Origin of the sequence: Aliigemmobacter aestuarii (genome assembly GCF_004799285.1) — a bacterium.
GTDB lineage: Bacteria > Pseudomonadota > Alphaproteobacteria > Rhodobacterales > Rhodobacteraceae > Aliigemmobacter > Aliigemmobacter aestuarii.
Genome location: NZ_SSND01000001.1, coordinates 56630 through 171972, shown reverse-complemented (window position 1 = coordinate 171972; position 115343 = coordinate 56630). Strand labels below are relative to the sequence as shown.

Genomic DNA, 115343 nt, shown 5'->3' with positions numbered 1-115343 from the left:
TTCGGCGAAATCATGGCGCTGGCCTGCCAGATGCGCGGGATCGTCGGGATGGTGATCGACGGATCGGTGCGCGACTGCGCGCAGATCGCGGCGCTTGGCTTTCCGGTCTTTGCACGCGGGCTGAACATCCGCGGGACATCCAAGGGCGACAGGGGGCGGATCGGCCAGCCCGTGACGATTGGTGGGGTCGAGATCGCGGTGGGCGACATCGTGCTTGCCGATGCCGATGCGATCGTGACCATCGCCCCGGCGGACCTGCCCGCGGCGCTGGCCGCCGCCCGGGCGCGCGCGGCCCGCGAGGCGGTGATGATGGATCGTTTGCGGGCGGGAGAAACAACGCTTGCCATTCTGGGACTGGACGGGAGAGACACAGCATGACCAAAGTGATCGGCATTGCCGGAACCGGCCGGATGGGCACCGCCTTTGCCCGCCGCCTGATCGAGACAGGCCACGATGTGAAGGTCTGGAACCGCAGCCCCGGCCGGATGGCCGCCGCCATCGGGGCAGGGGCCAAGGCCGCCGATCTTGGCGGGCTTGCCGGATGCGACGTGATCCTGCTGTCGCTGACCGATGCCGCCGCGTCCGGCGCGGTGCTGGACGACCTGATCCGGATCGGCATCGCCGGGCGCCTAGTGATCGAGATGTCCACCCTGCCACCGGCCGAGGCCGATGCCCTTGCCGAAAGGGCAGTGGCAGCCGGGGCCGATTTCCTGCATTGCCCGGTGGGCGGCACGGTCGCGCCCGCTCTGAAGGGGCAGCTTCTGGGCATGGCGGGCGGAACCGTCGCCGCCTTTGACCGTGGGCGGCCCGTGCTCGACCAGCTCTGCCGCCGGGTGGAACATATGGGACCCCCCGGCGCAGCGGCGCGGATGAAGCTTGCCGTCAACCTGCCGCTGGCGATCTACTGGCAGACGCTTGGCGAAAGTCTGGCGCTCTTGAAGGGCGCGGGCGTGCCGCATGACCTTGCCGTCAGCCTGATCGCCGACAGTTCCGCTGGCCCGACCGTGCTGAAGAACCGCGCGCAGGTCGTCATCGACACGCTGAACGGCACCGACCAGGCCGGCACCTTCGATATCGCGGGCTTGCAGAAGGATCTGCGGCTGGCGCTGGAACTTGGCACGGCGGACGGCACCCAGATGCCGCTCGCCCGCGCGGCCGCGTCCCCCTATCAGGACGCTGTCGAGGCCGGGCTTGGCCATTTCGACGGCGCGAGCCTTACCCGCAGGTCGGCGTCCGCCTGATGGGCTGGCTTGATCCCGCGACGCTTCTGCCGCTGGTGGCTGCCCTTGCCGTGGCGGGGGCGCTGATCGGCTTTCTGGCGGGGATCTTCGGGATCGGGGGCGGGGCGATTTCCGTTCCGGTCTTCTACGAGGTGTTCCAGACGCTTGGCCATCCGCCCGAAGTCGCAATGCCGCTGGCGGTCGGCACCTCGCTTGCGGTGATCGTGCCGACCTCGATCCAGTCCTCGCGCGGGCATTTCAGGCGCGGAACGGTGGACATGGACCTGTTGCGCCTCTGGGCGCTGCCGGTTCTGGTGGGGGTGCTTCTTGGCGCGGTGATCGCGCGATATGCCCGGCCCGAGGTGTTCCAGCTTGTCTTCGTCGCGGTGGCGGCGGTCAATGCGACCAAGCTTCTGGCGGGCGGATCAGGCTGGCGGCTGCGCGACAGCCTGCCCTCGCGCGCCGCATTGCGGCTTTACGGCGGTGGGGTGGGCCTTGTTTCGGCGCTGATGGGGATTGGCGGTGGCGCGGTGTCGAACCTGATCCTAACGCTGCACAATGTGCCGATCCACCGGGCGGTGTCCACATCGGCGGGCGTCGGGGTGCTGATCGCCATTCCCGGAACGCTTGGCTACATGATGGCAGGCTGGGGGCGGACGGACCTTCCGGCCGATGCGATCGGGTTCGTGTCACTGGCGACCTTCGCGCTGACGATCCCTACCTCGCTTCTGACGACCCGTTTCGGGGTGGCCTTGGCGCATCGGTTGTCGCGGCAGCATCTGGAACGCGCCTTTGGCCTGTTCCTAGCGGCGGTCTGCCTGCGCTTCCTCTGGGCCATCCTGGCCGGATGAGGGGCCATCCCGGCGGGATGAGGGGCCAGCCTGTCAGGCTCTGGTTCGGCCCGGCTGCTCATCCCGCCCCGGAGGGCATGGCGTTTCCGTCTCAGACGGTCGCCGCGATGATGGCCAGGAAAAAGACCGCCTCGAGGAACGGCATGCTGAGAACGACAGAACGGACGCTAGTCGCTGCGGAACCCACCAGGTGCAAGCAGGTGGACGGGGCGGTGGTCGTTTCCGATTTGATGTACATTATTTGTCTCTGGTTTGGATTGTTTTATCTTTCACCAACAATAACAGGCACTTACATGAACACTGGATAGCCCGGCGGTTGCGGCCCGTGAACTTGTCTTTCAGGACATGTCTTTTCGTTAGTACCGAAACGGCATGTCCCCGCGCTGCGAGGGGGTGATTACCCGCGCCTGTGTTTTCAATGGTGATTTCCCGCATCGATTGTGGCGTAGGGCGTGGTCAGTCGGCGTGTTGACCCTGACCGCGCCGAAACCCCGGATCGGCCCGGTATGGGCTGGAAACAGAGAATCAGGGGGGCAGATCGTCGCCTGCGGGATGGTGGGCCCGGAGGGACTCGAACCCCCAACCAAGGCGTTATGAGCGCCCAGCTCTGACCATTGAGCTACAGGCCCACGCAGTTCTGGTGATACCCTATCGGGGGCGGGGGTCAAGATTGCCCGGACCGGCGCGTGCGCCGGGGTCGCCTTTGTTGCGCTGCGGGCGCGAAAGGCGTATGGGGGCGCGAGCGGCGGATTCCCGAAAGGAGAGGGGCGATGAGCGAGGCGCAAAAGGGCTTGACCTATGCCGATGCGGGCGTGGACATCGACGCAGGCAACGCGCTTGTCGACCGGATCAAGCCGGCCGCGAAACGCACCGGGCGCCCCGGCACGGTGTCGGGTCTTGGCGGGTTCGGCGCATTGTTCGACCTGAAGGCGGCGGGCTACACCGATCCGATCCTTGTGGCCGCGACCGACGGCGTGGGCACCAAGCTCAGGATCGCCATCGACACCGGCAATGTCGACACGATCGGGATCGACCTTGTCGCCATGTGCGTGAACGACCTGGTCTGCCAGGGGGCCGAGCCGCTGTTCTTCCTTGATTATTTCGCGACCGGCAAGCTGGACGTGGACCAGGCCACGCGCATCATCGAGGGCATCGCGGCGGGTTGCGAGGCCAGTGGCTGCGCCCTGATCGGGGGCGAGACCGCCGAAATGCCCGGCATGTATCACAAGGGCGACTTCGACCTTGCCGGCTTTGCCGTCGGCGCGATGGAACGCGGCGCCGACCTGCCTGCGGGCGTGGCCGAGGGCGACGTGCTTCTGGGACTGACCTCGAACGGGGTCCATTCGAACGGCTATTCCTTCGTTCGCAAGGTGGTGGAACTGTCGGGCCTTGGCTGGGATGCGGCTTGCCCCTGGGGCGAGGGCAGCCTTGGCGCGGCCCTTCTGGCACCCACGCGGCTTTACGTGAAGCAGGCGCTGGCGGCGATCCGCGCGGGCGGCGTGCACGGGTTGGCCCATATCACCGGCGGGGGCCTCACGGAAAACCCGCCCCGCGTCATCCCCGATGGCCTGGCCTGCGAGATCGACCTTGCCTCCTGGCAGCTTCCGCCGGTCTTCCGCTGGCTTGCGGAAACCGCGCGCATGGCCGAACCCGAACTGCTCAAGACCTTCAACTGCGGCATCGGCATGATGCTGGTGGTTTCCCCCGACCGGGCCGAGACGCTGGCCGCGCTGCTGCGCGAGACGGGCGAAACCGTGGTGCCGATGGGCCGCGTCGTGAAGGGCGCGGGCGTGGTCTACAAGGGGCGGCTTCTGTGAAACGCGTGGCCCTTCTGATTTCGGGGGGCGGGTCGAACATGGTGGCCTTGGCCGACAGCATGACGGGCGACCATCCGGCGCGCCCCGTGCTGGTTCTGGCCAATGACCCCGAGGCCGGGGGGCTGGCCAAGGCCGCAGCGCGGGGAATCCCGGTTGCGGTGGTGGATCACCGGCCCTTCAAGGGCGATCGCGCGGCCTTCGAGGCCGAACTGGTGAAACCCATCCTTGCGGCCGGGGCCGATATCGTCTGCCTTGCCGGGTTCATGCGGGTGCTGACGGCGGGCTTCGTCAACCGTTTCGCGGGCCGGATGCTGAACATCCACCCCTCGCTCCTGCCGAAGTATCCGGGCCTGCACACCCATCAGCGCGCCATCGACGCGGGCGACACGAAGGCGGGTTGCACCGTGCACGAGGTGACGCCGGTTCTGGACGATGGCCCGATCCTCGGGCAGGCCCGCGTTCCGGTGCTGCCGGGCGATACCGCCGAAATCCTTGCCGCCCGCGTGCTGGTGCAGGAGCACCGGCTTTATCCGGCGGTCCTGCGGCGCTATGCGGCGGGTGACCGGACGCCGGTCTTTCTGGACTGATCGGGCGCAGGGGGCGCAGGCGGCGTTCCGCTGCGACCTTGCCGCAACGCGCCACCCCCGCCGGGGCGGCAGGTCTTTTCACCGCCCGGTGAACAGCCTATAGCGGCAATGCGGGACGAACCCGCAAGCAGCTTTCCGAAAGGCCCCGATGCGCACGATCACCACCACCGAAGACCTCGCCGCCTTTTGCCAAGCCGCCAAGTCCCAGCCCTATGTCACCGTCGATACCGAGTTCCTGCGCGAACGCACCTACTGGTCCAAGCTCTGCCTGATCCAGCTTGCGCTGCCCGGAAAGTCGGGCGAGGCGGTTCTGGTCGATCCGATCGAGGGCGAGGGCATGAGCCTCGAGCCGCTCTATGACCTCTTCCGCCACAAGGCGACGGTGAAGGTGTTCCACGCGGCGCGCCAGGACCTGGAAATCTTCTTTGTCGAAGGCGGCGTCTTTCCCGAACCGCTGTTCGACACCCAGATCGCCGCGATGGTCTGCGGTTATGGCGAACAGGTCGGATACGAAACGCTGGTGCGCAAGATCGCCCGTGAAAACCTCGACAAGACCTCGCGCTTCACCGACTGGTCGCGCCGCCCGCTGTCGGAGGCGCAGAAGGAATACGCCCTGGCCGATGTGACGCATCTCAGGGTGGTCTATGAATCGATGGCCGCCCAGTTGCAGAAGTCGGGCCGCGCCAAATGGGTGGCCGAGGAACTGGCCGTTCTGACCGATCCTGAAACCTATACGGTGCGCCCCGAAGAGGCGTGGCTGCGGGTCAAGACGCGCACCACCTCGGGCCGGTTCCTGGCGGTGGTGCGGGAACTTGCGCGCTTCCGCGAGGAATATGCGCAACGCAACAACGTGCCCCGGTCGCGCGTGATGAAGGATGACGCGCTTCTGGAGCTGGCGTCCACCCGCCCGACCAACCACGAGGAACTTGGCCGGTCGCGCCTGCTGCTGCGCGAGGGACGCCGGGGCGACGTGGCCGACGGTATCCTTGCCGCGATCAAGGTAGGGATGGAGGCAAAGCCCGAAGACCTGCCCAAGGTGGACCAGAGCCGCGACCAGTTGCAGGTCAACCCGGCGCTGGCCGATCTGCTGCGCGTGCTGCTCAAGGCCAAATCCGAAGATCTGGGCGTGGCCCCGCGCCTGATCGCGCCCGCCAGCGAACTGGATCAGATGGCCGCCGGAATGCGCGACCTGTCCTGCCTGAAAGGCTGGCGGATGGAAGCCTTCGGAAACGAGGCGCTCAGGCTCTGCAAGGGTGAAATCGCCCTGACCGCGAAGGGCAGCACGGTGCGCGTCGTCGCGCTCTGACCCGCGCTTTGGCAGTTTTCTGATTGCCCGGCTGTGGCCGGGTCAGCGCCGCGACGATCGCGCGTTCGTCTCGCCCTGGACCACGATCTGGGTGATGCTGCCCAAGCGGATGTTCGACAGGAACGCCCCCACCGTCACCTCGCGCGAGCGGGGCGTGCCTGCGGGCTTGCCCTGCAGGGGCGGGGTCAGACGGAAGTCATAGGTCAGCACGCCATCCTCGAAGGACCGTTCCACCAGTTCGCCGTCCCACCAGCCCTGGCTCGGCGGAAGGCCCTTGGCCCGCACGATCGCGCCTTCGGGGACGGGTTCCACCGTCATCTCCAGCACCTGAAGCACCAGCGGACGCACATCGGCGGGCTTCAGATCCGCCACTGTCTGCACCGCGACGGGTTCTGACCGGCCGAACCAGTTGAACGGGTTGAGCCGCGAATTCTGGATGCGCGAACAGGCCGTCAAGGCGGTTGCGGCGACGAGCAATGCCAGAACCGGCGTCTTCATGCGATCTTCCCCCGTTTCGTTCCTCCCTTGGGTAGCCGATAGGCGCGGCTTTGAAAAGCCGCTCCGTGGGCAGGTCCGCGGCCTGCGGACTTCGCCGCATCTGGACCTTGGCGGGCAAAGCGCCTAGGTGAAGGCAAGCCGCGACAAGAGGATGCCATGGCCACGCCCGCCTTCGAGGAGATTGCCGAAACCTTCGAGTTCCTGGACGACTGGGAGGACCGCTATCGCCACGTCATCGAACTGGGCAAGGCGATGCCGCCCCTGGACGAGGCGTTCCGCGTGCCCGCCTTCAAGGTCGACGGCTGCGCAAGCCAGGTCTGGCTGCGCCCGATGATCGACGGGCAGGGGCCCGGCGCCCGGTTCGACTTTCAGGGCGACAGCGACGCGATGATCGTGCGCGGGCTGATCGCGGTCCTGCATGCGCTCTATTCCGGTCTGACCCTGACCGAGGTGGCGCGCGTCGACGCGCCCGCCGAACTCGCCCGTCTCGGCTTGAACGAACACCTGTCCTCGCAGCGGTCGAACGGGGTCCGCGCGATGGTGGAACGGATCCGCGCCACTGCTGCCGCAGCAGCCTGACGGATGATGGGGCAGGGGCGCTGCCCCCTATGAAGGACATCAGGGGGGAAGACAGCCCCCCTTCCTCATGTCCAACAAAGAGCCGCTCAGACCGGGGCGCAGGCCGACGCCAGCCACACCCGTGCGGCGTCGGAAACGCGGGGTCCGATCCTGTCCATCACTGCGCAGTGATAGGCATTCAGCCAGTCGCGCTCGCCGGGGGCGAGGCGTTCGGTCAGGATCAGCCGCCGGTCGAAGGGCACGAAGGTCAGGGTTTCGAAGGCCAGATGGTCCCGCCCGTCGCCTGCCTTGGCGGCCTCTTCCACGACGATCAGGTTCTCCAGCCGGATGCCGAAGGCGCCCTCGCGGTAATAGCCCGGCTCGTTCGACAGGATCATGCCGGGCCGCAGGGGCACCTCCGAGATCCGCGACAGGCGCTGCGGCCCTTCATGGACCGAAAGGAAGGCCCCCACGCCATGCCCGGTGCCGTGATCGAAATCGCGCCCCGCGACCCAAAGCGGATACCGCGCCAGCGGATCAAGGTCGCGCCCGGCAAGGCCGCGCGGCCAGCGCACGCGGGAAATCGCGATCAGCCCCTGAAGGACTGCAGTATAGCATTCCTGCGCCTCGGCCGAGACGGGGCCGATCGCCATCGTCCGGGTGATGTCGGTCGTCCCGTCCGCATATTGCGCCCCGGAATCGACCAGCAGCAATTCACCCTGCCGCACAGGGCGATTCGTCTCGTGCGTCACGCGGTAATGCATGATCGCACCATTCGGCCCGGCTCCGCAGATCGTGTCGAAGCTGATGTCATGCAGGGCGTTGGTGGCCCGCCGGAAGCCTTCCAGCGCGGTGACGACATCGATCTCGGTCAGCCCGCCCTTCGGGGCTTCGGCATCGAGCCAGCACAGGAACTCCACCATTGCCGCGCCGTCCCGCAGATGCGCCTCGCGCATGCCCGCGATCTCGCCCGCGTTCTTGCAGGCCTTTGGCAGTCGGCAGGGGTCGTCGCCCCACACGACGGCGATGCCCGCCTCTTCCAGCTCGCGGCTGACGGCCAGGGGGGCTGTGGTGCGATCCACCCGGACAGGACCGGGCAGGGTATGCAGGCCCGGCACGAAGGCCGCAGGCGGGCGCAGCGTCACATGCGGGCCAAGATGGGCGCGCGTCGGCTCGTCGAATTTCGCCGGATCGGCGTAGAGCGTGACATGGCCGTTGTCCTGGAGCACGGCAAAGCCATGCAGGATCGGATTTCTTGGCACATCCGCCCCCCGGATGTTGAGAAGCCAGCAGATCGAATCTGGCAGCGTGATCACCGCCGCACGTTCCCCGGCCTGCGCCAGCCCCGCCGCCAGCCGGTCGCGCTTTGCAGCGGCCGTTTCCCCGGCCAGGTCGTCGCTGTGAACGAAGGCGCGCCCCACCGGCGGTGCGGGCTGATCGTTCCAGATAGAATCAATAAAATTCCTTGTGGAGCGGAGGGTTATGCCGGAACCCTCAAGCGCTGAATCAAGCTTTTCAATCTCGTCCGCCGTGTGCAGCCAGGGATCGAAGCCGATCACGCCGCCCGTCAGCTTTTCGCGGATCCAGGCGCCGGGCTTGACCTCGGGCCAGGGCACCGGGGTAAAGGCCGCAAGGTCCACCTGCGCCTTCACCTGCACGCGGTAGCGCCCGTCGATGAACACGCCCGCCACATCCGGCAGGACGATGCAGAATCCCGCCGACCCGGTGAAACCGGTCAGCCATTGCAAGCGTTCGTCGCGCGCGGCGACATATTCGCCCTGATGCGCATCCGAACGCGGCACGATGAAGCCGGCCAGCCCCTCGGCCGCCAGCCGCGCCCGCAATTGCGCCAGCCGAACGGGCCCTGTGGCGGGTGAAGCCGTGCTCTCGAATGTCTGGAACATGACCTCTTCCTCACTCTGGCAAAAATATCCTCGGGGGGTGCGGGGGGCAGACAGCCCCCCGCCGCCACGCTATCCGACCCGGCGCATCCCCAGCACCCGCGCCCGCATCCTCGGGTCGCTGTCGAAAAGGCCGGCCAATTGTTCCGTCATGGCGCCTGCCAGCTGTTCGACATCGGTGATCGTCACCGCGCGCTGGTAATAGCGCGTCACGTCATGGCCGATGCCGATGGCGATCAGTTCCACCGCCTTGCGCCGCTCCACCATCGCGATCACGTCGCGCAGGTGCTTTTCCAGGAAATTCGCCGGGTTGACCGACAGGGTGGAATCGTCCACCGGGGCACCATCCGATATCACCATCAGGATCTTGCGCGCCTCGGGCCGGGCGGCGAGCCTGCGATGCGCCCATTCCAGCGCCTCGCCGTCGATGTTCTCTTTCAGCAGCCCCTCCTTCATCATCAGGCCCAGGTTCTCGCGCGCGCGCCGCCAGGGCGCATCGGCCCCCTTGTAGATGATGTGGCGCAGGTCGTTCAGGCGGCCGGGCTGCTGTTCGCGCCCCGAGGCCAGCCATTTCTCGCGGCTTTGGCCCCCCTTCCAGGCGCGGGTGGTAAAGCCCAGGATCTCGACCTTCACCGAACAGCGTTCCAGCGTGCGCGCCAGGACATCGGCGCAGATCGCGGCGATGGAGATGGGGCGGCCGCGCATCGAACCGGAATTGTCCAGCAGCAGCGTCACACAGGTGTCGCGGAACTCGGTGTCCTTCTCCTGCTTGAACGACAGGGGTGTCGTGGGGTTCGCCACCACGCGCGCAAGGCGCCCGGCGTCCAGCGTGCCTTCCTCGAGGTCGAACAGCCAGGACCGGTTCTGCTGTGCCTGAAGGCGGCGCTGCAGCTTGTTCGCCAGACGGCTGACCGCACCCTTCAGCGGCTCAAGCTGCTGGTCGAGATAGGCGCGCAGCCGTTCCAGTTCGGCCGGTTCAGCCAGATCCTCGGCACGAATTTCCTCATCGAATTCCGTGGTATAGACCGTATAATTCGGATCGGCGTCGGAATGCGGCGCTGGCGGGGGCGGCTCCAGCGGGGCCTCGCCCTCGGGCAATTCCGCCTCTTCGCCGTCGTCCATGTCGGCGCTGTCCTCCATGGAGACCTGCGCCTCCTTGGCGTCCTGCTGCTCTTCCTGGCTCTGTTCAGGGCTCGGTTCGCTCTCGTCGGTTTCCTGGCTGTCGTCGCCCGCGCTGTCGGGGTTGTCCTGATCCTCCTGGGCCTCGTCCTCCATCTCGTCGTCCTGGTCGAGATCGGGGTCCTCCCCAAGCTGGTCGCCATATCCCAGATCGGCGATCACCTGACGGGCCAGCCGGGCGAAGGCCGCCTGATCGGCCAGCGCGGCGTCAAGCCTTTCCAGCGTTCCGCCGGCCTGTTCCTCGATGAAGCCGCGCCACAGGTTCATCACGTTCTCGGCGCCCTTCGGAAGGTCGCGGCCGGTCGCCAGATGCCGGACCAGATATCCCGCCGCCACCGAAAGGGGGGCATCCGCGTTCGAGGTGATCTGGCCATAGCCCTTGCGGTCGGCCTCATGGGCGATCTTCGCGTCGATGTTCGTGGCGGTGCCGGGCATGGCGCGCGCGCCGACCGCCTCGCAGCGGGCGGTTTCCATCGCGTCATAGATCTCGCGCGCAAGCCCCCCGGGCGGGGCATAACGGGTCGCGACCGCCTCGTCATGGTACTTGCGGCGCAAGGCGAAGGCATCCGCCGTGCCGCGCGCCAGCATCACCTCGTCCCGCGTCATCCTGCGGCTGACCTGCGGCAGCCGCACGCCTTCCTTCGTCATCCCCGAGGGGTCGACGCTGAAGGTCACGGTCATCTCGGGATCATCCGCCATGACCTTGGTCGCCTCGGCAAGCGCTTTCTTGAAAGGGTCGGCGGGGTTGTCGGTCGGTTTGGTCACGGCTTGCGTCCCTCGATCGGTCCGGCATGTGGCGGGCGGGGCGGGGGGCTGTCTGCCCCCCGCGCTTCCCTGCGGGAAGCTCCCCCCGAGGATATTTTCAGACAGAAAATCCGTGAGGCGTTCGTTTCCATTTTCTGTCCAGAAATATCCTCGGGGGGTGAGGCCGAAGGCCGAGGGGGGCAGACAGCCCCCCTTCCTTTTCTTACTTCATCGCCATCGAGGCGGCGCTTTCCGGTAGTTCCTCGCCAAAGCAGCGCTGGTAGAACTCGGCCACCGTCTGGCGTTCCAGCTCGTCGCATTTGTTCAGGAATGACAGCCGGAAGGCATAGCCCACGTTGCGGAAGATTTCCGCATTCTGCGCCCAGTTGATCACCGTGCGCGGGCTCATCACCGTGGAGAGGTCCCCGTTCATGAAGGCGGTGCGCGTCAGGTCGGCCACTGTCACCATCTGGTTGATGGTCTTGCGGCCCTTTTCGGTGTTGTAATGCGGGTTCTTGGCCAGGACGATCGCGGCCTCGGCGTCATGGGACAGATAGTTCAGCGTGGCGACGAGGCTCCAGCGGTCCATCTGCGCCTGGTTGATCTGCTGGGTGCCGTGGTAAAGCCCCGTGGTGTCGCCCAGACCCACGGTGTTGGCGGTGGCAAACAGCCGGAAGGACGGATGCGGGGTGATGATCTCGTTCTGGTCGAGAAGCGTGAGCTTGCCGTCATGTTCCAGGACGCGCTGGATGACGAACATCACATCCGCCCGGCCCGCGTCATATTCGTCAAAGACGATGGCCACGGGGTTGCGCAGCGCCCAGGGCAGGATGCCTTCGTGGAATTCCGTCACCTGCTTGCCGTCGCGCAGCTTGATTGCGTCCTTGCCGATCAGGTCGATCCGGCTGATGTGGCTGTCGAGGTTGACGCGCACGCAGGGCCAGTTGAGCCGGGCGGCGACCTGTTCGATATGGGTCGATTTGCCGGTGCCGTGATAGCCCTGGATCATCACCCGGCGGTTGTAGGCGAAGCCCGCAAGGATGGCGAGCGTCGTGTCGGGGTCGAACTTGTAGGTCGGGTCGATCTCGGGCACGCGGTCGGTGCGTTCGGCAAAGCCCTTGACCTTCATGTCCGTGTCGATGCCGAACACGTCCCGGACAGAGATTTCTTCGGTGGGTCTTGCCACTGTATCAGCCATGTCTTCCGCCATTCTCGTGATGCGCCTGTCCCGGCGCGGTGCTTTCGGGTTTTGTGGAACATAACGCCGGGGGCTGCAAGGGGAAGGGCACGGGCGACAGGGGATTGTGGCAGGGCGGTCTGCACGACCGCTGCACGGGACGGGCAGGGCGGCTGCACAGGGCGGCTGCACAGGGTGGGCGATGATGGGGCCTGCGGCAGGAAAGGTGAAGGGGGCCGGGATGACGGAACAAGGGGCGAGAGGGGCGATGGCGCCGGGGCGGCGGGCGGCGGTGGCGCTGGCCGTCGGGCTGGTGGGTGCAGGGGTGATGCTTTGGGCCACCTGGGACCGGGCGGGGGTGACCGGGCGCGATCTGCGGCTGATCCTTTATGCCGGGGCGGGATCGGTGGCCGCGGGGCTGGCGGTTGCGCCGCTGTTCGGCCGGCCCGGGCGCGCTGGTCTGGGATGGGCCGTGCTGGGGGCGGTTCTGGCCACGGGGTTGGGCGGCGCGGTGGCGGGGCTTTTGTTCGATCCGATGGGCGCCGGGGTTTTTCGCGCTGCCGTTGTCGGGGCGGCGATGGGGCTGATCCTGTCGCTGGGATCGGTCCCGGCTGCCGCGTTCTGGGCCGGGGGCATGGCGTTGGTCCACGTGCTGGCGCGCGGGCGCCGGGCGCCCACCGAATAGCCCACCAAATGGCCCACCGAATAGGTTGTGGACCGAAGCCGGGCGACAGGCTAACCTTTCGCGCGAAGAAGGCCCATCGGAAAGGCCCCAGGCATGAGCAGCAGGAAACCCACACCCCTTACGGTGCGCGTCACCGAGGATCTGCAGAGGATGCTGGAGGGCGACCCCAGCCATGACCGGCTGGTGGCAGCCCTGCGCCATCTGGCGAAATGGCGGTCGCATCTGGTGTCCGAGACGCTGACGAAGATGTCGGGCGACACGGTGCTTTCGGGGCCCTTCAAGGGCATGAAATACGGGGTCCGCGCCTCGGAAGGCACCCGCTCGGCGCGGCTGATCGGCTGTTACGAGGCCTCGCTGGCCGACGTGGTGGAAACGATCATCGCGCGGGCCTATCCGCTGGTGATCGATATCGGATCGGCCGAGGGCTATTATGCCGTGGGTCTGGCCCGGCGCATGCCCGAGGCGCGGGTTCTGGCGCGCGACGACAACCCCTTCGCGCAGTCGCTGTGCCGCAAGCTGGCCGAACAGAACGGCGTCGCCGACCGGATCGAGATCGGTGGCCGTATGGAGGCGGCGGATTTCGCCATCTGCACGACCGCAAGGTCGGTCATCGTCTGCGACATCGAGGGCGCCGAGGAAGACCTGCTGGACCCGGCGCAGGCGCCCGGCCTTCTGGCGGCCGATATCCTGGTCGAGGTGCATGAGGGGATGAAACCCGGCCTTCTGGAAAAGATCGCCCGCCGCTTCCGCCCGACGCATGCCCTGCGCCGCATCGAACGGCGGATCGACGACAGCGGACTGCCCGACTGGATGCACCAGTTGTCCGACATGGACCGGCTTCTGGCGGTCTGGGAATGGCGGGCCGGGCCGACACCCTGGCTCTGGATGGAGCGGAAATGACCGCCCGCGCCGACCGCAACGCCGCGATATGGTTTGCCAGCGACGGCTATGATCCGAAGGCCAAGGGAATTAACGGGCGGCGCGTTGCGGGCGAAAGTTTCCTGCGCGGTTTCCTGACCCATGCCGATGTGGACGAATTTGTCCTGCTGGCCCATGGCGGGGCCGGGCCCGCTGCGGTGCGGGCCGCTGCCCGCGACCTGCGCCCCGACATGCCGTTCCGCGCCGTGAGCCTTGCGGATGTGCATCGCATCTCGCCCCTGGGGTGCATCAACTATCCCAGCCCGAACTTTGCGACCGAGGTCTGGCGCCGGGCGCCCTATGGCGCGGCGGCCTGGTCGATCTGCGGGATCACGCACACCACCTCGACCGCAGGCGTCATGCAGGGGTTCTTCGACCTGCGGATGAGCCCGCACGCCGACTGGGATGCGGTGATCTGCACCTCGCAGGCGGTGCAGGCCAGCGTCCGCGCCCAGATGGACCTGATCGACGACCACATCCGCCGCCGGTTCAACGCACCACCCCCGCCGCGACCGCAGCTTCCGGTGATTCCCCTTGGCATCCACACGGCCGAGTTCGCCCCCGACCCTGCGGCGGGCGCGGCGTTGCGCGCGCGGCTCGGGGCAGGGCCGGAGGATCTGGTGCTGACCACGATCGCACGACTGACCCCGCACGAGAAGTTCGATCCCCTGCCGGTCTATCTGGCGCTGTCACAGGCGGCGCGGCAGCTTGCGCCGGGGCAACGGCTGCATCTCGTGCTCTGCGGGATCTTCCGCGACGACTACAGCCGCCGCGTTTTTGAAAGCGGTGCGGCGCGGCTGATGCCCGAGGTGGGTTTCCTGATCCTCGATGGCGCCCGGGCCGAAGATCGGCAGGCGGCGCTTTCGGGGGCCGATGCCTTTGCCTTCCTGATCGACAACATCCAGGAAACCTTCGGTCTCGCCCCGATCGAGGCGATGGCCGCAGGCCTGCCGCTGATCGTCTCGGACTGGGACGGAATGCGCGACACCGTGACGCCCGATACGGGCATCCGCGTGGCCACGCGCACCCTGCGCCCCGAACATGCCGTGCGCGAGGCGTTGCGCTATCAGGGCGGGGCCGACAGCTATGTGCAGTATTGCGCGGGCGTCTCGGCGCTGACCCAGATCGACGTGCCGGGGATGGCCGAGGCCGTTCTCAGGCTGGCGCGCGATCCCGCGCTGCGCCGCCGGATGGGCGAGGCCGGGCGGCGCCGGGCGGTGGAACATTACGACTGGTCCCGCGTCATTCCCCGCATGCAGGATCTCTGGGCCGACCTCAACGCGCGCCGCCGCCGCGCCCCGGTGCCGCCGCCGCGTTATCCGGCTTGGGGCCTGCCGGTCGCGCCGTCGCCCTTCCTGCTGTTCGGGGCCTATCCCAGCCAGGTGGCAGGCTTCGGGGCCGAACGCTATGTCGCCACCCCGCCTGCGGCAGGCGCGCCGGATGTGGCGGCCATGCTTGCGCTGCGCGATTATGCGGGGCTGAAGCGGCAGTTCGAGCCGACCGCCAGTGTCGAGGCGGTGATGGCCGCGATCCTTGCGGGCGCGGACCGGGGCCTGAGCCGCCCCGAGGTGGAAAATGCCACCGGCCTGCGCGCGCCTGCGGTGGAGCGGGCGATGATCTGGCTTCTGAAATACGATTTCATCCGCCCCTTCGGACGCTGAACGGGCGGCCACCGAACGGGCGCCCACCGAACGGGCGCCCACCGAACGGGATCGTTCTCAGTCGCGGAAATAGCGGCTGATCTTGATCTGGTCCCAGGCCCAGACGACCTCTTGCAAGCGGGTTTCGTCGTCGCGGTTCCCGCCGTTCATGTCAGGATGAAGATCCTTGACCAGAGATTTGTATTGCTTGCGGATTTCCGTCTTGGTCCAGGTGTCCCGCGCATCGAGGATCTCAAGCGCCTTGCGTTCGGTGGAGGGCAGCTTGCGGATTGCGCCCGACGGCTCCGCCCGGCCGGGATTCTGCGTCGCCTTCTCGCCCAGGATCGACATCGGATCATCCACGCCAAGACGCGACCAGACGCGCCCCTCGTCGGGGCGCTTGCCGAAGGGCTGCGTTTCGCGCCCCCAGAGACGGTCCTTGTCGAGAAACTTCTGGAATTCCTCGTCAGAGGTGCCCTGGAAGAAGTTCCACTTCAGATTGTATTCGCGCACATGATCCTTGCAGAACCAGAAATACTCGTCCAGCAGGTCGGGGGATTTCGGCGCACGATAAAGGCCCTGCTCCGAACAGCCGGGATACTCGCAACCCCGGTTCGAGCTTTCAAAGGCCCCCGACATGCCGCGCCGACCGGTCTTGCGGCGCTTCTTGTCGGCGGACACACGGATATCGAATTCGAACGGGGGCTTGGACATCTTACCTTGCCTTTGCGAGTCGGGAGGCGAGAGTTTAAAGGATTGAGCCGGGGATTGAAGGGGGAGCCGATCAAATGGGCGTCGAGAATGAAATCCGCAACCGTCTGGGCGCGGCCTTCCGCGTGACCGAGCTTGAGGTGATCAACGAAAGCTACCGGCACGCGGGGCACGCGGGCGACGACGGGTCCGGCGAAAGCCATTTCCGGATCAGGATTCGCGCGCCCGAATTCGCCGCCCTCAGCCGGATCGACCGGCACCGCGCGGTCAACCGCGCCCTGGGTGACCTGACCGCGCGCATCCACGCGATCGCGCTCGATATCGGCGACTGATCCAGGCACCACCCGCTTCCTGTGCAGGAGCCAGGAAAGGCGGCTCTGCCCCCTCGGGCCTTGCGGCCCTCACCCCCGGGATATTTGCGCGAGAATGAAGAAAGTTTGATTCAAATTGTCTTTCAACCTGACGAAAACACCCTCGGGGGGTGAATTTGCCGAAGGCAAAGAGGGGGGCAGACAGCCCCCCTTCCTGCCCACCCCGCTCCACAACATGAAAACGGGGCCGCAAGGCCCCGTTTCGGTTTTCTTTTCCGGAATGTTCAGCGGTGCCGGACGTCGATATAGTCGCGCTGCTTCGGGCCGACGTAAAGCTGGCGCGGACGGCCGATGCGCTGCGTCGGGTCGCCGATCATTTCCTTCCACTGGGCGATCCAGCCGACGGTGCGCGACAGGGCGAAGATCGGCGTGAACATCGAGGTGGGGAAACCCATCGCCTCGAGAATGATCCCCGAATAGAAGTCCACATTCGGGTAGAGCTTCTTCTCGACGAAATATTCGTCTTCCAGCGCGATCCGTTCCAGTTCCTTGGCGACCTGGAGGGTGGGGTTGTTTTCGATCCCCATCAGGCCGAGGACCTCGTCGGCGGATTCCTTCATCACTTTCGCGCGCGGGTCGAAATTCTTGTAGACCCGGTGCCCGAAGCCCATCAGGCGGAACGGGTCGTTCTTGTCCTTGGCGCGGCGGATGTATTCGGGAATCCGGTCGACCGTGCCGATTTCGCGCAGCATCTCAAGGCAGGCCTGGTTCGCGCCGCCATGCGCCGGTCCCCAGAGGCAGGCGATGCCCGCCGCGATGCAGGCGAAGGGGTTGGCGCCCGACGATCCGGCCAGACGCACCGTCGAGGTCGAGGCGTTCTGTTCGTGATCGGCATGCAGCATGAAGATCCGGTCCAGCGCCTTGGCAAGGACCGGGTCGACCTTGTAATCCTCGGCCGGGACGGCAAAGCACATGTGCAGGAAGTTGCCCGCGTAATCGAGGCTGTTCTTCGGATAGACGAAGGGCTGGCCGATCGAATACTTGTAGGCCATCGCGGCGATCGTCGGGACCTTTGCGATCAGGCGGATCGCGGCGACTTCGCGCTGCCAGGGATCGTTGATGTCGGTCGAGTCGTGATAGAAGGCCGACATCGCCCCCACAACGCCCACCATAGTGGCCATCGGATGGCTGTCGCGGCGGAAGCCGCGGAAGAAATAGTGCATCTGTTCATGCACCATCGTGTGGCGGGTCACACGGGCTTCGAAATCGCTCATCTGCGCGGCGTTCGGCAGCTCCCCGTAAAGCAGCAGGTAGCAGACTTCGAGGTAATGCGACTTTTCCGCCAGCTGTTCGATCGGATAGCCGCGATACTGCAGCTCGCCCTTGTCGCCGTCGATATAGGTGATGGCGCTTTCGGTCGAGGCGGTGGAGCTGAAGCCGGGGTCGAAGGTGAAGACATCGCCCGCGCCGTAAAGCGTGCGGATGTCGATCACATCCGGGCCGACGCTGCCCGAAAGGATCGGAAACTCGATCGACTTGTCGTCGAAGGTCAGCCTGGCAGTGCGCTTGGTTGTCTCACCCATCTCCGTCCCTTTCGTTCAGGCCCGCCAGATCCGGCGTGGCCATGTGGTGGTGCCCTTTCGGGGCCAAGCGGAGCGAGGCTGCGGCACGGTCAGGCCGCGGCATCCTCGAGCCGCGCAATCGTCTCGTCCCGACCGATGACAAGCATCATGTCATAGACGCTGGGGCTGACTGTGCGCCCGGCCAGAGCCGCGCGCAAGGGCGCCGCAAGCTTGCCGAAGTTCAGGCCGTGTTCCGCCGCCGCTTCGGTCAGGATGGGTTCCAGCCCGTCTTTCGTCCAACTAGCAGTTTGCAGGCGCGGCGTCAACGATTTCAGTATACCACGGGATACCGTATCAAGCGCGCGTTCCGCCGCCTCATCCCGCGCAATCGGCCTGTCGGCCATGATGAACTGCGCCTTTTCAATGAGTTCGACGAAAGTCTTGGACCTGTCCTTGAGGCAGTACATGCCCTTCGCCATCAGCAGGCGCTGGCGGTCGGTCAGGGCTGGCCGGCCCGAGGCGTTCAGGAAAGCCTCGATTTCTTGCAGCAGCGCAGCATCATCGGCCGCCGCGATGTGCAGGCCGCAGATGTTTTCCAGTTTCTTGAAATCGAGTCGCGCCGGCGCGCGGCCGATTCCCGACAGCTCGAACCATTCCATCGCCTGTTCCGAGGTGAAGAATTCGTCATCCCCGTGGCTCCAGCCGAGGCGGGCAAGGTAATTGCGCATCCCCGCCGCCGGATAGCCCAGGCCCTGGTAATCCCCGATCGCGGTCGCGCCGTGGCGTTTCGACAGCTTCTTGCCGTCCGGCCCGTGGATCAGCGGGATATGCGCCCAGACCGGAATGTCCCAACCCATCGCCTGATAGACCATCGTCTGCCGCGCCGCGTTGTTCAGGTGGTCGTCCCCCCGGATCACATGCGTGACCCCCATGTCATGGTCATCCACGACCACGGCCAGCATGTAGGTGGCCGTACCGTCCGAACGTAAACAAACCATGTCGTCGAGCTGGTCGTTGCGGAAGCGCACGGTTCCCTGCACGGCATCCTCGACCACCGTCTCTCCCCCGCGCGGGGCCTTCATGCGGATCACATAGGGCGCGTCGGGGTGCGTGGCCGGATCGGCATTGCGCCAGGGCGACTGGAACAGGGTGGATTTCCCCTCGGCCTTCGCGGCCTCGCGGAAGGCGTCGATCTCTTCGGGCGTGCAGAAGCATTTGTAGGCCGCGCCCCGCGCCAGCATCTGATGCGCGACCTCGGCATGGCGGTCGCGGCGTTCGAACTGGCTGACGACATCGCCATCCCAGTCGAGACCGAGCCAGGTCAGGCCCGACAGGATCGCCTCGGTCGCCTCGGGTGTGGACCGTTCGCGGTCGGTGTCTTCGATCCTCAGAAGGAACGTGCCGCCATGGCCGCGCGCGAACAGCCAGTTGAACAGCGCCGTGCGGGCGCCGCCGATGTGCAGATACCCGGTGGGCGAAGGCGCGAACCGGGTCACGACGGGGCGGGCATGGGCGGTAGAGCGGGCGGCGGACATGCGCGGATTAACCTTTCGGAAACCATGAGGCAGGTAGCATCCGGCCCCTGATAGGCAATCGCGGGGCGGGAAACAAGGTGGCGGCTCTGGCAGAGACGGGCATCCCCGCGGGGCAGGACGGGCCGGGCCGGCTGCGGCACGCCCTGCTGTGGCTTCCGGCCCGGCTTGCGGGGGAAGGGGGCATCCTTCTGCCCTGGGCGCCCGTCATCCTGGGCTGCGGGATCGGCCTGTGGTTCGCCCTGCCGTGGGAGCCGGTTCTGCCGCATTACGCTGTCGCGGGCGGGGTTCTGCCGGCGATGCTGGCCGCCAGGCTTTGGGCCGGCGATCACTGGCACCCGTTGGCCTGGGCGATGGCGCTGTTGGCGACGGGGTTCCTGGCCGCCGGCCTGCGCGCACATTCGGTCGCGCTGCCGGTGCTGGATTTCCGCTATTACGGGCCCGTGGAGGGGCGGATCATCGGCATAGACCGGTCGCAATCCGACGCGATCCGCCTGACGCTTGACCGGGTGATCCTTCAGGATGTGGCGCAGCAGCGGATGCCCGCGCGGGTCCGTGTGGCCCTGCACGGCGATCAGGCGCTGACGCCTGAACCCGGACAGGTGATCGCCCTGACCGGGCATTTGTCCCCCCCCGACGGGCCGGTGGAACCGGGCAGCTTCGATTTCCGCCGCATGGCCTTTTTCGACGGGCTGGGGGCGGTCGGCTATACCCGCACGCCCGCCGTGCTGATGGATCGTGCGGCCCCCGGCGACCAATGGGTGAACCGCCTGCGCGCAGGCATCCGCGACGCGGTCATGGCCCGGATCGGGGGCGAGCCGGGCGCCTTCGCCGCGGCCCTCCTGACCGGGGACCGGTCGGGCATCGGACGCGAGACGCTGGATGACCTGCGTGCCTCGAACCTGGCGCATCTGCTGGCCATCTCGGGGCTGCACATGGGGCTTCTGGTGGCCTTCGTCTTTGGCGTGGTGCGGGGCGGACTGGCCCTGATCCCGCCCCTGGCGCTGCGCCTGCCGACAAAGAAGGCCGCGGCCGTCGTGGCCCTGGGGGCCGGGGCCTTCTACCTGCTGTTGTCCGGTGGCAATGTCGCGACGGAACGCGCCTTCATCATGGTGTCGGTGATGCTTGTGGCGGTGCTGTTCGACCGTCGCGCGTTGTCGCTGCGGTCGGTCGCGATGGCGGCGCTGCTGCTGCTGCTGTGGCAGCCCGAAACCCTGATGGAGCCGGGATTCCAGATGTCCTTTGCGGCCACGGTCGCGCTGATCGCGGGTTTCCGGGCGCTGACCGGGCGTTTCAGTCCGCACCGGCTGCCCGGCTGGCTGCAACCCGCCGTCGCGCTCTTCGCCTCGTCCTTTCTGGCGGGGCTTGCCACCGCGCCTGTGGCGGCGGTGCATTTCAACCGTATCGCCGATTACGGGCTGATCGCCAACCTTCTGGCCGTTCCAGTGATGAGTGTCCTTGTGATGCCCGCAGCGGTCATCGCGGGCGTTCTGGCCCCGGTGGGCCTGTCGCAGCCCGCGCTCTGGGTCATGGAACAGGGAACCCGCTGGATCCTGTTCGTGGCGGGGGCCGTCGCCGATGCGCCCGGCGCCGTATCGGCGGTGCCCACGCCATCGCCCGTGGTCCTGCCGCTGATCATGCTGGGCGGGCTGATCCTGTGCCTGACGGCGGGACGGGTGCGCGCCTTCGCCCTGCCGCCCGTTCTGGCGGGCCTTGTCCTGTGGTCGCAGGCCGACCGGCCGCCTCTGCTGGTTTCGGGCGACGGGCGGCTGGTGGGCCTTCTCGGCCCCGAGGGGCGGGCGCTGTCGGCGGATCGCGGGCAGGGCTTCGCTGCGTCAAGCTGGCTTGAGAACGATGGCGATCTGGCGACGCAGGAAGAGGCCGCGGCGCGCCCCGGCCTTTCCGGCCCTGCCGCCGCGCGGGTCTTTGTCCTGGACGGGTGGGAGGGGGTGGCGCTGCGCGGCAAGGCGGGATTTGCGCAGGTGGCGGATGCCTGCGCGGCGGGCCGTCTGGTCATCGTGGCGGGGCGGGTGGAGGACGCGCCGCCCGGTTGCGCCCTCATCGACGAGGCGCTGTTGCGACGCACCGGGCCATTGGCGATCCGGCCGAAGGGCGACGGCACGCTCATCGCCCGCCCGACGATCACGCAATCGCGCCTCTGGCAGCGCCGGACCCTGCCGCCGGACGAGATCACCATCGCGCCCGGTCGTGACATCGAATTGCTGGAAGCGACAGGAACGGCGGCCTTTGGCCAACGCGCGCAAGGGCCGACCGCCCCCCGCGCGCCCGTGACGGGGCCTGACGATCAGTAGCTGCGGATAAGGCCCACAAGCCGGCCCTGCACCTTGACCATGTGATCGGGGAAGACACGGGTTTCATAGGCCGGGTTCGCCGCTTCAAGCGCGATCATGGAGCCGCGACGGCGGAAATATTTCAGCGTGGCCTCGGCATCCTCGACCAGCGCCACCACGATATCGCCGTTTTCGGCGGTGGTCTGTTCGCGGATCACCACGATGTCGCCGTCGTTGATGCCCGCCTCGATCATGGAATCGCCCTTGACCTCAAGCGCATAATGGTTGCCGTTCGACGCCAGCATCGACCCCGGCACCGCCACGTGATGCGAAACCTCGGAAATCGCCTCGATCGGAACGCCGGCGGCGATCCGGCCCATGACGGGCAGTTCCAGTGCATGGACAGGTTCCACCGTCATCGCCCCGCGCGGTGGCGCGGGCGGGGCGGCGGGCCTGTCGCCCGCGATCACGCGCGGGGTGAAGCCGGGCTTTTCCATCGCCTCGGGCAGTTTCACGATCTCCAGCGCGCGGGCGCGATGCGCAAGACGGCGGATGAAACCGCGTTCCTCCAGCGCCGTGATCAGCCGGTGGATCCCCGACTTCGACCGCAGGTCAAGCGCGTCCTTCATTTCGTCGAAAGACGGCGGCACGCCGTCGCGATCCATACGCTGCTTGATGAAATCCAGAAGTTCCAGCTGCTTGCGCGTCAGCATCGGGCATCCCCTCGGGCGTCAGGACAAAGGTGTTAACACAATGTTCTGCCCGTGTTCCCGTTTTGTGTCAAGTGCCTTGGCGTTCCGGGCCGTGCCGCCGCCGCGCGACGGGGTCAGATCGGCAGATAGTCCACGATCTCGCCGGCGCGGCGCGGGCCATCGCCAAGCGGGCGGATCAGCAGCGCATCGGCCTCGGCCAGGACCGACAGAAGCGCCGAATCCTGCCGGTCGAAGGCGCGGATCAGGGGCAGGCCATCGCCCGGTTCGAGGCGCGCGCGCATGTAATGCGTGCGCGGGCCGGTCGGGCGTTCGTCGCGGGCCAGCACGGCGCGCGCGGGATGCGGACCGGGCGAGGGGTCGCCCAGCATGACGCGGATCAGCGGCACCAGGAACAGGTGGCCGCAGACGATGGCCGAAACCGGATTGCCCGGCAGGCCCAGAAGCGGCACGCCCTGCATCCGCCCGGCCATCAGCGGCTTTCCGGGCCGCATCGCGATCTTGTAGAAGGCGCGGTCAAGGCCCATGCTTTCGGCCACGCGCCCGACAAGGTCATGGTCGCCGACCGACGCGCCGCCGATCGTCACGATCAGGTCGGCATCCAGCGCCATCGTCAGGATCGCGAAGAGGTCCGCCTCGGTATCCCGGGCGATCGGCAGCATCCGCGCCTCGGCCCCGGCGGCTTCGGCCAGTGCCTTGATCGCGAAGGAGTTGGAGGCGATGATCTGGTCCGGTCCCGGTTCCTCGCCCGGCATCACCAGCTCATCGCCCGTCGCGATCACCGCGACCACCGGGCGGCGGCGCACGGGGATTTCGGGCAGGTTCATCGCGGCCAGAAGCGCCAGGTCGGACGGGCGCAGGCGGCGCGGCGAAAGCTCTGCCCCGGCGATGAAATCATCGCCCAGGGGGCGAATGTTGTCGCCCTCGGACAGCGCGGTCACGGTGATCCGGTCGCCCGTGCGCGTCACGTCCTCTTGCAGGACGACCCTTGTGGCGCCATCGGGCACCGGCGCGCCGGTGAAGATGCGCAGCGCCTGTCCCGGGGCGATGTGCCCCGTCCAACCGCGCCCGGCGGCGGCTTCGCCGATGACGTCAAAGCCATCGCCCACCGTCGCGCCGGCCACGGCATAGCCATCCATCGCCGAGGACCGGAAGGGCGGTTGCGTGCGCCGCGCGCGCGCAGGTTCGGCCAGCCAACGCCCGGCGGCCTTCTGCAAGGGCACCGTTTCCACCGGCATCGGTTTCGACAGGGCCAGGACGCGGGCCAAGGCTTCTTCGACCGAAATCATCACATAGCCTCGTAACGTCCGGATTTTCCGCCTTCTTTAAGGATCAGGCGGATGTTTTCGATGACCATTCCCTTTTCCACGGCCTTGACCATGTCATAGACGGTCAGGCAGGCGGTGGCGACGGCGGTCAACGCCTCCATCTCGACCCCGGTCTGCCCGCCGGTCTTCACGGTGGCCTCGACCACGATGCCGGGGATCGAGTGATCGGGCGTCAGGTCAAGCGCGACCTTCGTCACCGGCAGCGGATGGCAAAGCGGGATCAGGTCGGCGGTCTTCTTGGCGCCCATGATCCCGGCCAGACGCGCCACGCCCAGGACATCGCCCTTCTTCGCGCGCCCCTCGGTGATCAGCGCCAGCGTCTCGGCCGTCATCCTGACCTGTCCGCGCGCCACTGCGACGCGGTCGGTCACCGGCTTGGCCGAGACATCGACCATATGCGCGTGGCCCCTGTCGTCGAAATGCGTAAGGCCCCCGGTGTCGGTCTTGCCGGTCATCAACGCGCCCTTTCTCAGATGCCGCCCTGTGCGGTCAGGGGTTTCGCAAGGATCGCGCGGGTCGCGGCGGTCACGTCCTCTTGCCGCATCAGGCTTTCGCCGATCAGGAAGCAGCGCGCGCCATAGCGGGCGAGATCGGCCAGATCCGCGGGCGTGTAAAGCCCGCTTTCCGAAATGATCAGACGGTCTTCGGGCACGCGCCGCGCCAGATCGCGCGTGGTGTCCAGCGTGACCTCGAACGTGTGCAGGTTGCGGTTGTTTATGCCGATCAGGTCCGATTTCAGCGCCTTGGCCCGTTCAAGTTCGGCGCGGTCATGCACCTCGATCAGAACATCCATACCCCATTCGATCGCCACCGCCTCAAGCTCGGCCGCCTGCGCATCCGAAAGCGAGGCCATGATCAGCAGGATGCAATCGGCCTTGAGCGCGCGCGCCTCGATCACCTGCCAGGGATCATACATGAAATCCTTGCGCAGGCAGGGCAGGCGGGTCGCGTCATGCGCCTGTGTGAGATATGCGTCCGCCCCCTGGAACGAGGGCCCGTCGGTCAGCACCGAAAGGCAGGTGGCCCCGCCCGCCTCATAGGCGCGGGCCAGCGCCGGCGGGTCGAAATCGGCCCGGATCAGCCCTTTGGAGGGGCTGGCCTTCTTGATTTCGGCAATCAGCCCGTAGCCCCCGGCGGCGGCTTCGTGCAGGGCGCTGGAAAAGCCGCGCGGGGCGTCGGCCTCGCGCGCGGCCTCTTCCAGATCGGCCAGCGGACGGGCCGCCTTGCGGGCGGCGACCTCTTCCAGCTTGTAGGCCTTGATGCGGTCAAGGATGGTGCTCATGGGATCAGACCTAGCCTATCGGAAACGCAAGGGAAAGCCGGTTCAGCCCGCCTGGGTCAGCGCAACGACAAGTTCCACCTTTTCCAGCGCACGGCCGGTATCGATGGATTCGCGAGCAATTTCAACACCTTCTGGCAGACTGGCTGCGCGACCCGCAACCACAAGCGCGGCGGCCGCGTTCAACAGCACCGCATCGCGATAGGCGCCCTGTTCGCCTTCAAGCAGCCTGCGGAAAGCCGCGCCGTTCTCGGCCGGGGTGCCGCCCAGGATCGCCTCGAACGGATGGGCGGGCAGGCCCGCATCCTCGGGGTGAACCTCGAATTCGGTGATCTGGCCCTGATCCAGCGCCGCCACCTTCGAGGGCAGCGCGATCGACAGCTCGTCGGTGCCATCCCCGCCGTGGACCAGCCAGGCCTTTTCCGAGCCGAGTTCGCGCAGGATCTCGGCCATCGGGCGGATCAGCGCGGCGGTGTAGGCGCCGGTCAGCTGCCGCTTCACCCCGGCGGGATTGGTCAGCGGGCCAAGGATGTTGAACAGCGTCCGCGTCCCCAGTTCCTGCCGGACGGGCATCACATGGCGCGTTGCCGGGTGGTGCATCGGCGCCATCATGAAGCCGATCCCGGCCTCGGTCAGGCAGCGTTCCACCACGTCGGGGCCGACCATGACGTTGATCCCCATCTCGGTCAGCGCATCGGCGGCCCCCGATTTCGACGAAAGGTTGCGGTTGCCGTGCTTGGCCACGGGCACGCCCGCTCCCGCCACGACAAAGGCCGTCGCGGTCGAGATGTTCAGCGTCCCCTTGCCGTCGCCCCCTGTGCCGACGATGTCCATCGCGCCGTCGGGCGCGCGCACCTTGTTGCACTTGGCGCGCATCACCGACGCGGCCGCGGCGTATTCCCCAACCGTTTCCCCCCGCGTGCGCAGCGCCATCAGGAAGCCGCCCATCTGCGCCGGCGTCGCCTCGCCCTCGAACAGGGCTGCAAAGGCGGTTTCGGCCTCCTCGCGGGTCAGCGGTCGGTCGGCGGCCGTGCCGATCAGCGGTTTCAGCCGGTCGCTCATGCCGCCACCTTCAGATCATCCAGGAAATTCTGCAACAGCCTGTGCCCGTGTTCCGAGGCGATGCTTTCAGGGTGGAACTGCACGCCCTCGATCGGCAGCGTCCTGTGCCGCAGGCCCATGATCGTGCCGTCTTCAAGCCAGGCGGTGACCTCAAGGCAATCGGGAAGCGTTTCGCGTTCCACGATCAGCGAATGGTAGCGCGTCGCAAGGAACGGCGAGGGCAGGCCGCGGAACACGCCCTTGCCCGCGTGGTGCATGGCCCCCATCTTGCCGTGCACAATCTCATGGCAGCGGATCACGCGCCCGCCGAAGGCCTGGCCAATCGTCTGGTGGCCAAGGCAGACGCCCAGAAGCGGGATCTGCGCCTCGGCGGCAGCGGTGGTCAGCGGCAGGCAGATGCCCGCCTGCGCCGGATCGCAGGGCCCCGGCGACAGGACGATGCCTTCGGGGCGCATCGCCATCACATCCTGCACGTTCAACGCATCGTTGCGCCGGACGACGACATCGGCCCCCAGTTCGCCCAGATAATGGACAAGATTGTAGGTGAAGCTGTCGTAGTTATCGATCAGGAGCAACATCTTGCGGGTCCCGGTTTTCTGGATACGGATAGGGGGTGAACCCCGCCCGCTGTCGCGCTATACATGGGGCCAGCCGCCGGTTGAGGTCAAGTGCAACCGGCCCCCGCGGCGCAGATCCGCGCGGGAAGCAAGGCGGCAGGGCAGTTGAGAGGTGGAGGCAGGATCGTGCGGGGCTTTCTTTCGGGTGTGATCTGGGGCGGGCTTGTCTCGGTCGTCGGTCTGGGCACGGTCTCGCAGCTTGCCGCCCCGCCCGAACCGGCCAATCAGGCCGGGCCTGTGGCCCCTGCGGATGAGGCGGCGGGCGCCCCGGCCGATGTTGCAGCCGGCGCGACAGCCGATACCGGAGTGGATCAGGCCGTGGATCAGGCTGCGGACGCCACCAGTGCCGAGGCCCCGGCGACCGTCCCGGTGACCAGCCCGGCGACCAGCCCGGCGACCAGCCCCGAAACAAGCCCGGAAACCAGCCCCGACGCAACCACCCCGCCCGAGGCGACCGGCCCCGTGGCCGAGACCTTGCCCGAGGCCGCGCCGACCGAGGTCGATCCGCTGCTTGATGCGGCCACTGCCCCGAACGTCACCGACGCGCCTCCGACGCCGCCCGATGCGCCGCCTGCCGCCCCAAGCCTGCCCGATGCCCCTGAACTGGCCGAGGGCGGGCCGTCCGGCTTCGATCCGACACGGGTCACCCCGCCCGAGGCGGGCGATGATGCGCCGGGTCTGGCCGATCTTCCCCCGCCGCCGCCGCTGACGCCCGAGGAAGAGGCGATGATGGCCGAGATCGCGCGCGCCGCCGAAGAGGCCGAAAAGGCGGCCGAGGCGGCAGGGCTTGTGCCCGTGCCCGAAGAGGTGCCCGATGCCGGGGTCGAGATTGACCTGGCGGCGCTTCCGCCCGGCGCCGTGCCCGAGGCCGCCCCCGAACCTGGTGCCGAACCTGCGCCCGAACCCGCCGCCGAGGCCACGCCCGAAACCCCGGCAGTGCCCGCACCCGAAGGCGAGGGGGTACCCGTGACCGACGACGCCGCCCCCGAGGCGGCGGCGCCCGCAACCGATGATCCGGCGCAGGAACCGCCCGTGACCGACGACGCCGCCGAAGACGCGCCGTCAGCAAGGCCGCAGCCCGGCTTTTCCGGGGCGGTGGACGGTGTCCGCACCGGGCGCCTGCCCAGCATCGGCAGCGACACCGCCCCGGATGCCCCCGCCGTCGCCGAAGAACCCGCGCCGGATGCCGCCGACCTGCCGCCGCTCAGCCGCCATGCCGTGGCCTTTGACGGGGCGGGGGGCAAGCCGCTCTTTTCGGTGGTTCTGGTGGATCCGGGCGGGCCGGATGTGGACCGACAGGCGCTGGCCGACCTGCCGCTGGCCGTCACGATCGCGATTGATCCGACCGCGCCTGACGCCGCGACCGCCGCCGAGATCTATCGCGCCGCCGGGAAAGAGGTGGTGATGCTGGCGACGGGCATCCCGGCCGGGGCCACCGCCGGTGATCTGGAAACCACTTTCCAGGCCCATCAGACCGCGTTGCCCGAGGCGGTGGCGGTGATGGATCTGGAACAGGGCGGATTCCAGAACGACCGGCCACTGGCCGCGCAGGTCGTTCCGGTGATCGCGGGGCAGGGGCGGGGCCTTCTGACCTGGGACAAGGGGTTGAACGCGGGCGATCAGGAAGCCCGCCGCGCCGATCTGGCCTCGGCCCGGGTGTTCCGGCGTCTGGATGGCGAGGGCGAGGCCGCGCCGGTAATCCGCCGCTATCTGGACCGCGCGGCTTTCAAGGCGGCGCAGGACGGTTTCGTCGTCGTCGCGGGCGAGGTGCGGCCCGAAACCCTGCAGGCGCTGGCGGAATGGGCCGTCGAAGGGCGATCGGCCACCGTCGCGCTGGCTCCGCTCAGCGCGGTCCTGCTGCGCGGGCGCTGACGGGCCGCCGCCTGCCTGAAGGTCAGGACGCGGGCCGCGCCTGCAGGCGGTCGGCCTCGTCCATCAGGCGGATCACGTCTTCGTCCGGGGTCTGCCCGAAATCGGCGTAATGCGCGCCGACCGCGCCCAACATCAGTGGCCGGAACAGGCAGACGATGTCATCGACCTCGGCGCTCAGGTCCTCAAGCGTGTCGGGCGCGGCGACCGGCACCGCGAGGACCAGTTTCGCCGGATGGCGCTGCCGCACCGCCTTGAGCGAGGCGCGCATCGTAGCGCCCGTGGCGATCCCGTCATCCACCACGATGGCCGTCCGCCCCTCGACCGGCACCTGTGCGCGCCCCTTCAGGTAAAGCGCCCGTCGCCGCCGGATTTCGGCAAGCTGCGCCTCGGCCATGCGTTCGATATCCTGCATCGAAAGCCCCGCGTGACGGGCCACCGAGGCGTTGACCGCAAGCTGCGGGTCGTCGCCGTTGACCACGGCGGCCACCGCCAGTTCCGGCTGGCCGGGGGCGCCGATCTTGCGCACCATGACCAGATCCATCGGCGCCTTGAGCGTGCGCACGGCCTCGATCGCGACGGGAACGCCACCGCGCGGCAACGCCAGGATGACCGGATCGGCATATCCCCGTCGCGCGAGTTCTGCGGCAAGGGCCTGCCCGGCCTCGGTTCGGTTGCGGAACCTGCTCATGCGTGGGCCTCCGGTCCTGCGAATGCGGCGATGAACCAGTCCCCGGCCAGCTTCACCACCTGATCCAGCGTGCCGGGTTCCTCGAACAGATGGGTGGCGCCTGGCACGATCTCGATCCGGTGCGGGCAGGTCAGCCGCCCGGCGGCCTGCCGGTTCAGGTCGATCACAGGGTAATCCGCGCCGCCCACAATCAGAAGGACCGGCGCACGCACATCCGCCAGCGCCGCCCCGGCCAGATCGGGTCGCCCCCCGCGCGAGACGACCGCGCGGATATCGCCGGGTGCACGGGCCGCCGCGACCAGCGCCGCCGCCGCCCCGGTGCTGGCCCCGAACAACCCCACTGGCAGGGATGCGGTGTCAGGCAGCGCCCGCGCCCAGCCGACCGCCCCGGCCATGCGCGCGCCCAGAAGGCCGATGTCAAAGACATTCGCGCGATCCCGCGCCTCGTCTTCGGTCAGCAGATCGAACAGAAGCGTGGCGATGCCCCTTTCGCCCAAGGCCTCGGCCACGGCGGTGTTGCGGGGGCTCAGGCGGCTGCTGCCCGCGCCATGCGCAAAGATCACCAGACCGACGGGCGAGGGCGGCAGGCGCAGGATGCCGTCAAGCCCCTTCGGCCCCACGGAAACAGGCTGCCTTTCGGGTCCGTGGCCCATCATCCAGACCTCCCACCCGGTCGCGCAATGCCGCGCGCCCTGGGGGATAGTCGGCGTCATGGGCCCGTGCCGCCTTGATCTTCATCAATGCCGGCGGGTAGAGGGCGCGATCCACCTTCGGTCAGCCGTTGCCGCGACCCGCGAAGAGGCCCGCATCCTCGGCCGCGCGGCGCAGCGCGCGCGACTTGTTCACGGTTTCCTGGTATTCCGCCTCGGGGTCGCTGTCATAGACGACGCCGCCGCCCGCCTGGATGTAAAGCGTCTGGTCCTTCAGCACGGCGGTGCGCAGCGCGATGCAGAAATCCATCTCGCCATTGGCGGCGAAATAGCCGACGCCACCGCCGTAGATGCCGCGCTTTTCGGGTTCCAGCTCGTCGATGATCTCCATCGCGCGGACCTTGGGCGCGCCCGACACTGTGCCCGCAGGAAGGCCCGCCAGAAGGGCCGACAGCGCATCCTCGCCCTCTGCGATCTCGCCCACCACGTTCGACACGATGTGCATGACGTGCGAATAGCGTTCGATGATGAACTTCTCGGTCGGGCGCACGGTTCCCACCTTCGCCACCCGGCCCACATCGTTGCGGCCCAGATCGAGCAGCATCAGATGTTCCGCCAGTTCCTTCTTGTCGGCCAGAAGGTCCGCTTCAAGGGCGGCATCCTCTTCGGGCGTGGCGCCGCGCTTGCGGGTGCCGGCGATGGGGCGGATCGTCACCACCCCGTCGCGCAGCCGCACAAGGATTTCAGGGCTTGCGCCCACCACCTGATAGGGGCCGAAGTTGAAGAAGAACATGAAGGGCGACGGGTTCGTGCGCCGCAGGCTGCGATACAGCGCAAAGGGCGGCAGTTCGAACCGCTGCGCCCAACGTTGGCTGGGCACGACCTGAAAGATGTCGCCCGCGCGGATGTAGTCCTTCGCCTTCTCGACCGCGGCCTTGTAGCCGTCATGCGTGAAGTTCGACCGTGCCTCGCCCACCGGTGCCGCCTCGCCTAGGTCGCGTTGCGCGGGCGGTGCACGGTCAAGGTCGCGCAGCGCGTCCATCACCCGTTCGGCGGCCTGCGCATAGGCGGCCCGCGCCGACAGGCCCGATCCCGCCCAGGCGGGCGAGACGATGGTGACCTCACCCTTCACCCCGTCCAGCACCGCAACGACCGAGGGGCGCATCAGCACCGCATCGGGCAGGCCAAGCGGGTCGGGGTTCACATCGGGCAGATGTTCCACAAGGCGGATCATGTCATAGCCCAGATAGCCGAACAGCCCCGCGGCCACCGGCGGCAGGTCTTCGGGCATGTCCATGTGACATTCGCCCAGAAGCGCCCGCAGCGTTTCCAGCGGGTGGCCTTCCAGCGGTTCGAAGGCATCCGCGTCGAAGCGGGCGGCGCGGTTGATCTCGGACGCCTCGCCCCGGCAACGCCAGATCAGGTCGGGCTTCAGCCCCACCACGGAATAGCGTCCGCGCACCTCGCCGCCGGTCACGCTTTCCAGCATGAACGTGTCTTTGCGCGCCTCGCCCAGCTTCAGCATCAGGCTGACCGGCGTATCAAGGTCGGCGGCCAGCCGGGCATAGACCGGCTGGTTCCGCCCCGCCGCAAAGCCCTTTTCGAAATCCTCGAAGGAGGGGATCAGTTTCATGCGTGTCGGGCCTTACTGGAACTGGGCATGGACCGCGTTGATCGCGGCATCGTTCAGGGTGATCCCCGCGCCATCGGACAGGGCCGTGGTGAACAGCGCATAGCCGTCCTGCGCCAGCGCCTGTTCCGCCTGTGCGGCGATTGCGGCTTTAAGCGCCTCGGCCTCGTCCCCTTCGGCCGGGGCGGGGGTGATGGCGTCCAGCCGGACGACGCCGGTAAAGCCCGGCCCCTCGATCACCCGGACCTCGCCCTCGGCCATGCCGAAGACGGTATCGACGAATCCGGGCGGAGTGTCCTCGACAAAGCCCTGCCGGGCCAGTTCGGTCGTGACCGAGACGATGCCATAGGCCCCAAGCGAGGCGCCGGCCTCGACCTCGGCGCGGATCGCGGCGGCGCGCCCGGCGAGCGCCTTCGCGGTCTCGCTCGCGGTCCAGTGTTCCGCCACGCGGTCGCGCGCCTCTTCAAAGGGAATGGGCGCGGGGGGCACGATCGCATCCAGCCGGAGCGTGGCAAGCCCGCCATCATCCAGTTCGAAAAGCTCGGGGTAATCGCCTTCGGCCGCAGCCTCGGCTGCCTCGCGGAAGGCGGGATAGCCCGCCACGGGTTCCTCGCTGCCGGGCACATAGTCGAAGGTGGCCACGGTCATGGCGAATTCGCGCCCGATGTCCTCGATCGTCGCCCCTCCGGCCAGCGCATCGTCGATCGCCTCGCGCTGGTCGGCGATGGCGCGGCGCGCGGCATCCTGCTGAAGCTCAGCGGCCAGTTGTTCGCGCGCCTCCTCGAAGGTGGTTTCCTGCGCGGAAAGGATCGCGTTCACCCGGAACAGGGCCGGACCCAGATCGGTGTCGACCGGGCCGGCGATCCCCGGCTCGGTCAGGGCAAAGACGGCCTCGGCGGCCGCGCCCAGATCTTCGCGGCTCACATCGCCCAGATCCACATCGTCCAGCTTCAGCCCGCGCGCGGCGACCAGCGCCTCGAACCCTTCGCCCGCGTCGACCCGCGCCTTCGCGGCGGCCGCCTCTTCGGCGGTCGGATAGACCAGGCGTTCCACCAGGCGCCGTTCCGGTTGAACGAATTCCGCGCGGCGCTGGTCATAGGCGGCGCGCAGGGCCGCCTCGTCCGGGGCCATCGTGGTGGCCAGAGTCTCGGGCAGAAGGGCCGCATAGGTGATGCGGCGCGCCTCGGGCCGGGTGAAGACGGCAACGTTGGCGTCGTAATGCGCCTTCAGAAGCTCATCCGAGGCTTCGGGCAGCGGATCGGTCAGATCGGCCTCGGTCAGCCGCAGAAGGGAATAGCCGCGCCGTTCGGCGACATAGGCGTAAAGCGTGTCGGTCAGGACATGCGGCGCCGGAAAGCCGCCCACGACCGCGCCCTGCAGCAGGCTGCGCGCCAGATCGTCGCGCAGGCCCTGTTCGAATTCGGCCTCGGACAGGTTGTTGCGTTCCAGCACGAAGCGATAGGCCTCGCGGTCGAAGGTGCCGTCAAGGCCGCGGAAGGCCTGCATGCCGCGCAGCTCCTCGGCCACTCGCGCATCGCCCACCGAAATGCCGATCCGGTCGGCCTCGTTCTCGACGGCGACGGTCGCGATCAGCGATTGCAGAACCTGCCGGTCCAGCCCGAACTGCCGCGCCTGTTCCAGCGTCACGTTCTGCCCGGTCTGCGCGCCAAGCGCGGCCAGTTCCTGCTGCAGCGTGCGCGAATAGCGGTTCACGTCGATCTCGCGGTCGCCCACCGATCCGATCGAGGTGATGCCGGTGCCGAAGTTCGTCACCCCGAACCCGCCGAGCGACAGGATCAGCATCGCCATCAGGATCCAGACGATGACGGTCGCCCCCTTCTTCTTGCGCGGCGCGGTATCGTACTCGTGGTCTTTCGACATCTCTCAACCCTTGCGGAATGCGGTGTTGCCGCCTTGTCTAAGCGGTCGGGGGGCAAGGAACAAGGGGAAGGCTCAGCCCCGGAAGGCCGCCAGACGGCGGAACAGCTCGCCGATCCCGTCGCGGTCGATGTTGGCAAAGGCGATGCGCATCTGCCGGGCGCCTTCAGGCGCGTCCTCGGGCTGGAACATGGTGCCCGGCAGCATCAGGACCGAAACCTCGCGCACAAGCCGCTTCGCGATCTCGGGCGAGGGCAGGGGATAGGGATGTTCGACATAGGCGAAATAGGCCCCGCAGCCCAGAAGCCGCCAGTCGGGCAGGGCGTCGAAGCCCGCCACCATCGCCTGCCGGCGCGCAAGGATCTCGTCGCGTTCCCCCGCCACCCATTGCGCAAGGTTCCGCATCCCCCAGAGCGCGGCGATCTGGCCCAGCTGGCCGGGGCAGATCGCGACCGTGTCGAGGAACTTCTCGACCTCGGCCAGCCGCGCGGCCGAGGCGACGATCGCCCCCACCCGATGCCCGGTCAGGCGGTAGGCCTTGGAAAAGCTGTAAAGCTGGATCAGCACGTCGTCCCAGTCGGGATCGGTGAAAAGCTCATGCGGCCTGCCGCCGGTGGTGATGTGGTGGCGGCTGTCGAAATCGCGGTAGGTTTCATCGACGATCAGCGCAAGGCCGCGCGCGCGCGCCAGATCGCGGAAGGCCGCCATCAGGCTTGCCGGATATTCCGTGCCTCCGGGATTGTTCGGCGAGACGAGCACGATCGCGCGCGTCCGGGGCGTGATCAGCGCCGCCGCCGCCTCCGGTTCAGGCAGAAGCCCCGCCCCGCATGCCAGCGGAACGGCGCGGACATCCTGCATGTCCAGCCACATCTTGTGATTGAAATACCATGGCGTCGGCAGGATCACCTCGTCTCCCGCACCGGCCAGGGTGGCCATGACCGCGCAGAAAGCCTGGTTGCAGCCCTGCGTGATCGCGACCTGCGACGGCGCCACGGCCCCGCCATAGGCAGCCGACCATTGCACGGCAATCTCCTCGCGCAGGGCAGGAAGTCCCAGAACAGGCCCGTAAAGATGCGCGGCCGGGTCGTTCAGTGCCGCCTCGGCCAACGCCTGACGCAGGGCAAGCGGCGGCGGATCGACGGGGGCGGCCTGGCTGACGTTGATCAGCGGGCGACCGGCGGGAAAGCTGATCCCCTCGATCCAGCGCCGCGCCTCCATCACCGGGGGCGGGAAGGTCGCGGCCATGGCGGGGTTGAGCGGCAGGGTCATGGGACGGCTCCGGTGTTGAGGGCGTAGGCAGGGGCTCTGCCCCCGCACCCCCGGGATATTTTGAGACAGAAAATGCGAAAACTTGATTCAAGGTTTCGTTTTCTGTCCGGAAGTATCCTCGGGGGGGGGAATTTGCGCAGCAAAGAGGGGGGCAGACAGCCCCCCTTGCCCCGGTTCAGTCGGTGCCACGGAAGGGCTGGACATATTGCAACGCCATGTCCCAGGGGAAGAAGATCCAGGTGTCCTGGCTCACCTCGGTGACATAGGTATCGACCTGGGGCTTCCCGGCGGGCTTGGCATAGACGGTGGCGAAATGCGCCCTCGGATAAAGCCGGCGGACCAGTTCGAGGGTCTTTCCGCTGTCCACCAGGTCGTCGACGATCAGGATGCCGGTGCCGTCGCCCATCAGATCGTCCTGGGGCGATTTCGTCACCCGCGCCTCGGTCTGGGTCTGGTGGCTGTAGGACTTGACGCTGATGGTGTCGACCACACGGATGTCCAGTTCGCGGCTGACGATCATCGCGGGCACGAGACCGCCGCGGGTGATGCCCACCACGGCCTTCCACGAACCGGCGTCGCCGGGGCCCTTGCCGTCCAGCCGCCAGGCAAGCGCCCGGGCGTCCCGGTGGATCTGGTCCCACGAGACATGGAACCCTTTTTCATGTGGCAGGCGATCTGAAGACATCCGGTGTTCTCCTTCAGGTGGCGGCGATCTTTACGCCGAGCGCGGCCAGAAGCCCGCCGAAGCTGCGGTCGATCACGGTTTTCAGGCTGATGTAACGCGCCCGGCTGCGATCGAGCGAAAAGATGCGGGCGACAAGCGTGTTCCACAGCGTTTCGGCCGCGAAGATGACGACCAGCAGCGCAAGATAGACCCAGAGCGGCGTACCCTGCGGGACGGTGCCAAGAAAGATGGCGGAAAACATCACCGCCGGTTTCGGATTGGCAAGCTGCGTGAAAAGCCCCAGCCGGAAGGCCGAGACCGGCGAGCGGGGCAGGGGGCGGGTGTCGCCCTGGGCGAGAGGCTTGCGCGCGTCGCGCCACAGATGCCAGCCCATCCAGCAAAGATAGGCCGCGCCCCCCAGCTTCAGCGACCAGAGCAGCGCCGGGGCCACCGCAAAAAGAAGGTTCAGCCCGAACATCGCCGCCGAGGCCCAGACGACCGCCCCCGCGCCGATGCCGAAAGCAAGCATGAACCCGGTGCGGAAGCCTTCGGTCAGCCCGGTGCGGGCCGACATGATCACCGCGGGCCCCGGGCTGATCGCGGCCAGCACAACAAGGCCCACGAAGGCCAGGAAGGCCGCGGGCGTCATCAGGGGGCGTCCTTCTTGCCCGTCACCACGTCGATGTCGGGTGCGTCCACCGCCTTCATGCCGACGACGTGATAGCCCGCATCGACATGCAGGCATTCGCCGGTCACGCCCGAGCCGAGATCGGACACCAGATAGAGCGCGGACTTGCCCACCTCTTCCTGGGTCACGTTGCGGCGCAGGGGCGAGTTCAGCTCGTTCCACTTCATGATATAGCGGAAATCGCCGATACCCGAGGCGGCCAGCGTCTTGATCGGCCCGGCCGATATCGCATTGACGCGGATCGCCTGCTTGCCCAGATCTTCGGCCAGGTATTTGACCGACGCCTCCAGCGCGGCCTTGGCCACGCCCATCACGTTGTAATGCGGCATGACCTTTTCGGCGCCGTAATAGGTCAGTGTCACAAGGCTGCCGCCCTCGGTCATCAGCTTTTCGGCGCGCTGGCAGACGGCGGTGAAGGAATAGCAGGAGATATCCAGCGATTTCAGGAAATTGTCGCGGCTGGTCTCGACATAGCGGTCGCGCAATTCGTTCTTGTCGGAATAGGCGATGGCGTGGACGACGAAATCGAGGCGCCCCCAGACCCGGCCGAGTTCGGCGAACATCGCGTCCATGCTGGCCATGTCGGTCACGTCCACATCGAACAGCGGGCAGTCGCCAAGCGGCGCGATCAGCGGTTCGACCCGCTTGCGGAACGCCTCGCCCTGATACGAGAAGGCCAGTTCCGCACCCTGTTCGGCGCAGGCCCTCGCGATGCCCCAGGCGATGGATTTGTCGTTTGCAAGCCCCATGATGAGGCCGCGCTTGCCAGCCAGAAGTCCCCCGGTCATGTCCGTCCCCCGCGCGTTATCCTTTTTCTCCGGTCCGGCCCGGCCGTGCGCCGGGCCGTCCGGGCCGTTGTTTCCGTGTAGACTGTCGCCCGACCCGTATCAAGGGCACAGGCGGCGAGGGCGGCATCAGCGCCGGGCAACGGGACGGGGCATCGACTCCGGGCGCGTGCCCTTGCCCGCGGCAGGGGCCGGGGCTAGCTTCGGCTCAGACGCGGGGCAGACGAAGGGCCGACGCGGGGTCGGCGCGGGGTCGGCATGGTATCTGCGAGGGGAAGGGAAAAGATCATGGACAGGGGCGGTATCTTTGCAGGCGACGATCCTTTCGCGCTGGCCCGGGCCTGGTTGGCCGAGGCGGAAAAGACCGAGGTCAACGATCCCAACGCGATCGCGCTTTCGACGGTCGATGCCACAGGCCTGCCGAACGTCCGCATGGTCCTTCTGAAGGAGATCGAGGAAGACGCCTTCGTCTTCTACACCAACTACGGGTCGGCCAAGGCGCGCGAGATCGAAAGCGCCGGCAAGGCCGCCTTCGTGATGCACTGGAAGTCGCTGCGCCGCCAGATCCGCGTGCGCGGCACCGTCACCCGCGAGGAAGGCCCGAAAGCCGATGAATATTATGCCAGCCGCAGCCTGAAAAGCCGGCTGGGCGCATGGGCCAGCCAGCAGTCGCAACCGCTGTCGTCGCGCGCGCATCTGATGGCCGAGGTGGCGAAGATCACCGCGACCAAGGGACCGAACCCGCCCCGCCCGCCGTTCTGGGGCGGTTTCCGCATCGCCCCGGTCGAGATCGAGTTCTGGGCGGATGGTGCGTTCCGGTTGCACGATCGGTTCCGCTGGACCCGGAATTCGCCTTCGGATGGCTGGGAAATCGCCAGACTCAACCCCTGATTTTCACGCTTCGTGAAATGGCGCCAGACTAACCTAACGTATAGGACACCCGGTTTATCCCTTGTAAGTCGTTCATTTTCTGGTGAAGTGATGGCTGGGGCTAAATCTGGGGAAGTGGCTCTGGTATGAATGAGCAAGATAGTTCCGTGCCCGTTGTGCATGGCAAGGTGAAATGGTTCGATCCGGCGAAAGGGTTTGGCTTCATCGTCGCCGATGAGGGTGGGCCTGACATTCTGCTGCATGCCAATGTGCTGCGGAATTATGGTCAAAGCTCGGTTGCGGATGGAACGGGTATTTCCGTGACGGTTCAATCGACGCCGCGCGGGGTGCAGGCGGTCGAGGTCATAAAGATCGAGCCGCCGGTTGGCGCGGCTTTCCCGCTTGGCGAAGAGGGTGGATCGACCACGCCCGAGGAAATCGCGGCGCGGCCGCTGGAGCCCGCACGGGTGAAATGGTTCGACAAGGCCAAGGGCTTTGGTTTTGGCAATGTCTTTGGCCGGCCCGAAGACGTGTTCATCCACATCGAGGTTCTGCGGTCGTCGGGCTTTGCCGATCTCGCCGCGGGCGAGGCGGTCTGCCTGAAGATCATGGATGGAAAACGCGGACGGATGGCCGTACAGGTGGTTTCATGGGAAGCCGCCGTTCACAAACCGGTCTGACGGCCTTTCGCGCCTGCCTTCTGGTGGCGGTCCTGACGTTGTCCGGACCGCTGGTGCTGTCTTCGGCCCGGGCAGAAACGGCCTGCGCGCCTGATCGTATCGACCTGCGCGGGGCCTTTGGTGCTGCGCAATTCACGGTCGAACTGGCCGATACCCCCGAAGAACGCGCCACTGGCCTGATGCACCGCGAGTCGATGCCCGTCTCGGCCGGCATGCTGTTCGTCTACGAGGCGCCGACCCGCGCGATGTTCTGGATGAAGAACACGCTCATTCCTCTCGACATGATCTTCGTCGATGCCGCGGGGCGTGTGACCTCTGTCCATTCTGACGCGATCCCGCATGACGAGACGCCGATCGACGGCGGCAGCGGCGTCTTTGCCGTGCTCGAGATCAACGGCGGGATGGCACGGAAAATGGGCATAGCGCCGGGCGCGGAAATGCGCCACCCGGCCTTTCCCTCCGAAACCGCTGTCTGGCCCTGCGCGTCGCCGTGAGCGGCGCCTTGAGCGGGCCGTGGCCGCGGCTTTCGCAGCCAGTCGCCGGCCAGGGTTTCCCGATCCCGCGAAAACGGTGCGATTTCAACTTTTCAATGCGCGTTCGCAAGGGTAGGAAGGCCGCATCGGGGCGTAGCGCAGTCTGGTAGCGCGACGGTTTTGGGTACCGTAGGTCGGAAGTTCGAATCTTCTCGCCCCGACCAGTCATCCATCGAAACCGGCCGGAATGGCATCGGGACCCGTCCCCGACGCCCGGACCCGCGCGGACCTATACGAATGGACCGCGGCCCGCGGCATCCCGACCGTTGCCCGACTCGGGGTGCTTCGCCATTCTTGTGCCCCGATGAGGATGTGGTCGGAATAAGACGTGACGGGGCCGGGACCAAAGCGGTTTGACAAGGGACTCCTGAGCCTTTGCGCGATTGCTGCCGTTGCAGTCTTTTGCGGTGGCGCGGCTGTGCAACCGGCGCATGCCTGTAGCCACCACATGCCCGCGCCTGTCGGGCCGGTCGTTCTGGAGATCACGGGCGCCTTCGAATGCGGCCCGCCGGATGCGCCCGCCGGCTCGCCGCTGAGGCTTGATATCGAGGCGCTGAAATCCCTGGGCTCGGTCACCATCCGGACGACGACGATCTGGACCGAGGGAATGCAGGTGTTCGAAGGCGTTCCCCTGAAGCGGCTTCTGGAACGGATCGAGGCGACCGGATCGGTCGTCGATGCCTATGCCGTGAACGACTACTGGGCGGAATTCCCGGTGACGGAGCTTGCCGATGGCTGGCCCGTGATCGCCTACCTTCGGAATGGCGCGCCGATGACGCTGCGCGGCAAGGGGCCGCTTTGGGTTGTCTATCCCTATGACGAAGGGGTGGATTTCAACACCGAGGACATCTTCGCCCGGTCGATCTGGCAACTGGAGCGGATGGAGATCCGGCCCTGAACCACCCTTGGGCGGTTGCCAGAGCGCGCAGGCCGGACCATATCAGGGAAAACGCGACGAAGGTTTCCCGCTGCCATGACATTCCCCCCGCAATCCGACGCGCCCGTGGCAGAGCTTCCGGCCTTCGGGATGGACAACAGTTATGCCCGCGACCTGCCGGGGACATACCTTGCCGTCAAGCCCGCGCCTGCTCCTGCGCCGCGCCTTCTGCGGTTCAACGCGGGGCTCGCGCGCGATCTGGGCCTGCCGTTGACCGGGCAGGAGGCTTGGCTGGCCGATCTCTTTGCCGGAAATGCCCTGCCGCCCGATGCCGAACCTTTGGCACAGGCCTACGCCGGGCATCAGTTCGGCGGATTTTCCCCGCAACTGGGGGATGGGCGCGCGCTGCTCTTGGGCGAGGTGGTGGCCCCGGACGGACGCCGCTTTGACCTCCAGTTCAAGGGATCGGGGCGCACGCCTTTCTCGCGCGGCGGGGACGGCAAGGCCGCGGTCGGGCCGGTCCTGCGCGAATACCTGATCGGCGAGGCGATGGCCGCCCTCGGCGTGCCGACGACGCGGGCGCTGGCCGCGGTCGCCACGGGCGAGCCGGTGTTTCGCGAAACCGAACTGCCCGGCGCCGTGCTGACACGGGTGGCCGCCAGCCACCTGCGCGTCGGCACTTTCCAGTTCTTCGCCGCGCGCAAGGATGCCGCACAGGTCCGCGCGCTGGCCGATTACGCGATCCGCCGCCACCATCCCGAAGCCGCCGGGGCGGAAAACCCCCACCTCGCGCTGTTCGACGCCGTGGCGGCCGCGCAGGCACGGCTTGTGGCGCAATGGATGGCGCTCGGGTTCATCCACGGGGTGATGAACACCGACAACATGACCATTTCGGGCGAGACGATCGACTATGGCCCCTGCGCCTTCATGGAGGCCTATGCGCCCGGCACGGTCTTTTCCTCGATCGACCGGCAGGGGCGCTATGCCTATGCCAACCAGCCGCTGATCCTGGTCTGGAACCTCGCCCGGTTGGCCGAGGCGATGCTGGGCCTCTTTTCCCCCGATGCCGACCGGGCGATCGAGATCGCCAATGACCGGTTGCAGGCGGTGACACCGCTTTACGAGGCCGAATGGCTGCGCCTGATGCGGGCCAAGCTGGGTCTGGCGGGCGAGGGTGCGGGCGCGGACGAGGGTGCGGGCGCGGGCGGGAACCTGGACGGAAGCGGGGGCGACAGGGCGCTGGCCGAGGATCTGCTGGCCCTGATGCAGGCCGCGGGTGCCGACTGGACAATGACCTTCCGTGCCCTTTCGCGGGCGACCGAAGATGACGGGCCGGTGCTTGCGATCCTGGGATCCGGCGGCACGGATGCGGCGCGCGGCTGGCTGGCGCGCTGGCGACGGCGGATCGACGCCGGGTCGGCCGCGCGGATGCGGGCCGCGAACCCGGCCTTCATCCCGCGCAACCACCTGGTCGAAGAGGCGCTGGCCGCGGCCACGGCGGGGGACATGGCGCCGTTCGAGCGGCTGCTGGCCGTGATCACGCGGCCCTTCGACGACCAGCAGGGGCAAGAGGCGTTTGCCCTTCCCGCACCCACGGGCTTTACCGAGGGCTACCGCACCTTCTGCGGCACCTGAGCCGGGGAAGGCCGTGCCGCCGGATATCCCGGCGCCGCAAGGCCGCGATTGACCGCGCGCCGCATCCGCAGCAGGATGCCGCCCATGAACCCGCGTTCCGACATCCACGACCGTCTGGCGGCCAGCCTGCGCGAGGCGCGGCGCGCGCGCGGCCTGTCGCTGGATGCTGTGGCAAAGCTGTCCGGCGTGAGCCGGTCGATGGTCAGCCAGATCGAACGGGGCGAATCCTCGCCCACGGTGGCCACGCTGTGGAACCTGACGCAGGCGCTGCAGGTCGATTTCGCGGGATTGCTGGAGCCGCGGCCCGCGCCCGGCATCGAGGTGACCCGCGCCACCGCCGCGCCGGTCATCGCGGGCCGGGGGACGGGGGTGCGCATCCGCATCCTTTCCCCGGCTGAGGCGGTGGGGGAACACGAGGTCTATGACCTGAGCTTTCAGCCGCAGGGCGCGCTTGTGTCGGACCCGCACGGCGCGGGCTGCCGCGAACACCTGACCGTGATCGACGGCACCCTGACCGTGCGCAGCGGCGACGAGGAACAGGCGCTGTCGGCGGGGGACACCGCGCGCTACGCCGCAGACCGGCCGCACGAGATCCGCGCCGGCGATGCATCGGCGCGGGCGATCCTGATCGTTCAGGGCAGTTGATGCGCGCGGCGCGGGGGGCGAAGATTTTTCGTCGAAAAATCTTCGTACGCCCCCTTGGCCCGGCGCTGCGTGATTCCGGTTTGGCGGATGCGCATCCGCTATCTTGACGAATTTCCGGTTTTGCGTCATATATTCCGCTATCACGGAGGAGTTCTGCCATGACGGATTCGGCGCCCTTTCTGGATCATCTCACCGCCACCCTCGCCGGGATCGAGGCCGAGGGCCTGATGAAGCGCGAACGCGCCATCCACGGCGCGCAGGGCGCCCATGTCGTGATGGACGGGCGCCCGATGCTGAACCTCTGTGCCAACAATTACCTTGGCTTTGCCGATGATCCGCGCCTTGTCGCGGCGGCGAAGGACGCGATGGACGGGGGCGGTTACGGGATGGCCAGCGTGCGCTTCATCTGCGGCACGGCCGACGGGCACCGCGCGCTCGAGGCGCGTCTTGCCGACTTCCTCGGGATGGAGGATGCGATCCTCTATGCGGCCTGTTTCGATGCGAACGGGGGCCTGTTCGAGCCGCTTCTGGGGCCCGTGGACGCGGTCATCTCGGACGCGCTGAACCATGCCAGCATCATCGACGGCATCCGGCTCTGCAAGGCGCGGCGCTTCCGCTATGCCAATTCGGACATGGCCGACCTGGAAGCGCAGCTGAAGGCCGCGCGCGAGGGGGGCGCGCGGTTCATCCTGATCGCCACGGATGGCGTCTTCTCGATGGATGGCTATCTGGCGCGCCTGCCGGAAATCCGCGCGCTGGCGGACCTTTACGGGGCGATGGTGATGGTGGATGACTGCCACGCCACGGGCTTCATGGGGCCGGGCGGGCGGGGGACGCCCGCGCATTTCGGCGTGCGCGCCGACATCCTGACCGGAACACTTGGCAAGGCGCTTGGCGGCGCGCTTGGCGGCTATACCGCCGGGCCGAAGCCGGTGATCGAGATGTTGCGCCAGCGGTCGCGCCCCTATCTCTTTTCCAACGCGTTGCCGCCGGCGGTGGTGGGGGCGGGGCTGGCTGCGCTCGACATCGTCGAACGGGCCGACGATCTGCGCGCCAGCCTGTTCCGCAATGCCGCCTACTGGCGCGCGGGCCTTCAGGCGCATGGCTTCCGGCTGCTGCCGGGGGAACATCCGATCGTGCCGGTGATGCTGGGCGAGGCGCGGCTGGCGCAGGAGATGGCCGCCGATCTGGCCACGCGCGGGGTTCATGTGGCCGGCTTCTTCTATCCGGTCGTGCCGATGGGGCAGGCGCGGATCCGCACGCAGATGAACGCGCGGCTGACGACGGATGATCTGGATTTCGCGCTGGATGCCTTCGCGGCGGCCGGGCGCAAGGTGGGGGCGATCTGATGGAAAGGATGATGAAGGCGCTGGCGAAGGAACGCGCCGAAACCGGGCTTTGGGCGGTGACGCGGCCGGTGCCCGCCATCGGGCCTGACGACGTGCTGATCCGGATCCGGAAGACCGGGATCTGCGGCACCGACGTGCATATCTGGAACTGGGACGAATGGGCCGCGCGCACGGTGCCCGTCGGGTTGGTGACGGGCCACGAATTCGCGGGCGAGATCGTGGAACTGGGGGCCAATGTGACGGACCTCGCCATCGGCCAGCGCTGTTCGGGCGAGGGCCACCTGATCGGGCGCCACTCGCGCCAGTCGCGGGCGGGCCGCTTCCACCTTGATCCGGAAACCCGCGGGATCGGGGTGAACGAACAGGGGGCCTTTGCCGAATACCTGCGGTTGCCCGCGTTCAACGTGGTGCCCCTGCCGGATGCGATCGACGACGAGATCGGGGCGATCCTCGATCCGCTCGGCAATGCCGTCCATACCGCGCTGTCCTTCGATCTGGTGGGCGAGGATGTGCTGATCACCGGCGCCGGGCCGATCGGGATCATGGCGGCGGCGGTCGCCCGCCATGTGGGCGCGCGCCATGTGGTCATCACCGATGTCAACCAGGCGCGTCTGGATCTGGCGGCGACGGTGGCCGACGTGGTGCCGGTCAACGTCGCGCGCGAGGATTTGCGCGACGTGATCCCGCGGCTGAAGATGACGCAGGGCTTCGACGTGGGCCTAGAGATGAGCGGCAACCAGATCGCACTTGACCAGATGGTGGAGAGCCTCGTGATGGGCGGGCGCATTGCCATGCTGGGCATCCCGCCCGGCAAGTCGCCGGTCGACTGGTCGCGCATCGTCTTCAAGGCGATCACCATCAAGGGCGTCTATGGCCGCGAGATTTTCGAAACCTGGTACAAGATGATCGCCATGCTGGAAAACGGGCTGGATGTGCGCCGGGTGATCACCCACCGCTTCCCGGCCGACCGGTTCGAGGACGGCTTTGCCGCGATGCTGTCGGGGCAGTCGGGCAAGGTGGTGCTGGACTGGGCCTGAGGCGGGTCAGAGCAGAAGGTCCCCGGGCGCAAGCGCCGTCACGCCGTCCAGGCGCAGCGCCCAGTCGGCCCGCCCGTCGCCGTCGGTATCGGCCAGAAGGGCCGCATGGTCGCGCAAAACCTTCAGCCGCAATTCGCCGGGTGTGCCGGAAAAGGCCCTGGCCCCGATCAGCGCGAGGGGCTGATCCCCCTCGGCGATCCGGTCCCCATCAAGCCCGCGAAGGTCGATCCGGTCGAGTCCGGGCCGGAAATCGGTGATGCGGTCCCTTGGGGCCGGCTCCGGACCGGCGCGATCGGCTTCGGCAAAGACGAACCGGTCCGCGCCGCTTCCCCCGGTCAGCAGGTCCGTGCCCCGGCCCCCGTTCAGGACATCGCGCCCGCGGTCGCCCGACAGGTGATCGGCACCCCGGCCGCCTTCCAGCGTGTCGGCCCCGGCCCATCCGTTCAGGCTGTCAGGGCCATCGCGCCCCCGGATCCAGTCGCCGCCATCGGTGCCCTGCACGCGGTCGGCCCCTTCGGTGATCCGAAATCGCGCGTGGTCCCATGTCATCCGGTTCAGGCGGTAGCCCCCGGAGCCGTGCTGGACCTCGGCGCCGAATTCCATCGATGTCAGATAGTCGTCGCCGTCGATGAAGCCGCGCCGCTCGAGCATCCTCAGGATATGCGCCACATCGACCGTTCCCTCCAGCATCGGCCGGTCAAGAACGACGGCTGTATAGGACCAGGTCTGGTCGGTGCCGGAACTCATCGCCGGTTGGTGGAAGATCCGCGCTGTCGCCTCTCCGATCCGGAGGGTGGCCACGGGTGTCGAATGATCGTCCAGCGCCCCGGCGTGAAGCCAGATCATCACCTCGGCCGTGATGGTGCTGTAATGCCCGGTGGGGCTGTCGGTCAGCCACAGGTCGTAGGAGATGTTGAACCTTTCGGTATCCCCCCAGATGTCCACATCCGCCGTGACGGTGAGGGTCTTCAGGTCGTCGGCCCGACCGATGAGGAACCTCGATCCGACCTGATCCCAGGGTTTGAAGCCGATGATGACTTCCGGGTAGCCAAGGATGTGGCCTTCCTCGGTCGACGGGTAGTGCCAGCGCGCGACCAGGCCGGTCAGCATGTCACCCGGCGTATAGGTGATGGTCTGGGCGTAATCGCGGCCACGCACCCAGTCGTCAAATCCCCACAGATCGACGCCCCATGAATTGTTCTGGATGGCCGCCTGTCCTTCATAGACCGTCTGATACTGTCCGGTCAGCGTCACTCGCATGGGGTCACCCGAAGGCTGTTACCCTCAAAGGAATACTACAAGCCCGTTCCTTTCGCGAATGCCGATCCCTTTCCCGCCCCGGCGATTGGCGGAAAGCCGCACAAGCCCGAACCTTGTGTCGGTCATGCGCAGCCTTTCACGCGGCGCCCGTCATGCGTCCCCGTCATGTGTCCCCGGTCGGCACCTCGACCGCGGCGCGCACCTCGGGGTCGGTCAGGTCGTCCTTGTCCCAGACACCCAGCAGGATGCCCTTGCGCCGGGACTTGCCGCGCATGCCAAGGATCGTCTCGTCCGAGATCGTGGTGCGCTGGCTTTGCCTGCGCGCCCATCGGGCAAGGTGGCCAAAGAGCCGCTGGCGGGTATCGGCATGGGCCGGGTCGTCGCCAAGGTCCGTCACCTCGTCGGGGTCGGTTTCCAGATCGAACAGCATCGGGCGGAAGCCGCCTTCGGCATGCATCAACTTGAACCGCCCGTCAAAGACCATGAACAGCCGTGCATCGACGGGCGGAACATCCAGCCATTTCGCCATCATCGTGGCCGAATAGTCGTATTCGGAAATCACCACTTCGCGCCAGTCCGGCGGGGTCTTTCCTTGCAGGAATGGCAGCAGCGACCGGCCCTCGACGATGTGGCGCGGGCTTTTGCCGCCGAGCGCCTCGATGAAGGTGGCGGCCAGGTCGATCGATTCGACCAGCGCATCGCAGACCGTGCCCCGCGTGCCATCGGCCTCGGGCCGGGGGTCGTAGACGATCAGCGGGATGCGGACGGACGGATCGTGGAACAGGTCCTTCTCGCCCAGCCAGTGATCGCCCAGATAGTCGCCGTGATCCGAGGTCAGCACGATCATCGTGTCCGCCATCCGGCCGGTCGCCTCCAGGTGATCCAGCAGGCGGCCCAGATGATCGTCGCATTGCGCGATCAGCCCCATGTAGGCCGGGATCACCGTATCGCGCACCTCGTCGCGGCTGAAGGTCTGGCCCATCGGGTTCGCCATGAAGGCGGCATGGACCGGGTGCGGATCGTCGCGTTCCCTGGGATGGCGGATCGCCCGTTGCACATGCTGCGGCCCGTAAAGATCGTTGTAGGGCGCAGGCACGATATAGGGCCAGTGCGGCTTGATGTAGGACAGGTGGCAAAGCCAGGGGCGGCGCGCCTCGGGGCTTTGCAGAAAGCGGATGCATTCGTCGGTCAGCCAGGGGGTTTCGCTGTCGGGTTCGTCGATCGCGGCGGGCAGGCGGGCGTTCTTCAGAAGCCAGCCCGAGGCGAGGCTGCCATCCCCGGCGCGGCCCGCGTTGGCATGGGTGTGCCAGGGGTTGTCGCCGGGATATCCCCTGGCCTTCAGCCATTCGTTGTAGGGGCTGCGCTTTTCGTCATAGAACCCGTCCGGCCCCTTGGCGACCAGCCCGTCCTCGCGCACCCAGACATCAAAGCCGCATTCCGCGACGCGCGCGCCGATCACGCTGTCGGGGGCAAGGCCAAGCCGCGCCATGCCTTCGGCATCCACCTTCATGTGGGTCTTGCCGACAAGCCAGCTGTCCACCCCCAGCTTGCGCAGGTGGTCGCCCAGTGTGGTTTCGCCCACCTTCAGCGGAAAGTTGTTCCAGGCCGCGCCGTGCGAATGGACATAGCGCCCGGTGTAAAAGCTCATCCGGCTGGCGCCGCAGACCGGGGATTGCACATAGCTGCGCGCAAAACGCACCCCCTGCGCCGCCAGCCGGTCGAAGTTCGGGGTTTTCAGGTGCGGATGCCCGGCGCAGGACAGGTAATCGAACCGGAGCTGGTCATACATCACGAAAAGGACGTTGCGGATGCCGGCCATGGTCCTGTTCCTTCTGTGCGGTGTCGCGCCTTTGCCCCTGTCCACGCCATGTGAGCGCAATGCGCGCGGCAGGGCAAGGGGGCAGGGCAAGAGGGCAGGGCAACCGGGAAAGGCCAGACGGATCAGAGGCGCATCGCGCACCCGCGCCGGGCTTGCCCATCCGCGTGGCCGACGCCCGGCGGCACGGCCCCGGAATCCCCCGGTCCGCTGCGAATTCTCGCTGCCCCTTTCTGTCGTCGCGCCAGGGTGCTAGAAGACGCCGCGCGACAGGGGCTGCCGCCAGGCCCGACCATGGCGCATGCCCCGCCGCGCGCCCCATGACCGAAACGACCCCGCAGGCAACAGGTGGCCCAAACCAGCACCCCCCTTACGACCGACGCCGCGCGCCTTTCGGTCGCGCCGATGATGGACTGGACCGACAGGCATTGCCGGTACTTCCACCGCCTGATGACGGCGCGGGCGATGCTTTATACCGAGATGGTCACATCGGCTGCGATCGTTCATGGACCGAAGGCGCGGCTTCTCGATTATTCGACGGCGGAACATCCGGTCGCGCTGCAACTTGGCGGGTCGGACCCGGCGGAACTGGCGGCGGCGGTCAGGATCGCGCGGGATTGGCGCTATGACGAGATCAACCTGAACGTCGGCTGCCCGTCCGACCGGGTGCAATCGGGCTGTTTCGGCGCGGTGTTGATGGAACGGCCCGCGCTGGTGGCCGATTGCGTGGCCGCCATGCGCGACGAAAGCCCGGTGCCGGTTACGGTGAAATGCCGGATCGGGGTGGATGACCAGGACCCGGAAACGGTGCTGCCGGATTTCATCGACCGGGTGTCCGCGGCGGGCGTGTCGCATTTCGTGATCCATGCGCGAAAGGCATGGTTGCAGGGGCTTTCGCCAAAGGAAAACCGCGAGATCCCGCCGCTCGATTACGACCTCGTGCTGCGGATGAAGGCGTCATTTCCGCATCTTACGATCTGCATCAACGGCGGGATCACCTCGCTTGCGCAGGCGCGGGGGCTATTGGAGCGGGGGCTTGACGGGGTGATGATCGGGCGCGCGGCCTATCACGAGCCGGGCAATGTGCTGATCGGGGCGGATGCGCTTTGGGGCGATGCGCCGGGCCGGGATGCCTTTGCCGTGGTCGAGGCGATGCGGCCCGATATCGCGGATCACCTGGCCGAAGGCGGGCGGCTGCATCAGATCACCCGGCACATGCTGGGCCTGTTCCACGGCAAGCCCGGTGCGCGAGGCTGGCGGCGGGTCCTGTCGGAAGGCGCATCGCGGGACGGCGCGGGGCTTGACCTGATCGACCGGGCGCTGGCCGAGGTGACACAGGCGGCCGAGGCCGTGCGGGCCGGCTGACGACAGCCGCAGGGACCTTGCCGCCGGGCCGCGCGGCGCCAGATGCCACCCTGCGGCGGACGCGGGGCAGGCAGGGGACAGCAGGGATGCAGAAGACGCAGGTTGCCATCATCGGCGGGGGCCTCGCCGGGCTCAACGCGGCGCGCCTTCTGCAGGCGGCGGGCGTTTCCTTTCATCTGTTCGAGGCGCGGGACAGGCTGGGCGGGCGCATCCTGACGGTCGATGGCGCGGGTCGGCCCGCAGAGGACGGGTTCGACCTTGGCCCCTCGTGGTACTGGCCCCGGATGCAACCGGCGATCGGGGATCTGGTGGCAGACCTTGGCCTTGCCGGGTTCCCCCAGGCCGCCGATGGCGACATGATGTTCGAACGCAGCCTGCGAGAGGGGCCGCGGCGATATCCGGCCCTGCCGCAGGATCCACCCTCGATGCGCCTTCGGGGCGGAACCGGGGCCGTGGTCAGGGCGCTGGCGGCGGACCTGCCCGCCGGGCGGCTGCATTCGGGACGTCCCGTCGCGGCGCTGGCGCTTGGCGCCCAAGGGGTCACGCTGACCTTGGGCGGGGCGGGGGAGGCCGGGGGCGAGGAGATCCTCGCCGAACAGGTGATCGCCGCCCTTCCGCCCCGGTTGATGGAACATCGCCTGCGTTTCACCCCCGATCTTGCCCCCGAAACCCGGCGCCTCTGGCAGGCGACACCCACCTGGATGGCGCCCCATGCCAAGGTCATCGCCGTCTATGACCGGCCCTTCTGGCGCATGGCGGGGCTGTCGGGCAGCGCGCAGAGCCTTGCAGGCCCGATGACCGAGATCCACGATGCCTCCACCGCCCGCGGTCAGGCGGCGTTGTTCGGCTTCGTCGGCATCCCGGCCCGTCACCGCGCCCAAGTCGGAGAGGCGGCGCTTGTCGCGGCCTGTCTGGCGCAACTGGAACGCACCTTCGGCCCCGAGGCGGCGCATCCGCGCGCGACCCTGGTGAAGGACTGGGCCGCCGACCCGCTGACCGCGACCGGGGCCGACCCGCTGGACGCCGGGCATCCCGCGCCCGCGGCGGTCTGGGTCAAGGGCGCATGGGGCGAAAGGCTCCACCTCGGCGGAAGCGAGGTCAGCGACAGCGAACCGGGCTATCTGGCCGGGGCGGTTTCGGCCTCGTCCCGCGCGGTCGCCCGCGTCCTGCGGCAGATGGGCTGAGGAAAAGGGACAGGCCGCACGGCCCTTGGCATCTTTTCCCCGTCCGCCCGATGGTCTACCACTCGACACCGGAACCGCGGGGCGAAGGCCCCCCAAGCGCAAGGTCAGCCATGCCCGACATTTCCACCCTGCTGCCCCTTCTGGCCCTTCTGATCGCCATCGGGGCCTTTGCCGGGGTCATCGCGGGCCTTCTGGGGGTGGGCGGCGGGATCGTTCTGGTCCCGGCCTTCTTCTACACCTTCAGCGCGCTTGGTTATGGCGGGGCGCAACTGATGCAGGTCTGCCTTGCCACTTCGCTGGCCACGATCATCGTGACCTCGGTCCGGTCGGTGCTGGCCCACAACCGCAAGGGCGCGGTGGAATGGGCGATCCTGAAGGGCTGGGGGCCGGTCATCGCGGCGGGGGCGGTGGCGGGGTTCCTGCTGGCCAGCCAGTTGCGGTCGATCACGCTGCAGGCGATCTTTGGCATCCTCGGCCTGGTCGCGGGGCTTTACATGGCCTTCGGGCGGGCCGACTGGCGCCTGGGGCAGACCATGCCCGGCGGTGCGCTGAAAGGGGTGCTGGGTGGGGGGCTCGGGTTCTTTTCTGTGCTGATGGGGATCGGCGGGGGCACTTTCGGCGTGCCGATGATGACGCTTTACAATCTGCCCATCCATCGCGCGGTGGCGACGGCGGCAGGCTTCGGCGTGATCATCGCCGTGCCCTCGGTCATCGGTTTCCTGACCATGCGGATCGAGGGCGCGCCGCCCTTCACCCTTGGCGCGGTGAACCTGCCGGCCTTCGCCATCATCATCGCCATGACCATGATCACGACGCCCTGGGGGGTGAAGCTGGCCCATGCGATGGACCCCAAACCCCTGAAGCGCGCCTTTGCCGTGTTCATCATCCTCGTGGCGTTGAACATGCTGCGGAAGGTCGCGGGATGGTAGCGGCGGGGCCCGGCTGGCGCCGGATCGGGCCCGATCCCGCGATCGCCGCCTGGGCAGAGGCCGCGCGCCCCGTGGCCGAGGCCGCGATCGCGGCCAGCGACGAACCCTGGCGCTGCGGCGGGACGTGGTTCGTGGGGGTGGATGCCCTGCCGAACGGTCCCGACGGGGCGATTGCCGGTGCGGCCTTCCCCTGGGGTGTGCTTGGCCTTTCGCCCGAACCCCTGCACCGGGCGCAGCTGTCCACGGTGCGCGCCGGCTATCCTCGCCCGTCCGGGGCCGAGTCCGAGGCCGCCTTTCGCTTTCGCCGTGACCGGGATGCCGCGCATCTTGACGGGCTTCTGGCCGAAGGGACCGAGAAGCGGCGCTTCCTGCGCGAACCGCATGGCTGGATTCTGGGCATCGCGCTGAACGGCTGCGATCCGGGGGCCGCGCCGCTGGTCGTGTGGGAGGGAAGCCACCGCATCATGCTGGCGGCTTTCCGGGCCGCGATGGCCGGGACCGAAGACCCCGGCGCGGTGGATGTGACCGTGGTCTATCAGGCCGCGCGGCGCCGCGTCTTCGACGAATGTCCCCGCCGCGCGCTGCCCGGACGGGTGGGCGAGGCGGTGCTGTTGCATCGCGCGCTGATCCACGGGGTGGCCCCCTGGTCCGAAGGCGCGACCGCGCCGGAAACGGGGCGGATCGTGGCCTATTTCCGCCCGCTTCTGCCGTCGGTCACAGACTGGCTGGCAGAGGCAAGGGACGGCTGAGCGCGCCGCCTTCGACCGGGGGCAATGACATCGCGGCGCGTCCGGATGGCCCCGTGGCCGGGCCGCAGTGATCCTGCGCGGGGCTGTCCGGCGCCCGGCCCGGCCATGCGACGCAGGGTCAACCGTGCCGGGGTCTTCCCTTTCGGGCGGCCCGTGATAGCTCTGGTCCAAAGGGAGGTGCGCATGCGTTTCACCGTGAACGGAACCCCGCGCGAGGTGGATGTCGAACCCGACATGCCGCTTTTGTGGCTGCTGCGTGATGTCCTTGGGCTGACCGGCACGAAATACGGCTGCGGCATCGCCGCCTGTGGCGCCTGCACCGTGCATCTGAACGGCGCGCCGGTGCGCGCCTGCCAGACCCTTGCCGGGGATCTGGAAGGCGCCGAGGTGGTCACGATCGAGGGCCTTGGCACCCCCGCCGCGCCGCATCCCCTGCAACTGGCCTGGATCGACCATCAGGTCGCGCAATGCGGCTACTGCCAGTCGGGGCAGATCATGCAGGCCGCGGGCCTTCTGGCGCAGAACCCCGCGCCAAGCGATGCCGAGATCATCGAGGCCATGGACGGCAACCTGTGCCGCTGTGGCACCTATCCGCGCATCCTTGCCGCCGTGCGGGATGCCGCAGGCCGGATGGGGGGCTGAGGCGATGGGGAGGCTCAAGACGATCGCGCGGCGGTCCTTCCTGATCGGCACGGTCGCGCTGGCGGGTGGCGTGGTCTTCGGCACCTATGCCTATCGCCGCGATCCGGACAATCCGCTTCTGGACGATCTGGCCGAAGGGCAGGCGGCGATCACGCCCCATGTCCTGATCGACACGGAGGGCGTGACCCTGATCACGCCGCGGGCCGACAAGGGGCAGGGCACCGTTTCGCTTCAGGCGATGCTTCTGGCCGAGGAACTGGATGTCGATCCCTATGCGATCCGCACCGATTTCGGCCCGCCCTCGGCCGCCTACTGGAACGGGGTGGTTCTGGCCGAGGGGCTGCCCTTTGCCGATGCGGGCGATGGGACGCTGGCTCGGGGCTCGCGCAAGGCGGGCGAGGTGTTGGGCAAGATCCTCGGGATGCAGATCACCGGAGGGTCATCGTCGGCGGCGGATGCCTTCGACCGGCTCCGGCAGGCCGGGGCCGTCGCGCGCGAGACGCTAAAGGCCGCCGCCGCGGCCCGCACCGGCCTTGCACAGGCCGATCTGAAAACCGAAAGCGGCGCCGTCGTCCTGCCCGATGGCACGCGGGTGGCCTATCCCGATCTGATCCCCGATCTGGCGGGCGTGGAGCCGGTCCAGGTGGACAGCCTGCGCGATCCCTCGCAATGGCGGTTTCTGGGCCATCCGCACCGGCGGCTGGACATCGTGGCGAAATCCACCGGCACGCAGGCCTATGGCATCGACCTCACCGTCGAGGGCATGGTTTTCGCCGCCGTCCACAGGCTGCCCGACCCGCCGGACGAGACGGCGCGCCATGACACGGCGCCCGCGCTTGCGATGCGCGGGGTCGTGGCCGCCGGGGTGATCGGGGCCAACGCCTATGCCATCGCCGACAACACATGGCGGGCGATGCAGGCGGCGCAGGCGATCCGGACCGAGGGCATGGCGGCCATGGCGCCGCGTCCCGGCGCGATGCCCGATCAGTCCGAAATCTGGGACAGGATCGCGGCCAGCCTTGACGGAACCCGGCGCGACAGCCGGAACCGTGATCTGGGCGATATCGACGCGGCCCTGTCACAGGGCGAGGTGCTGACGGCCGAATACCGGGTGCCTTTCCTCGCCCATGCCGCGCTGGAGCCTTTGAACGCGACGGTGCGGATCACGGCGGACCGGGCCGACATCTGGGCCGGAACCCAGGTGCCGATCGTCGCGCGCGACAAGGTGGCACGTCTGACCGGTCTGCCGAAGGCGTCGGTGCATGTCCACAACCAGATGATGGGCGGCTCGTTCGGCCGCAGGCTTGAGGATGACTTCATCCTTGTCGCGGTCGAGATCGCACGCCGGGTGACGGGCCGCGCGGTCAAGGTGACATGGACGCGCGAGGCCGATTTCGCCGCCGATTTCCCCCGCCCGGCCGCCATGGCGCGCGGGCGCGGCCGGGTCGAAGGCGGGCAGGTCGTGGCCTATGATCTGGACATTGCGGCGCAATCCACGATGGAAAGCCAGGTCGGGCGCATGGGGATGCCGGTGTTCGGCCCGGACAAGGCGATCGTGGCCGGGGCCGCCGATCAGCCCTTTGCGATCCCCGCCTATCGGGTCACGGGGCATCGCGTTCCGGCGATGGTTCCGGTCAGTTCGTGGCGGTCGGTCGGCGCATCGGCGAACGGCGTGTTTCACGACTGCTGGCTGGACGAGCTGATCCATGCGGCGGGCGCCGATCCGGTGGCGGAACGGCTGCGGCTTTGTGACGATCCCTTGTCACGGAAGGTGATCGAGGCGGTGGCCGAGATGGCCGATTGGCAGGGCGCGCAGCCCGGCCCAGATGGCGCGGGGCTTATGCGCGGGCGCGGTGTTGCCTTCTGCCGGTCGTTCGGCGTTCCAACGGCCGCAATCGTCGATTTGTCCGACACCGGCGCGGGCCTTCGGATCGACCGGGCGTTCGTCGCGGCCGAGGTGGGCCGGGTGCTGGACCCGGTCAATTTCGAGAACCAGGTCGCGGGCGGCGTGGTCTTTGGCCTTGGCCACGCGATGAACTGCGAACTCACCTATGCGGGAGGCGTGCCAGAACAGGCGAATTTCGACAGCTATGAAGGGATGCGGCTCCGCCAATGCCCGCAGATCACCGTGCGGGGGCTTGAAAACGGCGACCGTGTCCGCGGGATCGGCGAGCCGCCCGTGCCGGTGGCCATGGCGGCGCTGGCCAATGCCGTCTTTGCCGCGACCGGCAGGCGCATCCGGGAACTACCCCTGTCGCGGCATGTGGATTTCGTCTGATCCAGCGCGGTGCGTGGTGCTGCGCGCGGTGCGGGCTTAGTCACGCACCACGCGGGCGTTCGGCAGGCTGATGCGGGCGACCTGTTCGGCGATCGGATCGACCGACAGAGGGTGCAGCTCGGCACGGTGATCCGAGGGCGACCCGATGTCCTGCCAGCGCCCGCCCTTGTAGATCTCCAGCGCGGAGAACCCGGCCTTGTAACCCATCTTGGTGCTGCCCGGCACCCAGTAGCCCAGATAGACATAGGGCAGGCCGGCCTCGCGCGCGATCTCGACATGGTCAAGGATCACCTGGGTGCCAAGGCTGCGGTCCTGAAGGTCCGGATCGTAGAAGGAATAGACCATGCTCAGCCCGTCGTCGAAGACATCCGTCAGGCAGACAGCGGTCAGAAGACGCCCACCCGCGGTTTCGGGATCGGGGCGGCTGTATTCCACCACGCGGCTGCGGATCGGGGTTTCCTCGATCATCGCGGCGAATTCGAAGATGTCCATGTCGGCCATCCCGCCATCGGCGTGCCGCGCGTCCAGATAGCGGCGGAACAGGGCGAACTGATCCTCGGTCGCCCAGGGGCTGGTGGCATTGCGTTTCAGTTCGGCATTGCGGCGCAGGATGCGCCTCTGGGTACGGTTCGGCGTGAAATCGGCAACGCGGATGCGGGCAGAAAGACAGGCCGAACATTCCGAACAGGACGGCCGGTAAAGCACGTTCTGGCTGCGGCGGAAGCCTTGCTTCGACAGCGTGTCGTTCAACTGCTGCGCATGTTCGCCCTGCAGCGCGGTGAACAGCTTCCGTTCCATGCGCCCGTCAAGATAGGGGCATGGCTGCGGAGCCGTCACATAAAACTGGGGCGCTATGGGAACGGTATGGCGCATCAGGCTTCAAGGGAATTTCGCTGGCCAGAGCCTAGCAAGTCCTTGTGATTGCGCAAGCCGTCTTTGCAATCTTGGTGCTGCGGGCTTGTCAAAATCCACATGCATGCAAGGATGGCCGGAACCAGCGAGGGGAGGAAATCCATGCAAGGCATGCGCGCGTCCGCTCTGCTGGCGGGTCTGGCGGCGCTGCTCTCTGGCGCGGTCCTGCCCGCCACGGCGCAGGATGCCGGCCCGGACCTGTGGGAGGTCAGGGGGCTGTCGACCACGCTCAACCTGCGTGTCGCGCCCTCGATCGGGGCCGAGGTTCTGATGCGCTTCGTTCCGGGCGAAAGGCTCGCCGGTCTGGGGTGCCGCGCCGTGGAGGGCCGCGAATGGTGCGAGGTCGAGGCGGCAGACGGCGGGCCACGCGGCTTTGTGCTGCGGGATTTCCTGCGGGCGGTGCCCGATGACGCGCCCGGCGCGGCGGCGGCATTGGCGGGTGAGGCGGGACCGGCGACCACAGGCGAGGGGCAGGGCGGTTTCGACGCGACCGGGCTGCTTGCCTGCGCGGCACCCGCGGGCCTTCCCCTGGGCGACTGCGCCTTCGCCGTGATCCGGGGGCAGGGGGGCGAGGCGCTGCTGTCGGTCACCTTGCCGGATGGCGGGTTGCGCCTGATCCGCTTCGCCGATGGCATGGCGGTTCAGGCCGATGGCGAGGCTGCCGCGGCGCCCGGCGCGTTCCGCGCTGTTAGGCAGGGCGACCTGCATCGCATCTTCGTCGGTGACGAACGGTTCGAGATCAGCCACGGCGCGCTTTTCGGCGGCTGAACCCGCCGGTCCGGCGCCGGTCAATGACGGGCGGCCCGGTTCACGGCCACCGTGCCAAGGACCAGATCCGACAGGCCCTGCCGCCGCTCGGTCGTCAGCATCAGCGCGATCGAGGCGATCTGCGGCAGCACAAAGGCCACCGAAAGCACATAGCCCAGGGTATGAAAGAAGGCCGTGCCGGACCCGAACCGTTCGCCGCGATGATCGAGGAACTCGATCGCCATCAGCCGCATCCCTGGCGTCGCTGATCCGCGCGCCAGCGTGACATAGCGATAGACGAAGGACACGGCGACGATCACCAAAGGCAAAAGAAACACGAAGGTGAAGGCCGTCAGGAGCAGCACCGCCAGAACGACCACGGCAATCAGCACCGTGTCGACGATCCAGGCGACCAGCCGTTTCATCGGCGTGTCGGCATAGAATTCGGCGTGGCGATGCGGGTCGGGAAGGGCGGAATGCGAAACGGGGGTGATCATCATCGTCGGTCGCTTGCGGAATGGGGCTGGAACGGCTCCGGGCCCGAGATGGGGCCCGGAGCGGCCGGGATCAATAGCTGCCGGGACGTGGCGGCGCATCGGCCACGGACGGGCTCACGTCTTCGCGCGCGTCGACCGGATGGCTCGCCGCGCGGGCGCGGTCCTCCATGAAGCGGTCGAACTCCTGCTTGTCCTTGGCCTCGCGCAGGCGGGCGAGGAACGCCTCGAAGGCTTCCTGTTCGTCCTCCAGCCGTTTCAGGGTCTCGGCCTTGTAGGCGTCGAAGGCGCTGTTGCCCGAGGAATTCCAGGCGCGGCTGTGGCGGGTGTCGTGCTTGCGCGAACAGAACATGGCGCTTTCCTTTCGATGGGTGGCAGAGCAGGCGAACTTGCCGGCATAGATCATGTAGGCCAGAAGCATCAGGCCCACGGGCCAGACGAAGATGAATCCCAGGACCATGGCGGCGATCCACGCCACCCGGCCGCGGGCGTCCAGCCAGCTTTCGGCGTTGCGGAACCACTGGCCGATGCGGCCGGTGGCAGGTTGGGCAGTCTGGATATGCATGGCGGTCTCCATTGCGCGGGGATGTAAACACTCTTCACATATCGCAAGATCGGCATGCACTGCCCCCGCGTCAAGAGGTGATGTGAAAAGTTTTTACATGCGCGCGGCGCCGCGCCTAGGCGGTGAAATCCGCAAGCGTGGCGCCAGTGATGCGCAACAACACATCGGGCGCGATCCGGAAGATGTGGCGCGGCGTCCCGGCGGCCGCCCAGACAGCGGGAAACTCCAGCAGCCGCGGGTCGAACCAGGTCGCGGGGGGCGTCAGATGGCCGAGCGGAGCCACGCCGCCGATGGCAAAGCCCGTCTGCTCCCGCACCTGCCTGGCATCCGCGCGGCCCAGGGGCTGGCCCGCAAGCGCGCTGGCCCTTGCCGCGTCGACCTGATTGCCGCCGGCCGTCAGGAACAGGCAGAGATGGCCATCGGGCGTGCCGAACATGATGGATTTCACGATCTGGTCCAGCGCGCAGCCTGCCGCATCGGCCGCCTGCCCGGCGGTGCGCGTCTCGGCCTCCATTTCCAGCACCGTCGCCTCCACCCGGGCCGCGGCCAGGGCATCAGTCACGCGTTTCAGGCTCTTGCTCATGGACGTCCCCTCGCACCCTCGGGCGCATATGACTGCGCCCCGCGCCGAACGGCAAGCCCCGACCGGGCCAGGAAAGGGGGCTCTGCCCCCTCGGGCCTTGCGGCCCTCACCCCCGGGATACTTGAGCCAGTGTGAAGCAAATTTGACTCAAATTGTCGTTCAACTTGACGAAAATACCCTCGGGGGGTGAATTTGGCGCAGCCAAAGAGGGGGGCAGACAGCCCCCCTTCTCGCCCCACCGCGCATCGCCCTCCGCTCCACCGCCCGTTGACCGGGGCGCGCGCGCTCGTCATGGTGCCGGCATGACCCATGCTGCCTTTTCCGCCCGGCTGACGCGATCGCCGCTGCCCTTCGATGCCGATCAGGCCGCCGATGTGCGCGCGGCCTTTTCCGACCTGCCGCCGGACCTCGTCGAACTTTTGGCCGGAACCGCCGGGTGCAGCCCCTATCTGCGCGACCTGATGCGGCGCGAGGCGGACTGGCTGCGCATCGCTCTCGTCCGCCCGCCCGAGACGGTCGCGGACGAGGCGCTTGCGGCCCCTGAGGCGGTCGCGCTCGACGATCTTGGCGCGGCGCTGAGGCAGGCCAAGCGGCGGCTGGCGCTTCTGACCGCGCTGGCCGATCTGGGCGGGGTCTGGCCGCTGGAGATCGTGACCGGCACCTTGACCGCGCTGGCCGACCGCGCGGTCGATCTGTCGATGCGCCGGCTGGTGGCCGAAGAGATCCGCCGCGGCAAACTGCCGGGACAGGGGCCCGAGGATGCGCAGACCGCCGGCGGGATGGTGGCGCTTGCCATGGGCAAGATGGGCGCGGGCGAGCTGAACTATTCCTCGGACATCGACCTTGTCCTCTTGTTCGACCAGGATCGCTATGGCGAGGACTGGCAGGAGGCGCGCGCGGCCTTCATCCGCGTCGCCCGCAAGATGACCGCGCTCTTGTCCGACATCACGGCGGGCGGATACGTCTTTCGCAGCGACCTGCGGCTCAGGCCGGATGCGGCGGTGACGCCGGTCTGCATCTCGATGGCGGCGGCCGAGGCCTATTACGAGGCGCAGGGCCGGACCTGGGAACGCGCGGCCTATATCAAGGCGCGCCCCTGCGGCGGCGACCTTGCGGCGGGCGAACGGTTCCTGGCCGCGCTTACCCCCTTCGTCTGGCGCAAACACCTGGATTTCGTGGCGATTCAGGACGCCCATGACATGCGCCTGCGCATCCGCGACCATCGCGGCCTGCACGGGCCGATCCAGATCGAAGGCCACAACATGAAGCTGGGCGTGGGCGGCATTCGCGAGATCGAGTTCTTCACCCAGACGCGCCAGCTGATCGCGGGCGGGCGCGACCCGTCGCTGCGTGACCGCACCACCGTCGGTGGCCTGCACGCGCTGGCGGAAAAGGGCTGGGTGCCCGAGGCCATCGCCGGGGAACTCGTCACGCTTTACCGTGCGCATCGCGAGGTCGAACACCGGCTTCAGATGGTGAACGACGCGCAGACCCATGACATGCCCGCCACCCCCGAGGGCGTGGCGCGGATCGCGCATTTCTGCGGGCAGGCCGATGTGGCGGCCTTTCGTGCGGGCCTGAAGGAACGGCTGGAACGGACCGACCACCTGACCGAAGGATTCTTCGCGCCGGGCCAGGTGGCGGACGGTCCGGCCCTTTCGGACAGCGCCCAGGCCATCGTCGATGGCTGGCGGTCCTATCCGGCGCTGCGGTCGGAGCGCGCGGTGCAATCCTTCCGCAGGTTGCGCCCGCAGCTTCTGAAATCGCTGATGAAGGCCGAGAATTTCGACGAGGCGCTGGTCGCCTTCGACGGCTTCCTTGCCCGCCTGCCGGCGGGTGTGCAGCTTTTCGCCCTGTTCGAGGCGAACCCGACGCTGATCGACCTGATCGCCGACATCTCGGCCACGACACCCGCGCTGGCGCGCTACCTGGCGCGCAACGCGGGCGTGCTGGATGCGGTCATCGGCGGCAGCTTCTTTGCCCCCTGGCCTGGCACGGCGGAGCTGGCGCGGGGGCTGACCGATGCGATGGCCGCGGTCGCGGATTACGAAAAGAAGCTCGACACCGCGCGGCGCTGGATGAAGGAATGGCACTTCCGCGTCGGCGTGCATCACCTGCGCGGCCTGATCGACGCCTTCGAGGCGGGCAAGTCCTATGCCGATCTGGCCGATGCGGTGATCTTGGCGCTCTGGCCCGTCGTGGGCGGCGAATTCGCCCGCCGCCACGGCCCGCCGCCCGGTCGGGGTGCGGTGCTTCTGGGGATGGGCAGCCTCGGCGCCGGGCGGCTCAACGCGGGGTCCGACCTTGACCTGATCGTGATCTATGACGATGCGGGGGTGGAGGCCAGCGAGGGGCCGAAGCCCCTGGCCACGCGACCCTATTATGCGCGGCTCACGCAGGCGATGGTCACCGCGCTGACCGCGCAGATGCCCGAGGGGCGGCTTTACGAGGTGGACATGCGGCTGCGGCCCTCGGGGCGGCAGGGGCCGGTTGCGACATCGCTGGCAAGCTTTCGCAGCTATCAGATGGACGAGGCCTGGACCTGGGAACACCTGGCCCTGACCCGCGCCCGCCCGATCACCGGACCGGCCGAACTGATGGCCACGATCGAGGCGTTCCGCCGCGAGGTGATCACGGTCAAGGGACAGGGGGAAAGGGTGCTGCCCGATGTGGCCGAGATGCGGGCGCGCCTTCAGGCGGCCAAGCCCGCCACGACCCTGTGGGAGGCCAAGAACGGCGCCGGGCGCATCATGGACATCGAACTTCTGGCGCAGACGGCGGCGCTGCGCGCGGGCGATCCCGCACGGCGCGTCGAACAGCAGTTGCGCGCTGGCGCAAAAGGCGGGTTTCTGTCGCAAACGGATGAGCGGACGCTGCTTGACACCTACAGGTTCTGCTGGCGGGTGCAGGCGGGCAGCCGGCTTCTGACCGACCGGGCGCTGGACATGGACCGGGTGGGCGAGGGCGGTCGGCGCTTCCTGATCCGCGAGATGGGCTGCGAGGGCGAGGAGGACCTGTCGCACCGGCTGGAACAGGGCGTGGCCGCTGCGGCCGCGATCATCGAGGCGCGGATCGGACCCGCGCCGAAAGAGGACTGAACGATGGGGAGGCGCTGCGTGCAGCTTTCAGAGGCGGATCCGAAGGGGCTGGTGCGGGAAAGTTTCCGCATCGACGGCATCACGCCGGGCGAATGCCGGTCGATCTTTGTCGACTGGGCGCTGAGCCTGAAACCGGGCGTGCCCGTGGCCGATGCGCTGCGCGCGCTGATCGCGGAGTATGGCTTGCCCAACCCCGGCCACCCGATGACGGCTGTGCTGACCGAAGGGCTGGAAGCCCCCAAGGCCCCCCGCCGGCGCGGCGGCCGCGCCGCACGGGTGCCTGGGGTCTGATGCCGCTGGTCTGATACCGGGGGTCACTGACACCGAGGGGCTGACCGGGGCGAAGCCGGGCGCGTCCTGATCCCTAGCGCTGCAGGGCGGCCGCCTCTGCCGCGAGCCGCGTGATCCCGCCCCAGTCGCCCGCCTGCACCATCGCCTTCGGCGCGATCCAGCTGCCGCCCACGCACATCACATTGGACAGGCTCAGGTAATCGCGGGCGTTCCCCAGCCCGATGCCGCCCGTGGGGCAGAAGGCCATCTGCGGCAGCGGCCCCCCCAGTGCCTTGATCGCCGCGGCGCCGCCGCTGGTTTCGGCGGGAAAGAACTTGCCGACCGTATAACCCGCCTCCAGCAGCGCCATCACCTCGGACGCGGTCACGGCGCCGGCCAGAAGCGGCAGCCCCTCGTCCTCGCAGGCCGCGATCAGGCGCTGCGTCGCACCGGGCGAGACGCCAAAGCGCGCGCCGGCGGCCTTCGCCGCCTTCACGTCGCCGGGGGTCAGCAGCGTGCCCGCGCCGACCACGCCGCCCTCGACCTCGGCCATCGCCCGGATCACCTCCAGCGCGGCGGGGGTGCGCAGCGTCACCTCGAGCGCGGGAAGGCCGCCCGCGACCAGCGCGCGGGCCAGGGGCGCGGCATGGGCCGGGTCGTCGACCACCAGCACCGGCACGACCGGGGCCATGCGACAGATCTCGGCGGCGCGGGCGGATTGTTCTGCGGGCGTCATGACGGTGGTCTCCCTGATCCCCGCAATGGTGCGGGATGGTTGGTGCTGATGCCTCCGGCGGGGGTATTTGTCTCAGATTGAAGGGGAACGGCCTCTGCTTCAACCTGATGAAAATACCCATTCCCGGCCGGGGCTAGAGGATGACGGCGGCCCCTTCGGTGGCGGGGCCCACGCTGCGGCGGAAGGATTCGAACAGTTCGCGCCCGATGCCGTGCCGGTTGGCCGAAAGGTCGGGGCGGGCGGGGTCGCGGCTGTCGAAATCGGCGGCCAGCACCGACAGTGTCCCCGCCACGGCATCCAGCCGGACGATGTCGCCATCCCTGAGCCGGGCGAGCGGCCCGCCCGTGGCCGCTTCGGGCGAGACATGGATCGCCGCGGGCACCTTGCCGCTGGCGCCCGACATCCGCCCGTCGGTCACCAGAGCCACCTTCAGCCCGCGATCCTGAAGCACCGACAGGGTGGGGGTGAGCGAATGAAGCTCTGGCATCCCGTTGGCCTGCGGCCCCTGGAAACGGACCACCACGACCACGTCCGACGTGAATTCCCCGGCCTTGAAGGCGCGCTTCACGTCTTCCTGGTCGTGGAAAATGCGGGCGGGCGCCTCGATCACATGTCGGTCGGGCGCCACGGCCGAAACCTTGATGACCCCGCGCCCCAGGTTGCCGGAAAGCTGCTTCAGCCCGCCCGTCGGCGCGAAGGGATCGCCCGCCGGGCGCAGGATGCGGTCATTCTGGGTGGCGGCCGGACCGTCTGCCCAGACCAGCCGCCCGGCCTCAAGCCGGGGTTCCTGCCGGTAGGGGGCAAGGCCGTCGCCCGCCACCGTGCTGACATCGGGATGCAGAAGGCCCGCGTCGAGAAGCTGGCCGATCATGTAGGCAAGGCCCCCCGCCGCGTGGAAGTGGTTCACATCCGCCAGACCGTTCGGATAGACCTTGGCCATCAGCGGCACCACGTCCGAGACATCGGCGAAATCCTCCAGATCGAGGATCACGCCCGCCGCGCGCGCCATCGCGGGCAGGTGCAGCACAAGGTTCGTCGATCCGCCCGTGGCCATCAGCCCGACCAGGCCGTTGACGAAGGCGCGTTCGTCCAGGATCTGCCCCGCCGGGCGGTAATCGTTGCCCTGCGCCGTGATCCGGGCCGCGCGTTCGACCGCGGCGCGGGTCAGGGCCTCGCGCAGGGGCGTGCCGGGGTTGACGAAGCTTGCCCCCGGCAGGTGCAGGCCCATGAACTCCATCAGCATCTGGTTGGTGTTCGCGGTGCCGTAGAAGGTGCAGGTGCCCGGCCCGTGATAGCTGGCCATCTCGGCCGCCATCAGTTCGGCGCGCGTCGCCTCGCCCGTGGCAAAGCGCTGGCGCACCTTCGCCTTCTCGTCGTTCGGCAGGCCGCTGGTCATCGGGCCCGCGGGCACGAAGACGGCCGGGACATGCCCGAAGGTCGCCGCCGCCATGATCAGCCCCGGCACGATCTTGTCGCAGACCCCAAGGTAAAGCGCCGCGTCGAAGGTGTTGTGCGACATCGCCACGCCTGCTGCCAGCGCGATCACATCGCGGGAAAACAGCGACAGTTCCATGCCCGGCTGGCCCTGGGTCACGCCGTCGCACATCGCCGGCACGCCGCCTGCGACCTGGGCCGTGGCGCCCGCCGCGCGGGCCGCCGCGCGGATCAGGCGGGGATAATCCTCATAGGGCTGGTGGGCGGACAGCATGTCGTTGTAGGCGGTCACGATCCCGATGTTGGGCGCGCGGCCTTCGGCAAGCGTGGCCTTGTCCTCGGCCATCGCGGCATAGGCATGGGCCTGGTTGCCGCAGGTCAGATGTGCCCGCGCGGGGCCTGCATCCGCCGCCCGTCCGATCCGCGCCAGATAGTCGCCCCGTGTCTGCCGCGACCGTTCGCGGATCCGGTCGGTCACCCGGGCGATCGTGGAATTCAAGGTCATGGCCAACTCCGCTTGACTGTCCGGGGGCAGGCGGCACGCGCCACATCCCCGATCTTGGCGCGTCACATAACAGGATTTGTTAGCGCTAACAACCCTTCCACCGTCACGATCGCGCCAAACGACCCGGTGCCGCGGGCAACTGTCGCAGTCCGGCGCAGGATGCGTCCGCCGCGCAGGCGGCGCTGCCAGAGGGCGGGTGCAAAGCGGTGGTCACCACCGTTTCGCACCGCTTTTTCCCAAGATTTGCCCCAATGCGCGCGCAAGGCAAGGGTATGGGTCAAAGCCTAGGAGGGCTGTAACGATGAAAGCGATTCGCTTCCTTGCCGCTGCGCTGGTTGCCGCATCCCTGTCGGCCTGTGTGTCGTCCGATCCCGCGTCGCGGGCGATCACGCCGGTGCCCGGCGATGTGTCCGTCGCCTCGAAGGACCCCGGACAGCAGGTCGCCCGCATCCCGCAGTTCACCGTGGCGGACATCCGCGTGACGGTGCCCCGCAGCCTGAAGGTTTCCGAAGCCAACCTGTTCATGCCGGTGGCCGATATCGTCTGGCGTGGCGAGCCGATGGGCGACCGCTATGCACAGGTCCAGAGAATCTTTGACGAAGCCTTCGCGGGCGGCACCGCCGGGATGCAGCGCGGTCCCGCCGTCATCGTCGAGGCCGAGGTGACGCGCTTTCACTGCCTGACGGAAAAGACCCGCTACACCGTGGGCGGCACGCATGCCATGCGCTACAAGCTGACGCTGCGCGATGCGACGACCGGCCAGATCATCGACGGGCCGCGCAATGTAGTGGCTGATGTGAAGGGCGCGGGCGGTCAGGCCGCGATCGCCGAGGAAATGGCCGGGCGCACCCAACGCGTCGTCGTGATCGAGGCGCTGGCCGCGTCGATCCGGCGCGAACTGTCGGCGCCTGTTGCGCTGCCGCCGGGTCTGGTGTCGCAGAACGCGGCACCCGAGGCGGTGATGACCGTCGCGCAGGTCTACTGATCCGACGCGCGGCAGGACTTCCCGAACGCGGGCAATGAGGATAGGGAAGGGGGCATGACGCCCCCTTTTTCGCATTCCGATGCCGGCGACGTGCCGGCCAGCGCCCGCCCCGCCGGCCCTTCCGTGGCCCGTCCCGTTGTCCGCCTGCGCCCCAAGGCCGAGGCGCGCGCGATCCGTCACGGCTTTCCCTGGGTCTATGCCGATGAACTGGTGACCGACCGGCGCACGCAGGCGCTGCATCTCGGCACGCTGGCGGTGCTTGAGGATGCCGAACGGCGACCGCTTGGCCTTGTCACCGTCAACGTGCAATCGAAGATCATCGCGCGCATGCTGGACCGCGACCCCGAGGCCGTGATCGACGCGGACTGGTGTGCGGCGCGGCTGTCGCGGGCCCTGAGCCTGCGCGAGCGGCTGTTCGACGCGCCCTTCTACCGTCTGGTCCATGCCGAGGCGGACGGGCTTCCCGGCGTCATCATCGATCGGTTCGGCGATGTCGCGGTGATCCAGCCGAACGCCGCCTGGGCCGAGGCGTATCTGCCCGCGCTGGCCGAGGCGCTGCGCCGCGTGACGGGGATTGCGACGGTGATCAAGAACGGCACGGGCCGCGCCCGCGGTCTTGAGGGCCTGGCCGAGGAAACGGAGGTCCTTTCGGGGGGCGTCGATGGCCCGATCCCGGTGCCGATGAACGGCGCGACCTACATGGCCGATGTCCTGGGCGGGCAAAAGACGGGGCTGTTCTTCGACCAGCGCCCGAACCATGCCTTTGCGGCGCGTCTGGCGCGGGGCGCGCGGGTGCTGGATGTCTTCACCCATGTCGGCGGCTTTGCGCTGGCGGCACTGGCCGGGGGCGCCGAACAGGCGCTGGCGGTCGATGCCTCGGCCACCGCTCTTGATCTGGCGCGCAAGGGGGCCGAGGCGACCGGCGTGGCCGACCGTTTCACGACCCGCGCGGGCGATGCCTTTGCCGTGCTCGAGGATCTGGGCCGCGAGGGCGCGCGGTTTGATCTTGTGATCTGCGACCCGCCCGCCTTCGCCCCTGCGAAACCCGCGCTTGAGGCGGGCCTGCGCGCCTATGAACGGATCGCCCGCCTGGCCGCGCCGCTGGTCGCGCCGGGGGGGTATCTGGTGCTGTGTTCCTGTTCCCATGCCGCAGACCTGACGGCCTTCCGCAACGCAAGCGCCCGCGGGATCGGGCGCGGCGGCCGGCGCGGACAGATCATCCACACGGGCTTTGCCGGGCCCGACCATCCGCTTTTGCCGCAACTGGCCGAAAGCGGATACCTGAAATCGCTGTTTTTCCGGCTGGACGGGTAGGGCAGGTGAAGGCGGTTCTGGACGCCTGCGTCATCTATCCCACCGTGCTGCGCGAGATCCTTCTGGGCGTGGCCGAGGCGGGGCTTTTCACGCCCCTCTGGTCCGACCGCATCCTTGAGGAATGGCGCCGCGCCAGCGTCAAGCTCGGCCCCGCCGCGGTGCTGGAGGCCGAGGCCGCCGCCACGGTGATGCGTGCGCGCTTTCCGCAGGCGATTGTCCGGGCGCGACCGGACATCGAGGCGCGTCTGGTCCTGCCCGATGACAATGACCTGCACGTTCTGGCGGTGGCGGTCGCGGCCGGGGCGGATGCGATCGTGACCTTCAACGCACAGGACTTTCCGCGCCATGTTCTGGCCGCCGAAGGCATCGACCGGCGCGATCCCGACGGGTTTTTGTGGGAACTCTGGTCGGACGACCCCGAGGCCGTTGGCTCGGTCGTGGCCCGCGTACACCGGCGGGCCGTGGAACTGGCCAGGCAGGACGTTTCGCTGAAGGCGCTTATGAAGCGCGCGCACCTTGGCCGTCTGGCCCGCGCGATGGGGGCCTGAGCAGGGCCTACGGCCGTCCCGCCATCAGGGCAAGGGCCATGTCGCCTTCGGTCTTGCCGGAACGGGCCGCGATGTCCCTCAGCGCGACGCCGTCCGCCGCCGCCTCGAAACCCGTGGCCCGCAGGGTTTGGACCAACCCCTCCGCTGACAGGCCAAGGACCGGGGCGACGGTTTCGGGCGGGGCTGCCAGCACGGCCTGCGCCAGCGCGAATTGCGGTGGCCGACCGCCGCTCGTGCCGTCCTGCGGCATCAGGAACGGCCCCATCGCCACCGCCGAAAGCACCAGCGCCACGATCATCGGCGCGCGGCGGAAATAGGCCGTCATCGGGCGCCAGTTCTTCCAGACATGCAGGATGACGGGCAGGATCAGCACGAGGCTCAGGATCTCATGCGCGCCATGCAGCCCCGAGGGGCCGACGTGGAAGAACAGCGCTAGCCCCGTGACAAGCGAGACAAGGAAAAGCCCGGTGATGAAGGGCGTGGCATAGCGGGACAGAAGGGCGGGCATGGGGGGGCCTCGTTCAGGGCGGGTTCGGCGCGTTCCTTGTGCAAACGCCCGCGCGCCCCGCTTCCGTCGCCGCCAGTTACCTCAGGCCTCGCGGCCCATGGCCCACCGCGCCTCGCGTTCCTCGATCCGGGCGACGCGTTCGGTGGTCTGGGGGTGGCTGCGCAACCATTCGGGCACGTTCGCGCCATGGTTGCCCGTCATGTGGTCCAGCTTGCGGAACAGGCTTTTCTGCGGCCCGGTGCCGATCCCCGCCTTGACCAGCAGCGCGCTGGCATAGGCATCGGCCTCGTGTTCGTCGCGTCGCGACAGGCGCGCGACCAGGGCCGAGGATATGGCATTGGCGATCAGCACGCCGATGAAGGGGATGAAGCGGCTCAGAAGCGCCGTCAGCATGACGAACAGCGCATTCGCGCCGGTAAAGTCGATCATCCGGCGGCGCGTGTGACCAAGCGCCACATGCCCCAGTTCATGGGCGATGACGCTGGCCATCTCTTCCGCCGTCACCTCGCCGGTGCGGTATTTCTGGACGAAACCCCGCGTCAGGAAGATCCGTCCGTCGGGCGCGGCCAGTCCGTTCACCGGGTCCACGTCAAAGACATGGACGCGCAGTTCCGGCAGGCCAAGCGCATCGGCCATCCGCCGGGTCAGGCGGTTGATTTCGGGCAGGTTCAGCGGATGCGACTTCGCATCCAGAAGCCGCCCGGTCCGCCAGACAGAAAACCGATACATCGCCCAGGCGTAGACGAGGGCCAGCAGCAGCGGAAGGAACTTGGCAAGTGTCATGCGTCAGATATGGATCGTCCGGGCAGGCGGGGAAAGGGGACCATCACGGTTGTGATCCGGTTTTTCCCGCCTCTTTCCGCCGCAGCTCGCGGCGGTAGAGCTGCCACAGCCCGTAGCCCAGCAGAAGCGTCGCCGTCAGGCTGGCGATCAGCCCAAGAACCGACCCCAACATGTCGGCTGCGGCCGAAAGATTGCCGCCGAAGGCGCGCCCGGTCAGGATGTAGAGGCTGCACCAGACCACCTCTCCGGCCACGGCCCAGAGGGTGAAGACCGTGCGGGATTGCCCGATCGCGCCGGAAAGCAAGTTCACATAGGGACCAAGCGGGCTGAACAGCCAGCGCGACAGGAAGACGGCCAGCCGTCCGCGTTCGTCGGTCAGCTTGCGCGCCTGGCCGATCAACCGGGCGCGGCCGCCGTGATGTGACAGCCGCTCCAGCAGCGGGACGCCGCCGCGCTGTCCGATCGTATAACCCAGCTGGTCGCCCGCGACCGCGCCTCCAAGCGCCGCCACCAGCACCGGAACCAGCGCGAGGTCGCCCGCGCTGATGAAACCGCCCGCCGCCAGCATGATGACCGAAGCCGGCATCGGCAAGGCAAGGCAGGCCAGGAAGGTCGCGATCCCGACCAGCCAGGGACCGTAGACCGGAACAAGGGACAGGAACCAGTCGGTCATTCGTCGACCTGTTCGGCCTTGAGATCCGCGACCGTCGCGCGGACCAGCGACACGATATCTTCCACCGGCACGCCGCGTTCGCGGGCGATTTCCTCAAGCGTCAGGGGGCGGCCCCGTTCGGGCATCGGCAGGCCGGCGCGGGCGTCGATCTCGCGCGGGTCAAGGTCCCAGCTCCGCCCGATGTAACCGACGGTCATCCAGGGTGCGATCCCGGCCTCGCGGTGTGTGGCCCAGTAGACCGACTTCACCACGATCCGCCCGGTGAAGAAGACCGAAAGCGCCGCCGCCAGCACAAAGGCCGTCAACAGCACCGGGTGGCGCGACCAGAGCCTGCGAAGCGGTGTCATCGGCCAAGCTCCCGGATGTCACGGGCGATCCCGTCCAGCGTCATCGGCACCATGCGATTGACGAATATGCGCCGGATCAGGGCGATGGACTGGGTGTACTGCCAGTGCTGTTCCGGCACCGGGTTGATCCACAGATGCGCGGGCCATTTGGCGCAGGCCCGTTCCAGCCAGACCTGCCCCGCCTCGCGGTTCCAGTGTTCATTCGCACCGCCGGGATGCAGGATCTCGTAGGGGCTCATGCTGGCATCGCCGACAAAGATGCATTTGTAATCGCTGCCATAGGTGTTCAGCACCTCCCATGTCGGGGTCTGGTCGTCCCACCGGCGGCGGTTGTCGCGCCAGACGCCTTCGTAAAGGCAGTTGTGAAAGTAGAACGGCACCAGATGCTTGAACTCGGCGCGCGCGGCGCTGAAGAGTTCTTCCATGACCTTCACATAGGGGTCCATGCTGCCGCCGATGTCCAGAAACAGCAGCACCTTGACGGCGTTCCTGCGTTCCGGCCGGGTCAGCACGTCCAGATAGCCGTGATCGGCCGTGGCGCGGATGGTGCCGTCAAGGTCCAGTTCTTCCATCGCGCCGTCGCGCGCCCATTTCCGCAGGCGGCGCAGCGCCACCTTGATGTTGCGCGTCCCCAGTTCCACCTTGTCGTCGAGATTGCGGAACTCGCGTCGGTCCCAGACCTTGACCGCGCGCTGATGGCGGCTTTTGTCCTGCCCGATCCGCACGCCTTCGGGGTTGTAGCCAAAGGCGCCGAAGGGGCTGGTACCGGCGGTGCCGATCCACTTGTTGCCGCCCTGATGGCGCCCTTTCTGGTCTTGCAGCCGCTGGCGCAGGGTCTCCATCAGCTTGTCGAACCCGCCAAGCGCCTCGATCGCGGCGCGTTCTGCCTCGGTCAGGTGCTTTTCGGCCAGTTTCGCCAGCCATTCGGGCGGGATGTCCACCGCCTCAAGAACCTGTTCAGGGCCTATTGCCTCAAGCCCCTCGAAACATTCGGAAAAGGCGCGGTCGAACCGGTCCAGATGGCGTTCGTCCTTCACCATCGCGACGCGGGCGAGGTAATAGAACCCCTCGATGTCATAGGTCGCAAGGCCTGCGGCCAGACCTTCCAGAAAGGACAGGTATTCCCGCAGGGAAACTGGCACCCCCGTCCTGCGCAACGCATCGAAGAAGCGCAGGAACATCGCTTACAAGGCCCGTTCCAGAAAGATCGTGGCGAACAGCCCCACAAGCGAAAACGCGATGCCATAGACGGCGGCGTATTGCGCCATGTCGGCGGGCTTGCCGCCGCGTTTTTTCGCGATACCCGCACCCAGCACCACGCCCAGAACGAAACCGGCGATGACGATCATCTGCAACTCCCCGTCGCGGACGACGGGAAGCCGCCCTCCGTATCAGCCACTGGACCCCGCGCGGGCAAGAGAGGCGATGTCGCGCGTTCTTGCCCGGATCGTGGCGTCCGAGCCGAAGCCATAGCGCGCAAGGGGATGCGTGTCGACCCGCAAGGCGCGTGCCTCGGCGTCGCGGCCCAACATCTCGAACGCTTCGGCCTTGACCAGCTTCAGCGTGGCCAGAAGCGCCGCGTTCTCGGCCCGCTGCACCACGGGAATCGCGCGATCCGCCAGCGCCAGCGCCGAGGCGCCATCGCCCTGGGTCAGTGCGAAGGCCGCCATCTGCATGTCGACATGCGCGGCATGGACATGCCCGCCGGGAAGGGCGCGGTACAGCCGGGCGGCTTCGGTAAAGCCGCGCTGCGCGGATTGTGCGTCATGGCCCAGGTTGACGCGCCCCACGGCGAAGTGGCTGAAGGCAAGGCGTGCGTCGTTCCAGCCCTGCGACATGGCGATCGCCAGCGCACGGTTGGCGGCATCGCGCCGTGCGGGCGATCCCGCGCGCGGGCCAAGCGCGGTTTCCATCGCCTGAATCCAGGCCTGCGGCGTGCGCTGCGCGGCACCACGCCCGGCGAACTGGCCCGCCGGGTTCATCCGGGCCAGCAGTCCCGGCACCACGGCGGCCACCTCGGCCCGGGTCATCCCGGACCGCAGGTCGGGCGAATAGATCATCCGCAGCACCAGCATGTCGAAGGATGTGAGCGAGGTGTTGAAGTTGTCGTCGTTGAACACCGAATCCGCGAGGTGATAAAGGTCGTTCAGCGGCCCTATCGCCTGGGCGATCTCTTCATGCAGGCAGTCCCGGATTTCCTGGGGGCTGGAATCGGAGGGCGCGAAGATCGCCATGCGGTCGCGGCGGCGCAGGGTGGTCCAATCAAGGCGCGCGGTGCCGCGGGCGGACGTGAACTCATCCCACGAGGATACGCGCGGGGCGACGAAACAGGCCACGTTGGCATAGGTCGCCTGGATCTGGCGGCGCGGCACGAATTCCACAGTGATCGAAGCGCCTGCACCTGCACCGGCGCGGCTGACCGGCAGCCCCGCCTCGGCCCGCAGGCGCGCCAAGAGGCGGTCCAGATCGGCCGGGGCCGTCGCCGGAACCTGACCCGTCAGGGCCACCGTGATCGGCCCCTCGAACCGGGTCAGCACCGGCAGCTCGCGCCCGCTTTCCATACGGAAGGTCAGGTCGAGGAAATCTGCGGCAATCTCGCTGTTGGACCGGGTCGCCGCCCGCACGGCGGGAAGCGCCGCGAAGGCCGGGGCCGTGGGTGCGGACTTGCTCGACACCGTGTCGGAGGTCCCGCGCATCGAAACCTCGGCGGTTCGCGGCGGGGTCGCCGAAACACAGGCGGACAATGCCAGAAGCGCAAGCGCTGGCAGCAATTTCATGGTTGGCAGCCTTTTCAATTCATGGGCGCCGGACGAAAGAGCAATTCGCGCCGAAACCCGTCACATTCCTACACTCGTGGCTCCGTCCCCCCGCACCGATGCCCCCGCACCGGCGATGTGAACGACGTCTTGCCGTACTTCTTCCTTCACCCTGGCCTTTCGGGCCCCCATGCCTGCCGTCGAACGCCGGACGTTCCGCATCACCCTTCCGCCGGGGCGGATCCGGTTCCCGCGTTGCCGATCCGGCAACAAAGCTGGAACTGGAAGGCGATTGTTTCCTTGCGAATACAACCCAGGCGCTTTTCGGCCCACACCTTTCGATATGGCCTGCCGGAAGTGTCGGTATCGGGGCTTGCTTGTGTCAATCTTTGGGAATCTTCGGGATTGTCCCGAATCTAGCACTGGGTGCCCGGATCGCGCCGACCGCCAGATTTGCCGCGGCAAGATCGCGAATTGTTTCAGGTTATGTCAAAAATCCGGCGCGCCGTGATGTGACTGTGGCCGAACGAGGGCAAATTCCGGGCCGTTGGTCCCGATTCCCGTTCCCGATTCCCTGCGCGGGTTCAAGGGTTTGTCTCTCGTCCTTCACATGGTTCAGCGTTGGCCGCGCGCCATGAAGGCCAGTCGTTCGAACAGGTGAACGTCCTGTTCGTTCTTCAGAAGCGCACCGTGCAGTTTCGGCAGCACCGCCTTGCCCTCGCGCCGCAGGTCTTCGGGGGCCAGATCCTCGGCCAGAAGCAGCTTGAGCCAATCCAGCACTTCCGATGTCGAAGGCTTCTTCTTCAGTCCCGGCATCTCGCGCAGCTCGAAGAACTGCGTCAGCGCCTCGGTCAGCAGGGCTTCTTTCAGGCCGGGGAAATGCACGCCGACGATGGCGCGCATCGTTTCCATGTCGGGAAAGCGGATGTAGTGGAAGAAGCAGCGCCGCAGGAAGGCGTCCGGCAGTTCCTTTTCGTTGTTCGAGGTGATGATGACGATCGGGCGGTTGGTCGCGCGGATCGTCTCGCCGGTCTCGTAGACGTGAAATTCCATTCGGTCGAGTTCCTGCAACAGATCGTTCGGAAATTCGATATCGGCCTTGTCGATCTCGTCGATCAACAGCACGACCTTTCCGGGCGCCTCGAAGGCCTGCCACAGCTTGCCCTTGCGGATGTAGTTCTTCACGTCGTTGACGCGCGCATCTCCCAGCTGGCTGTCGCGCAGACGGCTGACGGCGTCGTATTCGTAAAGGCCCTGTTGTGCCTTTGTCGTTGATTTCACATGCCATTCGATGATCGGCAGCCCCAGGGCCGAGGCCACCTGCCGCGCCAGTTCCGTCTTTCCGGTGCCCGGTTCGCCCTTGACCAGAAGCGGGCGTTCCAGGGTCACAGCCGCGTTGACCGCCATTGTCAGGTCATCGGTGGCCACGTAACCGGCGGTGGACTGGAATTTCATTGTGCGCTCGGGCCTCTGGTTCGGGATGTTGCGGATAAGGGTAGCGGCGCACACAAAACCTCGCAACCGCTAGTGACAATCCCATCCGCTTCGTTTAGAGGGGCGCCAGCAGGAGCGTGCACCATGACAGTCGCCCACTTGTCGGCACGGTCCGACCTTGAGGAGAGTGCAGGGATGAAGGCAGAGACGTTCCTTCCCGACGACTACCGTCCGGCGGAAGACGAACCGTTCATGAACGAGCGCCAGCTGGAATACTTCCGGCGGAAACTGGTTATGTGGAAGTCCGAGCTTCTTGAACAGTCGGCCGAGACGATCGACAATCTGCAGGAAAGCGCCCGCAACGTGCCGGACCTCGCCGATCGCGCCTCGGAAGAGACGGATCGCGCGCTGGAACTGCGCACGCGGGATCGCCAGCGCAAGCTCGTCAACAAGATCGACGCGGCGCTGCGGCGGATCGAGAACGGCGAATACGGCTATTGCGAGGTGACGGGCGAACCCATCAGCCTCAAGCGGCTGGACGCCCGCCCGATCGCGACCATGACGCTTGAGGCGCAGGAACGCCACGAGCGGCGCGAGAAGGTGCACCGCGACGACTGAACGCAGCGGCGGGCCGCGCCGGTGGGTAGCGGCCGCCTTGCGGGAAAGCCATGTGGCAGACAGAATGGCGCCGGGTCCGCAAAGGCCCGGCGTCTTGTGTTTCGGGGGCCGGCTGTGCCGGGGAGGGGTCATGAAGCTTGATGGTGCACCGGTAACGGTCCTGGGGGCGGGCGTGGCGGGCCTTGCGCTGGCGCGGGCGTTGGCGCTGCGTGGTGCGCAGGTCACGCTGATGGAACAGGCCGAGGCGATCCGCGAGGTGGGCGCGGGACTTCAGATCAGCCCGAACGGCGCGGCGGTGCTGCGCGCCCTGGGTCTGGGCGAGGCGCTTGATGCGGGGTCGATCCGGGCCACCGGCGTGCGGCTGATCAACGGCCCCGATGGCGCGCCGGTCACGGGCATCGACCTGACGCGGGGCAGGGGCAGCTATCACCTGATGCACCGCGCCGACCTGATCGACCTTCTGGCCGAAGGCGCCCGTTCCGCCGGGGTCGAGATCCGGTTGCTGCAGCGGATCGAGACGGTCGACCTTTCCGGCGCGCGCCCGCGCATCGTCACGGCCCAGGGCGTGGAACATGCCCCTGCCGTTCTGATCGGGGCCGACGGGCTTCATTCCAGGGTCCACCATGCGCTGAACGGGGTGACGGCGCCCTTCTTCACCAATCAGGTGGCCTGGCGCGCCGTGATCCCCTGCGAGCCTGGCGCCGACCCCGTGGCCGAGGTTCACATGGCGCCGGGCAAGCATCTGGTCAGCTACCCCCTGCGCGGCGGGACCCTGCGCAACATCGTGGCGGTCGAGGAACGCCGCCGCTGGGTCGAGGAGGGCTGGAACCTGAAGGACGACCCGATGTCCTTGCGGGTGGCCTTCGAGGCCTTCAATCCGCGTGTGAAAGGCTGGCTGGCCGAGGTGCAGGAATGCTGGCTCTGGGGGCTGTTCCGGCACAATGTCGCGCGGACCTGGCAGAAGGCGATGCCCGAAGGCGTGGCCGCCATCCTGGGCGACGCCGCGCATCCGACGCTGCCCTTCCTTGCGCAGGGCGCGAACATGGCGCTTGAGGATGCCTGGGTTCTGGCCGCGACGCTGGACCGCGACGGGATCACGCCCGGGGCGCTTTCGGCCTATCAGGCGGCCCGCGCGCCGCGCTGCGCGCGGATCGTCGAGGCCGCCAATGCCAATGCGCGGGCCTATCACCTGGGCGGGCCGGTGCGGGCGGTGGCGCATCTGGGCCTGCGTGCGCTCGGCGCGATCCGCCCGGATTTCGCGCTGGCGCGCTATGACTGGATCTATGGCCACGACGTGACCGCCGCCTGAGCGGTCGAACCCGGCGGCGGCGGCGCGTCAGATGTCCAGTTCGACCCAGACCGGCACGTGATCGGAAGGCTTGTCGCCCGCCCGCACCATCCGGTCGATCTGGCAATCCGTCAGCCGGTCGGCGGCCTGCGGCGACAGCAGCAGATGGTCGATCCGGATGCCGTTGTTCCGTTCCCAGGCATTCGCCTGATAATCCCAGAAGGTGTAATGCCCCGGCCCCTGATGACACGCGCGGAAGGCATCGGTAAAGCCAAGATGCAGGATCCGGCGAAAGGCCGCGCGGCTTTCGGGCAGGAACAGCGCATCCTCGACCCAGGCCTCGGGCTTTGCCGCATCCTCGGGCTGGGGGATCACGTTGTAATCCCCGATCATCGCCACCGGTTCCTCGGTCGCCAGAAGTTCGGCGGCGCGGCTCTGCATCCGGTCCATCCAGGCCAGCTTGTAGTCATATTTCGGCCCCGGCGCGGGGTTGCCATTGGGCAGATAGAGCCCGCAAACCCTGATCGCGCCCTTGTCCCCGATCACTGTCGCCTCGATCCAGCGGGCCTGTTCGTCCTCGGGGTCGCCGGGCAGGCCGCGCGTCACATCCTCCAGTGGCAGCCGCGACAGGATCGCCACGCCGTTGAAGGATTTCTGCCCGTGCGTTTCCACCCGATAACCCATCCCCTCGAACACCTCGCGCGGAAAGGCGTCGTCCACCGACTTGATCTCTTGCAGGCAGACGACATCGGGGCGCGCGGCGTTCAGCCAGCGGGGCAGCGCCTCGGCCCGGGCCTTGATGCCGTTGATGTTGAAGGTGGCAAGTTTCATCGGCGGACCTTTGCGCAAGGATCGGGGCTGCACCGACCGTTCTAGGCAGAGACCCGCCGACCGGCAAGGCGGAATGCCGCCGGGCCGGTTTGACGGAACCCGACCGCCGCGCGATAGCAGGACCACACGCGCAACGGTTGCAAGGCCCCGGATGACCTATCTTCCCCTGATCCAGACGATTTTCTGCCTTCTGCTGATCCTGTGGCTGGCGTTCCGGCCCTTTGCCGGTCGCTGGCGGTGGGTGCAGGCGGGGGCGGTGGGGCTGGCGATCGCCGGCGTCGGGCTAGTGGGGATGTGGCAATGGCCCTCGGTCCATGCGCCCTGGGTGATGGGCGGGCTTTGGGCGCTGGCGGCCCTGTTCGGCCTGCGCCGGTCGGTCCGCAACCGGTCGCGGCTGCTGGCCGGTGGGGCGGTGCTGGCGCTTGCCGGGATCGGCGCGGGGCTTGTCGTCGTGGCGCTCGACGGGCGGCGCGCACCCGAGGGCACGCTGGCCGATCTGGCGCCGCCGCTTCCCGAAGGCGTCTACTGGGTGGCCAATGGCGGACGCCACACCCTGATCAACGCGCATCTTGCGGTGGCACGCCTTCCCGCAGACCGGGCCGAACGCTGGCGCGGGCAGATGCATGGCGTCGATCTGGTGGCCATCGACGACCTGGGCCGCCGCAAGACCGAAGGGCAGGCCGAGGACCCGTCCCGCTATCTGATCTATGGCCGCCCCGTGCTGGCCCCCTGCGCGGGTCGCGTCGTCGCCACCGAAGCCGCGCTGCCCGACATGCCCGTGTCGCAGATGGACATCGAGTTTCCGCTGGGAAACCACGTCATCCTGGATTGCGGCGGCCTCTGGGTCGTGCTGGCGCATCTTCGCCCCGGTTCGATCGAGGTCAGCGAGGGGCAGGAGGTGGGCCAGGGCGCGCCCCTGGGCGAAGTCGGCAACAGCGGACGGTCGTCCGAGCCGCACCTGCACATCCATGTGCAGGAACCGGGCCTGCCCGACAGCCCGGTGGCCGCTGCCCCACGCTGGATGCGGATCGCGGGCCAGTTCCTGGCGCGCGGTCATCTTCTGCGGCTGCGCTGAGAACCCGGTTCAGGCCGCGGCCCGGATCGCGGGGGCGGCGGCCTTCAGCCACAGATCGTCGAGATGCCGCAATTCAACCGCCGAAAGGCGCCCGATCTCTTCCCAGTAGCGGCCCGAGGGAACCAGATAACCCAGCTCCGCCTCACGCCGCAGCGCGCGGTTTGCGGCCGCTTCATCGAAGGAGGCGGGTGCCGCGCGGTCGATGCGGTCGGGCCGGACCCGCGGAAAGACCAGCCGCGTCGGGCCGTCCGACAAGTTGACCAAGGCGATCCCCTGCATCGCCGCCAGCACCATCGCCCGCGCCGACTTCGCCTCGAGCGATTGCAGCGTGATGTCCGCGCGCAGCGGATCGGGCGTTCCCTGTCCGTAGAAATGCGTCCGGCCCTGGCGCGGGTAATGCATGTCGCATCCCATGAAGCCGATCACGCGCGGGGCATGGGCATGAAGCACCCAATAGGCGGCCGTGAAGGCCATCGTGCCCCCGCCATAGACGAAGCCGCCGAAGGCGTTCTGCGCCGGCACGAAATCGGCCTCCGTCACCAGCCGTTGCCCGGCTGCCGGGCTCGGCTGGCGGTCTTGCGGGAAATCCCAGGGAAAGATGCATTCGTCCCAGTCGGGGCGGATCATATGGGCGTTGTTGATCGCCACGATCCGCCCGAAGGCGCCGCGCGGCCAGGAACGTGCCAGAGGGGCACTCGGCCCCGACCCGAGGATCAGCGCAGTGTCCATCTTCCGTCCTGTCCCAATTCCGTTGCGGGACAGCTAGCGCCCTGATGTCGCATGTCTAGGAAGAGATTGCGAAATCTGCGGAAAACGGACGACGCGGCAAGCCGCCCGGTCAGATCGAAAAGGACGTTCCGCAGCCGCAGGACGAACTGGCGTTGGGGTTTTCGATCACGAAACGTGCCCCGATCAGTTCATCGGAAAAGTCGATCACGGCATTCTGCAGGAAGGGCAGCGACACCTCGTCAACCAGCACCTTCTGCCCGTCCTTCTCGATCACCAGATCGCCCGAGGCCGGATCGTCCAGCCGGATGTCATACTGGAACCCCGAACATCCGCCCCCCTCGACGGCCACGCGCAGCGCGCGCAATTCGCCGGTCGCCTCGGCGATCTCGGCCAGGCGGGCGAAGGCGCGATCGGTCACGCGCGGCGGAAGCGTCAGGTCCATCACGGCGAAAGCCCCTGTTTTTCTGCGACATAGGCAATATAGGATGAGCAGGAAGACCAGACAAGAACAGGCGGACCCATGCTTGCCCCCTATGCCTGCCAGCCCGACGCCTCGCGCGGGCGGCTTTTCCCGGAACGGATGAGTTCGTTCCGATCCCCCTTTCAGCGCGACCGCGACCGGATCATCCATTCCAGCGCCTTCCGACGGCTGAAGCACAAGACACAGGTCTTCGTCGAACATGAGGGCGATTATTACCGCACGCGGCTCACGCATTCGATCGAGGTGGCGCAGGTCGCGCGCACCATCGCGGGGGTTCTGGGGCTGAACACCGATCTGGCGGAATGCATCGCGCTGGCCCACGACCTGGGCCACACGCCCTTCGGCCATACCGGCGAGGACGCGATGGAGGCGCTGATGGCCCCCTATGGCGGGTTCGACCATAATGCGCAGGCGCTCAGGATCGTGACGCGGCTGGAACGCCATTACGCCGATTTCGACGGGCTGAACCTGACCTGGGAATCGCTGGAAGGCATCGCCAAGCACAACGGTCCCGTCACCGGCGATCTGCCCTATGCGCTGGCCGAGGTGAACGCGGCCTTCGATCTGGAACTGGGAACCCATGCCAGCGCCGAGGCGCAGGTGGCGGCCATCGCCGATGACGTGGCCTATTCCCATCATGACCTGCATGACGGGCTGCGCTCGGGCCTCTTCTCCGAAACCGACCTGATGGAGCTTCCCGTGACCGGCCCCGCCTTCGCCGAGGTCGACCGGATCTATCCCGGCCTCGAACGGATGCGGCGCCGGCACGAAGCCCTGCGCCGCGTCTTCGGCGTGATGGTCGAGGACGTGATCGCGGTGGCGCGCGGGCGGCTCGAGGCCGCGCAGCCGAAATCCGTGGACGACATCCGCGCCATGGGCACCACGATCATCCGCTTCTCGAAACCGCTTTACCAGGACCTGAAGGCGGTGCGGTCGTTCCTCTTCACCCGCATGTACCGTGCCCCCAGCGTGATGCGCGAACGCGCGCGGGTGACGAAGGTGGTCAACGGGCTTTTCCCGCTCTTCCTGTCGCGACCCGAGCTTTTGCCGCAGGAATGGCGGGCCGATGTCGATGCCGCGCAGGGCGACGCGGAACTGGCCCGGATCGTGGCCGATTATGTGGCCGGCATGACCGACCGTTTCGCGATCCAGGAATACGAACGTCTTGTCGGTGACCTTCCGGCAGTGACGGAGTGATCCGCCATCCGGCGGCTCGGGGCGCGGAAAGGGGGCGCTGCCCCCTCGGGCCTTCGGCTCTCACCCCCGGGATATTTGCGTCAGGTTGAAGCGCATTTGACTCAAATTGTCCTTCAACCTGGCGAAAATACCCTCGGGGGGTGAATTTGGCGCAGCCAAAGAGGGGGGCAGACAGCCCCCCTTCCTTCCCGACTCCGTCCTTGCGGGCGCCCGCAGGCCGTCAGCGGCGGCGGATCTGCGCGGCCATCACCCAGACCGCCGCCAGGGCCAGCGACGCGAAGAGGTTGAGGTTCGGCATGGTCAGCCCGAACATCTGCCAGACGATCTCGTCGCAGGGGACGGGGGCCGCCACGACGATCGTCGGATCCAGGAGCTGGTCCACGCTCAGCCCCTCGATCGAGCCAGAGGAACAGGAGGCCGGGCCAGGCCACCACTTCCGCTCCACCCCCGAATGATACGCCGCGATCGCCGCCGTGGCGAGCGCGGCCAGTGCGCCGAGCCAGGGCAGGGTGCGCCCTTTCAGCAGCAGCGCCAGAAGCCCGATGACCACCGCCGCGGCATGCGGCCAGCGCTGCCACAGGCACATCTGGCAAGGCGCATAGCCGCCGATGTGCTGAAAGCCGAAGGCCGCCGCCAGAAGCGCGGCCGATCCGCCTGCGGCCAGAAGAATGAGCGTCGTGCGTGACATCAGAGATACCTCACGGCGGCGAACCCGCCCAGAAGAAGCAGGACGGCCAGGGTGAACATCAACCCCAGACGCCGTTCGATGAAGTCGCGGACCGGCGGGCCGTATTTCCACAGAAGTGCCGCGACCAGAAAAAAGCGCAAGCCCCGCGCGGCGACACTGGCCACCATGAACACCGTCAGCGACAGGCCCGTCGTTCCCGACAGGATGGTGATCACCTTGTAGGGGAAGGGGGTGACGCCCGCAATCAGCACGGCCCATGCGCCCCATTCGTTGTAGCGCTGCGAGAATTCGTCGAAATAGGCGTCCTTGCCATAGAACTGCAACACCGGCTGGCCGACGGTTTCAAACAGGTAGGCGCCGATGAAATAGCCGAAAAGCCCCCCCACGACCGAGGCCACCGTCGCCACCGCCGCGATCGCGAAGGCGCGGTGCGGCCGCGCGAGGATCATCGGGATCATCAGGATGTCGGGCGGGATCGGGAAGACCGAGCTTTCGATGAAGGCCACGAAGGCCAGCGCCGCCATCGCGTGGCGGTGCCCGGCCAGGGAGAATGTCCAATCGTAAAGCGCGCGGATCACTGGCCCTTGCCCCCGTTTGCGGTTGGCCCTGCTTGCATCACGGGGCGGATGCTGCGTCAAGCCCGCGACTTCGGCTTTGCCAGGCGGCATGGCATATCCTATGGATAGGAAAGGCACCTTTCCGCGCAGGATCCGGGTCGCGGCGGAATTGGGACAGGGGGGGACGGTCATGGAATGGAAGGGGCGGCGCGGCAGCCGCAACATCGAGGACCGGCGCGGCCGGGGCGGTGCGGTCCGTGCCGGCGGCGTGGGGGGCGTGGGGCTTCTGGCGATCCTGGCGATCGGCTATTTCCTCGGCGTCGACGTCACGCCCTTGCTGAACGATCCCGGCGTCGGCGGCGCGCCCGCTGGTTCCGAGATGACCGAGGCCGACCGCGCCGCGGGGGAATTCGTGTCGGTCACGCTGGCCGATACCGAAGAGGTCTGGGCGCGTGTCTTCGAGGAACAGCTGAACCGCGCCTATACGCCGGCCGTTCTGGTGCTTTACAAGGGCGTCACGCAGTCACCCTGCGGCGGGGCCAGCGGCGCAACCGGCCCGTTCTACTGCCCCGGCGACCAGAAGGTCTATCTGGATACGGATTTCTTCACCACGATGTCGCGCAAGCTGGGGGCCGGCGGGGATTTCGCCGCCGCCTATGTGGTGGCCCATGAGGTGGCCCACCATGTCCAGAACCAGCTGGGCATCCTTGGCAAGGCGAACCAGGTCCGCCAGCAGGTCAGCCAGGCCGAAAGCAACGAGATCTCGGTCAGGATCGAGCTTCAGGCCGATTGCCTTTCGGGGATCTGGGCCCGGGGCGCGCATGAACAGTTCGGGTCGGTCGAGCCGGGCGACCTGGAAGAGGCGGTGAACGCGGCGCGCCAGATCGGGGATGACACGCTGCAGCGCAACGCCGGCCAGCGCCCGATGCCCCATACCTTCACGCATGGCACATCCGAGCAACGGTCCCGCTGGTTCCTGCGCGGCCTGCAATCCGGCGATCTGGCCCAATGCGACACCTTTGCCGCACGAACGCTCTAGACGCATGGCCCGGGCCGGGCGATTGACGCCCGTTCCCGCGCAGGATAAACCCGCCTCGGGCCCGAGTGGCGGAACGGTAGACGCAGGGGATTCAAAATCCTCCGCCCTAACGGGTGTGTGAGTTCGAATCTCACCTCGGGCACCATCTCATGCGGTTTTTGGCAGGACCCGGTCGTCCGACTGGTCGCCGGCGCGGTGATTCGGCTTGTTCACGGACAGGACCGTTCCGCCTTTGGAAAAAGACCGGTGGAATCCGCAGCATTTTCCGCATTCCGGCAACAGGCGTGACGGCACGAAACCAGGGTCAGCCGGATTTCGGCATCTGGGTTAACGACTTGGTTGCCGGTGGTTCTGTTCACGAGGTGGAAACAGTTGCGCCTCATGGCTGACGCTGGCGGTCGCCAGAAAAGCCGGCTTCCCCCGGAAATTCCGGGAAAAATCATGCCAATCTTCGGTACCTTTTCCCATCGCTACCATTGACGATCCGGAAACTGCGGTGCAACCACAGATTGCAAGTATTGTGGCAAAGTAAGGAAAAATTGTGACGCGCCACTGGCAGGTCGACACGACTTTGCCTTTTTTCGCTTCCCCGAAACCGATTCAGACATTATTCATTATGAGGTCCTCCTGGGTAGGACTTGTGGCCGTGGGGGCGGTCGTTCAGTGGTGTAGTGCCGGAAGGCATGGGAGTAAGTCGGAAACGCTGCCAAACTTCGGAAATTGATCCGCAAGCCGGACCTGGACAAAAGGCCGGACCCCCGTTTTCCCGGGGCAGCTCTCTGTACCTCGCACAATCTGACGACGGGCATCAACGTCCTCGCCGTGGCAACACGTGAGGGCACATGGTGTTTGCCTCCGTTCGGAGGCTGGTGATCTGAAGGGCCCCTGCGGGGTTCTGGATGAAGCGAGGTAAGAACGATGCCGGTTTTCGCGCTGTACAATCTCGACGACGCAGGCACGACCGCGGCGGACTCGGCCCTGGGCAACGGCGCCCAGCAGGGCATCTACCTGAACGGTGCGACCTCGGTCGGCGGGCAGGCGGTGCTGGACGGGGTCAACGACCTGGTCAAGATCTACCCCGACCCGACCTTCCAGCTGCCGCGCGGCACGCTGGAAATCCAGTTTACCACCGGCGATGCGGCCATTTCGGCGCCGCAGACCGTTCTTTCGCGCGACAGCGTCGGCGTGACCGAAGGCGGTTACCGGCTCCAGGTCATGCCCGATGGCTCGATCCAGATCCTGCACGAAGACACCTCGGGCAGCGTCAGCTTTGGCACGCCCGCCGGGTTCTATGCCCCCGGTGACGAGGTCAACGTCACCTATTCCTGGGACGAGAACGGCGTCGGCCGCCTCGAGATCACCAACCTGACCCAGGGCACCACCTTCGCGGATGACGTGCCCGAGGGTCTGACGATGGACATGTCCGACAGTGGCCAGAACCAGCCCTGGATGATCGGCGCGGGGCAGGCCAGCTCGAACCCCGGCCAGCTCGACAACATCGACCAGTACTTCGCCGGCTCCGTCGAATTCTTCTCGCTCTCCGACAGCGTCGATAACCTTGACGCTCCGCCGGTTGCGAACCCCGACAGCGCCGAGACGGACGAGGACACGCCCGTCGTGATCGACGTTCTTGGCAACGACACCGATCCGGAAGGTCAGCCGCTGACCGTGACCGGTACGCCCACGGCGCCGAACGGCACCGTCACGGTGAACCCGGACGGCACGCTGGAATACACGCCCGCCCCGGATTTCAACGGCACCGACACGATCACCTACACGATCACCGACCCGGACGGGAACGAGGCGACCTCGACCGTCACCGTCACGGTGAACCCGGTGAACGACGCGCCGGTGGCCGAGGATGACGCCTCGACCACGCCGGTGAACACGCCTGTGACCTTTGCGGTTCTGGGCAACGATTCGGACGTCGATGGTGATCCGCTCTCGGTGATCTCGGTCGGCACCACGCCGGACGGCACCGTCGCGATCAACCCCGACGGCACGCTGACCTTCACGCCGAACGCGGGCTTCACCGGCGTTACCTCGGTCGACTACACGATCACCGACCCCGAGGGCCTGACCGACACCGCGACCTGGACGATCACCATCACCGACGACCGCCCGGTTGCGAACCCCGACAGCGCCGAGACGGACGAGGACACGCCCGTCGTGATCGACGTCTTGGGCAACGACACCGATCCGGAAGGTCAGCCGCTGACCGTGACCGGTACGCCCACGGCGCCGAACGGCACCGTCACGGTGAACCCGGACGGCACGCTGGAATACACGCCCGACCCGGATTTCAACGGCACCGACACGATCACCTACACGATCACCGACCCGGACGGGAACGAGGCGACCTCGACCGTCACCGTCACGGTGAACCCGGTGAACGACGCGCCGGTGGCCGAGGATGACGCCTCGACCACGCCGGTGAACACGCCTGTGACCTTTGCGGTTCTGGGCAACGATTCGGACGTCGATGGCGACCCGCTCTCGGTGATCTCGGTCGGCACCACGCCGGACGGCACCGTCGCGATCAACCCCGACGGCACGCTGACCTTCACGCCGAACGCGGGCTTCACCGGCGTTACCTCGGTCGACTACACGATCACCGACCCCGAGGGCCTGACCGACACCGCGACCTGGACGATCACGGTGGAAGCGTCGCCGCCGCCGCCGCCCCCCCCGCCGCCGGTCAGTGACGGCTATGTCGACGGAACGCCGGGGGGCGATCTGATCGACGTCGGCTACACCGGCGACCCGGACGGCGACTTCATCGACAACGACGATGCGATCCTGCCCGGCGACAGCGGCAATGACGATCATGTCCGCGCCGGCGATGGCAATGACACGATCCTGTCGGGCGACGGCGATGATACCGTCGATGCCGGCGCGGGCGATGACCTTGTCGATACCGGCGAGGGTGACGATACCGTGGGCGGTGGCCGTGGCAATGATACGATCGCCACCGGCGACGGCAACGACCTGGTCTATGGCGGCGCGGGCGAGGATGTGATCGACACCTCGGGCGGCGTGCCCCTGCCGAACCGTGACTACCCGGGCCTTTACCCGGCCGATACCGCGCCCACCGATGACGAGGATACCGTCTATGGGTCGGGCGGCAGCGACACGATCACCACGGGCGATGACAATGACGTCATCTTCGGCGGTGGCGGCGGCGATCTGATCGACGGCGGGATCGACGACGACACGATCTTTGGCGGCACCGGCAGCGACACGATCATCGGCGGCGAAGGTGCCGACGTGATCGACGGAGGCGACGATGGCGACCTGATCTATGGCGGGCTCGATCCGAGCTTCCCGGACGAGATCAACATCCCCGACGCGACCGACCTGCGCCCCGACAACGGTACCGACACGATCTTCGGCGGCGGCGGGGATGACACGATCTTCGGCTTGGACGACGACGATGTGATCGACGGCGGTGACGGCAACGACCTGCTGGACGGCGGCATCGACGAGGACACGATCACCGGCGGCACCGGCAACGACACCATCACCGGTGGTCTTGGCCTCGACAGCCTGGCAGGCGGTGACGACCGTGACACCTTCATCGTCAATGCGCCGGAAGACGGCATCGGCGACGTGATCGACGGCAACGAGGGGGGCGACGACTTCGACACGCTCGACTTGCGCGGCGCCGGTCCGCTGCGGATCGACTACGACCCGTTGAACGTGGAAAACGGGACGGTGAATTTCCTTGACCCGGATGGCAATGTCACCGGCAGCCTCGTCTTCACCAATATCGAGAACGTCATCCCCTGCTTCACCCCCGGCACGCTGATCGCGACGCCGCGTGGCGAGGTTCCGGTGGAAAACCTGAAGCCGGGCGACCGGGTGATCACCCGCGACAACGGCATTCAGGAAATCCGCTGGACCGGCCACAAGGCGATGACCTGGCGCGACCTGACGGCGAACCCGCATCTGAAGCCGATCCTGATCCGTCAGGGCAGCCTTGGGAACGGCCTGCCGGAGCGTGACACGATGGTCAGCCCCAACCACCGCATCCTGGTCGCCAACGACCGCACCGCGCTTTACTTCGACGAACACGAAGTGCTGGTAGCGGCCAAGCATCTGGTTGCGGGGCGTGGCGTGCAGGAGGTGGACAGCGTGGGGACGACCTACATCCACTTCATGTTCGACCGGCACGAGGTGGTGTTGTCGAACGGCGCCTGGACCGAAAGCTTCCAGCCTGGCGACTACACGCTTAAGGGCATGGGCAATGCGCAGCGGAACGAAATCTTCGAACTGTTCCCGGAACTTCAGACTCGCGAAGGGCTTGATGGCTATGCGGCTGCGCGCAAGACGCTGAAGAAGCACGAGGCGCGTCTTCTGATCAAGTAAGGTTTATGCAGCGGGGTCGGCTGCGCCATCTGTCGCACCGGCCCCAATGGAAAAGCCCCGGCACTGCCGGGGCTTTTTCTGTTGCGGACGACGGATGCGATGCCGGACGCCTTTCCTGCGCGCCGGAATCTGTCGCGGATTTTCGCGAAATCGCTTTGGGCGCGCCTGTGTCGCGCAGGTTTCAACCCAAGGTTTGCGATGCCGGATTCCCGCCATGATTTGGCCCGCTCTTTTCCCTAAACCCTCTGTTCTGAAACAATTTTCAGCCATTGATGCAATGTAGACAGCATCTGTCAGAGGGCATTCCGGCGCGGTAGGCGGTGGGTGATTCGTAACTTGTGAGGATGTGGATGTGCGGCGGAAATGAGATCGTTCTGGCGGGATTTGTTAATCCGCCGTGCCCTAGATTGACGACTCAAAACCCCGGTTTGTCCTGCGCCTTTCGCGTCGTCTCGCCCCCGGTGACGGGTGCGGGCGTTGCAGTGTGTGGAGTGTAAAGATGGCCATCGCGACGGAACTGAATATCAACACGACGGCCACAGCCGAACAGATGTTCAACACCATCTTCGGCGATGGTGTGCAGCTTGTGGCGGGCACGGCCACCTTTACGGGCGCCACGATCTCGTCGGGGATCTATTCGGGCGCGCTGACCACAATCCCCGGCGTGTCGCCCACCGATACCGGTGTGATCCTTTCGACGGGGAACGTCACGGATTTCACCAACAGCAGCGGCACGACCAATACGAACGTCAACACCGGGACGACCACCGATACCACGGGCAGCGTCGATGGCGATGCGCAACTGAACGCGGTGGCGGGTGTTTCCACCTTTGACGGCGCGATCCTGACGGCCAGCTTCATTCCCGACGGTGACTTCTTGACGATGCAATTCGTCTTCACCTCGGAAGAATACCCTGAATATGTGAACGGCGGCGTGAACGACGCCTTTGGCGTATGGGTCAACGGCACCTTCGTGCCGGTGTCGATCAGCGTCGCCGGCAATGTCTCGATCGACAGCGTCAATTCGGGTTCGAACGAAAACCTGTACCGCGACAACACCGCCGACCAGTTCAACACCGAGATGGACGGCATCACCTATGTACTGTCCCTGAAGGCGCCGGTGAACGCGGGACAGGTGAACACGATCAAGATCGGCGTGGCCGACGGCGGGGATGCCCAGCTGGACTCGAACCTCCTCATCATGGGGGATTCCATCCAGACCGTCGTTCTGGCGATGGACGATCAGGTCAACACCATTGCCAACAGCAGCCGCACCTTCGACATTCTGGCCAATGACGCGGACGATGGCGGCAACCTGACCATCACCCAGATCAACGGCACCGATGTGGTGGCGGGGCAAACGGTGACGCTGGCCTCGGGTCAGCAAGTGCGGCTGAATGCCGACAGCACCATCACCGTCTTTGCCAACAGTGTTCTGGGCGAAGAGGCGTTCAGTTACACCGTGACGAACGGCACCACGACGGACGTGGGCTATGTCACGATCAACACCGTGTCTTCGGCCACGGCGGACGGGATCGTCTCGGGCACCAGCGGAAATGACACGATCGACGCGTCCTACGTGGGCGACCCTGATGGCGACCGGATCGACAATAACGACGGTCAGGGCGTCATGGGCACGACCGGGAACGATGACCTTGTCTATGCCGGCGCGGGGAATGACTCGGTCGTGTCGGGTGTCGGCAACGACATTGTCTATGGCGGCGCGGGCAATGACGCGCTGTCGGGCGGCGCGGGTAACGATACGATTTCCGGCGATGACGGCATCGACAGACTTTACGGCGGGGCCGGGGCCGACAGCCTTTCGGGCGGAGACGGCGACGACAGCTTCTTTATCGGCGACAATACGGGGGGTGGCGTTGATACCATTGTCGGGGGTGAAACCGGGGAAAGCCCGACCGGCGACACGATCGACACGACCCTGACCTCATCCGGTGTGACCGCCACCTTCACCGGGAACGAAAGCGGCAGCATCAGCTATGCCGGCGGTGGCGCGGCCTTCTCGGAAATCGAAAACATCACGACCGGCGCGGGCAACGATACGATCAATGCCTCGGCCAGCACGACCGATCACCGGTTCGATACGGGGGCCGGGAATGACTCCATCATCGGCGGTTCGGGTGACGACGCGATCAATGGCCAGTCCGGCAATGATTACATCGCGGGGGGCGCTGGTCTTGACGACCTGAGCGGCGGCGAAGGCAGCGACACGATCCTCGGGCAGGAGGGGGCCGATTACATCGCTTCGGACAGCCGCAGCTTCGATCCCTCGGACTACCCTTCCTCGACAGGCGTCAACCTCACCACCCTGACGGTGACAAACACTGCCGATGGTCCGATCCGGCTTTTCTGGGTCAACGGGTCGGGTGTTCAGCTGCTTTATGCGACGATCCAGCCCGGCGAGACCCATGTCCAGTCGACCTATGTCGAGCATAACTGGGTGATCGCGGACACCGATCATCAGCTTGACCTGATCCTTGGCGCCCCGAACCAGACCTATGTCTTCGGGGACGAGCCGATGGGCGACAGCGTCTCCGGCGGCACCGGTGACGATACGATCTATTCCCAGTTCGGAAATGACACCGTCTTTGGCGGCGCGGGCAACGATTGGGTCGATCTGGGCAGCGGCAACGACAGTTTCGGCACTTTCGGGGATGACAGCATCGGCAACGACACCGTCTATGGCGGCACGGGCGATGACATCATGATCACCGGCACCGACAATGACCAGATCTATGGCGGTGCCGGTGCCGATACGTTGTCAGGCGGGATCGGGTCCGACAGCCTTTATGGCGGCGCGGATGCGGACGCCTTCTGGATCACCGACGACCACGATTACGACCGCGTCGAGGGTGGCGAGACCGGAAGCGATTTCGACCAGATCCAGTTCAGCAACTTCGCCACGACGCAGGGCTTCAACGTCAACTTCACCGGCAACGAGGCCGGCACCTATCAGGCCCGAGGCGATGCCGGAACGACCGGCGACTTCAGCCAGATCGAAGGCATTTCGGGCACCGACTATGCCGACAACATCAATGCGACCAACTCTGCCAGCTTCCAGTGGATCAACGCGGCCGGCGGCGACGACACCGTCTTTGGCGGCAGCGCTGCCGACGAGATCCTGGCCGGCACCGGCAACGATACCGTCAACGCAGGCGCGGGCGACGATACCGTTTCGGGCGAAGTGGGCAACGACACCTTGCAGGGCCTTGCCGGCAATGACCTGATCTATGGCGGGGCCGACGACGACACGATCGACGGCGGCAGCGGCAACGACGTGATGTATGGTGGCGCCGATTCCGATACCTTCACGGTTTCGGCGGGTTTTGGTCAGGACACCGTGATCGGCGGCACCACCGGCTCGGACTATGACACGCTTGACCTGTCGGGCATGACCAATCCGGCCTCGGTGGTCTTTACCGCACCGGGCGCCGGTGTGGTAACCGATACCGTGACCGGCCACACGATCACCTTCTCGGAAATCGAACAGCTGATCCTGTCGCCGCAGGCTGATGTCGTCGATGCCAGCCTGAACGACGGCTATACCTATATCCAGAGCCGCGACGGCAATGACCTGATCACCGGCAGCGCCGTCGACGACATCTTTGACGATGAAATCGGCGTCCCGAACGGGCAGGGCAACGACACCTTCCATGGCGGCGCCGGTAATGACGTGCTGTGGATGGGCAATGACGACGACCTTGCCTATGGCGGTATCGGCAATGATTTCATCGGCGGTGAGGCCGGCAATGACTCGCTTTACGGCGATGCGGGCAACGATACGATCGCCGGTCATTCCGGCGACGACCTTCTCGACGGCGGCGAAGGCAACGACGAAATCCTTGGCGGCGCCGGGAATGACACCATCGTCATGTCCGACGACTTCGGCAATGACACGATCATCGGCGGCGACGGCTATGACGTTCTGGACCTGAGCGGCCAAACGACCGGCGGTTTTGTCACCTTTTCGGAGATCGAAGAGATCCGTGCCGGGAATTATGACACCTCGATGACCTGGACCGCGGACCCGATCCTGTATCAGGGCGGCGCCGCGAATGACACGGTGGTCGCAGGCAGCGGCAACGACACGCTGAACGGAAGCACCGGCAACGATGTGCTGACGGGCGGCGGCGGCAATGACGTGATGTCGGGCGGCGACGACGCCGATACCTTCTACGGCGGGGCGGGCGACACGGTCGTGGGGGGCGAAGGCGGCACCGACGCCGACACGCTCTATGTCAGCGATGTGTCCAGCATCGTCTATGGCGGCGGCAACAACGAAGCCGGCACCGTCTTTTTCGCCGGCGGCGGTTCACTGTCCTTTTCCGAGATCGAGAACGTCGTCCAGATCACGAACACGCCCGACGGGATCGTGCATGGCACCGCGGGCAGCGATGCGATGCCGGTGGGCTATGTTGACGCGCAGGGCGATATCATTGACGGCGGTGACGGCCCGGTGGGCGATATCCAGGCCGACGATATCTTTGCCGATGCGGGCAATGACACGGTGACCGCGGGCGCGGGCAACGATCAGGTCTACGGCGGCGACGGCAACGACTCGCTTCTGGGTGGGATCGGCGACGACTACATGCAGGGCGATGTCGGCAACGATTTCGTCTCCGGCGAAGATGGCAATGACTTCCTGCGCGGCGACGCGGGCAATGACACCGTCCATGGCGGCACCGGCAATGACTCGGTCTATGGCGGGGCGGATGACGACAGCGTCTTTGGCGGCGACGGAAATGACCAGGTGTTCGGCGGCTTTGGCACCGATACCGTCTATGGCGGTGCGGGCGATGACAGCGTCACCGGGTCGGGCGGCAATGACATCGTCCATGGCGACGATGGCAACGACTTCCTGCAAGGCTCGGACGGCAACGACACGCTCTACGGCGGCGACGGGGCCGACACGATCCTGGGCGAGGAAGACGCCGACGTCATCTATGGCGGGGTGGGCGACTATGTCGACGGCTATGAGACCGTCACCACCGGCACCGACAGTGACACGCTGCATGTCTCGAACGTCGATTACATCGACTGGGATGTGCTGAACCCGGAAAACGGCACCGTCCATTTCAACGGCGGCGGCACGCTGCAGTTCTTCAACATCGAAAACGTCTTTGTCGACGGCACCCAGGTCTTTTCGCCGAATTTCGTGGTTCAGGGCACTGCAGGCGCCGATCTGATAAACGTCGCCTACGTCGGCGACCCCGAAGGCGACATGGTCGATACCTCCGACAACGCGGTGGGCGACAATGACGATGTGATCACCGCAGGCGATGGCAACGACACGGTCGTTGCGGGCGACGGCGACGACTCGGTCCTTGGCGACGCGGGCGATGACGAGATCTATGGCAACAGCGGCAATGACACCGTTCTGGGTGGTGTCGGAGCTGATTCAATCTGGGGTGAAGACGGCGACGACAGCCTTTCGGGCGGCGACGATAACGACCTCCTGCTGGGCGGCCTCGGCAACGACACGCTTGTGGGCGACGCGGGCGATGACGAAATGTTTGCCGCCGAAGGGGCGGACCTTCTGGATGGCGGTACCGGCAATGACTCGCTTTGGGGCGAGATCGGCAACGACACGCTGTATGGTGGCGTCGGCAATGACCAGTTGGCAGGCGGCAGCGAAAACGACTTGCTTGACGGTGGTGCTGGCAACGACCTGCTGATGGGCGAAGAGGGCAACGATACCCTCGCGGGTGCTGCGGGCGCTGACACCTTCTTTGGTGGCATCGGAGCCGACAGCCTGTCCGGCGGCGATGGCGATGACCGCTTTGCCATGGAAGACGGATTTGGCGCCGACACGATCATCGGCGGCGAGGCGGTCGAAACCAACGGCGACACGCTGGATCTGAGCGGGCTGACGACAGGCGTGACGGTCGATCTGACTGACAGCAACCCCGAGACGGGCACCGTCAGTGACGGGGTATCGACGGCAGGTTTCACCGAAATCGAGAACATCCTTCTCGGCGGTGGCCGCGACACGGTGGTTCTGGCCGATGGGTCGGGCGCCGATGCGGTCGAGCAGTTCGACATGACCGACTCGGGCAATGGCACGACCAACGACCAGCTGGATGTGTCGGGCCTGACCTCGGATGGCGGCACGACCCCGGTCACTACCAATGACGTCGTGGTGACGGATGACGGCGCAGGCAATGCGGTTCTGACCTTCCCCGGAGGCGAGACGATCACCCTGATCGGCGTCAGCCCGGCGCAATTGGCCACACCCGCAGCCTTGGAATCGATCGGCATTCCGGCGGCTCCGGCGGATTACATCGTCGAGGGCACCGCGGGCGCCGATCTGATCGACGATTTCTACACGGGTGACCCCGAAGGCGACATGATCGACGCCTCGGACAACGCCGCGGGGAACAATGACGATGTGGTGCAGGCTGGTGCTGGCAACGACACCGTCCGTGCGGCCGATGGCAACGACACCGTCGACGGTGGCACCGGCGACGACGTTCTGGACGGCGGGGTCGGCAATGACAACCTGACCGGCGGAGACGGCAATGACCTGCTGTATGGCGGCGCGGGCGACGACAGCCTGACCGGCTGGACGGGGCGGGACGCGTTCTTTGGCGGCGATGGCAATGATACCATCAACACCTGGGGTGGCGTGGGCGACACGGGTGCCGACACAGTCTATGCCGGAGCGGGCAACGACCAGGTCTATGGCGGCCCGGGCGGCGACAGCGTCTTTCTTGAGGGGGGCGACGACCGGTTCGGCACCTATGGCGCCGACAGCGCGGGCAATGACACCGTCGGCGGCGGCACCGGCAATGACACGATCATCGGCGGTTTGGGCGACGACTCGCTGGCGGGCGACGCGGGCAATGACAATCTTGGCGGCGGCACCGGCAATGACACGCTTTACGGCGGGGCCGATCAGGACACGCTTTATGGCGAGGACGGCGTCGATTATCTGGACGGCGGCACCGGCAATGACCTGCTGTATGGCGGGGCGGATCGCGACACCGTCTATGGCCACGATGGCAACGACACGATCGACGGCGGCGATGGCAACGACCAGATCGGCGGCGGGCTGGGTGACGATACGATCCTCGGCGGTACCGGCGATGACGGCATCGAAGGCAACGACGGCTTTGACACGATCGCCGGCGGTCTGGGCAATGACCTGATCTATGGCGGCAACAATGACGACGTCCTGAACGGCGGCGACGACAACGACACGATCTTTGGCGATGCGGGCAACGACATCATCGAAGGCGACACCGGCAATGACACTTTGCGTGGCGGGGTCGGCAATGACAGCGTTGCCGGCGGTCTGGGCAATGACGTCGTTTACGGTGACGATGGCGATGACACGCTCTTTGGCGGCGAGGGCAACGACAGCGTCTATGGCGGCGTCGGCAACGACACTGTGCATGGCGACGACGGCAACGACTTTGCCCAGGGCTTCCTCGGAAACGATCTGATGACCGGCGGTCTGGGCAATGACACGCTGGACGGTGGTGACGGGGCCGATACCGTGCTGGGTCAGGAAGGCGACGACTTCCTGATGGGCGGCAACGGTGACGACAGCCTGTCAGGAGGTATCGGCAACGATACGCTGTGGTCAGGTGAACAGAACGACATCCTGAACGGCGGCGCGGGCGATGACAGCATGTCGGGCGAGGGTGGCGACGACAGCTTTGTTCTGGGCAACGGGTTTGGCGCCGATGACATCATCGGTGGCGAAAGCGGCGAGACGACCGGCGACACGCTTGATGCTTCGGCCATCACCGTGGACTCGGTGCTGGATCTCAGCCTTGGCAATCCGGGCGATCCCGAAGATGGCCGCCTGTTCGCCGGAACGGACATCGCGACCTTCCAGCAGATCGAGAACATCCTTCTCGGCTCGGGCAATGACAGTGTGACCGGCTCGACGGGGGACGACGCTGTTTCGACCGGTGCGGGCAATGACACGGTCGATGGCGGCGCCGGCAATGACACGTTCGATCTGGGTTCGGGCGGCGACGCGGATCTGGTGATCCTGGGCGACGGCGACGGAAACGACACGATCACCGGGTTCGAGGCCCCGATCGACAACGGCGACGGAACGTTCACGGGGCTCGACCTGCTGGATGTGTCCGACCTGACTTCGGACGGCGTAACGCCGGTCACCACCAACGACGTGACGGTCTCTGACACCAACGGCGACGGCACGGGCGACGCGATCCTGACCTTCCCGGATGGCACCTCGATCACGCTGACGGGCGTGCTCGCCACGGCGGTCTCGACCGTGCCGCAACTGGTGGCCCTGGGCATCCCGGTTGGTCCGGATGGTGTCGTCGATGGCACCGCGGGCGGCGATGTCATGGATACGTCCTTTGTCGATGCGCAGGGCGATCAGGTCGACGGCACCGACGGCAATGACGATGTGATCTATGGCTATGACGGCAATGACACCGTTCTGGCGGGCATCGGCAATGACCTCGTCTATGGTGGCGACGGCGACGATACGATCGAGGGCGACGACGGCAATGACACGCTCTGGGGCGAGCTTGGCAACGACACGCTGTCGGGTGAGCTGGGTAATGACACGCTGGACGGCGGCGAGGGCGATGACTACCTGACCGGCGGCGACGGCGGCGATGGCCTTGTCGGCGCGGCGGGCAACGACACGCTCTTTGGCGATGCGGGCAATGACACGCTGTCGGGCGGGGAGGGGGTCGATGACCTGACCGGCGGTCTGGGCGACGACCTGATGGACGGCGGCACCGGGAACGACCTGCTGATCGGAGACGAGGGCAACGATACGCTGATCGGTGCCGAAGGCGACGACACGATCTATGCCGGCGACGACAACGACAGCGTGTTGGGAGGCGACGGCGAAGACTGGCTCTATGGCGAGCTGGGAGACGACATCATCGAGGGCGGCCTGGGCAACGACACGGTCTTTGGCGGCACCGGCAATGATACGGTGCAGGCCGGCGCGGGCGACGATGTGGTCGATGGCGGCACGGGCAATGACTCGATCTTCGGGTTCGAGGGCAATGACACCGTCGATGGCGGAGACGGGGATGACTATATCAACACCCGCACCTCGGCGGGCACGGGCGTGCCGGATGTGGGCCTTGTCCACCCGACGAACCCGGTGCTCAGCTATCCGGCCGATGCCGACCCGAACAACGACCGTGACAGCGTCATCGGCGGGCTTGGCAATGACACGATCCTGACCGGCGATGACGACGACACGATCTATGGCGGCGCCGGGAATGATATGATCGACGCGGGCTTTGACGATGACATCGTCTATGCCGGTGCCCAGAACGACATGGTCGAAGGCAACGAAGGCGCCGACACGATCTTTGGCGAGGATGGCGATGACCTGATCTATGGCGGTCTGAACCCGACGAATCCGGATTTCGCGGCAGCCAGCCAGTATGACCTGACCGACGACGTGGACCCCGCGCCCCTGAACAACGCCGATAGCCTTGTCGGTGGCGCGGGCAATGACACGATTCATGGCCTCGACGACGCAGACACGCTGGAAGGCGGCGACGGCAATGACGTGCTCGATGGCGGGATCGACAATGACTATGTGCTCGGCGGTGCGGGCGATGACAACCTGATCGGCGGCCATGGCGACGACAATCTCAGCGGCGACACCGGTGCTGATACGCTGGACGGCGGCATCGGAAACGATCAGGTTTTCGGCGGCGAGGACAATGACCTTGTCTATGGCGGCGACGGCAACGACGAACTGATCGGCGAGAGCGGCGACGACACGATCTATGGCGGTCTGGGTGACGACCAGATCGATGGCGATTTCGGTGCCGGGGTCGCTGGCAATGATGTCATTGATGCGGGCGAAGGACAGGACACTGTCTTTGGCGGGGGTGGCAACGATCTGGTCAATGCGGGCGACGGCAACGACTTTGCCCTTGGCGATGACGGCGACGATACCGTCTATGGCGATGCGGGCGACGACACCGTCGGTGGGTGGTCCGGCAACGACCTCCTCTATGGTGGTGACGGCAATGACCTGATCAGCGGCGACGGCGGCAATGACACGCTGATCGCCGGCGCCGGGGCCGACCGCCTGTATGGCGGCGACGACCGCGATACCTTTGTCATCGATGCGGGCAATGGCATCGGCGATACAATCGTCGGCGGCGAGGGTGGCGACGACTACGACACGCTCGACCTGCGGCCCTGGGGCAAGGCGCTGACGAATGTCATCTTCGACGCGCCGGGTTCCGAAAGCGGCACGGTCGAGTTCCTCGACGGCACCGGGGCGGTGATCGGCTCGATGGCCTTCTCGGAGATCGAGAATGTGATCCCCTGCTTCACGCCGGGCAGCCTGATCCTGACCGATCGCGGCGAGGTTCCGGTCGAGGCGCTGAAGATCGGCGACCGTGTCCTGACCCGGGATCACGGCTATCAGACGATCCGCTGGATCGGTCGGCGCAACCTTTCGGCGGCGGACCTTGCCGAACGTCCGGAATTCGCCCCGATCCGCATCGCGCGCGGCGCGCTTGGCAGCAACCTGCCGGAACGCGACATGATGGTCAGCCCCCAGCACCGGATGCTCATGACCGGACCGCTGGCCGAGATGTTCTTTGGCGAACATGAGGTTCTGGTCGTGGCCCGGCATCTGGCCGGTCAGGCGGGGGTCGTGCAGGTCACGCCGGAGGAGGGTGTGAGCTATATCCATATCCTCTTTGACCGGCACGAGATCGTCCGCGCCGACGGCGCATGGAGCGAAAGCTTCCAGCCCGGCGACATGACGCTGAACGGGATGGACGCGGCGCAACGGGCCGAGCTTTTCGCGCTCTTCCCGGAACTGGCCGAGGATGCGAGTGCCTACCCGGCGGCGCGCACGACGCTCAAGGCGCATGAGGCGCAGGTGCTGCTGTCGGCCTAGCGGCCGGGGGCGGGGCTTCCCCGGGTGGCGGACCAGGCGGCCCAGTCCTCGGGCGTGTCCAGGTCCAGCGTGGCGCGGGTCCCCGGCAGCGCGACCGCGTTGATCGTATCGCGCCGGTCCGCGAGGATCGCCCGCGCGCCTTCGTCGCCGGTCAGGCGGGAAAGCGCGGGCAGGATCTTTGCCGGAAAGACGACCGGATGGCCCGGCGTGCCATCGGCCGCAGTGGCGCGCGTGATGCGGTTCGGCGCGGCCAGCGCCACGGTCGCCACCTTGGCCAGATCCGCGTGGCCGAGCTCAGGCATGTCGGCGGGCAGCACCATCAGCAGCCGTGCCGTCCCCGCCGCCGCCACGCCCGCGCGGATCGAGGCCGCCATGCCGCTGGCCGCATCCGGCACGGGTATGGCTTCGGCCCCCAACCCCGCAATCGCCGCCGCACGGTCGGGGCGATCCGGCGGCAGGGCCACCAGCACCCGCCAGCCCGTCCGGCAGGCGGCGCGCGCGATCCGCGTCAGCTGCGCCTCGCCGTCGATGACCTGCAACAGCTTGTCCGCCCCCCGCATCCGGCGGGCGGCCCCGGCGGCCAGGATAAGGATCGCGGGATCGTCATGCATCGCGGGCAGGCTAGCAAAGCAGAAGGGGGGCTGTCTGCCCCCCTCTTTGGCTTCGCCAAATTCACCCCCCGAGGGTATTTTCGTCAGGTTGAACGACAATTTGAGTCAAACTTGCTTCACCCTGGCTCAAGTATCCCGGGGGTGAGCCGGTGCAGCCGGCGAAGGGGCCGCGCCACCTGCCACCCTCTCAGCCGCGCATCCGTGCCCCGTCGCCGTCCCACAGCGGGGCAAGATGCACCGTGGCTTTCCGGCGCTCGCCGAGGATCTCGATCTCGCAGGCAAGGCCGTCGCGCACCCGGTCGGCGGGCAGGAACCCCATCGCCGCGGACTTGCCCGTCCAGTGGCTGAAACCGCCGCTGGTGCAGAAGCCGACGACCGTGCCATCCAGCCAGATCGGTTCCCAGGCCACGACATCCGCATCGGCAGCGTCGACGACGAAAGAGACGAGCCTGCGCTTCGGACCGGCGGCCTTTTCCGCCGTGGCGGCGGCCTTGCCGATCCAGTCGGCCTCCTTGTTCCAGCGGATGAACCGGTCGAGCCCGGTTTCGGCGGGCGTGTAATCGGGGCTGAACTCGCGCCCCCACGAGCCGAACCACTTGTCCAGACGCAGGGACATCATGGCCCGCATGCCGAAGGGGCGCAGGCCCAGATCGGCGCCCTTGGCATTCAGCACGTCCCACAGGTGGCGGACCGAATGGAGGTCGCAGAAGATTTCAAAGCCCAGGTCGGCGGTATAGCTGACACGCTGGACGATGCAGTTGGCCATGCCCACGGTCATCTTCCGCACGTCCATGAAGCGGAACGCCTCGGCCGAGACATCCGAGCGGGTGCAGCGGGCCAGAAGCTCGCGCGCCTTCGGGCCTGCAATGGTGAAGCCCGAGCGGCTGTCGGAAATGTTCTCGACTGTCACGCCGTCCATCGGGTTCTGTTCGAACCAGCGCGAGTGCCATCCCTGCGCGCCATAGCTGGCAGTCAGCTGGAATTCGGTCTCGCTGAGGCAGGATACGGTGAAATCACCGATGATCTTGCCGGAATGCGCCAGCATCGGGGTCAGCGACAGGCGGCCCGGTTTGGGGATCGCGCCGGCCATGATCCGGTCAAGCCAGGCGCGGGCGTTTGGGCCCTTGACCAGGTACTTGCCGAAGTTCTGCAATTCGTTGATGCCGACGCCTTCGCGAACGGCCATGACTTCCTGGCGCGTCGCCTCCCAGGCGTTGGAGCGGCGGAAGGTCGGTTCCTCATAGCGCGGCTCGCCGGGCAGGGCGTGGTAATTCACGACTTCCAGCCCGTATTGCTGGCCCCAGACGGCGTTCATCTTGTCGAACACCTCATACATCGGCGTTGTGCGGAACGGGCGCGCGGCGGGGCGTTCCTCGTTCGGGTAGCTGACCGAAAACCGCATCTGATAGTTCTCGATCACCTTGGGCACGGTATAGCCGGGGCTTGTCCAGTTGCCGAAACGCGCCACGTCAAAGCCGCGCGGGTCGCGTTCGACCTCGCCATGGATCATCCACTGGGCCAGCGACAGGCCCATGCCGCCGCCCTGGCTGAAGCCCGCCATGACCGCGCAGGCCGACCAGTAGTTGCGCAGGCCCGGCACCGGGCCGATCAGCGGGTTGCCGTCGGGCGCAAAGGTGAAGGGGCCGTGGATCACCCGCTTGACGCCGGTGCGTTCCAGAACGGGGAAGCGGCGATACGCGAAATTCACGCTGTCTTCGATCTTGTCGAACTGTTCGTTCAGCAGTTCGTGGCCGAAGTCCCACGGCGTCTGGTCCACGCTCCAGGGTTCGCAGGGCTTTTCGTAGAAACCGATGCAAAGGCCACGGCCTTCCTGGCGCAGATAGCTTTCGCCGCCGGGGTCCATCACATGCGGAAACTCGCGGCCCGATTTCAGGATGTCCATGATTTCGGGGATGTCGTCGGTGACAAGGTATTGGTGGGCCATGGGCAGAAGCGGCAGATAGACGCCCGCCATCGCACCCACCTCGCGCGCCCAGAGGCCTGCCGCGTTGACCAGATGTTCGCAATGGACGGTGCCTTTTTCGGTCACCACCTCCCAGCCCTCGGGCGTCGGGTTGGTTTCCAGCACGCGGTTGTGCAGCACGATCTCGGCCCCGCCCATGCGCGCGGCCTTGGCATAGGCGTGGGTCGTGCCCGAGGGGTCAAGGTGGCCATCGAGCGGATCGTAGAGCGCGCCGATGATCCCTTCGAGATTGACCATGCCCTCGGTCAGCTTGTGGATTTCCTCGGGGCCAAGGATTTCGGTATCCAGCCCCATGTAGCGGTGCTTGGCCCGTTCGGCCTTCAGCATCTCGAACCGCGCCTGATTGTCGGCAAGCGTGATGCCGCCCACATGGTGCAGGCCGCAGGACATGCCGGTGATTTCCTCAAGCTCGCGGTAAAGGCGGATGGTATAGCCCTGAAGCGCCGCCATGTTCGTGTCGCCGTTCAGCGTGTGGAAGCCCCCGGCCGCGTGCCAGGTTGAGCCCGAGGTCAGATCCGACCGTTCGATCAGCATCACGTCCGACCAGCCAAGCTTGGTCAGGTGATAAAGGACGGAACAGCCGACGACACCGCCGCCGATCACGACCACGCGGGTATGGGTTTTCATGGGGGACTCCCTGCATCTGTTTGCGCCAGTAAGCGCCAAGGGGCAGGGGGAGGCCCGCTGGATTGCGACGAAAAATGTCGCAAACCGTTTTCGTCAAAGACAAGTCGGCAAAAGAAAAGGCCAGGGCATGCCCGGCCTTTTTTTGCGTTCCGATAGGCTTGCGTCTATTTTTCGGGGATCAGGCCGCGCGGGCTGAACCGCAGCACCAGAAGCAGCACCACACCCAGCGTCAGAAGGCGCATGTGCTGGGCGCTGTCGATCAGATGCGACTTGAGCCAGCCATCCGCCATGCCCGAGGTGATCAGCCCCATCAGGCCGGGGCCGAGGTCCTCGACGATCAGCCAGAGCCAGCCGATCAGCATGCCGCCCAGAAGCGAGCCCCAGTTGTTGCCCGATCCGCCGACGATCACCATCACCCAGATCAGGAAGGTATAGCGCAAGGGGTTGTAGGTCCCCGGCGTCAGCTGGCCGTCCATCGAGGTCATCATGGCGCCCGCGATCCCGATCACGGCAGACCCTAGGATGAAGATCTGAAGGTGACGGCGTGTCACGTCCTTGCCCATGGCGGCGGCGGACACCTCGTTGTCGCGGATCGCGCGCATCATCCGCCCCCAGGGCGATTTCAGCGCCAGTTCCGACAGAAGGATCACCAGCACGAGCACGGCGGTGAAAAGGCCCGCGTAAAGCAGCTTCACCGTGATTGTCGACCCGGTCACCGGGTTGAAGCCCCAGGAGGCCGCCATGCCAAGGAAGGTTTCGTTCTGCTGCAGCGCGACCTCGTAGGGGACGGGCCACGGGCGGGGCAGGTCGATGATGTTCTTCACCCCGCGCGCCAGCCAGTCCTCGTTCTTCATCACCGCGATGATGATCTCGGCAATCCCCAGCGTGGCGATGGCCAGATAATCCGACCGCAGGCCAAGCGCCGTCTTGCCGATCGCCCAGGCGGCGGCGGCGGCCAGAAGCCCGCCCACAGGCCAGGCGACCAGAGCAGGCAGGCCCAGGCCGCCGATGTTGCCATAGGTGGCGGGGTTGAACGCTTCGACCGCGGCGACGGCCGGGTCAAAGAAATGGCGGAAGACGAAAAGACCCACCAGCAGAACCGCCGCCACCGTCAGCGCCCGTGGCCGCCCCTTTGGCATGCGGTTGTAAAGGAAGATCGCCGTGGCGATGGTGGCCGCGCCAAGGAACAGGCTGAACAGGATCGTCCAGCCGCCCGCAGCCCAGCCTTCGGCCACCGGACGCGCGGAGGTGACGACCACGGCCAGGCCGCCAAGCGCGGTAAAGCCCATCACGCCGGTGTTGAACAGGCCCGCATAGCCCCATTGCATGTTCACCCCCATCGCCATGATCGACGACAGAAGCGCCATGTTCAGGATCGACAGCGCCAGGTTCCAGGACCAGCCGAAGCCGGTCAGCACGAACAGGCCGGCGACACCCGCGAACAGGATGAGATTGCGCGTGTTCATACCGATTTCCCCTTGAACAGGCCGGTGGGCATGAAGAGCAGGACGATGATCAGGATCGCGAAGCTGACGGCGAACTTGTAGTCGGTCGACATCAGCTGCACGAGCCCCTCGGGCGCCATGCTTTCGGGCAGCAGATAGGTGGCCACCTTCTTCCAGGCATAGGTCACCATCACCTCGGAAAAGGCGATGACGAAACCACCCGCGATCGCCCCCAGCGGGCTGCCCAGACCGCCGACGATGGCGGCGGCAAAGATGGGCAGCAGAAGCTGGAAGTAGACGAAGGGCTTGAACGACTTGTCGAGCCCGTAAAGCACACCCGCGATGGTGGCCAGCGCGGCCGCAAGGATCCAGGTGACCTGAACCACGCGGTCGGGGTTGATCCCGGACAAAAGCGCCAGATCCTCGTTGTCGGAATAGGCGCGCATGGATTTGCCGGTGCGGGTCTTTTGCAGGAACCAGAACAGCGCCGCCACCGTGATCACGGCGGTGATGACCGTCACGCCCTGCGTCGTCTTCAGCGCCAGGCCCTCGGCCAGGCCAGTCGCCGTCTTGAACTCGCCCGCAGTGATGATGAAGCGTTCGCCATCGGCGAAATCCTGGTCATCCACGCCGATGATCAGGCGCACGACCCCGTTCATCACGAACATCACGCCCAGGGACACGATCACGAGGATCGTCGGCGCGGCCTTCTTCTGGCGGTAGAAGCGATAGACCACCCGGTCTGTCAGCAGAAGGAAGACGGCGGTCGCGGCGATGCCGAAGGGCAGGGCCAGCAGCGCCGTAGGCAAGGGGCCAAAGCCGATGCCGACCGATTGCATCGCCCAGGTCACGAGGATCGTGACCATGGTACCGAAGGCCATCGTGTCGCCATGGGCGAAGTTGGAAAACCGCAGGATGCCATAGATCAGCGTCACCCCGAGCGCGCCAAGCGCAAGCTGACTGCCATAGGCCAGGCCCGGAATGAACACGAAGTTGAGAAATGCCACGAGGGCGTTCAAGAAATCCATGCCTCAGCCCCCCAGGAAGGAACGGCGGACCTCCGGGTCGGCCATCAGGGCCTTGCCGGTGTCGGTGAAACGGTTCGCGCCCTGCACAAGCACATAGCCCTTGTCGGCGATCTCCAGCGCCTGGCGGGCGTTCTGTTCCACCATCAGGATCGAGATGCCGGTGCGCGCCACCTCGATGATCCGGTCGAACAGTTCGTCCATCACGATGGGGCTGACGCCCGCGGTCGGTTCGTCCAGCATCAGGACCTTCGGCTGCGTCATCAGCGCGCGCCCCACGGCGACCTGCTGGCGCTGGCCGCCCGAAAGCTCGCCCGCCGCCTGAAGGCGCTTCTGCTTGAGGATCGGGAACAGGTCATAGACCTGCGCCAGCGTGTCGGCGCAATCGTCGGTCCGGATGAAGGCGCCCATTTCAAGGTTCTCCTCGACGGTCATCGAGGTGAAGATGTTGTGCGTCTGCGGCACGAACCCCATGCCCTTGCGCACCCGTGCCTGCGGGGACAGGCGGGTGATGTCCTCGCCGTCCAGCTTCACATGCCCGCCGCGCAGGTTCAGCATGCCGAAGACGGCCTTCATCGCGGTCGATTTGCCCGCGCCGTTGGGGCCCACGATCACCGCGATCTCGCCCTTTTCGACGGCGATGGTGCAGCTGTGCAGGATGTCGGCGCCGCCATAGCCGCCGGTCATGTCCTGACCGATCAGGAAAGGTTCAGCCATATGTCACCTCACCGTCGGCGCGCGCGATGGCCGGTTCTTCTGCGAAGAACCGCAGGATCCGAATTTTCGCAGAAAATTCGGCAAGGGGCCACGGATCAGCCATGGGCGGCCTCCTCTTTTACCTTGTTCTTCAGGCCGGTGCCCAGATAGGCCTCGATCACGCGTTCGTCGTTCTTCACCTCGTCCACCGTCCCCTGTGCCAGCACCTTGCCCTCGGCCATGCAGATCACCGGGTCGCAAAGGCGACCGATGAAATCCATGTCATGTTCGATCACGCAGAAGGTGTAGCCGCGTTCCTTGTTCAGCCGGACGATGGCATCGCCGATCGTGTTCAGAAGCGTGCGGTTCACGCCGGCGCCCACCTCGTCCAGAAAGACGATCTTGGCGTCGACCATCATCGTCCGCCCCAGTTCCAGAAGCTTCTTCTGGCCCCCGGAAATCTGGCTGGCCTTCTGGTCGGCAAGATGGGCGATGGTCAGGAATTCCAGCACGTCATGCGCCTTCTTGCGCAGCGCGGCCTCCTGCCGGGCGATGGCGCCGCGCCGGAACCAGGTGTTCCACAGCGTTTCGCCCAACTGGCCCGAGGGCACCATCATCAGGTTTTCCAGGCAGGTCATCGACCCGAACTCATGCGCAATCTGGAAGGTGCGCAACAGCCCCTTGTGAAACAGCTCGTGCGGGGGCAGGCCGGTGATGTCCTCGCCATCCATCAGCACACGGCCCGAGGTGGGCGGCAGGCGGCCTGCGATGACATTGAAAAGCGTGGTCTTTCCTGCGCCGTTCGGGCCGATCAGCCCGGTGATGGAGCCCGTCCTGATCTCGAGCGATGCCCCGTCGACAGCGTGGAAGCCCCCGAAGTGCTTGTGGAGGTTTTCGACGACAATCATTGTGTTTCCCCGTGGCCCCGTCTGTTGCCCGCCGTGCGGTGCAGGGCTGTTCTTTTAAGGCAACGGCCCGGGGTTTGCCCGGGCCGCGCCTTCGTCACGCCGTCAGCCGATCAACGGAACTTGACCGTGCTGATGGTGCCGTCCTTGATCTCGTACTCGCGGTAGTTGCCGGCGCTTTCGCCCGGACCGACGAGTTCCACCGCGGTGGCGCCTTCATAGTCGATGTCCTGGCCTGCCGCGATCAGGTCAAGCGCCTTGCCCAGTTCGCCCGGCATGATGACTTCGCCCGGACCGTTGGCCAGATCCAGAACCTTGCCGGCCCAGTCCTTCGAGTTGGTCGAATTCGCCGCCGCCATCGCCAGCATGATCAGCGCCGCCGCGTCATAGGATTCCGGAGCAAAGGCCGAGGTGCCGTCGAAGCCGGCGGCGGTGGCCATTTCCTGGAACTTGGCCGCGCCATCCGAATCCGTGCCCGGAACCGCGCCGAACGACCCGTTCAGGTCGGCGCCGATCGCTTCGATCAGGCTTTCGCCGTACATGCCGTCCACGAGGTAGAAGGTCGAGAACGCGCCAGTGTCGAGAGCCCCCTGGATCACGCCCTTGCCGCCCTGGTCCACATAGCCCGCGACAACCAGCATCTCGCCGCCGGCCGAGGCCAGCGAGGCGACTTCGGCCGAATAGTCGGCCTTGCCGTCTTCATGCGGTGCCGAGATCGTCACCGAGCCGCCCTTGGCCGCGAAGGCCGCGCCGAAGCTGTCGGCCAGGCCCTTGCCGTAGTCGTTGTTGGTGTAGGTCACGGCGACCGACTTGATGCCCTTCTCGCTCAGGATGTCGGCCATGATCTCGCCCTGACGGGCGTCCGACGGGGCGGTGCGGAAGAACAGGCCGTCATCCTCGGCGGTCGACAGCGCGGGCGAGGTGGCCGAGGGCGAGATCATGCCGATCCCGTTCGGACGCGCCACGTTCTGAAGCACGGCACCAGTCACGCCCGAGCAGTCCGCGCCCATGATCGCCTTCACGCCGTCGGCGGTGACAAGGCGTTCGGCGGCGGCCTGAGCGGCAGCAGCGTCGACGCAGGTGGAGTCACCGCGGACAGCGGTCACGGTCGAACCGCCCATGAACTTGCCCGAATCGTTCACTTCCTTGATCGCCAGTTCGCCGGCCGTACCCATCGCGGGGGTGATCGATTCCAGCGGGCCGGTGAAGCCCAGAAGGATCCCGATCTTCACGTCTTCGGCCGAGGCGGCACCGGCGACAAGTGCGGTTGCGGCGGTGGCCAGCAGCAGTTTTTTCATCTTGTTGAACTCCCATGTCGGAAAAAATCCTGACAGGCAAACTAGAGTGCCGAAATCCAAAAGAAAAGCCATTTGCAGCGTTTTGCGGCGTGGTCTGGGGGGCGGGGGCAAGCCCTTGAAGGTGCCGCAAGGGAAGGCGGGAAAAACGGCAATCGTCTGTGCGGTTTCCCGGAAAATGTCCTGCGGCCTCGGTGTTTCGGGGCGGAACGGCCTGCGGATCGGCGGCGGTTTGCCGGGCGGGTGGAGCGGCGCGCGCCGTGCCCTACATCCTCGAGGAACCGCATCGACAGAGGAGATCCCGCAGATGAGATGGCTGCTGATTCTCGCGCTCGGTCTATGTGCCGGCGCGGCGGCGCAGGCCCGGACGCTGGAGACATCGCTTGGCCCGCTTGGCATCGACCGTATCGCCGACGGGCTGGACGAACCCTGGGGGCTGGCCTTTCTGCCCGACGGGGGCTTTCTTGTCACCGAACGCGACGGGCGGCTTCTGCGGTTTGGCGCCGATGGCGGGCAGGGCAGCCCGGTGCAGGGCTTGCCCGAGGTCGTCGCGCGGGGGCAGGGTGGCCTTCTGGATGTGATGGTGCCGCGCGATTTCCAGACCAGCCGCGAGGTCTGGTTGTCCTTTTCGCAGGCGGGTGCCGGGGGCGCGGGCACAGCACTTGGCATGGGCCGGCTTGCCGAAGGCGGCACGCGGCTGGAAGGTTTCCGCACGGTCTTTGCCGCACGCCCCACGCCCGGCGGGCGGCATTTCGGATCGCGCATCGTCGAGGGCGCGGACGGGCTGATCTATCTGACGATCGGCGACCGCGGAACCGGGCACGAAGGGCTTGAGGCGCAGGACCCGACGGTGCCCGAAGGCAAGGTCATGGCCTTTCGCCGCGATGGCAGCCCTGCCGTGGCGCGCGAGGGCTGGTTGCCCGGCGTGGTCAGCCTTGGCCACCGTAACCCGCAGGGCGCGGCGCTGGACGGGCAGGGGCGGCTCTGGGTCGTCGAACATGGCGCGCAGGGCGGCGACGAACTGAACCTGATCCGGGACGGCGCGAACTATGGCTGGCCGGTGATCTCATACGGCCAGGACTACGGTGGCGGCCGGATCGGAGAGGGCAGCGAAAAGCCGGGGATGGAACAGCCCGCGCATTACTGGGACCCTTCCATCGCGCCTTCGGGTCTGATGATCCATTCCGGCCGGATGTTTCCCGAATGGCAGGGTGACGTCTTCACCGGCAGCCTGAACACCAGCTTCCTGTCCCGGCTCGACCCCGACCGGGGCCATGCCGAGGAACGCATCGAAGGTCCCGAGACCGGCCGGGTGCGCGACGTTCGCGAAGGCCCTGACGGGGCAATCTGGTTTCTTTCGGTGATCGAGGGCGCGGTGTTCCGGCTGTCGCGGTAGCGGCCCCGCAGCAGGGGCCCCGCAGCAGCGCCCCGTCGCCGAGCCCCGTTGCAGAGCCTGGCCCGCAGGTCGCGCGACCTTCAGATCGACAGGCGCAGGTTCGGCACGTTCGCGCCCTGCGTGCCGCGTTCGCGGTAGGGCGTGGTGTTGTAATGGCTGCGGTAGCATTTCGAAAAATGCGACGGGCTGGCAAAGCCGCAGGCCAGGGCCACGTTGATCACGCTCATGTCGGTCTGCATCAGCAGGTTGCGCGCCTTCTGCAGCCGCAGTTCCATGTAGTACCGCTTGGGGCTGCGGTTGAGATAGCGGCGGAACAGGCGTTCCAGCTGTCGGGTGGACATGCCCACCTCCTCGGCCAGATCGGCCGGGGAAAGTGGATCCTCGATATTGGCCTCCATCATCTGGATGACCTGGCTCAACTTGGGGTGACGCACACCGATGCGTGTGGGTATCGACAGCCGCTGCGTGTCCTGGTCGGTGCGGATCGACGAATAGATCAGCTGGTCGGCCACCGTGTTGGCGATGTCCTCGCCGTGGTCCTGGGCGATGATCTTCAGCATCATGTCGATCGACGACGTGCCCCCCGCCGTGGACATCCGGTTGCCGTCGATCACGAAGACGGATTTCGTCAGTTTCACATCCTCGAATTCCTCAAGGAAGCCGTCCTGGTTTTCCCAGTGGATCGTGGCCCGCTTGCCGTCCAGCAGCCCCGCCTTGGCCAGTGCATAGGCCCCGGTGCAGAGCCCGCCGATGGCCACGCCGCGCCGCGCCTCGCGCCGCAGCCACGACAGGATCGCCTTCGTGGTCGCACGCTGCACGTCGATACCGCCGCAGACCAGCACCGTATCCTCGCGGTCGATGTCCTCAAGCCCCATGTCCAGCCGGAAGGCCGCGCCGTTCGAACAGACCGCAACCTCGCCGCCTTCCCCGGCCAGCGACCAGGTGTACAGCTCCTGGCCCGAGATGCGGTTGGCGATGCGCAGCGGTTCGATGGCGCCCGCGAAGGACAGCATGGTGAACCGGTCCAGCAGCAGAAACACGAACCGACGCGGCGCCGTTTGGCGAGGGGCGTTGGTGGCTTTGCGTGGTGCTGTGGACATGACCCTACCCGGCTGCGACGTGATTGCGTCGTTTACTGCACATCGATACAGGTTTTCATGGCACCCACAAGGGGGGCGCTGTGCTTTGCCCCTTTGCCTTTTCCCGGCGCATCGCCTATACCGCGACCGCTATCGCTAACGCAAGGAAACTGCCCATGACCAAGGGATGGACGAAGTCGGACTGGCGCGCCAAACCGCGCATCCAGATGCCCGATTATCCGGATCACGAAGCCCTGACGGCCGTCGAGGCCCAGCTGGCCAAGTATCCCCCGCTGGTCTTTGCCGGCGAGGCCCGCCGCCTGAAGAAACAGCTGGCCGCGGCCGCCGAGGGCCGCGCCTTCCTGCTGCAGGGCGGGGATTGCGCCGAAAGCTTTTCCGAATTCTCGGCCGACAACATCCGGGACACGTTCCGCGTGCTGCTGCAAATGGCTGTGGTGCTGACCTATGGCGCCAAGGTGCCGGTGATCAAGGTGGGCCGCATGGCGGGGCAGTTCGCCAAGCCGCGCTCGGCGCCCACCGAGGTGATCGGCGGCGTGGAATATCCCAGCTATCGCGGCGACATCATCAACGGGTTCGATGCCACGGTCGAGGCGCGCCGCCCCGATCCGCAGCGCATGCTTCAGGCCTATACCCAGGCCGCCGCAAGCCTGAACCTGCTGCGCGCCTTTTCGACAGGTGGTTTCGCTGACATCAACCGTGTTCATTCCTGGACCCTGGGTTTCGCCGAACATGACAAGGCCGAACGCTATCGCGAACTGTCCAACCGGATTTCGGATGCGCTCGATTTCATGGCGGCGGCGGGCGTGACCGCCGATACGGCCAATGAACTGAGCCGGGTCGATTTCTACACCAGCCACGAGGCGCTTTTGCTGGAATACGAAGAGGCGCTGTGCCGGGTCGACTCCATCTCGGGCCAGCCGGTGGCGGGATCGGGCCACATGATCTGGATCGGCGACCGCACGCGGCAGCCGGACGGGGCGCATGTGGAATTCTGCCGGGGCGTCCTGAACCCGATCGGGCTGAAATGCGGGCCGACCACCACCGCGGACGACCTCAAGGTGCTGATGGCCAAGCTGAACCCGGAAAACGAACCGGGGCGGCTGACGCTGATTGCGCGGTTCGGCGCGGGCAAGGTGGGCGAACACCTGCCGCGTCTGGTGAAGGCGGTGCGCGAGGAAGGCGCCAATGTCGTCTGGTCCTGCGACCCGATGCATGGGAACACGATCAAGTCTTCCTCGGGCTACAAGACGCGCCCCTTCGACAGCGTGCTGCGCGAGGTGCGCGAATTCTTCGCCATCCACAAGGCCGAAGGCACGGTGCCCGGCGGCGTGCATTTCGAGATGACCGGCAAGGATGTGACCGAATGCACCGGCGGCCTGCGTGCCGTGACGGACGAGGACCTGTCCGACCGCTATCACACCGCCTGCGACCCGCGGCTGAACGCCAGCCAGTCGCTGGAACTTGCATTCCTGGTGGCCGAGGAACTGACCCAGTTGCGCGACGGGGCGCGGCGTATCGCCCTTTGACAAGCCCTGTAATCGGGGTTGCGGATTTCGCAGGGACGCGGGCGGCTTTCGGGCCGCCCGTTTTCGTTGCGCGACGTCTTTGGGCCCGGCAGGGCGCAGGAACACCGGCGCAGGAACACCGGCGCAGGAACAACGGCGCGGGATCACCCGCCGCCCCCGGCGATCACAGCAGGGGGGCAGACCCTTTGGCGTCATGCACAAGCCGCAAGCTGGCGCGCGGGCGTTCGCCCGACAGCGCGGCGCGCGCCTCGGCAAAGCCCTGCCGCGCCGCCGGCAGTTGCGCCCATCCGGGGGCTGGGGTCGCGATCGCCTCTACCGTCTGCGCGGCAATCGTGAAGCGGAACGGCGACCGCCCGATCTGCCCCGCCAGCCCGATGGCACCCAACGCAAGGCTGACGCCGCCCCGGTCATCCTCGACCGGCAGGACAAGCATCCGGGCCGTCAGGTCGTGACGGCCAAGGCCATGCCCGCTGTCCAGCCGCAGCGTCAGCGCGGCCGGGCGGGCAAAGACATCGTCCAGCCCTTCCGCCAGCCGGGCACGCGACGGTGGATCGAACAGGGCCGAGAACGGCATGCCGCGCACGTCCATCCCCATCAGGTCGACCAATTGCATCCCGGCCAGCCGGATGCGGGCCAGACCCGGCGCGATCCGGTCAAGAAGGAAGACCGAGTCCAGAGCGCCTTCCATTCCGCGGGGGTCGATCGCGTGGCGCAGCGGCAGGCCCGTGGCACCGCGCGCACCGGGCTTGGCATCGCTGCGCAACGCCTCCCAATAGGCGCGGACCTCGCTCAGCGGCGCCAGGCGTTCGGCGGCCCGTTCCTGCGCGGCCCGTTCCTGCGCGGCCCGTTCCTGCACAGCCTGTCCTGCGTGCCCGGTGGCCCGTAACCAGCCGGGAAACGGAATGATCATGGTGACGCCCCTTTCCACAAACCCGCGGCCTCGCCGCTGCCGTGCCGGGCATGGAACCGGGCAGCGGGGTGAGCGAAGACAGAATTGTTACTGCAGCCTTAATATACGCCCTTTGGATTGAATTTGGCGCGGATTCTATGAAAAGGGTAAACGAACCACGCGCCGGAACGGGCGCCACGGGGGCCATCGCCCCCGCAGCAGGAGATCACGATGACACAGTCCATGACGGGTTTTGCCGCGCGCAAGGGGCAGGGCGAGGGGCACGCCTGGGTCTGGGACATCCGGTCGGTCAACGGCAAGGGGCTGGACCTGCGGCTGCGCCTGCCCGACTGGATCGAGGGGCTTGAGGCCGCGATCCGGGCCGAGCTTCAGAAGGCGCTGAACCGCGGCAACGTCAGCCTGACCCTGAAGGTCGCCCGCGATGCCGGCGGGGCCGAGGCGCTGCGGCTGAACGGTGCGGCGCTGCATGCGGCGCTTCTGGCGCTGCGCGAGGTGCAGGTCGCGGCCGAGGCCGCGGGCGTGGCCCACTCTGCCCCCAGCCCGGCCGAGATCCTGTCGCTGCGCGGGGTGCTGGAGACCGGCGGCGCGGACGAGGATGCCGCACCCCTGCGGGCGGCGCTTCTGGCCGACCTGGCCCCGCTTCTGGCCGATTTCACCGCGATGCGGGCCGCCGAAGGCGCCGCTCTCAACCGGGTGATCGGGGCGCAGCTTGACCAGATCGCGGCGCTGAGGGACGAGGCCACCCGCGCCGCCGCTGCCCGTGCCGATCAGGCGGCGCAGGCCCTGCGGGATAATCTGGCGCGTGTGCTGGCCAATGCCGAAGGGATCGACGAAACCCGGCTGGCCCAGGAACTGGCGCTGATCGCGGTGAAGAACGACATCACCGAGGAACTCGACAGGCTGGCCGCCCATGTCGACGCCGCCCGTGCGCTCTTGCGTGAAAAGGGTCCCGTGGGCCGCAAGTTCGATTTCCTGATGCAGGAATTCATGCGCGAGGCGAATACGCTTTGTTCCAAGGCGCAGTCGCTGGACCTTACGCGCATCGGGCTTGACCTCAAGACGGTGATCGACCAGATGCGCGAGCAGGTCCAGAACGTGGAGTAGGCAATGATGGCGGCACCCCGTCGCGGGCTTCTTCTGATTCTCTCGTCGCCCTCGGGCGCGGGGAAATCCACGCTGGCGCGGCGGCTGATGGACTGGGATCCGACGATGCGGTTTTCCGTCTCGGCCACCACGCGCAAACCGCGTCCGGGCGAGGTGGACGGGCAGCATTACTTCTTCCGCACGCGCGAGGAATTCGAATCGATGGTCGCCGCAGGCGAGATGCTGGAACATGCCGAGGTCTTCGGCAATTTCTACGGCAGCCCGCGCGGCCCGGTTGAACAGGCCATGCGCGAAGGGCGCGACACGCTGTTCGACATCGACTGGCAGGGCGGGCAGCAGATCCGCAATTCGGCCCTGGGGCGCGATGTCGTGTCGGTCTTCGTGCTGCCGCCCTCGATCGGCGAGCTGGAACGGCGCCTGCGCGGGCGCGCGCAGGACAGCGACGAGGTGATCGCGGGCCGCATGGCGAAAAGCCAGGCCGAGATCAGCCACTGGGCGGAATACGATTACGTCATCGTCAACGAGGACATCGACCGCGCCTTCACCCAGCTTGTCACGATCCTGGAGGCCGAACGGATGCGCCGGGACCGCCAGCCGGGGCTGGCCGAATTCGTCCGCGGCCTGAACAGGGAGTTCGACGCCAGATGATCTATGCGCTTGATGGAATCGCGCCGCAGGTTGCCCCGGATGCCTGGGTCGCCCCCGATGCCAACCTGATCGGGCGCGTGGTGCTTGAACCGCGCGCCAGCGTCTGGTTCGGCACGACGATCCGGGGCGACAACGAAGAGATTCGGATCGGCGAGGGATCGAACGTGCAGGAAAACTGCGTCCTGCACACCGACATGGGCTATCCGCTGGTGATCGGGCGCGACTGCACCATCGGACATAAAGCGATGCTGCACGGCTGCACGATCGGCGATGGCAGCCTGATCGGAATGGGGGCAACGGTGCTGAACGGGGCGCGTATCGGGCGCGGCTGCCTGATCGGGGCAGGGGCGCTGATCACCGAGGGCAAGGAAATTCCCGACGGCAGTCTGGTGATGGGTGCGCCGGGCCGGGTGGTGCGGATGCTGGATGCCGAGGCGCAGGCCCGGCTGATCCGCTCCGCCACCGGCTATCAGGCCAACGCGCGCCGGTTCCGCACGGGCCTGCAACCGCTCTGATCCCGGTCGCGTCGGTCGGTTGACGAGTAAATGGAATTTTCGTTCCAAACCGGCTATGCTGAGGCCGGGACCGGAACAGAGGGGCAGGCACAGGATGGACGATCAGGAAACCGCAGACCGCGCCCCGACCACGGTCGAGGAATTCCACGAACGCCTTGCCGCGCTGGCCGATCGCCTGCCCAAACGCCTTCGCCAATGTGCCGAATACATCGGGGCGAACGCGGATCGAATCGCCGTCTCGACCGTCGCGGAACTGGCTGCCGGGGCCGATGTGCCCCCGTCCGCCGTCATGCGCTTTTGCCAGATTGTTGGTTTTTCCGGCTTTTCCGAGATGCAGCGCCTGTTCCGCGAGGCCTACGCGCCGGTCTGGCCGGATTATGCGACGCGGCTTCAGGCATTGAAGGAAAAGGACGCCGGAAGCCCCGCGGCGCTTCTGGGGGAATTCATCGAGGCGGGCAGGCTGTCGCTTGAGGCGCTGGCGCAATCGGCCGACGAGGCGGTGCTGAACCGGGCGGTTTCCGTGCTTTCGCATGTGAACACGGTGCATGTCGTTGGCTTCCGCCGGGCCTTTCCGGTTGCCAGCTATCTGGCCTATGTCTTTGAAAAGATGTCTGTTCCTTCGATGCTGCATGACGGCCTGGGGCAGATGACGCATCGCGGCGCGCTTCGTCCGGGGGATGGCCTGCTGGCAATCACCTTCCCGCCCTATTCCAGGGAAACCCTGTCGCTGGCCGAGGACGCGCGCGCGCGCGGCCTTGCCGTCGTGGCGCTGACCGACCGGCTTTCCAGCCCGCTGGCCACGCTTTCGGATGCGGTCGTCCCGGTGCCCGAGGTCGATTTCGGGTCGTTCCGGTCCCTTTCGGCCACGATCGCGGTGGCGATGGCGCTGGCCGTGGCCATCGGCACGCGGCGCGGCGACGGGGAAAACGCGCGCCCCTGACGAAAACGCTTTCCTGTCGCCCGAAAATGGAATAAAAATTCCAAAATCTCCGGGGCGACCTTCGCGGTCCTGTCCGGGGCGAAGGGGAGGCTGCATGAAATCGCTTGATGTCATCACGATCGGCCGTTCGTCGGTGGACCTTTATGGCGCGCAGGTCGGCGGGCGGCTGGAGGATATGGGATCGTTCCAGAAGTACATTGGCGGCAGCCCGACCAACATGGCAGCAGGCACCGCGCGGCTTGGCCTGAGATCGGCGTTGATTACCCGCGTCGGCGACGAACACATGGGCCGCTTCATCCGCGAGGAACTGGCGCGCGAGGGCGTGGACGTGCGCGGCGTCAAGACCGATCCCGAGCGGCTGACGGCGCTGGTCCTGCTGGGGATTCGCGACGACAAGCAGTTTCCGCTGATCTTCTACCGCGAGAACTGCGCCGACATGGCGCTGTGCGAGGAGGACATCGACGAGGGTTTCATCGCCGAGGCGCGCGCCGTCGTGGCGACCGGCACCCACCTGTCGCATCCCCGGACCGAGGCGGCGGTCCTGAAGGCGCTGGACCTAGCGCGCAAGCACGGGCTTCAGACCGCGCTCGACATCGATTACCGGCCGAATCTCTGGGGGCTGTCCGGCCACGGCGACGGCGAGAACCGATTCATCGCAAGCGCCGCCGTCACCGCCAAGCTGCAATCCACGCTGCACCTGTTCGATCTGATCGTCGGCACCGAAGAGGAATTCCACATCGCCGGCGGCTCGACCGACACCATCGCCGCCCTGCGCGCGGTCCGTGCCGTCAGCGGCGCGACGCTGGTCTGCAAGCGCGGGCCGATGGGGGCGGTGGCCTTTGCCGGCGACATTCCCGACACGCTGGACGAAGGCCAGTCCGGCCCCGGCTTCCCGATCGAGGTCTTCAACGTGCTTGGCGCGGGCGACGGGTTCATGTCGGGGCTGCTGAAGGGCTGGCTCGACGGTGAACCCTGGCCGGTCGCGCTGACCTATGCCAATGCCTGCGGGGCCTTCGCGGTATCCCGTCACGGCTGCACCCCCGCCTATCCCAGCTGGGAAGAGTTGCAGTTTTTCCTGCGTCGCGGCGTGATGACGCCCGCGCTGCGCAAGGATGCGGAACTGGAACAGATCCACTGGTCCACGAACCGTCATGGCGACTGGTCCACGATGCGGGTCTTCGCCTTCGATCACCGGATGCAGCTTGAGGCGATGGAGGGCGCCACGCCCGACCGGATCGGCGCCTTCAAGGGCCTGTGCCTTGACGCGGCCCTGCGGGTGGCGGGCGGAAGGCCGGGCCACGGCATCCTGTGCGACAGCAGATTGGGACGCGCGGCGCTGCACCGCGCGGCGGGCACCGGGCTCTGGGTCGGGCGGCCGGTGGAATGGCCGGGTTCGCGCCCGCTGACGCTGGAACCCGAAATCGGCCCCGATTTCGGCGGGCTGTCCGAATGGCCGCTGGGGCATGTCGTCAAGGTGCTGTGCTTCTACCACCCCGACGACAGCGCCGAGATGAAGGCCGAACAGGAGGCGATCGTCACGCGGCTGTTCCACGCTGCGCGGCGCAACCGTCTGGAATTCCTGCTTGAGGTCATCCCCTCGAAGGTCGGCCCGGTCGGGGATGACACCACCGCCCGCGTGATCCAGCGGTTCTATGATCTGGGCGTCTTCCCCGACTGGTGGAAACTGGAACCCTTCGCC

Annotated in this window: 98 protein-coding genes and 3 tRNA genes (2 of these 101 running past the window's edge); 49 read left to right on the top strand and 52 right to left on the bottom strand. The window is 67.0% G+C overall.

Translation table 11 applies throughout. The annotated features are described in order from the left end of the window. The 3 genes in view from E7811_RS00765 to E7811_RS00755 are tightly spaced (each overlapping or abutting the next) and all read left to right on the top strand, a layout consistent with a single transcriptional unit that may run on beyond the window. Positions 1-378, top strand: the 3' portion of a protein-coding gene (locus E7811_RS00765) for an RraA family protein (protein WP_136392699.1). 261 nt of this gene lie to the left of the window's left edge; 378 of the gene's 639 nt are visible here — the last part of the coding sequence; its start codon lies beyond the left edge, outside the window; its stop codon occupies positions 376-378. Then, on the top strand, positions 375-1241 hold the full coding sequence (locus E7811_RS00760; RefSeq protein ID WP_136392698.1) for an NAD(P)-dependent oxidoreductase: 867 nt from the start codon (positions 375-377) through the stop codon (positions 1239-1241). The genes E7811_RS00765 and E7811_RS00760 overlap by 4 nt, the downstream gene beginning before the upstream one ends. Next, positions 1241-2071 carry a sulfite exporter TauE/SafE family protein gene (locus tag E7811_RS00755; protein ID WP_136392697.1) on the top strand — a complete coding sequence of 277 codons (831 nt, stop codon included), beginning with the start codon at positions 1241-1243 and terminating at the stop codon, positions 2069-2071. The genes E7811_RS00760 and E7811_RS00755 overlap by 1 nt, the downstream gene beginning before the upstream one ends. 553 nt (positions 2072-2624) lie before the next feature. Here the strand turns inward: E7811_RS00755 and E7811_RS00750 are convergent. Next, positions 2625-2700, bottom strand: a tRNA-Ile gene (locus tag E7811_RS00750). A gap of 141 nt (positions 2701-2841) precedes the next feature. Between E7811_RS00750 and purM the strand changes: the two genes are divergently transcribed. From purM to rnd, 3 genes are all read left to right on the top strand, one after another. Then, a complete protein-coding gene (gene purM, locus E7811_RS00745; protein WP_136392696.1) occupies positions 2842-3888 on the top strand; it encodes a phosphoribosylformylglycinamidine cyclo-ligase in 1047 nt (348 codons plus the stop codon). Next, positions 3885-4475 carry a phosphoribosylglycinamide formyltransferase gene (gene purN, locus E7811_RS00740; RefSeq protein ID WP_136392695.1) on the top strand — a complete coding sequence of 197 codons (591 nt, stop codon included), beginning with the start codon at positions 3885-3887 and terminating at the stop codon, positions 4473-4475. Before purM ends, purN begins: the two co-directional genes overlap by 4 nt. Positions 4476-4623: 148 nt before the next feature. Continuing rightward, the gene (rnd, locus tag E7811_RS00735; RefSeq protein WP_136392694.1) at positions 4624-5781 is read left to right on the top strand and encodes a ribonuclease D; all 1158 of its coding nucleotides are present in this window, start codon (positions 4624-4626) and stop codon (positions 5779-5781) included. 42 nt (positions 5782-5823) lie between these two features. On the opposite strand, the gene E7811_RS00730 is transcribed toward rnd, so the two are convergent. Next, positions 5824-6279: a hypothetical protein gene (locus tag E7811_RS00730; RefSeq protein WP_136392693.1), complete on the bottom strand. Its 456-nt coding sequence runs from the start codon at positions 6277-6279 to the stop codon at positions 5824-5826. A gap of 156 nt (positions 6280-6435) precedes the next feature. Between E7811_RS00730 and E7811_RS00725 the strand changes: the two genes are divergently transcribed. After that, complete coding sequence (locus E7811_RS00725; RefSeq protein ID WP_136392692.1) at positions 6436-6858, top strand: SufE family protein; 423 nt, start codon at positions 6436-6438, stop codon at positions 6856-6858. An 86-nt stretch (positions 6859-6944) separates the two neighbouring features. On the opposite strand, the gene E7811_RS00720 is transcribed toward E7811_RS00725, so the two are convergent. The 3 genes from E7811_RS00720 to cobS all read right to left on the bottom strand — a co-directional run bounded on the left by E7811_RS00720 (position 6945) and on the right by cobS (position 11859). Beyond that, on the bottom strand, positions 6945-8741 hold the full coding sequence (locus E7811_RS00720) for an aminopeptidase P family protein (RefSeq protein WP_136392691.1): 1797 nt from the start codon (positions 8739-8741) through the stop codon (positions 6945-6947). Between the two features lie 69 nt (positions 8742-8810). Next, positions 8811-10682, bottom strand: a complete 1872-nt coding sequence (gene cobT, locus E7811_RS00715) for a cobaltochelatase subunit CobT (protein ID WP_136392690.1) — start codon at positions 10680-10682, stop codon at positions 8811-8813. A gap of 202 nt (positions 10683-10884) precedes the next feature. Continuing rightward, positions 10885-11859: a cobaltochelatase subunit CobS gene (gene cobS, locus E7811_RS00710; RefSeq protein ID WP_211092075.1), complete on the bottom strand. Its 975-nt coding sequence runs from the start codon at positions 11857-11859 to the stop codon at positions 10885-10887. Positions 11860-12079: 220 nt separating this feature from the next. Between cobS and E7811_RS00705 the strand changes: the two genes are divergently transcribed. The 3 genes from E7811_RS00705 (at position 12080) to E7811_RS00695 (ending at position 15102) form a co-directional block, all read left to right on the top strand. Next, the gene (locus E7811_RS00705) at positions 12080-12523 is read left to right on the top strand and encodes a hypothetical protein (RefSeq protein WP_136392688.1); all 444 of its coding nucleotides are present in this window, start codon (positions 12080-12082) and stop codon (positions 12521-12523) included. A gap of 93 nt (positions 12524-12616) precedes the next feature. After that, positions 12617-13423: a class I SAM-dependent methyltransferase gene (locus E7811_RS00700; protein WP_136392687.1), complete on the top strand. Its 807-nt coding sequence runs from the start codon at positions 12617-12619 to the stop codon at positions 13421-13423. Then, positions 13420-15102, top strand: coding sequence for a glycosyltransferase family 4 protein (locus E7811_RS00695; RefSeq protein WP_168732891.1), 1683 nt, complete (start codon positions 13420-13422; stop codon positions 15100-15102). Before E7811_RS00700 ends, E7811_RS00695 begins: the two co-directional genes overlap by 4 nt. Positions 15103-15159: 57 nt before the next feature. Here E7811_RS00695 and E7811_RS00690 read toward each other — a convergent pair whose 3' ends face one another. Beyond that, on the bottom strand, positions 15160-15795 hold the full coding sequence (locus E7811_RS00690) for a J domain-containing protein (protein ID WP_136392685.1): 636 nt from the start codon (positions 15793-15795) through the stop codon (positions 15160-15162). Between the two features lie 74 nt (positions 15796-15869). Between E7811_RS00690 and E7811_RS00685 the strand changes: the two genes are divergently transcribed. Next, positions 15870-16124 (top strand): BolA family protein, encoded by a 255-nt coding sequence (locus E7811_RS00685; RefSeq protein WP_136392684.1) that lies wholly within the window; start codon positions 15870-15872, stop codon positions 16122-16124. Positions 16125-16387: 263 nt separating this feature from the next. On the opposite strand, the gene gltA is transcribed toward E7811_RS00685, so the two are convergent. Then, positions 16388-17686, bottom strand: coding sequence for a citrate synthase (gene gltA, locus E7811_RS00680; protein WP_136392683.1), 1299 nt, complete (start codon positions 17684-17686; stop codon positions 16388-16390). Positions 17687-17775: 89 nt separating this feature from the next. Beyond that, complete coding sequence (gltX, locus tag E7811_RS00675; protein ID WP_136392682.1) at positions 17776-19200, bottom strand: glutamate--tRNA ligase; 1425 nt, start codon at positions 19198-19200, stop codon at positions 17776-17778. Between the two features lie 86 nt (positions 19201-19286). Here gltX and E7811_RS00670 point away from each other — a divergent pair, with 86 nt between their 5' ends. Continuing rightward, the gene (locus E7811_RS00670) at positions 19287-21509 is read left to right on the top strand and encodes a ComEC/Rec2 family competence protein (RefSeq protein ID WP_394345604.1); all 2223 of its coding nucleotides are present in this window, start codon (positions 19287-19289) and stop codon (positions 21507-21509) included. Here the strand turns inward: E7811_RS00670 and lexA are convergent. The 6 genes from lexA to E7811_RS00640 form a co-directional block, all read right to left on the bottom strand. Next, positions 21503-22201 carry a transcriptional repressor LexA gene (lexA, locus tag E7811_RS00665; RefSeq protein WP_136392681.1) on the bottom strand — a complete coding sequence of 233 codons (699 nt, stop codon included), beginning with the start codon at positions 22199-22201 and terminating at the stop codon, positions 21503-21505. The genes E7811_RS00670 and lexA overlap by 7 nt on opposite strands. 113 nt (positions 22202-22314) lie before the next feature. Continuing rightward, on the bottom strand, positions 22315-23487 hold the full coding sequence (locus E7811_RS00660) for a molybdopterin molybdotransferase MoeA (protein ID WP_136392680.1): 1173 nt from the start codon (positions 23485-23487) through the stop codon (positions 22315-22317). Continuing rightward, a complete protein-coding gene (gene moaC / locus E7811_RS00655; protein WP_136392679.1) occupies positions 23487-23981 on the bottom strand; it encodes a cyclic pyranopterin monophosphate synthase MoaC in 495 nt (164 codons plus the stop codon). The genes E7811_RS00660 and moaC overlap by 1 nt, the downstream gene beginning before the upstream one ends. Before the next feature lie 14 nt (positions 23982-23995). Continuing rightward, positions 23996-24808 (bottom strand): indole-3-glycerol phosphate synthase TrpC, encoded by an 813-nt coding sequence (gene trpC, locus E7811_RS00650; protein WP_136392678.1) that lies wholly within the window; start codon positions 24806-24808, stop codon positions 23996-23998. Between the two features lie 42 nt (positions 24809-24850). Then, the gene (gene trpD / locus E7811_RS00645; protein WP_136392677.1) at positions 24851-25867 is read right to left on the bottom strand and encodes an anthranilate phosphoribosyltransferase; all 1017 of its coding nucleotides are present in this window, start codon (positions 25865-25867) and stop codon (positions 24851-24853) included. Beyond that, a complete protein-coding gene (locus E7811_RS00640; protein ID WP_136392676.1) occupies positions 25864-26445 on the bottom strand; it encodes an anthranilate synthase component II in 582 nt (193 codons plus the stop codon). Before E7811_RS00640 ends, trpD begins: the two co-directional genes overlap by 4 nt. Before the next feature lie 165 nt (positions 26446-26610). Between E7811_RS00640 and E7811_RS00630 the strand changes: the two genes are divergently transcribed. Continuing rightward, entirely contained in the window at positions 26611-28356 is a 1746-nt protein-coding gene (locus E7811_RS00630; protein ID WP_246020142.1) for a divergent polysaccharide deacetylase family protein, read from the top strand. Positions 28357-28378: 22 nt separating this feature from the next. Here E7811_RS00630 and E7811_RS00625 read toward each other — a convergent pair whose 3' ends face one another. The 8 genes from E7811_RS00625 to fabI form a co-directional block, all read right to left on the bottom strand. Then, positions 28379-29044 (bottom strand): phosphoribosyltransferase, encoded by a 666-nt coding sequence (locus tag E7811_RS00625; RefSeq protein ID WP_136392675.1) that lies wholly within the window; start codon positions 29042-29044, stop codon positions 28379-28381. After that, positions 29041-29757, bottom strand: coding sequence for a dienelactone hydrolase family protein (locus tag E7811_RS00620; protein WP_136392674.1), 717 nt, complete (start codon positions 29755-29757; stop codon positions 29041-29043). The genes E7811_RS00625 and E7811_RS00620 overlap by 4 nt, the downstream gene beginning before the upstream one ends. A 61-nt stretch (positions 29758-29818) precedes the next feature. Next, positions 29819-31327 carry an anthranilate synthase component I gene (trpE, locus tag E7811_RS00615; protein ID WP_136392673.1) on the bottom strand — a complete coding sequence of 503 codons (1509 nt, stop codon included), beginning with the start codon at positions 31325-31327 and terminating at the stop codon, positions 29819-29821. Between the two features lie 12 nt (positions 31328-31339). Then, positions 31340-33205: a peptidylprolyl isomerase gene (locus tag E7811_RS00610; RefSeq protein WP_136392672.1), complete on the bottom strand. Its 1866-nt coding sequence runs from the start codon at positions 33203-33205 to the stop codon at positions 31340-31342. A gap of 72 nt (positions 33206-33277) precedes the next feature. Further along, positions 33278-34471: an aminotransferase gene (locus tag E7811_RS00605; protein WP_136392671.1), complete on the bottom strand. Its 1194-nt coding sequence runs from the start codon at positions 34469-34471 to the stop codon at positions 33278-33280. A gap of 175 nt (positions 34472-34646) precedes the next feature. Beyond that, positions 34647-35156 carry a xanthine phosphoribosyltransferase gene (gpt, locus tag E7811_RS00600; protein WP_136392670.1) on the bottom strand — a complete coding sequence of 170 codons (510 nt, stop codon included), beginning with the start codon at positions 35154-35156 and terminating at the stop codon, positions 34647-34649. A 13-nt stretch (positions 35157-35169) separates the two neighbouring features. Further along, positions 35170-35784 carry a LysE family translocator gene (locus tag E7811_RS00595; protein WP_136392669.1) on the bottom strand — a complete coding sequence of 205 codons (615 nt, stop codon included), beginning with the start codon at positions 35782-35784 and terminating at the stop codon, positions 35170-35172. Then, on the bottom strand, positions 35784-36611 hold the full coding sequence (gene fabI / locus E7811_RS00590) for an enoyl-ACP reductase FabI (protein WP_136392668.1): 828 nt from the start codon (positions 36609-36611) through the stop codon (positions 35784-35786). The genes E7811_RS00595 and fabI overlap by 1 nt, the downstream gene beginning before the upstream one ends. 285 nt (positions 36612-36896) lie before the next feature. On the opposite strand from fabI, the gene pdxH reads away from it, so the two are divergent. From pdxH to tdh, 9 genes are all read left to right on the top strand, one after another. Next, complete coding sequence (pdxH, locus tag E7811_RS00585) at positions 36897-37499, top strand: pyridoxamine 5'-phosphate oxidase (RefSeq protein ID WP_136392667.1); 603 nt, start codon at positions 36897-36899, stop codon at positions 37497-37499. Between the two features lie 125 nt (positions 37500-37624). After that, positions 37625-38158, top strand: coding sequence for a cold-shock protein (locus E7811_RS00580; RefSeq protein ID WP_136392666.1), 534 nt, complete (start codon positions 37625-37627; stop codon positions 38156-38158). Next, on the top strand, positions 38128-38652 hold the full coding sequence (locus tag E7811_RS00575) for a DUF192 domain-containing protein (RefSeq protein ID WP_136392665.1): 525 nt from the start codon (positions 38128-38130) through the stop codon (positions 38650-38652). The genes E7811_RS00580 and E7811_RS00575 overlap by 31 nt, the downstream gene beginning before the upstream one ends. Before the next feature lie 126 nt (positions 38653-38778). Then, positions 38779-38855: transfer RNA gene (locus E7811_RS00570), tRNA-Pro, on the top strand. A gap of 284 nt (positions 38856-39139) precedes the next feature. Next, positions 39140-39589 carry an oxidoreductase gene (locus tag E7811_RS00565; protein WP_136392664.1) on the top strand — a complete coding sequence of 150 codons (450 nt, stop codon included), beginning with the start codon at positions 39140-39142 and terminating at the stop codon, positions 39587-39589. Between the two features lie 75 nt (positions 39590-39664). Continuing rightward, positions 39665-41203 (top strand): protein adenylyltransferase SelO, encoded by a 1539-nt coding sequence (locus E7811_RS00560; protein WP_136392663.1) that lies wholly within the window; start codon positions 39665-39667, stop codon positions 41201-41203. Between the two features lie 84 nt (positions 41204-41287). Then, the gene (locus tag E7811_RS00555; protein ID WP_136392662.1) at positions 41288-41848 is read left to right on the top strand and encodes a helix-turn-helix domain-containing protein; all 561 of its coding nucleotides are present in this window, start codon (positions 41288-41290) and stop codon (positions 41846-41848) included. Between the two features lie 158 nt (positions 41849-42006). Beyond that, a complete protein-coding gene (locus E7811_RS00550; RefSeq protein WP_136392661.1) occupies positions 42007-43197 on the top strand; it encodes a glycine C-acetyltransferase in 1191 nt (396 codons plus the stop codon). An 11-nt stretch (positions 43198-43208) separates the two neighbouring features. Next, the gene (gene tdh, locus E7811_RS00545) at positions 43209-44234 is read left to right on the top strand and encodes an L-threonine 3-dehydrogenase (RefSeq protein ID WP_211092093.1); all 1026 of its coding nucleotides are present in this window, start codon (positions 43209-43211) and stop codon (positions 44232-44234) included. 6 nt (positions 44235-44240) lie between these two features. On the opposite strand, the gene E7811_RS00540 is transcribed toward tdh, so the two are convergent. Together E7811_RS00540 and E7811_RS00535 are read right to left on the bottom strand one after the other, a co-directional pair. Then, positions 44241-45494: a GH12 family glycosyl hydrolase domain-containing protein gene (locus E7811_RS00540; RefSeq protein WP_136392659.1), complete on the bottom strand. Its 1254-nt coding sequence runs from the start codon at positions 45492-45494 to the stop codon at positions 44241-44243. A 163-nt stretch (positions 45495-45657) separates the two neighbouring features. Then, positions 45658-47313, bottom strand: coding sequence for a sulfatase-like hydrolase/transferase (locus E7811_RS00535; protein ID WP_136392658.1), 1656 nt, complete (start codon positions 47311-47313; stop codon positions 45658-45660). A 345-nt stretch (positions 47314-47658) separates the two neighbouring features. Between E7811_RS00535 and dusA the strand changes: the two genes are divergently transcribed. The 6 genes from dusA to E7811_RS00505 all read left to right on the top strand — a co-directional run bounded on the left by dusA (position 47659) and on the right by E7811_RS00505 (position 54457). After that, positions 47659-48675, top strand: a complete 1017-nt coding sequence (dusA, locus tag E7811_RS00530) for a tRNA dihydrouridine(20/20a) synthase DusA (protein WP_281277015.1) — start codon at positions 47659-47661, stop codon at positions 48673-48675. An 86-nt stretch (positions 48676-48761) separates the two neighbouring features. Beyond that, complete coding sequence (locus tag E7811_RS00525) at positions 48762-49859, top strand: flavin monoamine oxidase family protein (RefSeq protein ID WP_136392657.1); 1098 nt, start codon at positions 48762-48764, stop codon at positions 49857-49859. A 110-nt stretch (positions 49860-49969) separates the two neighbouring features. Then, positions 49970-50788 carry a sulfite exporter TauE/SafE family protein gene (locus tag E7811_RS00520; RefSeq protein ID WP_136392656.1) on the top strand — a complete coding sequence of 273 codons (819 nt, stop codon included), beginning with the start codon at positions 49970-49972 and terminating at the stop codon, positions 50786-50788. Beyond that, complete coding sequence (locus E7811_RS00515; RefSeq protein ID WP_136392655.1) at positions 50782-51537, top strand: hypothetical protein; 756 nt, start codon at positions 50782-50784, stop codon at positions 51535-51537. The genes E7811_RS00520 and E7811_RS00515 overlap by 7 nt, the downstream gene beginning before the upstream one ends. Before the next feature lie 183 nt (positions 51538-51720). Continuing rightward, the gene (locus E7811_RS00510) at positions 51721-52179 is read left to right on the top strand and encodes a (2Fe-2S)-binding protein (protein ID WP_136392654.1); all 459 of its coding nucleotides are present in this window, start codon (positions 51721-51723) and stop codon (positions 52177-52179) included. A 4-nt stretch (positions 52180-52183) separates the two neighbouring features. Beyond that, positions 52184-54457, top strand: a complete 2274-nt coding sequence (locus E7811_RS00505; protein WP_136394159.1) for a xanthine dehydrogenase family protein molybdopterin-binding subunit — start codon at positions 52184-52186, stop codon at positions 54455-54457. A gap of 36 nt (positions 54458-54493) precedes the next feature. Here E7811_RS00505 and E7811_RS00500 read toward each other — a convergent pair whose 3' ends face one another. Next, positions 54494-55330: an arginyltransferase gene (locus E7811_RS00500; RefSeq protein WP_136392653.1), complete on the bottom strand. Its 837-nt coding sequence runs from the start codon at positions 55328-55330 to the stop codon at positions 54494-54496. Positions 55331-55480: 150 nt separating this feature from the next. Between E7811_RS00500 and E7811_RS00495 the strand changes: the two genes are divergently transcribed. After that, the gene (locus tag E7811_RS00495; RefSeq protein ID WP_136392652.1) at positions 55481-56137 is read left to right on the top strand and encodes an SH3 domain-containing protein; all 657 of its coding nucleotides are present in this window, start codon (positions 55481-55483) and stop codon (positions 56135-56137) included. A gap of 20 nt (positions 56138-56157) precedes the next feature. Here E7811_RS00495 and E7811_RS00490 read toward each other — a convergent pair whose 3' ends face one another. From E7811_RS00490 to E7811_RS00480, 3 genes are all read right to left on the bottom strand, one after another. Next, entirely contained in the window at positions 56158-56613 is a 456-nt protein-coding gene (locus E7811_RS00490; RefSeq protein WP_136394158.1) for an RDD family protein, read from the bottom strand. Positions 56614-56683: 70 nt separating this feature from the next. Beyond that, positions 56684-57175 (bottom strand): DUF2852 domain-containing protein, encoded by a 492-nt coding sequence (locus E7811_RS00485; RefSeq protein WP_136392651.1) that lies wholly within the window; start codon positions 57173-57175, stop codon positions 56684-56686. Positions 57176-57290: 115 nt separating this feature from the next. Then, the gene (locus E7811_RS00480) at positions 57291-57758 is read right to left on the bottom strand and encodes a YbaK/EbsC family protein (protein ID WP_136392650.1); all 468 of its coding nucleotides are present in this window, start codon (positions 57756-57758) and stop codon (positions 57291-57293) included. Positions 57759-58060: 302 nt separating this feature from the next. Between E7811_RS00480 and E7811_RS00475 the strand changes: the two genes are divergently transcribed. Both E7811_RS00475 and E7811_RS00470 read left to right on the top strand, forming a co-directional pair. Then, positions 58061-60856: a [protein-PII] uridylyltransferase family protein gene (locus E7811_RS00475; RefSeq protein ID WP_136392649.1), complete on the top strand. Its 2796-nt coding sequence runs from the start codon at positions 58061-58063 to the stop codon at positions 60854-60856. An 18-nt stretch (positions 60857-60874) separates the two neighbouring features. Then, positions 60875-61147 carry a hypothetical protein gene (locus E7811_RS00470; RefSeq protein WP_136394157.1) on the top strand — a complete coding sequence of 91 codons (273 nt, stop codon included), beginning with the start codon at positions 60875-60877 and terminating at the stop codon, positions 61145-61147. 73 nt (positions 61148-61220) lie between these two features. On the opposite strand, the gene eda is transcribed toward E7811_RS00470, so the two are convergent. Both eda and edd read right to left on the bottom strand, forming a co-directional pair. Next, complete coding sequence (gene eda / locus E7811_RS00465) at positions 61221-61862, bottom strand: bifunctional 4-hydroxy-2-oxoglutarate aldolase/2-dehydro-3-deoxy-phosphogluconate aldolase (RefSeq protein ID WP_136392648.1); 642 nt, start codon at positions 61860-61862, stop codon at positions 61221-61223. Positions 61863-61995: 133 nt separating this feature from the next. Continuing rightward, complete coding sequence (gene edd, locus E7811_RS00460; RefSeq protein ID WP_136392647.1) at positions 61996-63801, bottom strand: phosphogluconate dehydratase; 1806 nt, start codon at positions 63799-63801, stop codon at positions 61996-61998. Positions 63802-64102: 301 nt separating this feature from the next. Here edd and E7811_RS00455 point away from each other — a divergent pair, with 301 nt between their 5' ends. The 3 genes from E7811_RS00455 to E7811_RS00445 all read left to right on the top strand — a co-directional run bounded on the left by E7811_RS00455 (position 64103) and on the right by E7811_RS00445 (position 66648). Further along, entirely contained in the window at positions 64103-64786 is a 684-nt protein-coding gene (locus tag E7811_RS00455; protein WP_136392646.1) for a DUF6778 family protein, read from the top strand. 123 nt (positions 64787-64909) lie between these two features. Next, positions 64910-66100 carry an RSP_2647 family RNA methyltransferase gene (locus E7811_RS00450; protein WP_136394156.1) on the top strand — a complete coding sequence of 397 codons (1191 nt, stop codon included), beginning with the start codon at positions 64910-64912 and terminating at the stop codon, positions 66098-66100. Between the two features lie 5 nt (positions 66101-66105). Then, positions 66106-66648, top strand: a complete 543-nt coding sequence (locus tag E7811_RS00445) for an RSP_2648 family PIN domain-containing protein (RefSeq protein ID WP_136392645.1) — start codon at positions 66106-66108, stop codon at positions 66646-66648. A gap of 7 nt (positions 66649-66655) precedes the next feature. Here the strand turns inward: E7811_RS00445 and E7811_RS00440 are convergent, their stop codons facing one another. The 8 genes from E7811_RS00440 to E7811_RS00410 form a co-directional block, all read right to left on the bottom strand. Further along, complete coding sequence (locus E7811_RS00440; RefSeq protein ID WP_136392644.1) at positions 66656-67156, bottom strand: DUF4405 domain-containing protein; 501 nt, start codon at positions 67154-67156, stop codon at positions 66656-66658. An 81-nt stretch (positions 67157-67237) separates the two neighbouring features. Further along, on the bottom strand, positions 67238-67939 hold the full coding sequence (locus tag E7811_RS00435; RefSeq protein WP_136392643.1) for a M48 family metallopeptidase: 702 nt from the start codon (positions 67937-67939) through the stop codon (positions 67238-67240). Between the two features lie 43 nt (positions 67940-67982). Beyond that, the gene (locus E7811_RS00430) at positions 67983-68612 is read right to left on the bottom strand and encodes a DedA family protein (RefSeq protein WP_136392642.1); all 630 of its coding nucleotides are present in this window, start codon (positions 68610-68612) and stop codon (positions 67983-67985) included. Beyond that, on the bottom strand, positions 68609-68959 hold the full coding sequence (locus E7811_RS00425) for a hypothetical protein (RefSeq protein WP_136392641.1): 351 nt from the start codon (positions 68957-68959) through the stop codon (positions 68609-68611). Before E7811_RS00425 ends, E7811_RS00430 begins: the two co-directional genes overlap by 4 nt. Further along, positions 68956-70140, bottom strand: coding sequence for a vWA domain-containing protein (locus E7811_RS00420; RefSeq protein ID WP_136392640.1), 1185 nt, complete (start codon positions 70138-70140; stop codon positions 68956-68958). The genes E7811_RS00425 and E7811_RS00420 overlap by 4 nt, the downstream gene beginning before the upstream one ends. Positions 70141-70143: 3 nt before the next feature. After that, a complete protein-coding gene (locus E7811_RS17850; RefSeq protein WP_168732889.1) occupies positions 70144-70308 on the bottom strand; it encodes a hypothetical protein in 165 nt (54 codons plus the stop codon). A 42-nt stretch (positions 70309-70350) separates the two neighbouring features. Next, positions 70351-71736, bottom strand: coding sequence for a DUF2927 domain-containing protein (locus tag E7811_RS00415; protein ID WP_136392639.1), 1386 nt, complete (start codon positions 71734-71736; stop codon positions 70351-70353). A 594-nt stretch (positions 71737-72330) separates the two neighbouring features. Beyond that, on the bottom strand, positions 72331-73170 hold the full coding sequence (locus E7811_RS00410; RefSeq protein WP_136392638.1) for an AAA family ATPase: 840 nt from the start codon (positions 73168-73170) through the stop codon (positions 72331-72333). Positions 73171-73344: 174 nt separating this feature from the next. Between E7811_RS00410 and dksA the strand changes: the two genes are divergently transcribed. After that, on the top strand, positions 73345-73767 hold the full coding sequence (dksA, locus tag E7811_RS00405; protein ID WP_136394155.1) for an RNA polymerase-binding protein DksA: 423 nt from the start codon (positions 73345-73347) through the stop codon (positions 73765-73767). A 130-nt stretch (positions 73768-73897) separates the two neighbouring features. Further along, complete coding sequence (locus E7811_RS00400; protein ID WP_136392637.1) at positions 73898-75076, top strand: FAD-dependent monooxygenase; 1179 nt, start codon at positions 73898-73900, stop codon at positions 75074-75076. A gap of 27 nt (positions 75077-75103) precedes the next feature. Here the strand turns inward: E7811_RS00400 and xth are convergent, their stop codons facing one another. After that, a complete protein-coding gene (gene xth / locus E7811_RS00395) occupies positions 75104-75886 on the bottom strand; it encodes an exodeoxyribonuclease III (protein WP_136392636.1) in 783 nt (260 codons plus the stop codon). 151 nt (positions 75887-76037) lie between these two features. On the opposite strand from xth, the gene E7811_RS00390 reads away from it, so the two are divergent. Next, positions 76038-76961 carry a M23 family metallopeptidase gene (locus tag E7811_RS00390; protein WP_168732888.1) on the top strand — a complete coding sequence of 308 codons (924 nt, stop codon included), beginning with the start codon at positions 76038-76040 and terminating at the stop codon, positions 76959-76961. A gap of 9 nt (positions 76962-76970) precedes the next feature. Here E7811_RS00390 and E7811_RS00385 read toward each other — a convergent pair whose 3' ends face one another. Both E7811_RS00385 and E7811_RS00380 read right to left on the bottom strand, forming a co-directional pair. Next, positions 76971-77690, bottom strand: coding sequence for a hypothetical protein (locus E7811_RS00385; protein WP_136392634.1), 720 nt, complete (start codon positions 77688-77690; stop codon positions 76971-76973). A gap of 109 nt (positions 77691-77799) precedes the next feature. Continuing rightward, on the bottom strand, positions 77800-78126 hold the full coding sequence (locus E7811_RS00380) for a HesB/IscA family protein (RefSeq protein ID WP_136394154.1): 327 nt from the start codon (positions 78124-78126) through the stop codon (positions 77800-77802). A gap of 84 nt (positions 78127-78210) precedes the next feature. Between E7811_RS00380 and E7811_RS00375 the strand changes: the two genes are divergently transcribed. Further along, positions 78211-79368, top strand: coding sequence for a deoxyguanosinetriphosphate triphosphohydrolase (locus tag E7811_RS00375; protein WP_136392633.1), 1158 nt, complete (start codon positions 78211-78213; stop codon positions 79366-79368). Between the two features lie 220 nt (positions 79369-79588). Here E7811_RS00375 and E7811_RS00370 read toward each other — a convergent pair whose 3' ends face one another. Further along, positions 79589-80056 (bottom strand): disulfide bond formation protein B, encoded by a 468-nt coding sequence (locus tag E7811_RS00370; RefSeq protein ID WP_136392632.1) that lies wholly within the window; start codon positions 80054-80056, stop codon positions 79589-79591. Then, the gene (locus E7811_RS00365) at positions 80056-80634 is read right to left on the bottom strand and encodes a YqaA family protein (protein WP_136392631.1); all 579 of its coding nucleotides are present in this window, start codon (positions 80632-80634) and stop codon (positions 80056-80058) included. The genes E7811_RS00370 and E7811_RS00365 overlap by 1 nt, the downstream gene beginning before the upstream one ends. A gap of 169 nt (positions 80635-80803) precedes the next feature. On the opposite strand from E7811_RS00365, the gene ypfJ reads away from it, so the two are divergent. The 4 genes from ypfJ to E7811_RS18135 all read left to right on the top strand — a co-directional run bounded on the left by ypfJ (position 80804) and on the right by E7811_RS18135 (position 96917). Beyond that, positions 80804-81652, top strand: coding sequence for a KPN_02809 family neutral zinc metallopeptidase (gene ypfJ / locus E7811_RS00360; RefSeq protein WP_136392630.1), 849 nt, complete (start codon positions 80804-80806; stop codon positions 81650-81652). Positions 81653-81711: 59 nt separating this feature from the next. Beyond that, positions 81712-81797 (top strand) — tRNA-Leu (locus E7811_RS00355). A gap of 773 nt (positions 81798-82570) precedes the next feature. Next, complete coding sequence (locus tag E7811_RS00350) at positions 82571-86020, top strand: Ig-like domain-containing protein (protein ID WP_136392629.1); 3450 nt, start codon at positions 82571-82573, stop codon at positions 86018-86020. A 499-nt stretch (positions 86021-86519) separates the two neighbouring features. Beyond that, positions 86520-96917 carry a Hint domain-containing protein gene (locus E7811_RS18135; RefSeq protein WP_136392628.1) on the top strand — a complete coding sequence of 3466 codons (10398 nt, stop codon included), beginning with the start codon at positions 86520-86522 and terminating at the stop codon, positions 96915-96917. Here the strand turns inward: E7811_RS18135 and E7811_RS00340 are convergent. From E7811_RS00340 to E7811_RS00310, 7 genes are all read right to left on the bottom strand, one after another. Next, positions 96914-97528, bottom strand: a complete 615-nt coding sequence (locus tag E7811_RS00340; protein ID WP_136392627.1) for a nucleotidyltransferase family protein — start codon at positions 97526-97528, stop codon at positions 96914-96916. The genes E7811_RS18135 and E7811_RS00340 overlap by 4 nt on opposite strands. 187 nt (positions 97529-97715) lie before the next feature. After that, positions 97716-100139 (bottom strand): GcvT family protein, encoded by a 2424-nt coding sequence (locus E7811_RS00335; RefSeq protein ID WP_136392626.1) that lies wholly within the window; start codon positions 100137-100139, stop codon positions 97716-97718. A 164-nt stretch (positions 100140-100303) separates the two neighbouring features. Further along, positions 100304-101605: a branched-chain amino acid ABC transporter permease gene (locus tag E7811_RS00330; protein ID WP_136392625.1), complete on the bottom strand. Its 1302-nt coding sequence runs from the start codon at positions 101603-101605 to the stop codon at positions 100304-100306. Then, positions 101602-102612, bottom strand: a complete 1011-nt coding sequence (locus tag E7811_RS00325; protein ID WP_136392624.1) for a branched-chain amino acid ABC transporter permease — start codon at positions 102610-102612, stop codon at positions 101602-101604. Before E7811_RS00325 ends, E7811_RS00330 begins: the two co-directional genes overlap by 4 nt. A gap of 3 nt (positions 102613-102615) precedes the next feature. Next, the gene (locus tag E7811_RS00320; protein ID WP_136392623.1) at positions 102616-103326 is read right to left on the bottom strand and encodes an ABC transporter ATP-binding protein; all 711 of its coding nucleotides are present in this window, start codon (positions 103324-103326) and stop codon (positions 102616-102618) included. A 95-nt stretch (positions 103327-103421) separates the two neighbouring features. Continuing rightward, on the bottom strand, positions 103422-104213 hold the full coding sequence (locus E7811_RS00315) for an ABC transporter ATP-binding protein (protein WP_136392622.1): 792 nt from the start codon (positions 104211-104213) through the stop codon (positions 103422-103424). A 110-nt stretch (positions 104214-104323) separates the two neighbouring features. Continuing rightward, positions 104324-105508: an ABC transporter substrate-binding protein gene (locus E7811_RS00310; RefSeq protein ID WP_136392621.1), complete on the bottom strand. Its 1185-nt coding sequence runs from the start codon at positions 105506-105508 to the stop codon at positions 104324-104326. A 304-nt stretch (positions 105509-105812) separates the two neighbouring features. Here E7811_RS00310 and E7811_RS00305 point away from each other — a divergent pair, with 304 nt between their 5' ends. Further along, a complete protein-coding gene (locus tag E7811_RS00305; protein ID WP_136392620.1) occupies positions 105813-106901 on the top strand; it encodes a PQQ-dependent sugar dehydrogenase in 1089 nt (362 codons plus the stop codon). A gap of 80 nt (positions 106902-106981) precedes the next feature. Here E7811_RS00305 and E7811_RS00300 read toward each other — a convergent pair whose 3' ends face one another. Next, positions 106982-108001, bottom strand: a complete 1020-nt coding sequence (locus tag E7811_RS00300; protein ID WP_136392619.1) for a GlxA family transcriptional regulator — start codon at positions 107999-108001, stop codon at positions 106982-106984. A 155-nt stretch (positions 108002-108156) separates the two neighbouring features. On the opposite strand from E7811_RS00300, the gene E7811_RS00295 reads away from it, so the two are divergent. Further along, positions 108157-109527 (top strand): class II 3-deoxy-7-phosphoheptulonate synthase, encoded by a 1371-nt coding sequence (locus E7811_RS00295; protein WP_136392618.1) that lies wholly within the window; start codon positions 108157-108159, stop codon positions 109525-109527. Positions 109528-109690: 163 nt separating this feature from the next. Here E7811_RS00295 and E7811_RS00290 read toward each other — a convergent pair whose 3' ends face one another. Next, a complete protein-coding gene (locus E7811_RS00290; RefSeq protein ID WP_136392617.1) occupies positions 109691-110437 on the bottom strand; it encodes a PAS domain-containing protein in 747 nt (248 codons plus the stop codon). 210 nt (positions 110438-110647) lie between these two features. Between E7811_RS00290 and E7811_RS00285 the strand changes: the two genes are divergently transcribed. From E7811_RS00285 to E7811_RS00265, 5 genes are all read left to right on the top strand, one after another. Then, positions 110648-111541, top strand: coding sequence for a YicC/YloC family endoribonuclease (locus tag E7811_RS00285; protein ID WP_136392616.1), 894 nt, complete (start codon positions 110648-110650; stop codon positions 111539-111541). Between the two features lie 6 nt (positions 111542-111547). After that, positions 111548-112189 (top strand): guanylate kinase, encoded by a 642-nt coding sequence (gmk, locus tag E7811_RS00280; protein WP_136394153.1) that lies wholly within the window; start codon positions 111548-111550, stop codon positions 112187-112189. After that, positions 112186-112704 carry a gamma carbonic anhydrase family protein gene (locus E7811_RS00275; RefSeq protein WP_136392615.1) on the top strand — a complete coding sequence of 173 codons (519 nt, stop codon included), beginning with the start codon at positions 112186-112188 and terminating at the stop codon, positions 112702-112704. Before gmk ends, E7811_RS00275 begins: the two co-directional genes overlap by 4 nt. A 94-nt stretch (positions 112705-112798) precedes the next feature. Further along, positions 112799-113644, top strand: coding sequence for a MurR/RpiR family transcriptional regulator (locus E7811_RS00270; protein WP_136392614.1), 846 nt, complete (start codon positions 112799-112801; stop codon positions 113642-113644). A 94-nt stretch (positions 113645-113738) separates the two neighbouring features. Further along, on the top strand, positions 113739-115343 hold the 5' portion of the coding sequence (locus E7811_RS00265; protein ID WP_136392613.1) for a bifunctional 5-dehydro-2-deoxygluconokinase/5-dehydro-2-deoxyphosphogluconate aldolase. The gene runs 303 nt beyond the window's last position; 1605 of the gene's 1908 nt are visible here — the first part of the coding sequence; its start codon is at positions 113739-113741; the stop codon falls past the right edge of the window.

Excerpts from the sequence above, each read along its gene's own strand:
- E7811_RS00275 (WP_136392615.1), top strand. The coding sequence starts at position 112,186 with ATGATCTATGCGCTTGATGGAATCGCGCCGCAGGTTGCCCCGGATGCC.
- E7811_RS00375 (WP_136392633.1), top strand. The coding sequence starts at position 78,211 with ATGCTTGCCCCCTATGCCTGCCAGCCCGACGCCTCGCGCGGGCGGCTT.
- E7811_RS00410 (WP_136392638.1), bottom strand. The coding sequence starts at position 73,170 with ATGAAATTCCAGTCCACCGCCGGTTACGTGGCCACCGATGACCTGACA.
- E7811_RS00435 (WP_136392643.1), bottom strand. The coding sequence starts at position 67,939 with ATGACACTTGCCAAGTTCCTTCCGCTGCTGCTGGCCCTCGTCTACGCC.
- E7811_RS00610 (WP_136392672.1), bottom strand. The coding sequence starts at position 33,205 with ATGTCGAAAGACCACGAGTACGATACCGCGCCGCGCAAGAAGAAGGGG.
- E7811_RS00420 (WP_136392640.1), bottom strand. The coding sequence starts at position 70,140 with ATGTTCCTGCGCTTCTTCGATGCGTTGCGCAGGACGGGGGTGCCAGTT.
- gmk (WP_136394153.1), top strand. The coding sequence starts at position 111,548 with ATGGCGGCACCCCGTCGCGGGCTTCTTCTGATTCTCTCGTCGCCCTCG.
- E7811_RS00455 (WP_136392646.1), top strand. The coding sequence starts at position 64,103 with ATGAAAGCGATTCGCTTCCTTGCCGCTGCGCTGGTTGCCGCATCCCTG.
- gpt (WP_136392670.1), bottom strand. The coding sequence starts at position 35,156 with ATGTCTTCAGATCGCCTGCCACATGAAAAAGGGTTCCATGTCTCGTGG.
- E7811_RS00270 (WP_136392614.1), top strand. The coding sequence starts at position 112,799 with ATGGACGATCAGGAAACCGCAGACCGCGCCCCGACCACGGTCGAGGAA.
- xth (WP_136392636.1), bottom strand. The coding sequence starts at position 75,886 with ATGAAACTTGCCACCTTCAACATCAACGGCATCAAGGCCCGGGCCGAG.
- E7811_RS18135 (WP_136392628.1), top strand. The coding sequence starts at position 86,520 with ATGGCCATCGCGACGGAACTGAATATCAACACGACGGCCACAGCCGAA.
- cobS (WP_211092075.1), bottom strand. The coding sequence starts at position 11,859 with ATGGCTGATACAGTGGCAAGACCCACCGAAGAAATCTCTGTCCGGGAC.
- E7811_RS00625 (WP_136392675.1), bottom strand. The coding sequence starts at position 29,044 with ATGAGCAGGTTCCGCAACCGAACCGAGGCCGGGCAGGCCCTTGCCGCA.
- dksA (WP_136394155.1), top strand. The coding sequence starts at position 73,345 with ATGAAGGCAGAGACGTTCCTTCCCGACGACTACCGTCCGGCGGAAGAC.
- E7811_RS00700 (WP_136392687.1), top strand. The coding sequence starts at position 12,617 with ATGAGCAGCAGGAAACCCACACCCCTTACGGTGCGCGTCACCGAGGAT.
- E7811_RS00510 (WP_136392654.1), top strand. The coding sequence starts at position 51,721 with ATGCGTTTCACCGTGAACGGAACCCCGCGCGAGGTGGATGTCGAACCC.
- E7811_RS00440 (WP_136392644.1), bottom strand. The coding sequence starts at position 67,156 with ATGCCCGCCCTTCTGTCCCGCTATGCCACGCCCTTCATCACCGGGCTT.
- lexA (WP_136392681.1), bottom strand. The coding sequence starts at position 22,201 with ATGCTGACGCGCAAGCAGCTGGAACTTCTGGATTTCATCAAGCAGCGT.
- E7811_RS00485 (WP_136392651.1), bottom strand. The coding sequence starts at position 57,175 with ATGCATATCCAGACTGCCCAACCTGCCACCGGCCGCATCGGCCAGTGG.
- E7811_RS00315 (WP_136392622.1), bottom strand. The coding sequence starts at position 104,213 with ATGATTGTCGTCGAAAACCTCCACAAGCACTTCGGGGGCTTCCACGCT.
- E7811_RS00330 (WP_136392625.1), bottom strand. The coding sequence starts at position 101,605 with ATGAACACGCGCAATCTCATCCTGTTCGCGGGTGTCGCCGGCCTGTTC.
- E7811_RS00385 (WP_136392634.1), bottom strand. The coding sequence starts at position 77,690 with ATGGACACTGCGCTGATCCTCGGGTCGGGGCCGAGTGCCCCTCTGGCA.
- E7811_RS00500 (WP_136392653.1), bottom strand. The coding sequence starts at position 55,330 with ATGCGCCATACCGTTCCCATAGCGCCCCAGTTTTATGTGACGGCTCCG.
- E7811_RS00640 (WP_136392676.1), bottom strand. The coding sequence starts at position 26,445 with ATGTTGCTCCTGATCGATAACTACGACAGCTTCACCTACAATCTTGTC.
- E7811_RS00540 (WP_136392659.1), bottom strand. The coding sequence starts at position 45,494 with ATGCGAGTGACGCTGACCGGACAGTATCAGACGGTCTATGAAGGACAG.
- gltX (WP_136392682.1), bottom strand. The coding sequence starts at position 19,200 with ATGTCCGCCGCCCGCTCTACCGCCCATGCCCGCCCCGTCGTGACCCGG.
- trpC (WP_136392678.1), bottom strand. The coding sequence starts at position 24,808 with ATGAGCACCATCCTTGACCGCATCAAGGCCTACAAGCTGGAAGAGGTC.
- moaC (WP_136392679.1), bottom strand. The coding sequence starts at position 23,981 with ATGACCGGCAAGACCGACACCGGGGGCCTTACGCATTTCGACGACAGG.
- E7811_RS00575 (WP_136392665.1), top strand. The coding sequence starts at position 38,128 with ATGGGAAGCCGCCGTTCACAAACCGGTCTGACGGCCTTTCGCGCCTGC.
- gltA (WP_136392683.1), bottom strand. The coding sequence starts at position 17,686 with ATGGGTGAGACAACCAAGCGCACTGCCAGGCTGACCTTCGACGACAAG.
- E7811_RS00620 (WP_136392674.1), bottom strand. The coding sequence starts at position 29,757 with ATGACGCCGACTATCCCCCAGGGCGCGCGGCATTGCGCGACCGGGTGG.
- E7811_RS00515 (WP_136392655.1), top strand. The coding sequence starts at position 50,782 with ATGGTAGCGGCGGGGCCCGGCTGGCGCCGGATCGGGCCCGATCCCGCG.
- E7811_RS00695 (WP_168732891.1), top strand. The coding sequence starts at position 13,420 with ATGACCGCCCGCGCCGACCGCAACGCCGCGATATGGTTTGCCAGCGAC.
- trpE (WP_136392673.1), bottom strand. The coding sequence starts at position 31,327 with ATGAAACTGATCCCCTCCTTCGAGGATTTCGAAAAGGGCTTTGCGGCG.
- E7811_RS00685 (WP_136392684.1), top strand. The coding sequence starts at position 15,870 with ATGGGCGTCGAGAATGAAATCCGCAACCGTCTGGGCGCGGCCTTCCGC.
- E7811_RS00290 (WP_136392617.1), bottom strand. The coding sequence starts at position 110,437 with ATGATCATTCCGTTTCCCGGCTGGTTACGGGCCACCGGGCACGCAGGA.
- E7811_RS00425 (WP_136392641.1), bottom strand. The coding sequence starts at position 68,959 with ATGACACCGCTTCGCAGGCTCTGGTCGCGCCACCCGGTGCTGTTGACG.
- rnd (WP_136392694.1), top strand. The coding sequence starts at position 4,624 with ATGCGCACGATCACCACCACCGAAGACCTCGCCGCCTTTTGCCAAGCC.
- E7811_RS00300 (WP_136392619.1), bottom strand. The coding sequence starts at position 108,001 with ATGTCCACAGCACCACGCAAAGCCACCAACGCCCCTCGCCAAACGGCG.
- E7811_RS00325 (WP_136392624.1), bottom strand. The coding sequence starts at position 102,612 with ATGGATTTCTTGAACGCCCTCGTGGCATTTCTCAACTTCGTGTTCATT.
- E7811_RS00350 (WP_136392629.1), top strand. The coding sequence starts at position 82,571 with ATGCCGGTTTTCGCGCTGTACAATCTCGACGACGCAGGCACGACCGCG.
- E7811_RS00720 (WP_136392691.1), bottom strand. The coding sequence starts at position 8,741 with ATGTTCCAGACATTCGAGAGCACGGCTTCACCCGCCACAGGGCCCGTT.
- E7811_RS00295 (WP_136392618.1), top strand. The coding sequence starts at position 108,157 with ATGACCAAGGGATGGACGAAGTCGGACTGGCGCGCCAAACCGCGCATC.
- tdh (WP_211092093.1), top strand. The coding sequence starts at position 43,209 with ATGAAGGCGCTGGCGAAGGAACGCGCCGAAACCGGGCTTTGGGCGGTG.
- E7811_RS00690 (WP_136392685.1), bottom strand. The coding sequence starts at position 15,795 with ATGTCCAAGCCCCCGTTCGAATTCGATATCCGTGTGTCCGCCGACAAG.
- trpD (WP_136392677.1), bottom strand. The coding sequence starts at position 25,867 with ATGAGCGACCGGCTGAAACCGCTGATCGGCACGGCCGCCGACCGACCG.
- E7811_RS00565 (WP_136392664.1), top strand. The coding sequence starts at position 39,140 with ATGCCCGCGCCTGTCGGGCCGGTCGTTCTGGAGATCACGGGCGCCTTC.
- E7811_RS00335 (WP_136392626.1), bottom strand. The coding sequence starts at position 100,139 with ATGAAAACCCATACCCGCGTGGTCGTGATCGGCGGCGGTGTCGTCGGC.
- E7811_RS00535 (WP_136392658.1), bottom strand. The coding sequence starts at position 47,313 with ATGGCCGGCATCCGCAACGTCCTTTTCGTGATGTATGACCAGCTCCGG.
- E7811_RS00370 (WP_136392632.1), bottom strand. The coding sequence starts at position 80,056 with ATGTCACGCACGACGCTCATTCTTCTGGCCGCAGGCGGATCGGCCGCG.
- E7811_RS00550 (WP_136392661.1), top strand. The coding sequence starts at position 42,007 with ATGACGGATTCGGCGCCCTTTCTGGATCATCTCACCGCCACCCTCGCC.
- E7811_RS00495 (WP_136392652.1), top strand. The coding sequence starts at position 55,481 with ATGCGCGCGTCCGCTCTGCTGGCGGGTCTGGCGGCGCTGCTCTCTGGC.
- E7811_RS00400 (WP_136392637.1), top strand. The coding sequence starts at position 73,898 with ATGAAGCTTGATGGTGCACCGGTAACGGTCCTGGGGGCGGGCGTGGCG.
- E7811_RS00660 (WP_136392680.1), bottom strand. The coding sequence starts at position 23,487 with ATGATTTCGGTCGAAGAAGCCTTGGCCCGCGTCCTGGCCCTGTCGAAA.
- E7811_RS00705 (WP_136392688.1), top strand. The coding sequence starts at position 12,080 with ATGACGGAACAAGGGGCGAGAGGGGCGATGGCGCCGGGGCGGCGGGCG.
- E7811_RS00730 (WP_136392693.1), bottom strand. The coding sequence starts at position 6,279 with ATGAAGACGCCGGTTCTGGCATTGCTCGTCGCCGCAACCGCCTTGACG.
- E7811_RS00475 (WP_136392649.1), top strand. The coding sequence starts at position 58,061 with ATGACCCATGCTGCCTTTTCCGCCCGGCTGACGCGATCGCCGCTGCCC.
- E7811_RS00320 (WP_136392623.1), bottom strand. The coding sequence starts at position 103,326 with ATGGCTGAACCTTTCCTGATCGGTCAGGACATGACCGGCGGCTATGGC.
- E7811_RS00310 (WP_136392621.1), bottom strand. The coding sequence starts at position 105,508 with ATGAAAAAACTGCTGCTGGCCACCGCCGCAACCGCACTTGTCGCCGGT.
- E7811_RS00430 (WP_136392642.1), bottom strand. The coding sequence starts at position 68,612 with ATGACCGACTGGTTCCTGTCCCTTGTTCCGGTCTACGGTCCCTGGCTG.
- E7811_RS00305 (WP_136392620.1), top strand. The coding sequence starts at position 105,813 with ATGAGATGGCTGCTGATTCTCGCGCTCGGTCTATGTGCCGGCGCGGCG.
- edd (WP_136392647.1), bottom strand. The coding sequence starts at position 63,801 with ATGACCTTGAATTCCACGATCGCCCGGGTGACCGACCGGATCCGCGAA.
- purM (WP_136392696.1), top strand. The coding sequence starts at position 2,842 with ATGAGCGAGGCGCAAAAGGGCTTGACCTATGCCGATGCGGGCGTGGAC.
- E7811_RS00755 (WP_136392697.1), top strand. The coding sequence starts at position 1,241 with ATGGGCTGGCTTGATCCCGCGACGCTTCTGCCGCTGGTGGCTGCCCTT.
- E7811_RS00520 (WP_136392656.1), top strand. The coding sequence starts at position 49,970 with ATGCCCGACATTTCCACCCTGCTGCCCCTTCTGGCCCTTCTGATCGCC.
- E7811_RS00505 (WP_136394159.1), top strand. The coding sequence starts at position 52,184 with ATGGGGAGGCTCAAGACGATCGCGCGGCGGTCCTTCCTGATCGGCACG.
- E7811_RS00480 (WP_136392650.1), bottom strand. The coding sequence starts at position 57,758 with ATGAGCAAGAGCCTGAAACGCGTGACTGATGCCCTGGCCGCGGCCCGG.
- E7811_RS00725 (WP_136392692.1), top strand. The coding sequence starts at position 6,436 with ATGGCCACGCCCGCCTTCGAGGAGATTGCCGAAACCTTCGAGTTCCTG.
- E7811_RS00525 (WP_136392657.1), top strand. The coding sequence starts at position 48,762 with ATGCAGAAGACGCAGGTTGCCATCATCGGCGGGGGCCTCGCCGGGCTC.
- E7811_RS17850 (WP_168732889.1), bottom strand. The coding sequence starts at position 70,308 with ATGATCGTCATCGCCGGTTTCGTTCTGGGCGTGGTGCTGGGTGCGGGT.
- E7811_RS00490 (WP_136394158.1), bottom strand. The coding sequence starts at position 56,613 with ATGATCACCCCCGTTTCGCATTCCGCCCTTCCCGACCCGCATCGCCAC.
- E7811_RS00555 (WP_136392662.1), top strand. The coding sequence starts at position 41,288 with ATGAACCCGCGTTCCGACATCCACGACCGTCTGGCGGCCAGCCTGCGC.
- eda (WP_136392648.1), bottom strand. The coding sequence starts at position 61,862 with ATGACGCCCGCAGAACAATCCGCCCGCGCCGCCGAGATCTGTCGCATG.
- fabI (WP_136392668.1), bottom strand. The coding sequence starts at position 36,611 with ATGACCGGGGGACTTCTGGCTGGCAAGCGCGGCCTCATCATGGGGCTT.
- ypfJ (WP_136392630.1), top strand. The coding sequence starts at position 80,804 with ATGGAATGGAAGGGGCGGCGCGGCAGCCGCAACATCGAGGACCGGCGC.
- E7811_RS00560 (WP_136392663.1), top strand. The coding sequence starts at position 39,665 with ATGACATTCCCCCCGCAATCCGACGCGCCCGTGGCAGAGCTTCCGGCC.
- E7811_RS00580 (WP_136392666.1), top strand. The coding sequence starts at position 37,625 with ATGAATGAGCAAGATAGTTCCGTGCCCGTTGTGCATGGCAAGGTGAAA.
- E7811_RS00285 (WP_136392616.1), top strand. The coding sequence starts at position 110,648 with ATGACACAGTCCATGACGGGTTTTGCCGCGCGCAAGGGGCAGGGCGAG.
- E7811_RS00605 (WP_136392671.1), bottom strand. The coding sequence starts at position 34,471 with ATGACCCTGCCGCTCAACCCCGCCATGGCCGCGACCTTCCCGCCCCCG.
- E7811_RS00595 (WP_136392669.1), bottom strand. The coding sequence starts at position 35,784 with ATGACGCCCGCGGCCTTCCTGGCCTTCGTGGGCCTTGTTGTGCTGGCC.
- E7811_RS00415 (WP_136392639.1), bottom strand. The coding sequence starts at position 71,736 with ATGAAATTGCTGCCAGCGCTTGCGCTTCTGGCATTGTCCGCCTGTGTT.
- E7811_RS00760 (WP_136392698.1), top strand. The coding sequence starts at position 375 with ATGACCAAAGTGATCGGCATTGCCGGAACCGGCCGGATGGGCACCGCC.
- E7811_RS00340 (WP_136392627.1), bottom strand. The coding sequence starts at position 97,528 with ATGCATGACGATCCCGCGATCCTTATCCTGGCCGCCGGGGCCGCCCGC.
- pdxH (WP_136392667.1), top strand. The coding sequence starts at position 36,897 with ATGGACAGGGGCGGTATCTTTGCAGGCGACGATCCTTTCGCGCTGGCC.
- E7811_RS00390 (WP_168732888.1), top strand. The coding sequence starts at position 76,038 with ATGACCTATCTTCCCCTGATCCAGACGATTTTCTGCCTTCTGCTGATC.